Genomic DNA, 115343 nt, shown 5'->3' on the forward strand with positions numbered 1-115343 from the left:
CCCGCGAAGGCGTCATATCAATCAACATTGATATCGACTGACACGACGCCTTCGCGGGCAAGCCTCGCTCCTACAATATTTCTTATCTTTTAGACCTTAATCACCGCAATCAATAGTGCTGTTCAACCCTCGCGACTCTCCATATTATCGCCGTCATAAAGTCATTTCCCCGTGGAGCGTCCCATGCCCGTTAAAGCCCTGTTCAAACCGTTCCACCTCGGCACCCTCGAACTGCCGACCCGCGTCGTCATGGCGCCGATGACCCGCTCCTTTTCCCCGGGCGGCGTTCCCAATTCCAAAGTCATCGAGTACTACCGTCGCCGCGCCGCTGCCGGCGTAGGCTTGATCATCACCGAAGGCACCACCGTCGGCCACAAGGCCTCCAACGGCTACCCGAACGTGCCGCACTTCTACGGTGAAGCGGCGCTGGCTGGCTGGAAGAAAGTCGTTGATGCCGTGCACGCCGAGGGCGGCAAGATCGTTCCCCAGCTGTGGCACGTGGGCAGCGTCCGTCGCATCGGCACCGAGCCGGATGCCACCGTTCCAGGTTACGGCCCGTCGGAAAAATTGAAGGACGGTCAGGTCGTGGTTCACGGCATGACCCAACAGGATATTCAGGACGTGATCGCCGCGTTCGCCCAGTCGGCCAAGGATGCGCAAAGCATCGGCATGGACGGCGTGGAAATCCACGGCGCCCACGGCTATCTGGTCGACCAGTTCTTCTGGGAAGGCACCAACCAGCGTACCGACGAATACGGCGGCAGCCTGGCCAACCGTTCGCGTTTCGCCATTGAATTGATTCAAGCCGTGCGCGCAGCGGTAGGCGAAGGTTTCCCGATCATCTTCCGTTTCTCCCAGTGGAAACAGCAGGACTACACCGCGCGTCTGGTGCAAACCCCGGAAGCCCTGGGCGAGTTCCTCAAGCCGTTGTCCGACGCGGGCGTGGATATTTTCCACTGCTCGACGCGCCGTTTCTGGGAGCCGGAGTTCGACGGTTCCGAACTGAACCTGGCGGGCTGGACCCGCAAGCTCACCGGCAAACCGACCATCACCGTGGGCAGCGTCGGCCTGGATGGCGAGTTCCTGCAGTTCATGGTCAACACCGACAAGATTGCCCAGCCGGCCAGCCTGGAAAAATTGCTGGAGCGTTTGAACAACGATGAGTTTGATTTGGTAGCGGTAGGGCGTGCGCTGCTGGTAGACCCGGACTGGGCGCAGAAAGTGCGCGATGGTCGTGAAGAAGACATCCTGCCGTTCAGCCGTGAGGCGTTGATGACGCTGGTTTAAGTAGCGACTGGAAGGGCCCCTTCGCGGGCAAGCCTCGCTCCTACAGGATTGATGTCGATCACAACATATCGACACGACTCAACCCTGTAGGAGCGAGGCTTGCCCGCGAAGCTTTTAAGGCAACAACGCTGCATCCGTCAGTGTTGGCTCTTGAGAGCAAGCCCCGCGCAACTGCCCCTCAAACTGCTCGATAATCGCCGCCCACCCCTGGCGACTCGCATGCTGGCGCGCATTCAGCCGCACGCAACGCAAGGTTTCTCGTTCCTCCAGCAGCCAGCGCGCCGCATCGCAGAACGCCGCTTCATCCCCCGGCATTGCCAAAACACCGTTATAGCCGTGGCGAATGTGCTGACCCGCCGCCGCCAGATCGTACGCCACCACCCCAAGCCCTGAGGCCAGCGCCTCCAGCACCACATTGCCAAAGGTTTCGGTCATGCTCGGAAACAGAAAAACATCCCCCGACGCATAGTGGCTGGCCAAGGCCTCACCACGTTGTGAACCGCAGAAAATCGCTTCGGGCAACTCCTTCTGCAACGCCATCCGCAGCGGTCCATCGCCGACCACGATCAATTTCATGTTGCGCTGTGGATAAGTCGCCTTCAGCGCGTCGAAACTGCGCTTGAGCAGCCCCAGGTTCTTCTCCGGCGCCAGGCGTCCAACGTGGATGACGGCAATTTCATCGTCCGCCAGTCCCCATTGCTCACGCAACGCGTTAAGGCGTTTGGCCGGGTGAAACAGTTGGCTGTCGACGCCTCGAGACAGCAGCGCCAGGCGTTCGAACTGGCGACGCTCCAGTTCCAGGCGCTGACTGACGCTGGGCACCAGGGTCAGGGTCGAGCGGTTGTGAAACCAGCGCAGGTAGTGGGTCAGAATTCGTGTCAGCAAGCCGAGCCCGTACTGGCTCGAGTACTGCTGGAAGTTGGTGTGAAAGCCGCTGACCACCGAAATCCCCAGGCGCCGCGCAGCACGCAATGCCGACAAACCCAGCGGTCCTTCGGTGGCGATGTACAGCACGTCGGGGCGATGGCGTTTCCAGCGTCGCAGCAACTTGTGCATCGACGACTGGCCCCATTGCAACCCCGGATAGCCCGGCAGCGGCCAGCCGCGACACAGCAGCAATGCATCGTCACTGCCCAACTGTCGATCACAACCCTGGCGCGGCCGGACCAACTCGACCTGATGCCCGCGCGCGCGCAAACCATCGCACAAGCGGCCAAGCGTATTGGCCACGCCGTTGATTTCCGGAGGGAAGGTTTCGGTGATCAGAGTGATATGCAGAGCTGTCGTCATGACCTCAGTGTCGGCTGAGGCCATGTCGTCATTGTGTCTTTATGATGATGGATTTATGACGCCGATCGCTGGGGCACCAGGTTCTCGGCACCACGCTCACGCACCCAGAACAACGTTGCCCCGGCCACGGCGGCCGGCATCATCAGGATGTTGACCACCGGAATCAGCAACACCAGATACACGATCCCGCCAAAACTCATGCTCTGCCAGCGCTTCTGTCGCAGCCAGGCGAGCATTTCGTTCCAGCCTAGTTTGTGGTTGTCCGCCGGGTAGTCGATGTACTGGATCGCCATCATCCACACCCCGAATAGCAGCCACAGCGGCGCGGCGATGATATTCACCACCGGGATGAATGAGAGGATGAACAGCCCGATGGCCCGGGGCAGGAAGTAGCCGAGTTTGCGCATTTCCCGGGCCAGGGTGCGGGGGATCATTTCGATCAGCTCGCCCCAACTGAAGGCCGGGAAGTCGTCTGTACCGCGCACGACCACTTCGACTTTCTCTGCGAGGAAGCCGTTGAACGGTGCGGCGATGACGTTGGCGAGCATGGTGAAGGTGAAAAACACCATCAGCACCACCAGCACAACGAAAATCGGCCAGAGGATGTAGCTGAGGAAACTCAGCCAGTCCGGCAGAGACGGCATCAGCGTATCGACCCACATGCTGAATTGATGTCCCGCGAGGTAGATCAATCCGACGAACAGCACCAGGTTGATCACCAGTGGCAACAACACGAACAAACGCAGGCCCGGGCTCAGGACCAATTTGAGGCCTTCGCGCAGGTATTGCGGGCCGGACAGAACAGGGGCGGGCATAGCGTGCTCCGAGCAAAGGGTAAACGCGCCGACCTTACCGACTTTGCCTGACGGGTGAAAGCGCGGCATCGGTATCGACATTCACTGTAACAAAGGCGTCTATAAAATCACCGCTTCGGGATAGAGACCGCCTATGAGCTGGATTGTTAAACCGTATTTCCTTAATCTTCGCCCCCTCGATACGCTGCACCCATTCTTTTTACAGGACTGTCGAGCTCAAGCCTTCCCCAAGTGCTTTCAACAGTCCTTTTTTATTCCCGCCGGCAAACCCGGCGTTCCGCGCCAGGTTATTCGGGCCGGTTAACAGGAGCAGGTCATGTCTGAAGTCCGTCATTCGCGAGTGATTATTCTTGGTTCCGGCCCTGCCGGTTACAGCGCCGCGGTATACGCCGCCCGTGCCAACCTCAAGCCACTGCTGATCACTGGCATGCAGGCCGGCGGTCAACTGACCACCACCACCGAAGTCGACAACTGGCCGGGCGACGTCCACGGCCTGACCGGCCCGGCGCTGATGGACCGGATGAAAGAGCACGCCGAACGCTTTGAAACCGAGATCGTCTTCGATCACATCAATGCCGTGGACTTCGCTGCCAAGCCTTACACCCTGACCGGCGACAGCGCGACCTACACCTGCGACGCCCTGATCATCGCCACCGGCGCCAGCGCCCGTTACCTGGGGCTGCCGTCGGAAGAAGCGTTCATGGGCAAAGGCGTTTCAGCCTGCGCAACTTGCGACGGTTTCTTCTACCGCAACAAGCCAGTGGCAGTGGTCGGCGGCGGCAACACCGCTGTGGAAGAAGCGCTGTACCTGGCCAACATCGCCAGCACCGTGACCCTGATCCACCGTCGCGAAACCTTCCGCGCCGAGAAGATCCTGATCGACAAACTGAACGCCCGTGTTGCTGAAGGCAAGATCATCCTCAAGTTGAACTCGAACCTGGACGAAGTCCTGGGCGACAACATGGGCGTGACCGGTGCTCGCCTGAAGAACAACGACGGCAGCTTCGACGAGCTGACAGTCGACGGCGTGTTCATCGCCATCGGCCACACCCCGAACACTTCGTTGTTCGAAGGCCAGCTGACGTTGAAAGACGGCTATCTGGTGGTGCACGGCGGCCGTGAAGGCAACGCCACTGCCACCAACCTGGAAGGTATCTTCGCTGCCGGTGACGTGGCTGACCACGTTTACCGCCAGGCGATCACCTCGGCCGGCGCTGGTTGCATGGCGGCACTGGATGCCGAGCGTTACCTCGACGATCTGCAGAACGCCAAGTTCTGATTTCGCAGCAATGAAAAAACCGGCCTCGGCCGGTTTTTTTGTGCCCACAAGATTTGCACTCCCCACACCCCTGTAGGAGCGAGGCTTGCCCGCGAAAGCGATTTAACATTCGACATCAATGTCGGCAAATACGACGCCTTCGCGGGCAAGCCTCGCTCCTACAGGGGGTGTTGATCAGCCGCGCAATCGCTCCTGAACAAAATCCATGACCTTCAACGATTGATAGATGGCGTTGGCGGCGATTCGCCCGAACGGGCCGCCGTTCCAGTCCAGCAGATACGGCTTGAACAGCTGATAACGCGCAGTTTCCCCGCACACCGCTTCAGCAATCACCCGGCCGCCGATGGAACCGGTGTTCAAGCCATGCCCGCCAAACGAAGTGCAGGCCCAGACACCCGGTTCCAGCAGCCCCAGGTTGGGCATTTTGTTGGTGGAGTAGCCCATCAGGCCGGACCAGGCGAGGTCGATCTTGACCGCAGCCAATTGCGGATACACCGAAACCATATCGGCCTTGAGCATCGCCGCCAGGGCTTTTTCGTCCTGTTCGTTGCGGGTGGTAATGCGTCCGCCCCAGAGCAGGCGGTCGCCTTCGACCACGCGGTAATAGTCCGACGCGCGGCGGTCATCGGAGAACGCGGCACCGGAGTCGAGGACGTTCTTGATCCCGTCGCCCAGGTGTTCGGTCAGCACCACGTAGGTGGCGATGGGCAGGTAGGCGCGGCTAAGTTTCTGCAATTCCGGGCCGCCGTAACCGCCGGCGCAGAACACCAGGTCCTGGCAGCACACAGTGCCGTGAGCGGTGCGGACGAGTTTGTCGGTGCCCTGATGCTGCCAGGCGAGCATTTTCGAGTGTTCGAAAATCCGCCCTTCCGTCGCTTCGAGGGTGCGGGCCAGGCCCAGGCAATAATTCAATGGGTGGAAATGCAGGGCATTGGGATCTTCGACACCCTGGAAATAACGCAGGGTGTGCGCCCGTTCGCGCACCTGGGCAGTGTCGAGAAAATTGAGTTCATAGCCAAAGTCCCGGCGCATGGTCTCGATGTGGTCTTTCACTTCGGCGCCGTCGTCGTAGCGCTTGACGCGAATGGTGCCGGCGGATGGCGCGCACCCGGTCAGGCCCAGTTCCCGGATGTTGTCGCGAACGATCTCCACCCCCTCGGCCGACATCTGGAACAACGCCCTGGCCTGTTCCAGGCCGAGTTTTTTGCGGATCGCGCCAGAGCCTTCCGCCCAACCCGGCGAGACCACGCCGCCGTTGCGACCGGACGCGCCCCAAGCGACTTGATGGGCTTCAAGGATGATCACGCGCTTGCCGCGCCGGGTCAGTTCCAGGGCGGCCGTGAGGCCGGCGATACCGGCGCCGATGATGCACACGTCGCAGGTTTCGTCGCCGTGCAATGCTGGCCGCGCCGCGCGAAGCAGCGAGGTTTGGGAGTACCAGGTGTTGGGGAAGGACATGATCAATCCTTGAGGTTTAGCCGATCAAGTGTGAGAGCGGGCTTGCTCGCGACGGCGGTCTGACAGTCACCTGTATGGTGAATGTTAAGCCGCTTTCGCGAGCAAGCTCGCTCCCACAGGGTTTGCGCGGTTACTTGATGGTCGAGTAGTCGACGCCGTACCACTTGTCCGAGAGCTTGGTCAGCGTGCCGTCCTTGTGCATCGCGCCCACGATTTCACTGAGTTTGGCGGTCAGCTCCGGGTCACCCTTGTCGGTGGCGATGGCCAGTGGTTCGTAGAACGCCACGACATTATCCACGGCGCGCAGCGGGTAGCCTTTCTTGACGGCCGCGTCCAGGGTGCTGCGTTGCGTGAGGATGGCATCCAGCCGCGTGCCGTCGCCCAGGCGCAGATCGTCCAGCGGCCCGACGGAGCCGGAGTAGGTTTTCATTTTTTCGGTTTTGACGTCATACACCACGGGCGGCACGTCGGTGGTTTCAATGGCCAGCGCCTGGCTGAAATAGTCCTCGGACGTGGTGCCGCCTTCGACGCCGATGGTTTTGCCGTTCAGCGCTTTGTGGTCGGTGACTTTAGAGGTGCCGTGCACGGCAAACACGTAGGGCACGTAGTAGTAGGTCCCAGGGAAATCAAGGATGCGCGCGCGACTCTTGGTGGCGGTCATCGAGCCCACAGACACGTCCCAGCGCCCGTTCCATTTGCCGGCGGTGATCACGTCCCAGTCCGGCGTGATGAACTTGACCGCGACCCCGAGGCGCTTGGCGATCTCCTTGGAGACGTCGATATCGAAGCCGTCGATTTCGTTCTTGTCGTTGATGAATCCCTGGGGTGGCCAGGTCGCCGAGGTCGCGACGGTCAGAGTCTTGCTGCTCTCGATCTTGTCCAGGACCGCGCCGGCATTGGCGGCGCCGACGAACAACAGCGACAGGGTGGCAGCGAGGGTCAGCGCATGTTTTTTACTGAGCATGTTTATCTCCACTTTTCGTTTTTGTTATGCGGGGTAAAGCCGTTCTCAGTGACCGATGATTTGCGAGAGGAATTTCTGCGCGCGTTCGGTCTGGGGGTTGTTGAAAAACTCGGCCGGGGTGGCTTGTTCGATGACCTGGCCCTGGTCCATGAACAGCACGCGGTCGGCGACTTTGCTGGCAAAACCCATTTCGTGGGTCACGCAAATCATGGTCATGCCGTCGGTGGCCAACTCGCCCATGACGTCGAGCACTTCGTGGACCATTTCCGGGTCCAGCGCCGAAGTCGGCTCATCGAACAGCATCACTTTGGGGTTCATGCACAGCGCCCGGGCAATCGCCACGCGCTGCTGCTGGCCGCCGGACAGTTGCGACGGATACTTGTGCGCGTGCTCGGCAATCCGAACTCGCTCCAGGTAAACCTGCGCGCGTTTTTTCGCTTCGGTGGACGACACGCCTTGTACCAATTGCGGGGCCAGGGTCAGGTTGTCCATCACGCTCAAATGCGGGAACAAATTGAAGCTCTGGAACACCATGCCGATTTCCCGGCGCACCGCGCTGACACTTTCTGCCTCGCTGGTGAGGGTGATGCCGTTGACCTGGATGTGGCCTTTCTGGAAGTTTTCCAGGTGATTGATGCAGCGGATCATCGTCGACTTGCCCGAGCCCGACGGTCCGCACACCACGAGGATTTCCCCGGCGGCCACGTTCAGGTCGACGTCACGCAAGGCGTGAAAATTGCCGTACCACTTGTTCAGGCCGGTGATCGAAATCATCGAAGGGCTGGTCTGCGGGGCAGGGGCCAGGTCGAGTCGCTCGGCGGTAGTCATCATGGATCAACCTCTGGCAGTGGATCGGTTGACCCGTTTTTCGATTCGCGCCTGCACCCGTTCGAGGATGAACGACAGCGCCCAGTAAATCATTGCGGCGGTGATGAGCATTTCCAGGTGACGGAAGTCCGCACGGCCCTGGGTCTTGGCCAGGTACATGAGCTCCCAGACGCCGATAACCGACACCAGCGAACTGTCCTTGAGCATGGCGATGAACTGGTTGCCGGTGGGCGGGATGATCACCCGCAAGGCTTGCGGCATGATCACTCGGCTCAGGGTTTTGAACGGGCTGATGCCCAGCGCCCGCGAGGCTTCCCACTGACCCACCGGGATGCTCTGGATGCCCGCGCGGAAAATCTCGGTCATGTAGGCGCCGTAGCACAGCGACAGGGCGAGGATGCCGGCCGGCACCGCGTCGACCACGTAACCGAGTTGCGGCAGACCGAGGTAAATCAGGTAGATCTGGATCAGCAGCGGCACACCGCGAAAGAACGAGGTGTAGAACGAGGCGATGGCATTCGCCAGACCGTTGTTCGACAGTTTGGCCACCGCACCGATCAGCGCCAGCACAAAGGCAATCACGATGGCGACGGCGGAGATATACAGCGTGGTCGCCGCGCCCTGGATGATCAGGAAACCGATCTTGTCGAGGATGAAGCTGTAGGAGAGGTTGAAGGTGTCGAAGAAGGCGAGGAACAGGATCAGCAGTTCGATCCACACCACGGTGGTTTGCACCTTGAACTTCAGGCGCCCGAGGACATGGAAGTTCAGCGTGCCGAGCACGGCGATCAGCAAACCGATGGCGATATTGCGCGCGGTCAGGCTGTCGGGAGCGTCGCCCAGCAGTGGATGCAGAAAGTGGCTGAGGGCGCTGTTGCCCAGGTTCATCAGGTACGCGCCGAGGAACAACACCACAGCGACGCCAAGCAGGAATTGAGGATCATTGGACTTTTTTTTATAAATTATATTGTCGTGATACATGAATGCCTCGGCTTGTAGGTGGTTACAGTCTCGCTCGATAAAAGAAGTTATTTGTAGGAGCCAGGCTTGTCGGCGAAGGCGATTTGCGGGACGCCTTCGCCGGCAAGCCTGGCTCCTACAGGTCGGGTATTTGGCAGTATTGCGACGCAAAATCCGGGATCACAAGCGAACATAATTCGCTATGTCAGTCCCGGATCGCAGTTTGCGTTTTCAGGAAAGCTTCGCCAGGCAGAATTCAAGGATGTCCAGCCCTTCCTCCAGCACCGCCGCTTCGGTGGTCAGCGGTGCCAGCAGCCGAATGATGTTTCGCGATTTGCCGCTGGGCATCAACAGCAAACCCGCGTCCCGAGCCAGGGCCAGCAACTGGGTCAGTTGCGCAGAGGCCGGTGAGCCGTCGGCGTTAACCAACTCGATACCGCGCATCGCCCCGACACCGGTTAGGCGGCCCAGAAACGGGGAGACATTATTGGCGCGCCAGGCTTCGTAGCGACTGACGATGGCTTCTTCCTGTTGCGAGCCCCAAGCGTGCAGGTTCGCATCGGTCATCTCGTCCAGGGTCGCCAGTGCCGCGGCGCAGGCGATCGGGTTGCCTGAATAAGTACCGCCGAGTCCGCCCTTGGGCAAAGTGTCGAGCAATGACTTGCGCCCGACCACTGCGCCCAACGGCACGCCGCCGGCGATACTCTTGGCGAGCAGGATCAGGTCTGGCTCGATGCCCAGTCGCGAGAAGGCAAAACGTTCACCGGTACGACCGAACCCAGACTGGATTTCATCGGCGATCAGCAGGATGTTTTTCTGATCACAGAAGCGCCGTAACGCTTGGGCAAACTCGACGTCCATCGCCAGGAACCCGGCTTCGCCCTGCACCGGTTCGACGATAAAACACGCCACGTCTTCGACGTCGATCTCGACGCTGAACAACCGATCCATCGCCTTCAACGCGTCGGCGCAGGTCACGCCGTTGTCCTTGCTCGGGAAGGGCAGGTGATACACGGGGCCTGGCAGCACGCCGACTTTCTGTTTGTAGGGGGCGACTTTGCCGTTGAGGTTGAGGGTGGCGAGGGTGCGGCCGTGGAAGGCGCCGTCGAAAGCGATCACGGCGGTGCGGCCGGTGGCACCGCGGACGATCTTCAGCGCGTTTTCCGCTGCCTCCGCGCCGCTGTTGGTGAGCATCCCGCTGACCGGGTAGCCCACCGGAATAAACGCCGTCAGACGATCCATCAGTTCGATGTAGGGCACATGCGGGGCCGCGTTGAACGCGTAGTGGGTCAGTCGGGTGGCTTGTTCGCGAATGGCCTCGACGATGTGCGGGTGGCAGTGGCCAAGGTTCAGCACGCCGATGCCGCCGACAAAGTCGATGTAGCGTTTGCCATCGGTGTCCCAGACCTCGGCGTTTTTGCCGTGGCTGAGGGTGACGGGATGCACGACGTTGATCGACTGGCTGATGCTTTCGCTGCTCATGGATGACCGACTCTGAAGAAGGGATGCTTCTTTTTATCTAAGCCGTGAGCAGGGGGACCGGGCAAACGAAATAAAGTCGCCGGGTCAATCTTAAAAGTCGGGATGTGTGCCGGAGCCGTTGTAGGAGCATGGCTTGCCCGCGATGGCGTCATGAAGATCGCCATCGCGAGCAAGCTTTGCTCCTACAGGAAAAGCGTTTAGCGGCGGGTCAGTGGTTGTTGGGTGAACTTCACGCCAGCCAGACCATGAGCAATCAAAGCCCGGATATTGCCATGGTCGCTGCCTTCAGGCGTCGCCACCACCGAACGGTAATGCTCGCCAAACGCCAACAGCGCTTCGTCATCGCTCAAGCCTTCCAGCAGCGCCAGACCCAGGGTCTTGCACGAACCTTCGTTCTGCCCGGCGGCGTTTTCCACGCCACCATTGTTGAAGGCTTGCGGCTGGTAATCGTAGCCGGCAGCAATAAAGGCCAGGGTGTCAGCGAAAAGGTGTTCGCCGCTGTTGAGGCTGGCGCGCAGGGTGTTCAAATCACTCATGGGGTTTTCCTTTGGCAAACGCCGCTTGTTGTTCGGCGTTGGCTTCTTGCTGGTATTGGGCTTTCCATTCGGCATAAGGCATGCCGTAAACCACTTCGCGGGCGTCGTCGAGGCTGACCTCGATCTGGCGTTCATCGGCGGCAGCCTTGTACCACTTGGACAGGCAGTTGCGGCAGAAACCCGAGAGGTTCATCAGGTCGATGTTCTGCACGTCCTTGCGGCTGTCCAGATGGGCGACCAGCCGGCGAAAGGCGGCGGCTTCAAGTTCCAGGCGTTGTTGATCGGTCATGGGGGGCTCGCAGAGGCAGCTTTGAGCGGCAAGCTTCAAGCTGCAAGATGGATTTCGGTGGCCGTTAGCTTACCGCTTGAAGCTTGAAGCTTGAAGCTTAACGGCTCGCCGCGAGCGTGATTGATACCGACTCGGCAAATCGCAAAGCGTGGGGTTTGTCGACTTCCACTTCGGCATACAGCACCGACTCGTTGACCATGACCAGATCGAGAATTTCCTGGGTCAGGCGTTCGAGCAGGGCAAAGCGGTTGCCTTCCACGTGGGCGATGATTGCCTTGGTGATGGTGCGGTAGTTCAGCGCGTGATCGATGTCGTTGTCGCGCACCGCTTCCTGCGCCGCGTAAAGGATGGTCAGGTTGATCAACACATCCTGCTTGTTGAGGATTTCATCTTCGTTGATGCCGATGAAGGTGCGCAGGCACAGGTCCTTGACCCGGATGCGCGCCATTCCTGGTTGAAGTTGTGGCATTGCTACTTGCTCCGTCCAATCAATTGCAGGAACTCCTGGCGGGTATTGCTCGACTCGCGGAAGGCGCCGAGCATCACCGAGGTGTTCATGGTCGAATTCTGTTTCTCGACGCCGCGCATCATCATGCACATGTGCTTGGCCTCGATCACCACGGCGACACCGGCGGCGTCCGTCACGTGCTGCACCGCGTCGGCGATCTGCCGGGTGAGGTTTTCCTGAATTTGCAGGCGCCGGGCGAACATGTCCACCAATCGCGCAATCTTCGACAGGCCCAGCACCTTGCCCGTCGGAATATAAGCCACATGCGCCTTGCCGATGAAGGGCAGCATGTGGTGCTCGCACAGCGAATAGAGTTCGATGTCGGCGACGATGATCATCTCGTCGGTATCTGATGAAAACAATGCGCCGTTGACGATTTCCTCGACACTTTGCTCATAGCCATGACACAGGTACTGCATGGCTTTGGCGGCGCGCATCGGGGTGTCTTGCAGTCCTTCGCGGTCGGGGTTTTCACCGAGGCCGATGAGGATTTCACGATAGCTCTGGGATAAGGCGTTCTGAGGCAGGGATAACGTCATGGTAGATCCTCGCGGGGGCGGCTATTTGACGTGCCGTCCGCCGTTGACGGTCAGGGTCGTGCCGGTGACATAAGGGTTGTCGAGCAGATAGCGAAGGCTCTGGTAGATCACTTCGCCGCCGGGCTCGATGCCCAGCGCGGACTTGGCCAGGGCTTTTGCACGGTACGCCGCGTCGTCGTCGGGATTGAACAATAGCAGGGCTGGCGCAATGCCGTTGACCTTGATCGCTGGCGCATATTTAGCGGCGAAGGACAGAGTCAGGTTGTCGAGCCCGGCTTTACTGGCGCAGTAGCCGATGTGTTTGCTACTGCCCTTGCGGGTCACATCGTCGCTGATGTGCACGATGTCGGCGGGGTTCGAGCGTTCGAGCAAGTCCGCGCAGTGCAGGTTGATCAGGTAGGGCGCGAGCATGTGTACGCTGAACATCCGGGTAAAAGCCTGGGCATCGGTGTCCGGGGTTTCGGCCAGCCATTCGGACGCGTTATGCACGATCGCCCGCAGGCTGTCGGTGTGGGTCTTGAGTTCGGAGATGAACGCGAGGATGCCGGCTTCGCTGGAGAAGTCCGCGAACACCGCCGTTGCGCCCAGATCGCGCAACGTTTGTACGCCGGGGCGATCGGTGCGGTAGCTGAAGATCACGCGGTGGCCGTCTTCAAGCAAACGCCGGGCGCAGTGCAGGCCGACACGCTGGCCGGCACCGGTGATGAGGATTGGGGCTGCGGAAGAGGTCATGAACGGCTCGCGTCGCGGTTAGAGCAAAACTATACCAGCGACGGCGAGCGTTCACCTACGACACCTGTAGGAGCAAAGCTTGCTCGCGATTGAGACGACTCGGTCTTTCTTTCAGACCGAGTCATCGTTCATCGCGGGCAAGCCTTGCTCCTACAGGGAAATCATTGGTTCTGGGTGGTGGGGGCGACGGGAATTGCCCGAGTCGGCGTGCTGTGCAGCCAGTTGGCCAACAAACGAGTCGACAGCGGAATAAAGAAATAGACCATCAATGGCGTCAGGCACAGCGTGCTGACGAGCACCCGAGGCAACAGGCTCATTTCACCGAGCAACGGCCCCAGGACAAAGTTGAACAGCAGGGAAACCGGGAAGAACGCCAGCCAGATCGCCACGGCCTGTTTCCAGCGCGGCGGGCGATTACCCGCTGCGCCGAACCAGCCTTCGATGCCGCTGACCCGATGTTCCGTCGGATGGGCGAACAAGTCGCTGCCGCGGCCCAGCCAGGCAGTGCGCGAGGCGGAATGCTCCCAGGCGTGCAGGGTCTGCTCGTCGGCGAAGCGAAAGATAATCTGGAATTCGTCATCATCGGGCGGCGGAGCGAGCACGCCAGAGCCGAGATAGCCGGGAAAGTCGGTGGCCAGTTGTTCGCCTTCACGCAACCAGGCGATCAGGTCCTGATAACGTCCATCGGCAACGCGGCGCGCCACCATCAGCGTGACGGGTGAGGTAGACATTGTGTATCTCCGTAAGGCTATTGCGTCGCTCCGGGTAGGAGTTTCGCCAGACGCAGCGCCGGGGTGATGGGCTGCGTCCTGGGACAAGCAAGGATTATTCCTGATTATGAAAATTACACCAGAGGCATTCATCGCCCATCAATATCCTGTGTCGCATCCATCAATGGGTTGAATGATTACGGGGGTTAAGCGCTAGAATAGGATCCAATTTGACCTTGGACGATCACGCCCAAATGCCTGTCCTGACTGACGTTGTCCCTCGATTGCTCCCAAGCGTCTCCCTTGAACGGGAAGAACTGTTCCCGATTCGAGAAGTGGCGCGCCTCACCGGCATCAACCCGGTGACGTTGCGAGCCTGGGAGCGACGTTATGGCCTGATCCAGCCCACACGCACCGAAAGCGGGCATAGGCTGTATTCGATGGCCGATATCGAGACAGTGCGCAGCATCCTTGGCTGGATTGATCGCGGCGTAGCGGTCAGCAAGGTTGGCAAGATTCTGGCCAAGACCGAACCGCTCAAAGTGCTCTCGCACATCATCCCCGATGAATTGGTGTTGGCTGATTACGCCCAATGGCAGCAGCAGGTCCAGGCGGCGGTCAGCGCGTTTGACGATGTTCAGCTGGAGCGGGTCTACGGGCAAATTTTTTCCAGTTATTCGATGCCGGTGGTGTTTCAGGACATCCTGATGCCACTCTGGACGCAACTGTTGCAGCGTCAGGAGGCGTTCGGTCAAACCAGCGAGTGGTTGTTTTTCGATGCTTTCCTGCGATCCCGCGTGGCGCAGCGCCTGTTGCTGATTCGTGACACCTCACCGCGCCGGGTCGTTATCAGCGCACTGGCAGGTCAATGCCGTGAATTGGAACTGCTGGTGGCCGCGCTGTTTTTGAGCGGGGCGGATTCGGGTGTGCGTGTGCTGACGATCGGCCAGCCGTTCGATGAGCTGACCCTGGTCTGCGAAAGGGTTCAGCCCAAGGCGTTGGTGCTGTTTTCCAATCACGTCCCCGCACCCGAGTTGCCTCGACGTTTGAATCGCCTGGCCATGAGTCTGGATTGTCAGCTGATGCTGGCCGGGGATGCATCCGACCTGGCGCAGGAAAGCCTGGCCGGGTCTTCGATCGGCTGTCTGGGGAACGAGGGTTTGTTGATGCGACAGCGTCTGAAGCAATTCCTGGCGGGTAACCTGGATACTTGAGGTTCAGACGTGCAAGGCAGGATGGGTCAGGCGATGTTGCTGAAGGATGAATTGACGCAGACGTTCGGTTTCGTCCTTGTCACTTTGGCTCAACTGGTAAGCGAAGAAGCCCTGCTCGGTTTCCCGTTCGAACGTACCGCGCAACGCGATCCGTTCATAGCCTGACGGGCTGAACCACAACGCGAAATGCTTCGGCGGTTTGGTCTTGTTGCGAACTTCCAGCAAAACCCCTTTGAACGACACTTCATGGACCCACATCGTGCCGGGCTGGCCTTTGGCATTCTCCAGTGCGACCGGCTCCTCTAGTGTCAGGCGCCATGGTCGGACCATCGGCCCGTCCTCAAAAATACTCGGCACGCCCAGGCGCAAATGCAGCGCGTGGAACTCGTCCTCGACCAAGTGCAGCGGGAAGGTCATTTGCTGATTTTCGAAGTTGGCCTGGATGGTGACCTGCTCATGGGCGGCGAGGCGCGTGAGCAGGTCCCGGATCTGCGATCCACCGTTGACGAGCAGGCTCGACGTTGCATCCCGCACATTGAGCTGCGGGTTGTGCTGCATGGTCTGGATAAAATCCAGCTCATCCTGGGTCAGGAGTGCGTCGCGTTGCATGGCTTGCTCGTAAATAAAAGTTACAAAGTCATCGGTGATTGTAGTTAATGACAATTAATTCGCAGTTTTGTTTTCGCCGTTCGTCGTTTTAAGTGCCGCCAGCTCGGCCTGCAATTCAGCGACTTGCGCTTCCAGTTGCGCAACCCGCTGCTGCGCCTTGACCTGCACCGTCACATCTTTTTGTACACCCACAAAGTAGGTTTGTCCGTCGCTTTCGTTTTTAACCGTCGAAAGGGACAGCTCGTTCCAGAATGGCGTGCCGTCCTTGCGGTAGTTGCGCAGGATTTCCCGGCATGAACCGCCGCTGTCCAATGCGTTGCGAATCAACACCAGAGCCTCTTGATCCCGATCGCCGGATTGCAGGAAGCGGCAGTCCTGGTAAAGGATTTCTTCGCTGCTATAACCGGTCAGGCGTTCGAAGGCCGGGTTGACGTAAATCAGGATGTTGTCTTGCTCGCCTTCCTTCTCGGCAATCACGATGCCGTCGTTCGAAGCGTTGATCACCATTTGCAGCAATTGAGCGTTGATCATCAGAGAATCCTTTCCAAGTTGATTGAGCGCTGCATTCTAGAAGAACAAAATGGGCTGTCTACTGGCCATCAAGGCTAATTTAGAGCCATTCGCAGGTTTTTTGCCGGTGCTGTTAATATCGCCGGTCTTTTACAGCTTCAGGAACAGATTGATGAAAGTCGCCATCCTTTCCGGCTCGGTGTACGGCACGGCTGAAGAAGTCGCCCGGCACGCCGCGAATATTTTGCAAGAAGCCGGTTTCGAGACCTGGCACAACCCCCGTGCCAGCCTGGCCGACGTTCAGGCATTCGGCCCCGAAGCCTTCCTGGCCGTGACCTCGACCACGGGCATGGGCGAACTGCCGGACAACCTGCAACCGCTGTACTCGATGATTCGCGATCAGTTGCCTGCCGCCTGGCGCGGTTTGCCGGGGGCCGTCATCGGCCTGGGCGACGCGAGCTACGGTGATACGTTTTGCGGCGGCGGTGAGCAGATGCGCGAATTGTTCAGCGAATTGGGCCTGCGCGAAGTGCTGCCGATGCTGCGCCTGGATGCCAGTGAAAGCGTCACCCCGGAAACCGACGCCGAGCCTTGGCTGGCGGAGCTGGTCAGCGCTCTGCGGGGCTGACCGGACGCTCACGCAGCAGCGCGAGCCAGGCCTGGGCGGCTTTTGACAGGTACGCGCCCTGGCGCCAGATAAAGGCAATGTCCCAGCGCAGATACGCCGGCGCATTTAAGGTCAGGCGCACCACGCCTGGCCGCACCAACCCGCGCGCAACCACACTGGGCAGCAGCACTACGCCTTGCCCGGCGGCCACCAGCGCCGCGAGAAAATCCGCCTGGCCGCTGCGCCCGCCTTCCTTGGGCGTAAACCCCAATTGTTGGCAAGCTTGAAGCAGCCGGTCATTGAGCACGAAGCTGCGCTGATACAGCAGAAACGGCGTGTCCGCCAATTCCTCCAGACCAATCACGCTCTTCGCTGCCAACGGATGATCGGCGGGCAGCAGCGCGTCCAGCGGTTCATCGCAGAACGGCTGAAACGCGAATTGCGGATCCTTCGGTAGCAAACTGCCGCCCAGTTCCAGTTCGCCGCTCAACACCGCCTGCTCGATGTTCCGGCTGCCGCCTTCAAGCAGATGAATGCTGATGTTCGGGTAGCGTCGCCGGTACTCGGCGAACAGTCCGGCGAACAACGCGTCACTGCCCAGCAGCGGCAACCCCAGACGCAGTTCTCCGCGAGCCAATTGGCTCAAATCGTCCAGTTCACTGAGCAATTCGTTGCGCAGGCGCAGCATGCCCTCGGCCCGTTGCAGCACCACGCTACCGGCGGCGGTCAGGCGCAACTGTGAGCCCAGGCGTTCAAGCAGCGGCGTGCCCAGGCTTTGCTCCAGTTGTGCGACCTGCTTGCTCACCGCCGATTGGCTGATGTGCAAGGTCTTGGCTGCCTGAGTAAAACCACCCTGGTGCATGACTTCGATAAAGCTGCGTAGCTGTTTGAATTCCATAGCCTGATTCCAATTTGGAATGCCGGTGAGTCTAACAATTCGCTTCTGGGATAGTAGCTCGCTCCTTAAAATGAGTGCCTGTGAGGACCGCAACCATGAAATCAATCACCGTCAAATACCTTTCCCGACTGATCGCCGAACTGGCCGTGCTGCTGGCGATCTACCTGCTCGGCTGCCAATTGGCCGCCTGGTTTGCCTGGCCGATTCCGGGTGGCGTGATTGGCATGGCGTTGTTGCTGTTGGCGTTTGCGTTCGGGTGGGTGAAACCCGCCGCGTTGCAGATGGGGGCCGGGTTGTTGATGGCCGAGATGCTGTTGTTCTTTATTCCTGCGTTGATGAGCCTGCTCGATTACGGCGGCTTGCTGCGCGACGACGGCTGGCGGATTTTGCTGGTGATCGGCGTCAGCACCTTGATGGTGATGTTGGTGACGGCGTTTACCGTGGAGCTGGTCGTTCGGTTGAGGAGGCCCCATGAAGCTTGAGCTGATGCCGATGTTCTGGCTGGCCTTCACGTTGCTGGCCTATTTGTTCAGTCGCTGGATCTATCGGCGCACGGGTCGTTATCTGTTGTCGCCGCTGATTCTGGTCCCGGTGTTGCTGCTGGCCCTCGCCGTGCCGCTGCACACGGCCTATGCCGAATATTCGAGCAACACCCATTGGCTGATGCTGGTGCTGGGGCCGGTCACCGTGGCGTTCGCGGTGCCGATCTGGCAGCAACGACAGATGTTGGCGCGGCACTGGTCGGCGTTGTTGCTCGGGATGCTCGCGGGCAGCGCGGCGTCCATCGGCAGTTCGTTCGGGCTGGCCAAGGCGTTGGCGCTGGACAGCTCGGTGACGATGTCACTGGTGCCCCGATCGATCACCACACCCTTCGCCATGCCCCTGGCCCACGACCTCGGCGGCGTACCGGAATTGACGGCGGTGTTTGTGATGTTCACCGGGGTGTTCGGGGCAATGCTCGGCGGCATCCTGCTCAAGTGGTTGCCACTGCGCAGCGCGCTCGCAAGAGGTGCCTTGTTCGGTGTCGGTGCCCACGGCGCCGGGGTCAGTCGGGCCCATGAAGTGGGCGGTGAAGAGGGCTCGGTGGCGGGATTGGTCATGGTTCTGACGGGGTTGCTGAATCTGTTCGCTGCACCCTTGTTGGCGTCGGTCCTTTGACATGGATCCAAGGTCATGGCGTCCCTGACTCGCTCGGCCATCAAGCTGGCTGCGAATGCAACTACACGAACTCCGAGGGCTGACTAGACTGCTGACACGTGTGTAAAACAATAAGAAAGCGAGGTCCTTGCCGTGAGTGTTGCCCCCGTCCAAACGCCCCACAGTGTCAAAGATCAAGTCAGTGCCGCCGAGTGGCAGACCCGCGTCGATCTGGCTGCCTGTTATCGTCTGGTTGCGTCCCATGGCTGGGATGATCTGATCTTTACCCACATCTCGGCCAAGGTGCCGGGCACCGAAGACTTTCTGATCAACCCGTTCGGGCTGATGTTTCACGAGATCACGGCGTCGAGCCTGGTCAAGGTCGATCAGGCGGGCAACAAGCTGATGGACAGTCCCTACGAGATCAACCCGGCGGGTTACACCATCCACAGCGCCGTGCATGAAGTGCGTCACGACGTGGTCTGCGTGCTGCATACCCACACTGCTGCGGGCGTGGCAGTGTCGGCGCAGAAGCAGGGCATTTTGCCGATCAGCCAGCAATCTCTGTTTGTGCTGTCGAGCCTGGCGTATCACGCCTACGAAGGCGTTGCGCTGAACCACGAAGAGAAGGCGCGTCTGCAAGCCGACCTCGGCGAAAACAATTTTCTGATGCTGCACAACCACGGTCTGCTGACCTGTGGCGGCACCATCGCCGACACCTTTTTGATGATGTTCACCTTCCAGCGTGCCTGCGATATCCAGGTGCTTGCACAAAACGGTGGCGCCGAGCTGATCGCCATCGAGCCGCAGATTCTGGCGGGCGCCAAGGCGATGATCGCCGGCGTCACCAAAAGTGCTCAAGGGATGGGTGGCGCACTGGCCTGGCCAGCGCTGCTGCGCAAACTCGATAAACAAGACCCGGGTTATAAACTCTAATGGCACTTGCCGAAATCCCGCTGTGTGTCTGGCGCAAACGCGGCCAGACCTTCGTATTCCGTGGCCAGGCCATCCGCTACTGGACGGCTGGGCAGGGTGAGCCGCTCCTGCTGATCCACGGTTTTCCAACCGCCAGTTGGGACTGGCATTACCTGTGGCAGCCGCTTACGCAGCGCTATCGGGTGATTGCCTGCGACATGCTCGGCTTCGGCGATTCGGCCAAACCGGTGAACCACGAGTACAGCCTGTTGGAGCAAGCCGACTTGCAGCAGGCGTTGCTGGCGCATCTGAACATCGAGCAGCCGGTGCATCTGCTGGCCCACGATTACGGCGACAGCGTGGCCCAGGAATTGCTGGCCCGGCATCATGAGGCGCAAGTGAATATCGCCAGTTGCGTGTTCCTCAATGGTGGCTTGTTCCCTGAAACCCATCGGCCGCTGCTGACGCAAAAACTCCTGCTCAGCCCCTTGGGCTGGATGATTGGCCGCGCCTTTACCCGTGACGCGCTGGTGAAAAGCTTCCGGCAGATTTTTGGTCCGCAAACCCGGCCTACCGAAAGTGAGATGGACGATTTCTGGAGCCTGATCGATAGCAACCACGGGCCCCGGGTCATGCATAAATTGATCGGCTATATTCCGGAGCGACGTGTGCAGCGTGATCGTTGGGTCAGCACCATGCAGAGCACTGAAGTGCCGTTGCGGGTGATCGATGGCGAGGTCGATCCGATTTCCGGGGCGCACATGGTCGAGCGTTATCGGGAGCTGATTCCTAATCCCGACACGGTGTTGCTGCCCGGCATTGGTCACTACCCGCAGACTGAAGCGCCAGCGCAGGTGCTCAAGCATTACCTGGAGTTTCGTGATCGGCTGGTTTCGGCGCCGCTCAAGCGAGCGTGTTCGTGACCCCAATCCCTGTAGGAGCGAAGCTTGCTCGCGAAGACGGCGGCACATCCAACGATGATGTTGGCTGACACGACGCTTTCGCGAGCAAGCTTTGCTCCTACAGATTCCACAGCATTCACCTCATCATCCCCCAGCCTTATCGCACACCATTCAGCCCCCTCGTCTTGATTGTGACCCGCCGCCCCGTGCCTGACACTCGAGGTCATCGTCCCTTGGCCTGCTGGAGTCCCCCATGAATGAGTCTGTGCGCTTCGAAGATAAAGTCGTGATCATCACCGGCGCCGGCGGCGGTCTCGGCCGGGCCCATGCGCTGCTGTTTGCCAAACAGGGCGCCAAAGTGCTGGTCAATGATCTCGGCGGCACAGCTCAGGGCGAAGGCGCCAACGCCTCGGCAGCAGACCGTGTGGTCGCCGAAATTCGCGAGGCCGGTGGCACCGCCGAGGCCAACCACGACTCCGTCACCGACGGCGACAAACTCGTGCAAAACGCCCTCGACGTCTTTGGCCGCGTCGATGTCGTGGTCAACAACGCGGGCATCCTGCGGGACAAGACTTTCCACAAAATGGACGACGCCGACTGGGACTTGGTTTATCGCGTCCACGTCGAAGGCGCCTACAAAGTTACCCGCGCCGCGTGGCCGCATCTGCGTGAACAAAACTACGGCCGCGTGATCTTCACCGCCTCGACCTCGGGCATCTACGGCAACTTCGGCCAGTCCAACTACGGCATGGCCAAACTCGGCCTCTACGGCCTGACCCGCACCCTGGCCATCGAAGGCCGCAAGAACAACATCCTGGTCAACGCCATCGCGCCCACCGGCGGCACGCGCATGACCGAAGGCCTGATCCCGCCGCAAGTGTTCGAACAACTGAAACCGGAACTGGTCAGCCCATTGGTGGTGTACCTGGCCAGTGAGAATTGCCAGGAAACTTCAGGGCTGTTTGAAGTGGGCGGCGGCTGGATGGGCAAGGTCCGTTGGGAGCGCAGCCTTGGTGCCGGGTTTGATCCGCGGGTGGGGTTCTCGCCTGAGGATGTGGCGGCGCATTGGCAGCAGATTTGTGATTTCGAAGGGGCTGCGCATCCGAAGGACAATATTGAAGCGTTGAAGGAAATGATGGGGAATTTGCAGAAGTATGCCCTCTGATCACGCGTCACCCGGCAGGGCTTGCCTGAGCCCTGCCAATCTCTTCACCACCTCCCCGCTGAAAAACCATCGCCCATAAAAAAGGCCGCTGCAAACGCAGCGGCCGAAGTAAGACGTAGATCAAGGAGCAATAAATCAACGTCAGTGAACACGGGGCGATGACTCGAAATACGTTTCAACTCATCTGAAATCTTGCGCGAAAGACCTGGGGTTCAACACAGGCCATCGCGTCGTGCTTTGCGGCGGTTTCCCGTGAAAGCCCGGCAAGAATAAGGGTTTGAACCCAAAGGAAAAATAGCGATTCGTGACATGCACTGTTACGGGGCGTGTAACAGTCCTGCTGCACCTCGCCAATGCGCCCATCCATTCCCCTGATAACCCGCCATCCAGCCCATCCATACCCCGCGCAAAACCCCGTCCCGTGCGGGCATTCATCCTTTAGAGGTACAACGCGAATACCTCCTTGGTGCGCTTATCGCTCCTGGCGCGCGGCAGTAGGGTGGGGCCTTCTGTCACTCACCGGGGAAGACGCATGACAAAAACAACAATGCGCGCCATCTTCACGCCGCAGGCGCTTGCCGCTGCGGTGGCTTTGGGTTGCTGCGCACAGGCCCAGGCCGTTGCATTCAATATCGGGGAAATCGAGGGCACGTTCGATTCTTCGTTGTCCGTCGGCGCGAGCTGGGGCATGCGCGATGCAGACAAGTCGTTGGTGGGCACAGTCAACGGCGGTACGGGCCAATCTTCGACCGGTGACGACGGGCGGCTGAACTTCAAGAAGGGCGAAACCTTCTCCAAGATCGTCAAGGGTATCCACGACCTCGAGCTGAAATACGGCGACACCGGTGTGTTTGTGCGCGGCAAGTACTGGTACGACTTCGAACTGAAGGACGAGGACCGCGAGTTCAAACAGATCAGCGACAGCGGGCGCAAGGAGGGCGCGAAATCCTCCGGCGCGCAGATCCTCGACGCCTTCATCTATCACAACTATTCCATCGCCGATTTGCCGGGCACCGTGCGTGCCGGCAAGCAGGTGGTCAGTTGGGGCGAAAGTACCTTCATCGGCAACTCGATCAACAGCATCAACCCGATCGACGTGTCCGCGTTTCGTCGTCCAGGCGCGGAGATCAAGGAAGGCTTGATCCCGGTGAACATGCTGTTCGGTTCCCAGGGCCTGACCGATCAACTGACCGTTGAAGGCTTCTATCAGCTGGAGTGGGACCAGACTGTTCTCGACAACTGCGGCACCTACTTCGGGGTCGATGTGGCGGCGGACGGTTGCAACAACAACTACACCGTCGGCAGCCCGGCGATTGCACCGTTGGCGCCACTGGCAGCAGCCTTTGGCCAGCCGATCCAGGTCACCCGCGAAGGCGTGGTAGTGCCCCGTGGCGGCGACCGCGATGCCCGGGATTCGGGGCAGTGGGGCACGGCGTTGCGCTGGCTCGGTGACGACACCGAGTACGGTCTGTACTTCATGAACTACCACAGCCGCACGCCGACGGTCGGCACTGTCACTGCCGGCGCGTCGACCCTGGCCAGCCTGCCCGGCATGGTCGGCATCGCCAACCAACTGGCCCCCGGCAGCGGTGCTGGCCTGGCCCAAAGCGTGATGCTCGGTCGCGGTCAGTACTACCTCGAATACCCGGAAGACATTCGCCTGTACGGCGCCAGTTTCTCCACCACGTTGCCCACCGGCACCGCGTGGACCGGCGAGATCAGCTACCGCCCCAACGCCCCGGTGCAGGTCAACACCAATGACCTGACCCTGGCCATGATCAACCCGATCGCCGGTGGCGCGGCCTCGCCGATTGCCTCCGGGCCGGGCTCTGACAACAAAGGTTATCGCCGCAAGGAAGTGACCCAGATCCAGAGCACCCTGACGCATTTCTTCGATCAGGTGCTGGGCGCACAGCGCTTGACTCTGGTCGGTGAAGCGGCGGTGGTGCGGGTCGGTGGCCTGGAGTCGAAAACCAAGCTGCGTTATGGCCGGGACTCGGTCTATGGCCAGTACGGTTTCGGCGGCGACACCGACGGCTTCGTCTCCTCGACTTCCTGGGGCTACCGCGCCCGGGCGATCCTTGATTACGCCAACGTGATCGGCGGTATCAACCTCAAGCCCAACTTGTCCTGGTCCCATGACGTCAGCGGCTACGGCCCCAACGGGCTGTTCAACGAAGGCGCCAAGGCGATCAGCGTCGGCGTCGATGCCGACTACCGCAACACCTACACCGCGAGCCTGAGTTACACCGACTTTTTCGGCGGGGACTACAACACCCTGACTGACCGCGACTTCCTGGCGCTGAGCTTCGGCGTGAACTTCTGATCTGGCTGAGAAGGATGATTTAGATGCGCAAAATGATTCTGCAATGCGGCGCCCTGGCCCTGAGCCTGTTGGCTGCCAACGTGATGGCGGCGGTGTCGCCGCAAGAAGCCGAAAAGCTCGGTACAACCCTCACGCCACTGGGCGCGGAGAAGGCTGGCAACGCCGACGGCTCGATCCCGGCCTGGACCGGCGGCATCCCGAAAAACGCTGGCGCGGTGGACAGCAAAGGCTTCCTGGCTGACCCGTTCGCCAATGAAAAACCGCTGTTCGTGATCACCCCGGCGACCGTCGACAAGTACAAGGACAAACTTTCGGAAGGCCAGGTGGCGATGTTCAAACGCTACCCGGAAACCTACAAGATTCCGGTCTACCCGACCCACCGCACTGTCGCCGTGCCGCCGGAAATCTACGAGTCAGCCAAGCGCAGCGCGTTGAACGTGACCAGCATCAACGACGGTAACGGACTCTCCAACTTCACCGGCAACCGCTACTACGCGTTCCCGATTCCGAAGAACGGCGTGGAGGTATTGTGGAACCACATCACCCGTTATCACGGCGGCAACCTCAAGCGCATCATCACCCAAGTGACCCCGCAGACCAACGGCAGCTACACGCCGATCCGCTTCGAAGAAGAGATCGCCGTGCCGCAACTGATGAAAGATCTGGACCCGGAAAAAGCCGCCAACGTGCTGACCTTCTTCAAGCAATCGGTGACCGCGCCGGCGCGTCTGGCCGGTAACGTGTTGCTGGTCCACGAGACGCTCGATCAGGTCAAGGAGCCGCGCCTGGCGTGGATCTACAACGCCGGTCAGCGCCGCGTACGGCGTGCGCCGCAAGTGGCGTATGACGGGCCGGGCACCGCCGCCGACGGCCTGCGCACCTCCGACAACTTCGACATGTTCTCCGGTGCACCGGATCGCTACGACTGGAAACTGATCGGCAAGAAGGAAATGTACATTCCGTACAACAGCTACAAACTCGACTCGCCAAGCCTCAAGTACGACGACATCATCAAGGCCGGGCATATCAACCAGGACCTGACCCGCTATGAACTGCACCGGGTCTGGGAAGTGGTCGGCACGGTCAAGCCGAGCGAGCGGCACATCTACGCCAAGCGCCACATGTACATCGACGAGGACAGTTGGCAAGTGGCGCTGGTGGATCACTACGACGGTCGCGGCCAATTGTGGCGGGTGGCCGAAGGTCACGCCCAGTACTATTACGATCACCAGGCCCAGGCCTACACCCTCGAAGCGCTCTACGACATCATCGCCGGCCGCTACATCGCCCTGGGGATGAAGAACGAAGAGAAGCACAGCTTCGAATTCGGCTTCGAAGCCAAGGCTGCGGACTACACACCATCAGCGTTGCGCGCCGAGGGCGTTCGCTAAGAAATCACCACCCTCCCTGTGGGAACGGGCTTGCTCGCGAAGGCGGCTTGTCAGTCGACATTAACGGCGACTGACCCACCGCTTTCGCGAGCAAGCTCGCTTGTTTGTTTGTTTAGTCATGAAGGGGCGGCAGGATCAAAAGGCTGTCGAGATTTTGCAGGAAGGTCTACGAGGATCATTCCAAATCAATTGCCGATGCGCTGTTTATTTCATCTCTTACTGTTAAAAATCACACACAAGAAGTTACGGATAGAGCGGTGTACCCCACGCCGTGACGAAAGCTAAGTTGTTGACCCATGGGTTAGGGGGGGCTACTGATAATTGGAAGTTGAATTTTATATGCTGCAAAAAGATTCGGGGTTACATGAAGTTTAAATTGTGAATCTTTAGTATTGAATTGCACATTTGATGTTCGGTTGTCTCGGAATAGATTGATTTTCGCTGGCATTAAGTCGGTGGGTTTCAATTTAATCAGAGGGCAACAGAATGAACGTTATGAATGAACTTATTCCCGCCAACATCGAAAAACACCCTCAATGGCTGGAGTCTGCCAGTGTTGCCGACAAGCTGCATTACAGCGAGCTTGAGCAGAACCTGATTGCCAGCCAGATCCACCTGAACAACCAACTGGGAAGTTTCACCAGCGTTCAGGCTTACGCTCGCGATCTGGCCTCCCAGGCCATATTTAAAGAGTATTCGAGGCCAACGGATCCCGATACGGTCATGACTTCCAGTCGCTACCTATTTACGCTGGATGGTTGCACATTCAGTCAGGAGGATAAGCGTTCCTTGACTGACTTGTTGCTGCACGGTTTGCATGACGCAGGGCGACGTCCACAAATTTCTTTGCAGCTCTTCGGTGCGAGGGTCATAAACCCACGCTGGCTGGAAGCGCTCATGAGTCGTGACGTACGTGCGGATTACGGCAGCGCGTTCAGGGAGGTGTACCAGCGCCCAAACGTGCTCGTTGCCATGAAAAACATCACCCGTGATCAACTGTTGTTCAGTGCCTTTTCGGCAAAGTTGCAGGGGGATCTCAGCGACGCCAATCTTCAGCGGGTCCGCGGTGTCGTAGGGGGCGATGAGAGTCTGATCATTGCGCCATTGCAATTGCACCAGGACAGACGTCCACTGATGGGGCTGGCTGTCATCAACAGCCGCAGCCCCAGCCAGGATGATTGGTTGCTCTATGCCCCGAACTCCCCCGGTGGGAAAGACTGGTACGAGTTACCGTCCTTGCGGCGCGTGAGCCTGGATATCGGCAGTTGGATAGAGGCATCTGCCGGTCGCGACTATTTGAGCTGGCGCTCCCACGCACAGGATCGCGAGGTCATCGGTGGTTATCTGAAACAGATTTCAAAACTGCCGAACCTCTGGGAGGGGATCTCGCTTGCTCCTACCCCGTCTATTGGCGTAGAGGCGCTGACCACCCTTGCTTCCAACCATCGCAACTGGCTGGTGGCGCAAGAGGAAAGCCATACGCCCTACGGTTATCGACAGGCTTGCGATCAACAACGCCAGGTTTTCACCCGGATCAACTGTGAACTGCGGGCACTGAGAACCATTGAAGTGCGCCAGGGCGGTTTCATCAGTTACGAGCGCTTCTGCCATCAACTTATCAAGCAACGGGTGGAGGAAACCCTTCTCGCTGGTGGCGAACAAGTTGCGGTCGACCCGGACCGTATTGAAGTGCAAATCAGTCCCGGTCAAAGGATGACGCTAACCGAATTGATTGTCGGGGAAGTACACTTTTACGCGACCGCTCCCCTACGGGATTTGTACCCGCGCTTTGTACTGAAGGCGAGTCATCCGCCCATCAGCAAACTGGATATTCGCCACATCGCCAGTTGGTCGAATACGTTGCGTCCGGGCGCAAAGTACATCGGCATGTTGCGCTCGATCTATATGAATCGCACGCACCCTGATGGGCGATTCAAACGTTATCTTCACCTTGGAATCATGCAGCGGCAGATGCGGGTGGCAATCTATCAGGCACTGTTTGCCGGCCGGGTGTCGAATACGCATTTTTCAGAGCTGATGAAAGTGGTCGACGCGTTCGATTTGTATCAGCCTCAACCGGAGGCGCCCTTGGGGGAGGCGCCGGACTCGGTACGTCATAGTGCGATGTTCCAACTTCGTCTCAAGGACCATAGAGTGGTCGGTGCATTCGTCTTCCGGCTGTACATTGCCGGAAAAGCCGAAGAGTACCTGTACACCCCGAATGCGCCGGACGGCTGTGAGTTGCGCCCATTCAACGATTTCGTGAGCGCGGTGAAAAATCGTGGCCTGGGTGATTATTTCTACGATCGGATGCCTGCGGTCTATCAGCGACTCATCGGCACTTATATGACGGATCTTGAACAGTTGGCGAACTATAACGAAGCGCCACAGCTGGAACGTAACTCCCGCATCACGGACTTAAACACGTGTTACGACGAGGTGCTGCGCAAGGTCATGTCCGATGTTGACGAGGCTACACAGAGCCTCGAAGAGATCATCACCGGCATCGTGTTCGATACAGTCGTGACGGCCGTCGGCATCATCAGTGTCGTCTATCCGCCAGTCGGCATTGCACTGGGCGCAGCTTTGCTCACCAAGGAACTGGTGCAAGGTGGCGAAGCCTATTCTCTGGGAGACCGGGCCAAGGCCCTGGGGCATTTCACCGATGCGCTGATTGAGTTGGCGATGCTTGGTTATGGAGGGCACAAGCTGACACAGGTCACCAAACTGCAGAAAGACCTCATCGGATTGCTGGGGGATGTGTACACCGTCGATAAGTTTTACGCCAAGGCCAGCGGGCAACCCCAATTACATCAGCGGGCACTGGAGGCGATTCAAGAGGTTCTTGATGATCCTGATGGCACCAGCAGCAAAACGATCTTGCTGTAACAGCATTCAATTGCGGCCGATGTGTGGGGCCAGGCTGCGTAACTACCTTTAACGCACGTACCGCCGGTTCTATGTGAACCACGGTCAAGCTTGCTCGTCATGGCGAAATGGCAGTCAACACCTATGTTGACTGTAAAACCGTTATCGCGGGCAAGCTCGCTTCTGCAATGTCCTGTGCGTGACCGGCGGGTCGCGCTTTTTTATGGGCAGCAATCAGCGTTCTGAATACTTCTCAACAAGCGTGTTGCACAGGGCTAGGGTGGCGGCACAACTATAAAAAGGCACGCCGCAATGACCGCCATGACCCCGTGTCTGGACCGTCCTGGATTTCTTCCTCGCCTGTCGTCCCATCACCTGCCCAGAACTCGGTTGAGCGAACCGCTGCTAGCGTCACCGGCGCGGGTAAAGCTGTTGTGCGCGCCGGCGGGCAGCGGCAAGAGTGCGCTGTTGGCCGAGTGTTTGTTGCAGGCGCCGGCGCAGTATCGAGTGGTGTGGCTCGCATTGTCCGGCGTCGCGCTGAGCCGGGCCGAATTGTGTCTGCGACTGGCGCAAGCACTGCAGCTGCCGGCGGTGGATGAACCTGCTCTACTGGCGCACCTGGCGCGGGTGCAGACGCCCACTTGGTTGTTTGTCGATGACTACTGCCGTGTCCCCGCGCCGGAACTGGACGGGCTGCTCGATCAGCTATTGGCAGTCAGCAACCCACTGATCACCTGGTGGCTGAGCGGTCGGCGGCGACCCCATTGCAACTGGCCGCGCCTGTTGCTGGATGATGAACTGCATGAATTCGAAGGTCGGACACTGGCACTGACGGCGGCCGAAATCGAGCAACTGCTGCGCCACTTCGAGGCACCGTTGGTGGCGAAAACCGCGCGGCGGATTTTCCAGCGCAGCGATGGTTGGTGCGCTGCCGTACGTATTGCTTTGCTCGATGGCTGCCAATGGGCCAAGGACCCGAATCATCCCGGCCGCACGGCGACCTTACTCGATTATTTGCAACACGAACTGTTCGCCAGCCTGCCCGCCGAACTGGCTGAAGCCTGGCAAGTGTTGGCTCATCTGCCCCGGTTCAATGCCAGCCTGTGCGAACACCTGTTCGGTGCCGGGGAGGGCGCGTGCTGGATGCACGAGTTGCAACTGCGCGGGTGTTTTATCGAAGACTGGCAAGCATCGCCGGACTGGTTGCAGGTGTTCGCGCCGCTGCGCCAGTTGATGCGCGATGAGCCGTGGCCGGCCGGTCGTTCCTGGCACCGTCGCGCCTGTCAGTGGTTTTGCGCCGAAGAGGATTGGCAAGCGGCGTTCGAACAGGCGTTATTGGCCGAAGAATTCGAAGTGGCGATCAGCCTGTTGCAGCATTTCAGTCTCGAACACGTGTTCCTCGGGCAAAACGTGGTGTGGCTGCTGCGCCTGCATGAGCAGCAGGGCGATGAACTGATGCTCGGTTCGCCGCACTTGGTCGGGTTGGTCACGGCGGCGTTGCTGTTCGCTGGCCGCTTCGATCAGGCGGCGAGCTGCATCGCCCAATTGGAGCGATTTGCGCCGCAACCGACCGCGACGCAGCAGCGTCAGTTGTTGGCGCGCTGGCAGGCCCAGATGGGTTGGTTGTTGCATCTTCAAGGGCGGATGACGCCTGCGCGGGAGCATTTTCTCCAGGCCCTGGACGCGCTCGCTGCCGAAGCCTGGCCCGCGCGTCTGTTGTGCCTGTCCGGGTTGACCCAACAAGCCCTGCTCAACGCTGAACTTGAAACCGCCCAGGCCCTCAATCGCGAAGCGTTGTGCCTGGCGCGGGCGCAAAATTCCCTGCTGTTTGAAGGCTTGCTTGAACTCGATCACGCGCAGTTACTGGAACAGCGCGGCGCCGCCGGACGCGCGGAAAGCCTGTTGGCCAACATTCACGAACTGCTCAGTCAACAGCCCGATCCGGCGACGCCGCTATTGGGTCGGATCGCCCTGCGCCGGGGACGCCTGGCCTTGAGTCAGGGCCAGGATGAACGGGCCGCCGGGTTCTTTGATTCGGGCCTGTACGAATGCTTGCGCAGCCAGGACAAGCGCGTGTTGTACGGCTTCCTCGGCCAGGCGCAACTGGCGGCCAATCAGGGTGACTACGACCAAGCCTTTATCCGCCTGCGCGACGCTGAACGCCTGATGCAGCAACGGCAGATTCCCGACACGGTGTATCGCGGAGTGTTGTTGCAGGTCAGCAGTCAATTCTGGTTGCAACAGGGGCGGCCGGAATTGGCCCATGAAGCGCTGAGCCGGGTATTGCGCCATTACCGGGGGCCGAATGCGCGACAGGCGCCGCCTGCGACACTGGAGTTGATTGCGCGGATTGAGTATTTGCTGGTGTTGGCGCAAGTCCACTTGGGGCGTAAACCTCACGTGCAGATTGATGAACTGCTGTGTCACGCCCGCGATCACGGCATGGCAAACCTGGAAACCGAGTTGCAACTGGTACAGGTAGAACTGGCCTGGCTTGCCGGTGACGAAACAACAGCGCGCGAAGGTTGGCAAAAGGCTCGGGAATTGATTGCTCGCTGGCACCTGCAACAGGCACTGACGGAAGTGACTCTGCGTCAACCCGAACGGGTTCGGCAAGTATCTGACGGACCTTCAAAATTGCCACTGTCGCATCAAATGAGTGATGTAAGCCCATTAAGCTCGCGCGAGCTGGAAGTATTGGAGTTGATCGCCCAAGGAAATTCCAATCAACAAATTGCCGAGCAGTTGTATATATCGCTGCACACGGTCAAGACCCATGCGCGAAGAATTCACGGGAAGTTAGGTGTGGCCCGCAGGACGCAGGCAGTCGCGAGAGCAAAGAGTCTGGGTATTGTCGGTTAATTGTTTATTACAGATAGTTTGAAATAGGATTCGGCTTTTATTTTATTCAGGGTCTTTATAAGGTGCGTGCATTCGAAGAAATGACTGAGGGTCATTTCGCATCCACAAAGGAATGTTGCCATGAATAATGAAAGCACTGCGTTTCCTGTCGTCCATGAAAAACTGATTGTATTGAATGAAATCCACTCGGCGCTGGCGGCTGAGTGCGATTTAATTCCCACTGTCAATGTGATGTTTCGCACGCTGGTCCAAGACGCTCTGAATGAACGGGGTCTTGAACTTGATGTGAATGACATTTATATCAATAAAGTGGCTGCAGATCCAAAGGACAACTATCAACCGGTAGGCTCGCTGTTTGAGGTTATTGGCGAGTGCCTTGAACGCAGGCTGAAGCCCCAATATACGATTGGAGTTTATGGCGTATTCAACCAGCCGGGTTCAACGTCCCAGTCCGCGCAGATCAAGGACCTCAGCATCTACCAGGTAGAGAAACTGATTGAGAACGTTCTGATTAATCTGGTGCCAGGCTATGACTTCCATCTGAAAGACTATTGGGCGACTGCGGTGGGCCAGGATGCTCAGGGGCGGGATTTGCTGGCGCCGAAAGACCGCCTCGAGCAACTTCATGGCAAGGCGTTCTGGGCCGAACTGGACGTGTGTGCCAACACTGGAATATTGACGGCCACGGAACAAGTATGGATCAACAAAGCCTATCTGGCGTCGAGTGTCTGGCCGCAAGCGATCTTCAATATTGCATTGACCGGGCGTGATGGCACCACTCGAGTGCTGGCATCGGCGTTTGTGATACAGATTGAGGGCGCTAATAAACCTGAACTTTTTCCGGTCAATGACGGTTTCACCTGTGCGCTTTATTTGCCGGCGGAGGGACTGAAGAAGTTCGTGAATGCGTCGAGTCTTCATCAATATATTACGGCTGTGTTAAAGAGTGGAAGCAGTCGAAAGTTGTTACTTGATGAACTGCCTGTCGAAGTGGCTGGCACAGTAACCGACACCGACAAGATCCGTTTTTTCAACATCGCGGAAGATCTTTTCAAGTTCTGCACCACGACGCGGTTGGAAAAGCAGGCGCTGGATATTGCTCATTACTGGAAGCAAACCCAGGAGGGCGAGCACGACTTCATCACTACAATGGACGCGCTCCACAACTCGCAACGGCCGGGTCAATGGATTAGCCAGGGGCGCGCACGTGCTGCCCGGTACCTGGACCTCGCTACTCGACATGCCTGGCCACACTGGTTGAAAGATGCACGGCCTGCAGATCAGCAACGTTATGTCGCACTGGAAAAAGCCCATCTTCAGGCCGAAGTCGATGTGCATGAACGGGCTGGCGATGCCATCTCACTGAGGGCTTATGCCCATAGCCATGTCGAAAAACAGCTTTTCCAACGCACGGGGGCGCAGATCGATCCCGACCAGATCGTCGTCACGCTTCGGCATGTCTTCCGGCTCGGCGCGAAGAAGATTGAACATGAAGAAAAAATGAGCCTGACAGAACTGTCGATCTCGGGTTTACACAACAAAGAGGCCCGTTTCCTGTTCAAAGTCGAAGGACCTCGGGCGGCGCTGTTGTCGCAAGGTCTCCTTGAGTCGGTCATCGAAACCCTGGACCTGCGCGTCAAGTATCTCGACTATCGACGCGCTGCTTTTCGCCAACGGCAGGTCACCGATGCACTGATTGAAAAGGCCGGTCGGCTGACGGCATTGTCGGTGTTTGGCGCGAGTTTGCAGAAACACCTGAGCCCCGCGGGGCTGGATGTGGTCCAACGATGCAACCTCGGCGATCGGGCGCTCACCGTCTGGGGGCTGGTGTTCCGTGATGGGCATTTGCCGTTCAAGGATTTGCTTGTTTACGGTCAACCCGATCATGGCACACAGCTTCCCCACGTCCTGTACGCACCGGGTGCACCCAATGGGCAGGATTGGTTCGAGTTCGCCAGCCATACCGAACTGGTGCAATACGTGGCGGACTGGTGCGCGATCCCGGAGGGGCTCGACTATCTCGTTCGTCAATCCAGCCCGACGGACCAGGCCAGGATAGAGCGGGAACTGAAAGCATCCGGGGCACTGGAGATGGCCCGCAAGACCGGCAATATCAGGTTTGTCGACTGGATGGTCGAGCCGGGCAAACCTTCGCGAATGTCCGTCCAACAAGCCGTGGAATGGGCTGATCAGGCGCATCAGGTATCAACGCCTGACTGGTTCCAGAAAGCGCCGTTGGCCGATCGTCAGGCATTTGCGCGACTGCACACCGAGCACAAGGCGATTTTTGCCTTGATGAAAGAGAAGGGCAACATCACGCCTTTTCAAACGTTTGCCCACGACCTGGCCAAGCGTGAACTCAATCGCTATCTGCAGCGTTCAGGTGCGCATCCGGAGCTGGACCCGGATCAAGTGAACATCAAACTTCACGGCCACGAGCCGATGACCCTGACCCAGCTCTTTATCAACTGGGAAGTATGGCGCTCCGATACCAGTCCGTTTGTTCAGGCTTTTTCCTGGGCAAGCCCGGCGGCGCGCCTTGTTGCAGAGGTCAAGGATCGTTTGCGCAGCGCAGTATTGACATCACGGGATGGCCAATCCCTGGGGCGGTTGGATACGGCGGTCATCAATGCACTGATCGGTATGTTGCCGGGTGACCAATATATTGATGCCCTGAAACGTGAATTCCTGGCAAGCAAACCCCAGGACCGGTCTATTCGGGCTGAGCTCTATGGCAAGCTCAAACAGAACAAGATGCAAAAAGAGGCGCTGGTTCAAAAAATCAAGGGCGAACTCTCTCAGGACCGTTACAACTGGTTGAACGCAATCCTGGATCAACTGGATGTTGAAACCCATACCGATCCATCCAGCGGATGGGTCTACAGATTGTTCTTGAAAGGCAAGCAAGTAGAGGGTGCCTACCGGTTTGTGCGGACCGTTGGCGGACGCTCGGAAACGATCATCTACCTGCCCGGCTCTGCCGAAGGCAAGATATTCCGAAGTGTCGAAGATTTCGCCATGGATATTCGCGACTCGATGATTTCAAACGTCATCCTGGAGTGTGTCCGGTTACAGGATCGGGCGCCGGTGAAGAGTTATCTGGAGGACATTTTTCGTGGCAAAGACACGCTTGAACTGTCCGATGCGAAGAGGGCGGTGGCGGCCCTCCACTATGAGTACGTGCCGATGGTGGAGCATTTTATCGCCGACGTGGACCATCAGACCACCAGTTTTTCCGAAGCCTTCTGGCGCGACACGATGATCGTGGTCGAGTTTGTTGCCGATGTTGCTTCGCTGTTTCTTCCGCCCGTAGGGCTGGTGACCGGTTTGCTGAAAACCACCCGCGCGATAGTGCGGGGGATTGGCGCCTACAACAATGGCGATGAAGAAGCGGCCAACGGGCATTTTGCAGCAGCTTGGGTAGGCCTGATCTCGTTGTATCTGGGCAAGGTGTCGGGCGTGGGGGGCGTCGGGGCCGGGGTGGATTTCATCTCTAAAGTAAACGATTACGCAGAGATCATTTCGACGGCGACCGGCGTCACTGTCGGCGCCAGTTACCTGACTTACGTGGCCAGCCAAACCGGTGCGAACACCAACGGGATGGCGACCTCGCGTATCAGCTGATCGCGGGTTCATCCAGTCTTGAGGCCATAAAAAAGAGGCACTGATCAGTGCCTCTTTTTGCCTGTCGAATCAGGTGTCCGGTGCCGGGTGATACCCCATCCGCCAACTCACGGCCCGGGTCGCCGCCAGCAAACGCTGCGCCGCCGGGCCGTCTTCATCGGCGTGGAACAATGAGGTCGGGCCGACAATGGTCAGCACCGCAGCGACATTACCCACCGCATTGAATACCGGTGCGGACAAGGCATCCACGCCCGGCATCAGCAAACCGTGCACATGGTGCAAGCCGCGTTCGCGGATCTGTTCACGCAAGGTCCCGTAGACCTGATCATCGGCCAGGGCATGGGCTTCACTGGCGCGGATCTCCAGTTCGCGCAACTCCACGGTTTCCCGATCCGGCAGAAAGGCACTGAACACCAGTCCCGTCGAAGAACTGAGCAACGGCAATACCGAGCCCAATTGCGTCACCACCGTCACCGCCCGCACTGCCGGTTCGATGTGCACCACGGTCGCACCCTGATTGCCCCACACCGCCAAAAAGCAGGTTTCATTCAAGTCATCGCGCAACTCGGCCAAGGGCAGGGCGGCGACTTTCAGCACGTCCATACTGTTGAGGGCGGCGAGGCCCACGCGCAGGGCTTCACGGCCCAGGCCATAGTGGTTGGTGGCGGTATTCTGCTCGGCAAAACCGCTGGCGATCAGCGCCTGCAAATAACGATGAACCTTGCTTGCCGGCATCTGCACGTGTTCGGCCAGGCGCGACAGCGAGGTCGAGGGCGACAGTTCGGCCAAGGCCTTGAGGATGTCGGTGCCGACCTCGGCCGAGCGGACTTTCTGTTTATCGTTGTTGCGCGGCTTTTCCATGGAGGCGGTGTGATCCCGGGACGAATGGGCGTCTTTATAGCTTGACGGTCAATACCAATCAAATTACGTTAAGCGTAATTCAATTACGATAAAAATAACCCGGGCGTGCCAAGACCTCTGCAACAGAGCGACAGGCCATTGCCTACTCCCTGTTCAGGAGGCTCCATGAACCTCGATTCAACGGCGCCAGCGCTGGCTTATCAGTCAGGCTTCGGCAACGAATTCAGCAGTGAAGCGTTGCCCGGCGCATTGCCCGTCGGCCAGAACTCCCCGCAAAAAGTCCCGTACGGCCTCTACACCGAACTGTTCTCCGGCACCGCATTCACCATGGCCCGCAGCGAAGCGCGGCGCACCTGGATGTACCGCATTCAGCCGTCGGCCAATCACCCGGCCTTCGTCAAACTGGAGCGGCAACTGGCCGGCGGCCCTTTGGGTGAAGTGACCCCTAATCGCCTGCGCTGGAACCCGCTGGACATCCCGAGCGAACCCACCGATTTCATCGACGGGCTGGTGAGCATGGCCGCCAACTCCGGCGCGGAAAAACCGGCCGGGATCAGCATCTACAGCTACCGCGCCAACCGTTCCATGGAGCGCGTGTTCTTCAACGCCGACGGCGAGCTGTTGCTGGTGCCGGAACAGGGCCGCTTGCGCATCGCCACTGAACTCGGTGTGCTGGAACTGGAACCCCTGGAAATCGCCGTGTTGCCTCGCGGTCTGAAATTCCGCGTCGAATTGCTCGACCCGCAAGCCCGCGGCTATGTCGCCGAAAACCACGGCGCGCCGCTGCGTCTGCCGGACCTGGGTCCAATCGGCAGCAACGGCCTGGCCAATCCTCGGGACTTCCTGAGCCCGGTGGCGCATTACGAAGACCTCAAGCAACCGACCACCCTGGTGCAGAAATTCCTCGGCCAGTTGTGGGGTTGCGAGCTCAATCATTCGCCGCTGAACGTGGTGGCCTGGCACGGTAACAACGTGCCGTACAAATATGACCTGCGCCGTTTCAACACCATCGGCACCGTGAGTTTCGATCACCCGGATCCATCGATTTTCACTGTCCTGACTTCGCCGACCAGCGTCCACGGTCTGGCGAATCTGGACTTCGTGATCTTCCCGCCGCGCTGGATGGTGGCCGAGAAAACATTCCGTCCGCCATGGTTCCACCGCAACCTGATGAACGAATTCATGGGCCTGATCAAGGGCGAATACGACGCCAAGGCTGAAGGCTTTGTGCCCGGCGGCGCGTCTTTGCACAGCTGCATGAGCGCCCACGGTCCCGACGGCGAAAGCTGCACCAAAGCGATCAACGCCGAACTGGCCCCGGCGAAAATCGACAACACCATGGCCTTCATGTTCGAGACCAGCCAAGTGCTGCGCCCGAGCCAGTTCGCCCTCGAATGCCCGCAACTGCAATCCAACTACGACGCCTGCTGGGCCACGCTGCCCGTCACTTTCGACCCGACCCGGAGATAACCCATGACTCAGACTTCCATCCCTCGTAGCTGGGTTGCCTCTGCCAACGGCCATGCGGATTTCCCGCTGCAAAACCTGCCATTGGGCGTGTTCAGCGTGAAGGGTTCGGCACCGCGCAGCGGCGTGGCCATCGGCGAGCATATTTTCGATCTGGAAGCGGCGCTGGACGTCGGGCTGTTTGATGGCGCAGCGCGCACAGCGGTCGAAGCGACCCGTGGCGGTCAGCTCAATGCCTTCTTCGAACTGGGCCGCGAAGCCCGGGTTGCCCTGCGCGAACGTCTGCTGGAACTGTTCACCGAGGGCAGCACCCTGCACGGCAAGCTCGAAGCCCAAAGCGCAAAACTGCTGCCACTGGCGGCGAATTGCGTGATGCACCTGCCGGCGAAAATCAACGACTACACCGACTTCTACGTTGGCATCGAGCATGCGCAAAACGTCGGCAAACTGTTCCGCCCGGATAACCCGTTACTGCCGAACTACAAGTATGTGCCGATCGGCTACCACGGCCGCGCTTCGACCATTCGCCCGTCCGGCACTGATGTGCGTCGTCCGAAGGGCCAGACCCTGCCGGCCGGTCAGACCGAGCCAACGTTCGGTCCATGCGCACGCCTGGATTACGAATTGGAACTGGGTATCTGGATCGGCCAGGGTAACGAGATGGGCGACTCCATCGCCATCGGTGATGCCGCGAATCACATCGCCGGTTTCTGTCTGCTCAACGATTGGTCGGCGCGGGATATCCAGGCTTGGGAATACCAGCCGTTGGGGCCGTTCCTGTCGAAAAGCTTCATCACCAGCATCTCGCCGTGGGTCGTCACCGCTGAAGCGCTGGAACCGTTCCGCCGCGCACAACCGGCACGCCCGGAAGGTGATCCGCTGCCACTGCCGTACCTCACCGACAAACGCGATCAGGAGGGCGGCGCCTTCGACATCGAGCTCGAAGTGCTGTTGCTCACCGAAACCATGCGCGAGCAAAACCTGCCGGCCCATCGCCTGACCCTCAGCAACACCCAACACATGTACTGGACCGTGGCGCAAATGGTCGCGCACCACAGCGTCAACGGCTGCCAATTGCAGGCCGGTGATCTGTTCGGCTCGGGCACTTTGTCCGGCCCGGAAAACGGTCAGTTCGGCAGCCTGCTGGAAATCACCGAGGGCGGCAAAAAGCCAATCGAACTGGCCTCGGGCGAAGTGCGCAAGTTCCTGGAGGACGGCGACGAAATCATCCTGCGCGCCCGTTGCAGCCGCGACGGTTTCGCCTCCATCGGGTTCGGCGAATGCCGTGGCAAAGTCGTGCCGGCGCGTTAACAGGAGCGGGTCATGGAACTCTATACCTACTACCGTTCGACCTCGTCGTACCGCGTGCGCATTGCGTTGGCGCTCAAAGGCCTGGATTACCAGGCCTTGCCGATCAACCTGATCGCACCGCCCGGTGGCGAGCACCGGCAGCCGCCGTACCTGGCGATCAACCCGCAAGGTCGGGTGCCGGCCTTGCGCACCGATGACGGTGAGCTGCTGATCCAGTCGCCCGCCATCATCGAGTACCTGGAGGAACGTTATCCACAGGTGCCGCTGCTGTCCAAAAACCTCGCTGCCCGCGCCCGTGAGCGCGGCGTGGCAGCGGTGATTGGTTGCGATGTGCATCCGCTGCACAACGTCAGCGTGCTGAACAAGTTGCGCCAGTTGGGACACGATGAACCGCAGGTGGTGGAGTGGATCGGGCACTGGATCAGCCAAGGGCTGACGACGGTGGAGCAGTTGATCGGGGATGCCGGTTTCTGCTTGGGTGAGCAGCCGGGGCTGGCGGATGTTTACCTGATTCCGCAGTTGTATGCAGCGGAGCGCTTCAACATTTCGTTGGAGGCGTATCCACGGATTCGTCGGGTGGCGGCGTTGGCCGCGACACATCCGGCGTTCATCAAGGCGCACCCGGCAAACCAGCCCGACACCCCGCAGTAAGCTGATCGTTCCCACGCTCCGCGTGGGAATGCATCCCGTGACGCTCCGCGTCACAGAGGACGCGGAGCGTCCATGGCGACATTCCCACGCGGAGCGTGGGAACGATCTGCGTACAAACATAAAAACAAAACAGGTACCTCGCGATGCACAACCAGATTGCCAGCTTCCGGGCGGCACTCGACGCCCGTCCTGTGTCCCGTTATCAGTGGTTGCTCCTGTTGTTGCTGGCATTGCTGCTGGTGACCGACGGCTACGACGCGCAAGTCCTGGGTTATGTCGTACCAGCCCTGGCCCAGGATTGGGGTCTGGAAAAAGCCGCGTTCGGCCCGGTGTTCAGCGCCAACCTGTTGGGCCTGACCCTCGGCTCTCTGGCCGTTACACCGTTGGCGGATCGATTCGGCGTGCGCCGGATTCTGCTGTGCTGCGTACTGATCTACGCCACCCTCACCGTGTTGATGGTGTTCGCCAACTCCCTGAATACCCTGATGGCCGCGCGGTTCATTTGCGGGATCGGCATGGGCGGGGCGATGCCGAGTGCGATGGCATTGATGTCGGAATATTCGCCGCCACGCCTGCGCACCTTGATGGTGACGCTGGCCGCTTGCGGGTTCTCGTTCGGCGGCGCGGCGGGCGGGTTTGTCGCGGCGGGTTTTATCGACAGCTTCGGCTGGCAAGCGGTGTTCCTCGCCGGTGGTGTCACCCCGTTGCTGTTGTTCCCGTTTCTGGCCTGGTTCCTGCCGGAGTCCCTGCCGCGTCTGCTGCGCGATGCTCCCCCTTATGCACGCCTGCGCAAAGTCACCGCACGGATGCTGCCGGACTGGCAACCGCCCGCAGCGTCCATCGCGCAAAACGAGCAGGAGCAGGGCAGCAAACTGACGGTGCTGGAATTGTTTCGCAACGGTTATGCACGGCCGACGCTGCTGATCTGGGCCACGTTTTTCGTCAGCCTGATTCTGCTGTATTTCATGATCAGCTGGTTGCCGACGCTGTTACTGGAAAGTGGCTTGAAACTCAATGAAGCCAACCTGGTGACGTCGATGTTCCTGTTCGCTGGCACCCTTGGTGCGATCTGCATGGCCTGGTTTGCCGACCGCCTCAAACGCAAAGTGCGACTGCTGTCGTGCGTGCTGGCTGCGGCGGCGCTGTGCACGATTCTGCTGGGCCTCAATCACGACAACCCGCGTTATCTGGTGGCCAGCGTGTTTGCCGCCGGGTTCTGCATCATCGGCGGGCAACTGACCCTCAACGCCTTCGCCAGTAACTTCTACCCGGCGCACGTGCGCGCCACCGGCACCGGTTGGGCGCTGGGCGTGGGGCGTTTCGGGTCGATCCTCGGGCCGCTGTTTGGCAGCATGCTGCTGGCGATGCACATTCCGGTGCAGCAGATTTTCTTCTTCTGCGCGATACCGGCGGTGATTGCGGCGTTGTTCATCATTCAGGTGCGTTCGCCCGTAGAAGCCACACCACGTCCTGTAGGAGCAAAGCTTGCTCGCGATGAACGATAACGCGGTGTACCTGAAGGACCGAGGCGCCCGAATCGCGGGCAAGCCTTGCTCCTACAAGGATCAGTGGACGACGGAATTTGGTGGCAGGTGCCCCAGGCGCTCCGTCAGGCGAATCCGCTGGATCGGGTCATCGCTGAGCAATAGCGCATGTTCCAGGTCGAAGCGCTCGGCGTTCGGGCAGTCGAGACGCTGATACAGGCTGGCCCGGGCCAGGTAATCGGAGGCGCTGCCGTTGCCCAGTTCCAGCACGCGCTCGGCATCCACCAGGGCGCCGATGTAGTCATCGTTGGTGAGGTGCAACTGGCGCAGGTTGCGTGACAGGCGCTGGAGCATGTGCAGCGGGTCGGCCGTCAGCAAGTGTTCGGCGCTGAGTTTGATGTTCGGACCGTATTGGCGTTGCAGTAAGTCGCGGCAATCGTTGGGGTATAACCGGCGCCCGCCGCACGGGTCGAGCAGGTGATCGGCGCCCTGCACCCGCAGCAGGAAATGCCCGGGAAAGTTGACCCCGACCATCGGGATCTCCAGCCTTCTGGCCAGTTCCAGCGCAATCAGCCCCAAGGCCAGCGGTTGACCGCGACGGCGCTCCAGCACTTTGTGAATCAGTGCCACTTGCGGGCGCAGCGGAGTGAAATCGTCCTGGGCGAACCCCAGGTCATTCATGCGCCGCAACAATGGCTGGGCGAGTTCACTCACCGGCAGCATTGGCAGGCCGGCGCTGACCCGTTGTTGCAGTTCGCTGAAGTCTGCCAGCACCGCTTCGGGGCTCATCTGGGCGTCATGTTCGGCCGCAATCCACAGCGCCGCCTCGAACAGGGCGGGCGGTGAACGTTGCAGGCAGTCGAAGAAACGTTGGCGCGGGGTCATCAAAATCTCCGGGGAATGCCTCGTTTTAGCCCCGCCACAGGCTTTCGTCCAGTGTCGTACACATGAGGTTGCAGGTTATGTCCGAAAGCCCTCAAAGGCGCGCTGCTTATTCCGGTGCGCTTCAGCAATTTTCGGTCGCAAGCCTATACTGGCGACTACAAGAAGTGATTAGGGAGCCATACGATGTTCGCTCTCATGCAAAGCACTCGCCTTGAATCGCTACACCTTAGCGTAGACCCGGTCACCGGGTTGAAGGCGGTGATTGCCATTCATAACAGCCGCCTGGGGCCTGCCCTGGGCGGTTGTCGTTACCTTGCCTACCCCAGCGACGAATCCGCCGTCGAGGACGCCATGCGCCTCGCCCAAGGCATGAGCTACAAGGCAGCCCTGGCCGGCCTGGCCCAGGGCGGCGGCGTTGCGGTGATCGTGCGCCCGGTGCATGTGGAAAACCGTGGGGCGCTGTTCGAAGCGTTTGGCCGTTGCATCAATCAGCTCGACGGCCGCTACATCACCGCCATCGACAGCGGCACCTCGGTGGCAGACATGGATTGCATCGCCCAACAAACCCAACACGTCACCAGCACCACCTCAGCGGGGGACCCTGCGCCCCATGCGGCGATGGGCGTGTTCACCGGCATTCGTGCCACCGCCATGGCGCGGCTCGGCAGCGATAACCTCGAAGGCTTGCGCGTGGCCATTCAGGGCTTGGGCAACGTGGGTTATGCGTTAGCCGAACAGTTGCACGCCGCCGGTGCCGAACTGCTGGTCAGCGACATCGATCACGGCAAGGTGCAACTGGCCATGGAGCAACTCGGTGCGCATCCGATTGCCAACGATGCGTTGCTCAGCACACCGTGCGACATCCTTGCGCCGTGTGGCCTGGGCGGTGTGCTCAACAGTCACAGCGTGACGCAACTGCGCTGCTCGGCGGTGGCGGGTTCGGCGAACAATCAACTGACGCATCTGGATGTTGCTGATCAATTGGAGCGGCGCGGGATTCTGTATGCGCCGGACTATGTGATCAATTCCGGTGGGTTGATCTATGTGTCGCTCAAGCATCGTGGCGAGGAGTTGGCGACGATCACGGCGCATCTGTCGAAAATCAGTTCACGGTTGACGGAGGTCTTTGCTCACGCTCAGGCGGAAAAACGTTCGCCGGCGAGAGTGGCGGATGAGTTGGCGGAGAAGGTTTTGTATCGATGATCTTTTGATTTTCGGGCATGAAAAAGGCCCTGAGCCAATGACTCAGGGCCTATTCAATTCGGACATTGCTTACTTGACGGCTTTAACCGCTTTCGCAGGCTTGACCGGCTCGGCAGCTTCAACCGCCTCTACAGGTTCTGCCACTTCAGCAGGCGCGCTCAGCAATTCGGACAGTGCATCCGGCTGACTCTTGAACGCCTTGGCGAACACATCGCGGTTCTTCGCCATGTAGATCCCGGCTTCTTCCACTTGCTGTTCGCTCAGGGACGGCACGGCTTTTTGCAACACTTCAGCCAGCAATTCGGCCAGTTCGAGCATTTTGTCATGACGGTCAGCTTCGGCTTTATCCATGAACAAGCGCTCCAGATCTCGGCTGCTGCGGTATACCACTTCGACGGCCATTCACCACCTCACATGCCTTCACATTAAGTTGTCTTCGCGACTACTGTATCTATATACAGCGAAAAGGATAAGCGAATCCCTGCGCTTTGGGTAGTGGCTTTTCAATGTAGACCGAAATTGGCGTTTGTCAGCTAAACCGTGTCGCCCCCTTCGCGGGCAAGCCTCGCTCCTACAGATCACACTGACCTGTAGGAGCGAGGCTTGCCCGCGAAGGCGCCGGTCCGATCACCGCCGAAGTGTCCCATGTCACGCGGCCATCATCTCAATCCACAGCCTCTGGCCTTTTTTCTGCATGCAGAACAACCGTCACGTCCAACCCGCATCATCCGCTCGAACCGAGCTAAGGAAGAATCATCGTGAAAATCAATTGGGCCGAGAACTTGCGGCAGAACGTGCATCAACTGGCCGAGTCCCTGGGCAATCTGTTCGTCGAGACCTTCCACTACCTGGCGCTGTTCGCCATCGGTGCGGTGACCGCGTGGGCGGCGGTGATGGAATTCCTGCAGATGATCGAGGCGGGGCACATCAAGATCGATGACATCCTGCTGCTGTTCATCTACCTGGAATTGGGAGCGATGGTCGGGATTTACTTCAAGACCAACCACATGCCCGTGCGCTTCCTGATCTACGTGGCTATCACTGCGCTGACGCGCCTGCTGATCTCCAACGTCTCGCACCACAACCCGCCGGACATCGGCATCATTTACCTGTGCGGCGGGATTCTGCTGCTGGCGTTTTCGATTCTGGTGGTGCGTTACGCCTCGTCGCAATTTCCTTCGGTGAAGATCGAGAACCCGCAGCGCAAGATCGGCGCGGGTTCCGGTGAGCATCCTGAAGTGGAGAAGGGCGAGCTTTAAAGGCGCATGGCTGGTCGTGAGTGACCTTTGACTTGAGGCGGTGGCAGGTTGCGATTGTCGCCGTCGGTCATGGCTTCGAGGATGGCCACGGCGCTGTGGCCCTGTTCGATGGCGATGCCGAACTGAATGCTTTGCACCAGGCGCTTGAGGCGTTTGGGGTCATTGCGTTGTTCGGCGCTGATCATGCGTTTGGCCACTATGTGGCCGCTGTTGGACAGGGTCAGCATGATGCTGCCGTCGAGCCCCTGAATGCTCAGGTTGATCTGATAATCCGGTGCAAAGGCATCGGTAATGAGCTGAAAAGGGTTGTCCATAATGCGTCACCGCCTGATTGAACGTGCAGTTGTTGACCGGCCATGATCGGGTTGGTTCGCAATACCAGACCATCGGCATTCCATGTTCATGTGCTTTCATCCGTGTCGCGTTTGGGTTGTAGCAAGGGCCATGCCGGGAAAACTGTCGGACAATAAAACGGGCATGAAAAAGGCGAACGGTCAGGTTCGCCTTTTCTGATTTGCCCGATTCGGGGCAAAAGTACTGCGGGTGCAACGGAAGCGGTCAGCAAGTGAACAGTTGATATTCATCGCCCCTAGCCGGTAACCGTTATTGGCACAAAGGCTGCCCATAAAATGCCGTTCTTGCCATCCAGTTGTTGGCGGGCAGTAAAGCTGAAAGCCCCCACTGGCAAAGCGACTGTAATGGGGACACTCCAACTTCCATCGTTGTTCACGGTGCCTTGGCCGTAAATGACGTTGGGATTGCCGTGCTTCACCACATGGATTATTGCGCGTGGATAGCCTCCATTACCGGTGATCGTAGGTGTTCTACCCACCGTCGCACCTGCGACGGGGGAGATGATAACCGGTGCGGGCAAATGATACAGATGCCAATCATTGGATCGCCTATGACTGGGTGGGTACATCTGCCATTGAAGAACTTCAAAGGTGTTGACTCCAGGACGCAAATCTTGTTGAAACGTCAGCCGGAAATTGCCATCGTTGGAATGTTGCTCAGGACTCAAGGCGTCCTGGAGGCCTATGGAAACCACCCTGACATTGCGCCCACGTCCGCAAGTGCCAGTAATGACTGGGCGAACACTGCTGACAGTATAGTCGCCGGGCCCAGTAATTCTTGGAGTGGTTTCCGGATCGGGGGGAGGGGGGCCATGAGTGACCGACTCATCGGATTCATCTTTTGCTTTTGACATGATGCAGTTCCTCATCAACATGGATGGAAACTCATTTCTACAACTAGAGCGGTGAAGCGACTACCTGTTAAAAGTACCAGTTCCGACAGGTGGTAACACCGTGCCCGAGTTGTCTACGCCGTCAACACTCCACCCAACTCACCGCCAACCCACCCCGTGAAGTCTCTTTGTATTTGTCCTGCATATCGGCGCCGGTATCGCGCATGGTGCGGATCACCCGATCCAGGGAAATGAAGTGTTTGCCGTCGCCGCGCAGGGCCATTTGTGTGGCGTTGATCGCCTTCACCGCCGCGATCGCGTTGCGCTCGATGCACGGCACTTGCACCAGGCCACCGACCGGATCGCAGGTCAGGCCGAGGTTGTGTTCCAGGCCGATTTCGGCGGCGTTTTCCAGTTGCTCCGGCGTGGCGCCCAGCACATCCGCCAGACCGGCGGCGGCCATGGCGCAGGCGGATCCGACTTCGCCCTGGCAACCGACTTCGGCGCCGGAGATCGAGGCGTTTTTCTTGCACAGAATGCCCACGGCCGCCGCGCCGAGGAAGAACGCGACCACGTCGTCGTCCGATGCGTCCGGGTTGAATTTCATGTAGTAGTGCAGCACCGCCGGAATGATCCCCGCCGCGCCGTTGGTAGGTGCGGTGACCATGCGTCCGCCGGCGGCGTTTTCTTCGTTGACGGCGAGGGCGAACAGGTTGACCCATTCCATCGCGGACAGCGTGGAAGTGATGACATTCGGTTTGCCGATTTCCAACAGGCTGCGGTGCAATTTCGCGGCGCGACGCGGAACATTCAGACCGCCAGGCAGGATGCCTTCGTGCAACAGGCCCTGCTCGACGCACTCGCGCATCACCGACCAGATGTGCAGCAAGCCCTGACGGATTTCAGCCTCACTGCGCCAGGCCAGTTCGTTGGCCATCATCAACTCGGAAACCCGCAGGCCATGCTGGTTGCACAGCCTGAGCAATTCGGCGGCGCTGGAAAAATCGTACGGCAGCACCACGTCGCTGGTCGGCGCGATGCCGGACTCGGCTTCGGCTGCTTCGATGATGAAACCGCCGCCCACCGAGTAGTAGGTTTGTTCCCACAACTCGCCGGTTTCGCCGAAGGCTGTCAGGGACATCGCATTGGGGTGGTAGGGCAGGCTTTCTTCCAGCAGTAGGAGATCTCGCTGCCAGTTGAAGGCAATGGTCGATTGGCCCGCGAGGGACAGTTCGCCGGTTTCCCGCAGGTGCTGAATGCGTGAATCGATAGACGTCGGATCAATGCTGTCCGGCCACTCACCCATCAGGCCCATGACGCAGGCGCGGTCGGTGGCGTGACCGACGCCGGTCGCGGAAAGGGAGCCGTAGAGACGGATTTCTACCCGCCGTACGTCGGCCAGTAAATGCTGATCAATCAGGGCCTGGGCGAAGGTTGCGGCGGCGCGCATCGGGCCGACGGTGTGGGAACTGGACGGACCGATGCCGACTTTGAAGAGATCGAAAACACTGATAGCCATGCTAAAGCCTATACAAGCAATGGAAGAGGAATCGCTGCCATTTCTGTAGGACAAGCGCAATTTCGGCGATACTGCCCGCCTCGGTCCGACGTGACCAACGAAACTTCCTAAGACAGCCTTTAGCAGGACTAAACGATGAGTCGTCAATTGCACGCCCAGACCTACGTCTGGCTGCACGTGTTTTCCTGTGCCGCGCGGCACTTGTCGTTCACCCGTTGCGCCGAAGAACTGCACATCACGCCGGGTGCGGTCAGTCAGCAAATCCGACAGCTGGAAGAGCGCTTGGGCTTTCGTCTGTTTCACCGTCGCGCGCGGGGCGTCGAATTGAGCGCCGAAGGCCAGCGACTGGCCATCACCGTGAACGAGGCTTACGGCAGCATCGACGCTGAATTGCGACGACTGGACGCCGGGATGATCAGCGGGACGTTGCGCCTGCGCTCGATTCCATCGTTCCTGAGCAAATGGCTGACCCCGCGCTTGCCGCGTTTGCAGCAACGTTTCCCGGACATTCAACTGCGACTGGTGGCCGAGGACAGCAGCGTGCCGTTGCACGAGGGCGACTTCGACCTGGCCATCGACCTGAATGACGGCAGTTACCCCGGATTGTTATCCACAGCCTTGCTCGACGAACAAATCTTCCCGGTCTGCGCCCCGAGCCTGTTGCGCGGTCGCCCGCCGCTGCACGGCCCGGCGGACCTGGTGCATTTCCCCTTGCTACACGACATCACCGCCTGGCGCGGCAGTTACGAGTACGCGGAATGGGAGTTCTACCTCAATGCCATCGGCTTCGAAGGCGCCGACGTACGGCGCGGGCACACCTTCAATCGCAATCACCTGACCATTGAAGCGGCGATAGCCGGCATGGGCGTGGCGATTGCGCGGCGAACGCTGCTGAACGATGAGCTGGAGCGGGGGACGTTGATTGTGCCGTTTGGGCTGGCAGTGCCGAATCACAAACGCTACGTGCTGCTTTACGCGCCGGGGGCGCTGAGCCATCCGGGCGTGCGGGCGGTGCATGACTGGCTGGTGGAAGAGGCGGGGATTTTCCGGAGTTTGCACCCACTGGCGGAGCAGCAGATGTGAGCATTTGTGACAAAGAAGCGTTGCGACCCAACTCCCGACCTTAACAGCGCTTTTGGCCGTTGTCCGGCTTTTTTTGCGAATCCATATTTATCTTTTTTTAGGGGTTGAAATGTTCTGCGCACAGACCGATTGTGTAAGTAAGAGGTCACGGTGATGACGCCCAAGGGCTAGCCGACCGGCCTCTCGCGAGCTAGCTGAAATAAGGGATGAACTATGCAAATCCAAGTCAACAGTGATAACCATATTCAAAGCAGCATCCGACTGGAGGAGTGGGTACGTACTACCATTGAGAGCACGCTCGAACGTTATGAAGAGGACCTGACCCGCGTCGAGGTTCACTTGCGGGACGAAAACGGCGACAAGCCCGGACCGCATGACATGCGCTGCCAGCTGGAAGCGCGGCCTAAAGGCCATCAACCCATTTCTGTGACCCATAAAGCCGATACCCTTGAACAAGCGATCGACGGGGCGGCCGAGAAACTTGAACACGCGCTTGAACATCTGTTCGGCAAACTGCGGGGCAAGCCACGTGCCGCGGTCGTGCCATTCGAGAGAGTTGCAGCCGATGCGCTGCTGGAAGACGAATTCCTCGAGAACGAACAGGCTGCGCAAAACGGCTGATAGCTGATTCGGTTTTTACCTTTCCACCACTGACAAACGGGTCTGCTTATGCAGGCCCGTTTTTGTTGATCGTTCCCACGCTCTGCGTTTGATCGTTCCCACGCTCTGCGTGGGAATGCAGCCCGGGACGCTCCGCGTCCCATCAAAAGCCGAACGCGGAGCGTCCGTTGAGGCATTCCCACGCAGAGCGTGGGAACGATCGTGTCAGGGTCAGAACGCCACTGACGTCTGCACATAAACCGTCCGCGGTTCCCCCACGTACTTACCCTTGTTGTTGTCATCAAACGAGCGGGTGAAGTACTGGTGGTTGAAGATGTTCTTCACCCCCACCGCCACATTCAAATCCGACAACTTCGGCCCGAAGTCATATGCCGCGCGGCTGCTGAACAACATATAGCCCGCAATTCTGCCGGTGCTGCCGTCGGCACTTTCCTTTGAGGTGTAGGCGTTGTCGGCGAACTGATCGCTTTGGTAGCTGCTGTCCAGATTCAGTTTCCACGCGCCTTCGGTGTAACCGACACCCAGCGTGCCTTTGTGTTTCGAGGAGAACGGCACACGATTGCCTTTGTTCGGCCCGTCTTCGCGGATAGTCGCGTCAACGTAAGCGTAGGTGGCGTACACGTCGAAACCGGCCAATGCAGGACTCAAGTCATCGAGGGAATAGTTGATGCTCGATTCGATGCCTTGATGGCGCGTCTCACCTCGGGCGATCACCGAATCGTTGGTCTGGTTACTTTCGTATTGATTGTCGAAGTTGATCAGGAATGCGCCGATTTCCGCCCTGAGCGCACCGTTGTCGTAACGGGTGCCGAGTTCCCAGGTCCGGGCCTTCTCCGGTTTCACTTCACCGCTGGTCACCCGGTTCGGCATCTGGCTGTACTGCACGCTGCCGAACGAGCCTTCGGTGTTGGCGTAGAGGTTCCAGCTGTCGGTCAGGTGATAGAGCACGTTCAACGCCGGCAGCGCGGTGTTGTAGTCGCCCTTGTACTTCGCGTTCGTCAGGTTGTTGGTTTGTTGCGACTCGATCATCTCGTAGCGGATGCCTGGCGTGAGGGTCCACTTGCCGATGTCGATCCGGTCATCGACGAACAACGCGTTGGCTTCGGTGCCGCCCCGGGTGTCGCGGTCATTGCGGCTGTTGGTGGTCGGCAATTCATTGCTGGCAATCGGCGTGCGATAGCGCAGTTCGTGGCCGGCCTCGTTGATATAGCGATAGCCGACGCCGACTTCATGGCTGGTCGGGCCGACATCAAAACCTTGGGCGAAGCGGGTTTCCAGACCGCGCACCCAATATTCGCGAGGCGACAGCGACAGGAAGGTGCCCTGGTCCAGATAACCGCTGCGCAGGGTTTTGGTGAAGAACGTATTGGCGGTGAATTCGCGGCGATCCTCCTGATAGCGATAACCGAAATTGAACATCGTGCGGCGGCCCCAAAACTGGTCTTTTGGGCGCGTGGACTGGTACGGGTCGGCATCGTAATCAGCGACGTTGAGGCCACCGGGCATGTCGGCCTTGCCCTCGTAATACTGGGCCATGGCGTTGAAGCTGTTGGCCTCGTCGAGCTGGTATTTGCCCTTGAGGATCAGGTCGTCGATTTCGGTATCGCTGTGTTCACGCCAGTCGCCACCACGGGTGCCGGAATACAGCAGCGCGCCGCCCAAACCGTTATCGGCGGTGCCGCCGGCCAGCAGGTTGCCGGTGGTCTTGAAGCCGTCATGGCTGGAAGACGGACTGGTTTCGGTCTGGAAGCCGCCCTTGACCGTGGGCGCATCGGGAATCGCTCGGGTCACAAAGTTGACCACGCCGCCGACGTTCTGCGGTCCGTAGCGTACCGCACCGCCGCCGCGCACCACGTCCACGGCATCCATGTTGCCCATGCTGACCGGCGCGAATGACAACTGTGGTTGACCGTAAGGCGCGAACGGCACCGGGATGCCGTCCATCAGCACCGTGGAGCGTGAGGCCAAACGCGGATTGAGGCCGCGAATGCCGAAGTTCAGCGCCATGTCATGGCTGCCGGTGCCGTTGTTGTCCGGTGCGTTGACGCCGGGGATGCGGTTGAGCACGTCCTTGGCCTGGGTCGCGCCCTGGCGTTCGAACTCTTCGCGACGGATCACATCCCGCGCGCCGGGGTGTTCGAACACGTTGATTTGCGCCGCATCCCCCAGCCAGTCGCCGACCACCGTCGAGGTGCCCAGCTCCAGCGCGGCATCGCCCGCCGGTTGCAGGCTGAACGCATTGTTGCCCTCGGCCCGGGCTTGCAGGCCGGTGCCTTCGAGCAGCGCGTTCAAACCCTGTTCTGTCGTGTAGTTGCCTTCCAGGCCACGGCTTTTTACGCCGCTGGTCACTTGCGAGCCAAAGGAGATCAGCACCCCGGCTTCACGGCCGAACTGGTTGAGGGCGTTTTCCAGGGAGGTTGGGGCGATGTGGTACGGCTTGGCGTCGGCGGCGTGGGTGATGGAGACAGCGGCAAAGCTCAAACTGACGCCCAGCAGGAGTTGGCGCAGCGGAGTAAGGCGGGTGGGTTGCATGGACGACGATCCTGAGAAGGTGGAATCAAGTGGGGCTTTCCTTCTCTGTCACGCCAGATCTGAAAAACGGCTCAAGTAGTACGAAAGATCGTTCCCACGCTCTGCGTGGGAATGCCTCAACGGACGCTCCGCGTTCGGCTTCGGGTGGGACGCGGAGCGTCCCGGGCTGCATTCCTTTGCTGCGCGTGGGAACGATCATTACGCACGGGCCTCCACGGTCACCCAATACCGCGTAAACCGCCTCACCTTCACCGGCAAGCTGATTTCCAACAGATCGAGGATCCGCTCGCTGTCATCCAGCGGATACGTCCCGGAGATCAACAAATCCGCCACTTTCGCATCGCAATTAAGCTGCCCGCGACGATAACGACCCAGCTCATCCAGGAAATCCCCCAGCCGCATATGCGCCGCCACCAGCATGCCGTCAGCCCAGGCACCGCTGTTGGCGTCCAGGGGCAGGGGAGTGCTGATATCGCGCGCTCCAAAACTCAGCTGTCGGGCACTTTGCAGCAGCAAGGGCGCGCCGCCATCGGGTGTCAATTCGACGCGACCTTCGAACACCGCAACTTGGGTGCGATCCGCAAATTGCCGAACGTTGATTCGCGCGCCTTGGGTTTTCAACAGGCCCTGGGCCGTTCGCACCTCAAACGCCCGGGCGGCGGTCAGCAGAATTTCGCCCTCCAGCAAACGAATCAGCCCGTCAGGTCGCACATCCACCGACGTCGCGGTATTGAGTTGCAACTGGCTGCCATTGCCCAGCACCACGTTGCGCCGCTGCCCCACCGGGCTGCGATAGTCCGCCAGCAATGGCGTCAGCGGATTGTGCTCGCGCATGCCCCAGGTCACCGCAGTACCGGCACCCAGAATCAGCAACAGCTTCAATGCCTGGCGACGGCTGCCGGACTTCGGTGCATTCAATGCCGCGTGAGCCAGGGGCGAGGACAACCCGCGCAAACGCTGATTAACCCGTTGGATGTGCGCCCACGCCCGTTGATGTTCACTGTGCCCATCGTGCCATTGCTGCCAGGCGTGTTGCTGGCGCGAGTCCAATGGACCTTGCTGCATTTCCAGCAACCAGTGCACGGCCTGCTCGGCGACACGGGAGGAAAAGTCTGGCGGCGGATTCATAGGGCGAAGTAGCAGCGCATCGCCGCTTTGTTCAGGTGCCGTTTGACCGTGGCGATGGAAATCCCCAACTCGGCGGCGATCTGTGGATAAGTCAGGCCATCGACCTGCGCCAGCAAAAACGCGCGCTTGACCAGGCGCGGCAAGCCGTCGAGCAACTGGTCGAGTTCCATCAGGGTTTGCAGGATGATCGCCCGCTCTTCCTCAGACGGCGCGACGCATTCCGGCATCTGCGCCAGAGCGTCGAGGTAGGCGCGCTCCAGGTCCTGGCGGCGGTAATGGTTAAACAACACGCGTTTGGCGATGGTGGTCAGGAACGCCCGTGGTTCGATGATCTGCGGTGTTTCCCGGGCCGTCAGCACCCGCATAAACGTGTCCTGGGCCAGGTCGGCGGCGCTGTCCGGGCAGCCGAGCTTGCGCCGCAACCAACCGGTGAGCCAGTTGTGATGTTCGTGATAAAGGACTTCGACGGGATTGGCTGGCAGCAACAGAACCACTCCGACACAGACGGCTACGTTAGAGAACAAGAATTGTTCGCATTGTATGTACGTGATTGCGCATCCGGCAATCGGATCTCTTTTGCGTATGAGAATATTTATCATTAATATTGCGCGCTTGTTGGTCCTGCAACGTTTTCGGGGCCTCACCCGGTTTCAAGGTCGAAACATGAAAGGCAAAATCAGCACGCTCCCCGTTTCCTACAGACTGGCGATTACCTCGCGGGTGTTGGCTGCCGTGCTGGGCGGCTATGTCGTGTCTGCGCTGGCCAGTGTCAGCCTGAGCCTGCTGCTGCCCATGGCCCGCGCCGAAGCGGTGATCACCGGGATGATGACTTCCTTTCTGGCGTATCTGGTGGCGGTGCTTTGGTGTTTTGCCTGTCGCAGCGCCTGGCAGGCGTGGTTCGGAATGATCGTGCCGAGCCTGGTGCTGGGAGCGATTTCGGGGTTGGCGTTCTGGGCGGGGCACTCATGAAAGAGGGCTTTCGTCAGACGATGGCCTGGCTGCATACCTGGGTCGGCTTGATCTTCGGCTGGTTGCTGTTCGCGATTTTCCTGACCGGCACCCTCGCGTATTTCAAGGCCGAAACCAGTCACTGGATGCAGCCGGAAATCCCCGCGCGTTCGGTGTCTGCCGAAGCCAGCCTGACCGTGGCGCAACACTATCTGCAACAGCACGCGGCCAATGCCTCGCGCTGGCTCATCGACTTGCCGACGGCCCGCGAGCCCGGCCTGAACGTTCGCTGGCAGCAAGCCCCGGCCGAACCTGGCAAACGCGGCCAATTCAGCAAAAAGACCCTCGACCCGCTGACCGGTGCCGAAGTGCAGGGCCGCGCCACTCTGGGCGGCGATTTCTTCTACCGTTTCCACTTCCAGCTGCAAATGCCCTACCCGTGGGGCCGCTGGCTATCGACCATCGCCGCCATGCTGATGTTTGTCGCGCTGATCACCGGGATCATCACCCACAAGAAAATCTTCAAGGACTTCTTCACCTTCCGCCCGCGCAAGGGCCAGCGTTCCTGGCTCGACGGGCATAACGCAGTGGGCGTGCTGGTGTTGCCGTTTCACCTGATGATCACCTACAGCAGTCTGGTGATTTTCATGTCGATGGTGATGCCGGCGAGCATTCTGGCTGCGTACAACGGTCAGACCGGGGCGTTTTTTGATGAAGTGTTCCCGGCGTCCAGCACGCCGCCAGCCGCCGGCCAACCGGGCCAGCTAGCGCCGTTGGCTGCGCTGTTGGAGCAGGCCAGCGAGCAATGGTCGGGCGGGCGAGTCGGCAGCCTGGCGGTGAACAATCCCGGCGATGCCAATGCTTCGGTGGTGTTGGAGCGCGATGGCGCCGACGGCGTGGTCTACGATTTCGGCCGCGCACTGACGTTCAACGGTGTCACCGGCCAGCTACTGGGCAAGACCCCGGAGCAGCCGATTCCAATGGCGATTGCCGGCGCTTTCTATGGTTTGCACATGGGCCATTTCGCCGGCCCGGTGCTGCGTTGGCTGTACTTCATCTGTGGGTTGGCCGGCACGGCGATGATCGGTACCGGGCTGGTGATCTGGCTCGGCAAGCGCCAGCTCAAACATGCGAAAAGCGGCGTCATGCCGTTCGAGTTGCGCTTGGTGGAAGTGCTGAACATCGCCAGCATGTCGGGGTTGGTGCTCGCCGTGGCGGCGTTCTTCTGGGCCAATCGCTTGTTGCCGGTGGCGTTGGCGGAACGAGCGGATTGGGAGGTGAACAGCTTTTTCATCGCCTGGGGTTTGAGCGTGTTGCATGCGATGGCCCGCAGTGGCCGCGCGGCGTGGGTCGAGCAACTGGCGTTGGCCGCGTTGCTGTTCTGCGCGGTGCCGTTGCTCAATGGGCTGACTACGCCGTACAACTTGGGCGTGACCCTGCGCCAAGGCGACTGGGCCATGGCCGGTTTCGACCTGACGTGCCTGGGCAGTGGCCTGTTCCTGGCGTGGGCCGCGTGGAAAATGCGACGCGTCGAGAAAGCTGCAGTGGTCACCCGCCGCCCCATCTCCCTTGAGCGCGAGGCGACCTGAATGCTGCTGGCCCTGTTGCTGTGCTACGGCGGATTCACCGCACTCTGCTTGTCGATGGATCGGCATCACGCCGACCTGCTGGGACGCAAGCCCTCGACCCGGCGTCGATTGAATATGCGACTCGGCGGCTGGTTGTTGCTGGGCTTGTCATTATGGACGGCGGTGTCCGCGACCGGTTGGGGCCTCGGATTGGTGGAGTGGTTCGCGGTGTTGATGCTCAGCGCATTAATGCTGGTTTTGCTGCTGCCGTACCGCCCGCGTCTGGCCTTGTGGTTGGCAGCGTTAGGCCTGGTTGCCAGCCCCGTTTGCGCAGTGCTGACCTGATGCTCGCCAGCCCTCCGGAATCCCACGATGATGAGCATCGTGGCGCCCGCGCGCATTTTCTCCAGGTGTTCTTGTCCCAGCGTTCGCAGATGGAAGCGCTGGTGAGTCGGCGCGTCGGTTGCCGGGCGACGGCGGCGGACCTGGTGCAGGATCTGTTCCTGCGCTTCTGGCGCCGGCCGCTGGTGCAGGTCGAAGAACTCAGCACCTATCTGCTGCGCTGCGCCGGCAACATCGCCATCGACCATTTGCGCAGTGAAGGCACGCGGGTGCGGGTCAACGAAGGCTGGATGCCCGACGCGCCGGACAGCCACGGCAGCGAGCCGCAAGCGGCGCTGGAAGCAGGCAACGATTTACGCCATGTCGAAGCGGCGTTGCGCGCCTTGCCCGAGCGCACGCGGCAGATTTTCCTGCTCAATCGCATTCATGGCCGCAAGTACGCGGAGATCGCCAAGGCCATGGGTCTGTCCCAAAGCGCTGTGGAAAAACATATGATGCGCGCCCTCGACGCCTGCAAGGCCAGCTTGCGGGAACCCGAAGTGCGTACGCCAAGGAAAGCACCGTGAACCACGCCGAACGCGTCACCCCGACGCCCGCCCAGGAACAGGCCGCTTTCGCCTGGCTGAGCCTGTTGCACGATCAGCCGAGCAGTGGCGATCAATTGACTTTCAGTCACTGGTTGCAGGCAGATCCTGCGCATGCCGAGGCCTACGCCCAGGCGCAAGTGGTGTGGGAGTTGAGCGAAGTGCCGGCGCGCACACTGGCCGATGAGGAAGCGTTTGCCCTGCAAGGTTATCTCAACGCCATGAACCGCTCGCGGCGCCCCAGCGTGCGGCGCTGGTCCGGCGCGTTGGCGCTGGCCGCGTGCCTGTTGCTGATGATCGGCCTCGGCGCAGGGTGGCAGCCGTTGCGTTGGGCGGATGATCTGGGCGCGGATTATGTGTCGGCGCCGGGGGAAATTCGCACGGTCACGTTGGCCGATCAATCCCAGGTCACCCTCGATGCGGATAGCGCGATTGCGGTGGATTTCATTCATGGCGAGCGGCATGTGCAATTGCGTCGCGGCGCCGGTTTTTTCAGCGTGACTCACACGGGCGAGCCGTTTGTGGTGGACGCCGAAAAGGGTCAGGCGCGAGTGCTGGGCACGCAATTCGAAGTGCGCCTGCAACCCCATGGCGCGCAAGTGACGGTGCTGTCCGGGCGAGTCGGCGTGACGGCGGATCGCAATGCCGAGCAGCAAATCCTCACCGCTGGCCAGCAAGTGGCGTACGGCGAAGGCACGGCGGAAAAACTGCACGCCGTGGACAGCGAGGCGCAACTGGCCTGGCGCCAGGGTTGGCTGAATTACTACAAGGCGAGCCTGGCGCAAGTGGTGGAGGATTTGCGCCGCTATTACCCGGGGCGGATTGTGCTGCTCAACGATGAACTGGCGGCGCGGCGGGTCAGCGGGAGTTTTCCGAGCAAGGACCCGCAGGCGGTGTTGAGTTCATTGCAGGGGGTGTTGGGGTTTGAGCAGCACAGCGTTATGGGGCATTTGATTATTTTGCGCTGAGGCGACTGGCCCCTTCGCGGGCAAGCCTCGCTCCTACAAAGGGGTCGTTCGCATTTTCGGAATAAATACCCATCCCCTGTAGGAGCGAGGCTTGCCCGCGAAGGCGCCAGACCAAACACCGCATAACGGCAAATAAAAATAATTTCAAAATTTTAGTGAGGTAAACCCAACCCCCATCCGTGTAGTGACTGAAACTGCGAGTCATTCGCATCCCGTAGCGGTTCTACACAGGTCATGAGCAATGAAGTCCAGGGCAAAATCGGGTTCGGTCAAACAATGGTTCGGCGCCTCGGCGCTGAGTTTTTCGGCATTGGCGCTGCTGCCGTTGAGCGTGGCCATCGCCGCTGAAACCGCCAGTACGCAACAGCGCACGCTATTCAGCTTTGCCCTGGCCGCCAAACCGCTGCCCCAGGCCCTGAGCGACTTCAGCCGCATCACCGGCATCAGCGTGGTCTACACCGACGAAGCGCCCTACGGTCTCAACGCCCCGGCACTCAATGGCCAGATGAGCGCGGAACAGGCGATCCAGCGTTTGCTCAGCGGCTCGGGCTTCACCTTCCGCCGCACCGACGCCCACACCCTGGCGCTGGAACCGGTGCCCACCGAAGGCACCCTGAACCTGGGCGCGACCACCATCACCTCGGTGCTGGACGCGACCCAGAGCTACCAGCCGCCGCCGACCAGCAACGTGATGCGCAGCTCGGCGTTGCTTCAGGAAACTCCACAGACCATCAACGTGATTCCGGCCCAGGTCATTCGCGACCAGGCACCGCGCAATCTCGATGACGCCCTGGCCAACGTCAGCGGCATCACCCAAGGCAACACCCTGGCCAGCACTCAGGATTCGGTGATGACCCGCGGTTTCGGCGACAACCGCAACGGCTCGATCATGCGCGATGGCATGCCGATCGTGCAGGGCCGTGGCATGAACGCCACCGTCGATCGCGTCGAAGTGCTCAAGGGTCCGGCCTCCTTGCTTTACGGCATCCAGGACCCGGGCGGCGTGGTCAACATGGTCAGCAAGAAACCGGAACTGACCCAATACAACGCCCTGACCCTGCGCGGCTCGACCTACGGCGACGGCAAAAACGGCAGCGGCGGTGGCCTCGACAGCACCGGCGCATTGGGTGATTCGGGGTTGGCCTATCGCATGGTCCTCGATCACGAAGACGAAGATTACTGGCGCAACTTCGGCACCCACCGCGAAACCCTGGTGGCGCCGTCCCTGGCCTGGTTCGGCGAAAGCACCAAGCTGTTGTTCTCCTACGAACACCGGGAATTCCTCACCCCGTTCGACCGTGGCACGATCATCGACCCGCGCACCAACCACCCGTTGGACATCTCGCGCAACGAGCGCCTCGACGAGCCGTTCAACAACATGGAAGGGCGCTCGGACCTGTATCACTTCGAGGCCGATCACGACCTCAACGACAACTGGAAGGCCCACTTCGGCTACAGCTGGAACCGCGAAACCTACGACGCCAGTCAGGTGCGCGTGACTGCCATCGACACCAAGAAAGGCACCCTGACCCGCAGCATGGACGGCACGCAAAACGCGATCAGCACCGACCGTTTCACCACCGCCAGCCTCGAAGGCAAAGTGAATGTGCTGGGCATGCAGCACGACCTGGTGTTCGGCGTCGATGACGAGTACCGCAAGATCTACCGCGAAGACCTGATCCGCCAGAAAAGCCTGACCACCTTCAGCTACGTCAACCCGGTGTATGGCCGCGAAGTCGCCGGCACCACCGTCAGCGCGCCGGACAGTGCCCAGACCGATCAACTGCGCAGCGATTCGATCTTCGCCCAGGACTCGATCCACCTCACCGACCAGTGGATTCTGGTGGCTGGCGGACGCTTCCAGGAGTACGACCAGTACGCCGGCAAAGGCGTGCCGTTCCGGGCCAACACCGACAACAACGGCCAGAAATTCGTGCCGCGCGCCGGCCTGGTGTATCGCTACACCGATGAACTGTCGTTCTACGGCAGCTACACCGAATCGTTCAAACCCAACTCGACCATTGCACCGTTAAGCGGCAGCACCGTGGTGCTCGACGGCAGCATCGCGCCGGAAGAAGCCAAGTCCTGGGAAATCGGCGCCCGGCTCGATATGCCGGGGCGCATCACCGGTGATATCGCGCTGTTCAATATCAAGAAACGCAACGTGCTGATCGCCAACGCCGAAGGCCCGACCACGATCTACAGCGCCGCCGGTGAGGTGCGTTCCCGTGGTCTGGAAATCGATCTGACCGGCCAGCTCACTGACCGTTGGAGCATGATCGGCAGCTATGCCTACACCGATGCCGAAGTCACCGAAGACCCGGACTACAAGGGCAAGAAACTGCAAAACGTGGCCAAGAACACCGGCTCGCTGTCGGCGGTCTACGACTTCGGCACCATCGTCGGTGGCGATCAACTGCGGGTCGGCGCGGGTGCACGCTATGTCGGCGAGCGCGCGGGGGATGCCCCGAATGACTTCGACCTGCCGGGCTACACCGTGGCTGACGCGTTCGCTACCTACGACACCAAAGTCGAAGGGCAGAAGGTCAAGTTTCAGCTCAACGTGAAGAACCTGTTCGACCGCACCTACTACACCTCGGCGGCGAGCCGGTTCTTTGTCTCGATGGGGGATTCGCGGCAGATTTCGTTGTCCAGCACATTGGAGTTCTAGGGCTGGATCAAAAGCCACCCCTCACCCCAGCCCTCTCCCCAGAGGGGAGAGGGGGAAAGGGAGCAAATCTCTGTCGCTTTCAAAACCTGAGATCGACTCGATATTTCAGGTCGATGTAACTCGTGAATACAACTCGGTCGGCTCCCTCTCCCCTCTGGGGAGAGGGCTGGGGTGAGATAGCTAACGCAAAAACGCCAACCGATATTCGCCGGGTGTTCCTCCCAACACCTGCCGAAACCGATTGGTGAAATGGCTCGCACTGGCAAACCCGCACGCCAGCGCAATCTCCCCCAACGGCTGCGAAGTCGAGCGCAATAATTCCCGCGCCCGGCTCATGCGTCGCGCCAACACGTACTGATGGGGCGGCAAGCCGAAACTCTCGCGAAACATTCGCGCAAAGTGGTATTCCGACAACGCACACAACCCGGCCAATTGCCCCAGGCTGATGGCTTCGGCCAATTGACTGTCGATGAACTCCACCAACTGCCGCCGTTGATGCGCGGCCAGTCCACCCTTGAGCCGCAAGCCCTGGCGCATGCCAACCTGATTGAACAGCGCATGGCTGAGCATTTCGTGAGCCAGGCTGCTGGTCAGCACGCGCTCGCCCGGCTCTTCCCAATTGAGCGTGAGCATCTGCCGAAAGCGTTGGGCCTGTTGCGGGTCGTCGAGGAAGGTGGCTTCGCGCAACTGCAGTTCCCGGGGTTCGCGGTCCAGCAACGTGACGCAGCCGAGGGCGAATTGTTCGGGGCTGAAATACAGATGGGCCAGGCGAATGTCGCCGTTGATCACCCAGCCGGACTGATGCTCGGCGGGCAGAATGCACAGTTTGTCCGGGCCACCCTTGTTGCCGGGCTGGTCACGGCGAAACGTCCCGGTGCCGCCGGCGATGTAGCAGGAGAGGGTGTGGTGAGTCGGCGCTTCGTAGTCCTGGGCGTCGTGATGATTGCTCCACAAGGCTGCAGCCATGCCGTCACCGAGCTCGGCGCTGTGCTCCAGACGAGCATTAGGCGAGCGGTTGAGGGCTTGAAAGACTTGCAACGTTTCCAGTGCGGGCATGATCGTTCTCTCCAACGCCTTGCATCCTACTCCGTAGACCTTGGCCTGCCAGCCCGTCGGCCGACAAAAGCGCAAGTTTATGCAAGTGCATCCGTCACCGGCGCAGGACACTGGGCACCTATTGAGGAGCCTTTGCCATGAACCTGTCTTTGTACCTGTTGACCGTGCTGATCTGGGGCACCACCTGGATCGCCCTGAAATGGCAGTTGGGTGTGGTGGCCATTCCGGTGTCGATCGTCTATCGCTTCGGCCTCGCCGCGCTGGTGCTGTTCGTGTTGCTGCTGCTCAGCCGACGCCTGCAAGTGATGAACCGTCGCGGGCACCTGATCTGTCTGGCCCAGGGCTTGTGCCTGTTCTGCGTCAACTTCATGTGCTTCCTGACCGCCAGCCAATGGATCCCCAGCGGTCTGGTGGCGGTGGTGTTTTCCACCGCCACGCTGTGGAACGCGCTCAATGCGCGGGTGTTCTTCGGTCAGAAAGTCGCCCGTAATGTGCTGATGGGCGGCGCGCTTGGCCTGTCGGGGCTTGGCTTGCTGTTCTGGCCGGAGCTGGCCGGGCACACCGCCAGCCCGGAAACACTACTCGGTCTGGGCCTGGCGCTGCTCGGAACGCTGTGCTTCTCGGCTGGCAACATGCTGTCGAGTCTGCAACAGAAGGCCGGGCTCAAGCCGTTGACCACCAACGCCTGGGGCATGGCTTATGGCGCGGCGATGTTGTCGGTGTGGTGCCTGGTCAAAGGCATCCCGTTCGACATCGAATGGAGCACCCGCTACATCGGCTCGCTGCTGTACCTGGTCATCCCCGGTTCGGTGATCGGTTTCACCGCCTACCTGACCCTGGTCGGGCGCATGGGCCCGGAGCGTGCGGCGTATTGCACGGTATTGTTCCCGGTGGTGGCGCTGAACGTCTCGGCGTTTGCCGAAGGTTACCAATGGACCGCGCCGGCACTGATGGGGCTGGTGCTGGTGATGCTCGGTAACGTGCTGGTGTTTCGTAAGCCAAAGGCCCTCAGCGCTCAATCTTCAGTGTCAGGAAAATCAATAACGGCACGATGAAGTCGACAATATGTCGGGCCCAGTCCTTGGCATTCCATACTTGCGATTCGTCCATGTTGAACCATTCAACACCGATCGCTTGTATGCAAACGTAATAGACGAAGATTGCGATCAATATGCCGATAATGGATAACTTTTTAGATTCGTGAAATTCGTCGATAGAGGAATGTCGGTGCTTGAAAAGTTGATAGGTTCCGGTCAGGTAACAAGCGGTATAGATAGCTTCCAGCGTAATGATGACCCAGTAGATACGGTGATGCAGCATCGGCGAAGTAATCGCCCGGTAGTTGATGTTGAGGTTCTCGCGGGTGGTGTCCATGCTGAGGATATGGCCAACGTATTCATAGTTGGAGCTGTAATCGATGAAGTTGCTGTACATCACCAGTAGTGCGAAAAAACTCAAGTACGCCATGAGTAGAATTTTGCTGTATCTGATGAGTCGGTCTGTGGTCAGGTTATTCAATGGGGGCTCTCCGTAGCCAAACTCGATAATCGAGTGAAGGAGGCGGAGTCTATAGTGCGGCCAAGTCTTTTGGCACTGGACTGAATTGCAAGGTGTGTATCGAAGTTAATAAATAACGGGCAAGTGTTTAATGCACTTGCCCGTTTTTATTCAGCCTTTCCAGACTTGCGGGTTAACCAAGTCCTGGGGGCGCTCGCCGAGCAACGCGCTGCGCAAGTTGGCCAGGGCGCGGTTGGCCATGGCTTCGCGGGTTTCATCAGTGGCGGAGCCGATATGCGGGAGTGTCACCGCGTTTTTCAGTTGGAAAAGGGGCGACTCGGCCAGCGGTTCTTTCTCGTAGACGTCCAGACCCGCGCCGCGGATCCGATTGTTTTGCAGCGCTTCGATCAGCGCCGGTTCGTCCACCACCGGACCGCGGGCGATGTTCACCAGAATCGCGCTCGGCTTCATCAGCGCCAGTTCGCGGTGGCTGATCAGGTGTTTGGTCTTCTCGCTGAGCGGCACCACCAGGCAGACGAAATCGGCTTCGGCCAGCAACTGGTCAAGGCTGCGGAACTGCGCGCCGAGTTCCTGTTCCAGCTCGGTCTTGCGGCTGTTGCCGCTGTAGATAACCGGCATGTTGAAACCCAGCCGACCACGACGGGCAATGGCCGCGCCGATATTGCCCATACCGACGATGCCCAGGGTCTTGCCGTGCACATCGCAACCAAACAGCGGCGCGCCGACGGTCGCTTGCCACTGCCCGGCCTTGGTCCAGGCGTCCAGTTCGGCGACGCGACGGGCACTGCTCATCAGCAAGGCAAAGGCCAGGTCGGCGGTGCTTTCGGTGAGCACATCCGGGGTGTTGGTGAGCATGATCCCGCGTTCGTTGAAATAGGCGACGTCATAGTTGTCGTAGCCCACCGAAACGCTGGACACCACCTCCAGTTTGGCGGCGTTTTCCAGTTGCGTGCGGCCGAGTTTGCGACCGACGCCGATCAAGCCGTGGGCATGGGGCAGGGCTTCATTGAACTGGGCGTTGATGTCGCCGTTTTTCGGGTTCGGCACGATCACGTCGAAGTCTTGCTTCAAGCGCTCAATCATTTCGGGAGTGACACGGCTGAAAGCGAGGACGGTTTTTTTCATGGGAAGCGGCTCGGCGGGCAGTGGTGAATGCCAAGCACGCTAACATTCTTTTTGCGCTTTGCGCGAGGTCCCAGGCGTACGCGATTCAACTGTGGGAGCGAGCTTGCTCGCTCCCACAGGGTTTGTTAGCGCTGCAGAAACTCCAGGCCTTCAGCCTTTATCTCACCGGTAAACATGAGTTCTTTGCTGGTGATGCTGTCGATGAAGGTGAAGTTGAACGTTGCGCCCAGCGTACCTTTTGCCTGATTGAAATCGAATGTGATGTGCCCGGTATCACTTTTCGGCGTGTGGATGACTTCTGCGCCACTCTTCAGTTGGCGCAAAACAGGCGGGTTGACCGGGCCGCCGTCAACAAACTTATATCGTTTGTTTTGAATATTGATCGGGAAGTTCAAATAGAAAAAATTCATGGTGCTGGTGTGGGCGTCAAAGTGTGAGGCATTAACGCCGACCAGCAGATTGTTCGTGGTGAATGCCGTGACGCTGCCTTTGAAGAAACCATGTTCTTGAATAATGGCGATCACTGTGCCCAGTGCCGTGCTGGTTTCTTCATTCAAGTATGTAGCGTGCACAGTGACCTCCTTGGCGTTTGAATTGCGCAGAACATAACCATGAAGATGAGCGTCGTAAACTGTCAGAGTTGACAGTTGACGACCCCACAAAAATGCGTTCTACACCGGATCAAAACTGTGGGAGCGGGCTTGCTCGCGAAAGCGGAGTGTCAGCCGACATCAATGTTGATAGTCAGGCCCTCATCGCGAGCAAGCTCGCTCCCACAATGGTGCTTGTGCGAACACAGCAGATGCGACCGACAGTTATCCCCTGTGGGAGCGAGCTTGCTCGCGATGGCGGCGGTTCAGTCGACTTTGATGGTGAATGTGAAATTGCCTTCGCGAGCAGGCTCACTCCTACAGGGGTTAGCTTTGTGGTGAAGATTCAGGCAGTTCGATGTTATCCAGCGCCCGGTTCACCGACAGTTCGCCCAGCATGATGATTTGCTGGATGCCGAGCAGGGTGTTGCGGTGAGTGCCGTCGAGGAATCCGGCGAGGTCGCTGGTCATGACGCTGGCCGAGGCGAGGGATTCGCAGGCGTAGGCCAAAAGGGCTTCGCTGCTGGCGTCGGGGGCGACCTGGAACAGGTGGCTGGGGGTGTGGGGCGGGTTTGGTGTTGGCTTGAACATGAGGGCGATACTCCATAGCGAGGTTAATGGAGCTGCCACTTTCGTTTTCCAGACGAAGGGTGGCAGCCGTGCGCGGACTGGAAAAACCGGTCAACCTCGCCAAAACCCGGCAGACCCGAAGGTCTCCCGCGCACAGCCGCCATAACATCGCGAGCATAAAAAAGCGCCGCAGTATGCCATGTGCTGTGGTGAGGTATCGATTCGGGTTTTCCAGACCCGATCGCTGATGCGTCAGCGACCCCCAAAGCCTATCCACTTCGCTTCCCACACAACAACCGTCAAAACACGTCGGAAACGTCCGAGAAAATCCGCAATTTGTAAGACTGTCTGTAGGAGTCTGCCGAAGACCGCGATCTTATGATTACGATCGTTCCCACACTCTGCGTGGGAATGCAGCCCAGGACGCTCCGCGTCCCTTCCGGAGCCGAACGCGGAGCGTCCGTTGAGGCATTCCTTAGCTGCGCGTGACGATCGTTCCCACGCTCTGCGTGGGAATGCAGCCCGGGACGCTCCGCGTCCCTTCCGGAGCCGAACGCGGAGCGTCCGTTAAGGCATTCCTTGACGATCGTTCCCACGCTCTGCGTGGGAATGCAGCCCGGGACGCTCCGCGTCCCTTCCGGAGCCGAACGCGGAACGTCCGTTAAGGCACTCCTTAGCTGAACGTGGGAACGATCATTTGTAGGACCGTCTGTAGCTCAATTTGCCAGCCGCGCCCCGGCCAGACTTCCGCTCAATTCATACGCCGTCAATTCCGCCTGATGCGCCGCCAATATCTCCGGCAACGACCCGCGCAAATATTCGACCCACGTCTTGATCTTCGCATCCAGGTACTGCCGCGACGGGTAGATCGCGTACAGATTCAATTCCTGCGAGCGGTAGTTCGGCATCATCCGCACCAGCGTACCGTTGCGCAGCCCTTCGATGGCCGCGTACACCGGCAACACGCCAACGCCCATGCCGCTGGTGATCGCGGTTTTCATCGCATCGGCGGAGTTCACCAGAAACGGTGAGCTGTTGATAGTGACCATTTCCTGGCCTTCCGGGCCGTCGAACGTCCATTTCTCCAGCGGGATCACCGGGCTCACGAGGCGCAGGCAGGCGTGGTTGAGCAAGTCACTGGGTTTTTGTGCACAGCCGTTGGCTTTTACATACGCCGGGGAGGCGCAAACGATGCTGTAGGTGATGCCCAGGCGCTGGGAGACGAAGCCCGAGTCCGCCAGTTCGCTGGCGAGCACGATGGACACGTCGTAGCCCTCGTCGAGCAAATCCGGTACGCGGTTGGCCATGGTCAGGTCGAAGGTCACGTCCGGGTGGGTCTTGCGGTAGCGGGCGATCGCATCGATCACGAAGTGCTGGCCGATGCCGGTCATGGTGTGCACTTTCAGTTGCCCGGCGGGACGGGCGTGGGCGTCGCTGGCCTCGGCTTCGGCTTCTTCGACGTAGGCCAGGATCTGCTCGCAACGCAACAGATAGCGCTTGCCGGCCTCGGTCAGGGCGATGCGGCGGGTGGTGCGGTTGAGCAGGCGGGTTTGCAGGTGGGCTTCCAGGTTGGAAACCGCGCGCGAGACGTTGGCCGTGGTGGTGTCCAGTTGCACGGCGGCGGCGGTGAAACTGCCGGCCTCGGCCACGTAACTGAAGGCGCGCATGTTTTGCAAAGTGTCCATGGGGTGCTCTCGGGTTCGATGGCAAATTGTGACACGAAGTTACCGGGGCGGTGACCCCGACCAAGGGATTATCGCAGTAACGGTAACAAAGATTCACAGGAATCCCAGCTTATCGCGGTTCAGGCCGCCCCCTAGAATTGCGCCACCGCAGGAACTGGCGTACGACACAAACCCTGTGGGAGCGAGCTTGCTCGCGATGACTGAGTGCCAGTCGACATCAATGTTGAATGACAGACCGCAATCGCGAGCAAGCTCGCTCCCACAGGGATTGCGGCGCCCACAAAATCTCGTGCCTCTCTCCACTTTTCAGGAATTTGCAGCAGTGCCGCGTCGCATCAACAGAGCGCTCAAGACGCTCAGTGTTTTGGCTTTAACCCTGGCAATCAGCGGCTGCATCGGAACCGGAGGTATTGCCCCGCAGGGCAAGGCGCTGGAGGCTGATTCACTGGCCACCGACGAAGCCATCCAGAACGCTGCGCAGGACGCTCACTGGCCCACCGCGCAATGGTGGCAGGCCTATGGCGACCCGCAACTGAACCGCTGGATCGACCTCGCCGTGCAGGGCAGCCCGACCATGGCCATGGCCACTGCCCGGGTGCGCCAGGCCAAGTCCATGGCCGGCATCGCCGAGGCCGCCGAGTCATTGCAGATCAATGGTGAATCGACCCTCAAGCGCCACAACTGGGCGACCGACCAGTTTTACGGTCCCGGTGAGTTGGCCAATACGACCACCTGGGACAACAACGCCGCGTTGGGCTTCAGCTACGCCCTCGACCTCTGGGGCCGCGAAAGCAACGCCACCGAGCGCGCCGTGGACATGGCGCACATGACCGCTGCCGAAGCGCGCCTGGCCCAGCTCGAATTGCAGAACAACATCGTGCGCGCCTACATCGAGCTCTCGCTGCATTACGCACAACGGGACATCGTCGCCGCGACGTTGCAGCAGCAACAGCAAATCCTCGACCTGGCGCAAAAACGTCTGAACGGCGGGATCGGCACCCATTTCGAAGTCAGCCAGGCCGAAACGCCGCTGCCGGAAACCCACCGGCAGATCGAGGCCCTGGACGAAGAAATCGCCCTGAGCCGCAACCAACTCGCGGCGCTGGCGGGCAAAGGTCCGGGGGAGGGCGCGCAATTGCAACGGCCGACGCTGTCGTTGGGCACTGCGCTGAAATTGCCATCGTCGTTGCCCGCGCAATTGCTCGGCCAGCGCCCGGACGTGGTCGCCAGTCGCTGGCAAGTGGCGGCCCAGGCCCGGGGCATCGATGTGGCTCACGCCGGTTTCTACCCCAACGTCGATCTGGTCGGCAGCCTCGGCTACATGGCCACGGGCGGCGGCGCATTGGAGTTTTTGACCGGCAAGAAACTCAACTACAGCGTCGGCCCGGCGATCTCGTTGCCGATTTTCGACGGTGGCCGCTTGCGCTCGGAATTGGGCGAAGCGTCGGCCGGGTATGACATCGCCGTGGCCAAGTACAACCAGACGCTGGTCAATGCGCTGAAGAACATCTCTGACCAGTTGATCCGCCGCGAGTCGATGGACAAGCAACAGGTGTTCGCCGCCGAGTCGGTGGCCACGGCGCAGAAGACTTACGACATCGCGATGATCGCTTATCAGCGTGGGCTCACGGATTACCTCAATGTGCTCAACGCGCAGACATTGTTGTTCAAGCAGCAGCAGGTGCAGCAGCAGGTGCAGGCGGCGCGACTCGGTGCTCACGCGGAATTGGTGACAGCCCTTGGCGGCGGGCTCGGTGCCGGCAGCGATGTGCCGAAAGACAGCCAGACCAACGCACCCAAAACCCCGGCACTTCTTAAGTGAACACAACCCCTGTAGGAGCAAAGCTTGCTCGCGATGGCGCCCATGAGATCGCCATCGCGGGCAAGCCATGCTCCTACAGGCAGGTTTCGAGCCTCGACCGAATTTCATTGAGCAGGATCTGATGACTCCCTTGCCCACACCTCTGCGCTGGCTGTACTCCCTCGAATGGCGCCGGGGCTTCTACGACTGGGCACGCAGCGACGGCGTGACCTGGGTCTACATTTTCAAGGTGCTGCTCGCCGCGTTCCTGACCCTGTGGCTGGCCATGCGCCTGGAACTGCCGCAACCGCGCACGGCGATGATCACCGTGTTCATCGTGATGCAGCCGCAAAGCGGCCATGTGCTGGCCAAGAGTTTTTATCGTTTCCTCGGCACCCTCGCCGGGTCGGCGGTGATGGTGTTGTTGATCGCTTTATTTGCGCAGAACACCGAACTTTTCCTCGGCTCGCTGGCGATCTGGGTCGGCCTGTGCACCGCCGGTGCCGCGCGTTATCGCAACTTTCGCGCCTACGGTTTTGTGCTCGCTGGCTACACCGCAGCGATGGTTGGTTTGCCAGCATTGGCGCATCCGGACGGCGCTTTTATGGCGGCGGTCTGGCGGGTGCTGGAAATCTCGTTGGGGATTATTTGCTCGACCCTGATCAGCGCCGCGATCCTGCCGCAAACCGCCAGCGCGGCGATGCGCAACGCCTTGTATCAGCGCTTCGGCGTGTTCGCGTTGTTCGTCACCGACGGCTTGCGCGGTCGCAGCCAACGGGAGGCCTTTGAAGCGAGCAACGTGCGCTTTATCGCCGAAGCCGTGGGCCTGGAAGGTTTGCGCAGCGTGACGGTGTTCGAAGACCCGCACATGCGTCGGCGCAACGGTCGGCTCAGTCGCTTGAACAGTGAATTCATGAGCATCACTACCCGCTTCAACGCCTTGCACCAACTGCTCGAACGCTTGCGCAGCAGCGAGGCGGATCACGTGGTGGCGGCGATCAAACCCGGTTTGCAGGACCTGGCCGAATTGCTCGACGGCTTCAGCGGCCGGGCGTTGACCAACGCCGATGCCGCGCGTCTGGTCACGGCGTTGACCGCTTACAAGGAAGGCTTGCCGGCGCGGGTACGCAGCCTGCGGGCGATCTTCCAGGAGAGTGAGCCGAGCGACGCCGAGCAACTGGATTTCCACACGGCCTACGAATTGCTCTACCGCTTCGTCGACGACTTGCACAGTTATGCCCAGACCCACGCGTCCCTGGCCGATCACAGTCACGCTCGCGAGCAGTGGGACGAACCTTTCACCCCGCAAACCAACTGGATGGCGTCGGCGGCATCGGGGATTCGTGCCGCGTTCATTCTGGTGGTGCTCGGCAGTTACTGGGTCGCTACAGCATGGCCGAGCGGGGCGACGATGACGTTGATTGCCGCCGCGACCGTAGGCCTTTCTGCGGCGACGCCGAACCCGAAACGCATGGCGTTTCAGATGGCTTGCGGCACGTTGCTCGGGGCGCTGATCGGCTTCGTCGAGATGTTTTTCATCTTCCCCTGGATCGATGGTTTTCCGCTGTTGTGCGTAATGCTCGCGCCGGTGATCGTGTTCGGTTCGTTCCTGACCTCGCGCCCGCAATACGCCGGGGTCGGCCTCGGGTTGCTGATCTTCTTCAGCACCGGTTCGGTGCCGGACAACCTCACGGTTTACAACCCCTACACCTTTATCAACGACTACATCGCCATGGTCCTCGGCATGCTGGTGTGCGCCGCCGCTGGCGCGATCATCCTGCCGCCGAACAGCCGCTGGTTGTGGCGTCGGCTGGAACAGGATTTGCGCGAGCAAGTGGTGTACGCAATCAGCGGCAAGCTCAAGGGTTTGGGCTCAAGTTTCGAAAGCCGCACCCGGGATTTGCTGCACCAGGCCTATGGCTTGGCGGTGGGTCAGCCGCAGGTGCAACGGGACTTGCTGCGCTGGATGTTCGTGGTGCTGGAAGTCGGCCACGCGATCATCGAGTTGCGCAAGGAACAGGCGATTCTGCCGGTGCATCCGGCCTATGCCGAATCCCAGCCGTGGCGCCAGGCGATCAGGGTGATGGGACGCTCGCTGGTGCGGCTGTTTCTGCAGCCGAGCCAGAGCAATCTGGAGCGCGGGTTGATCGCGGTCGATCACGCGATCAGCCGGGTGCAAGCCACCGACGAACCGTTCGCCCCGCACTTCGACACCTCGGCGCTGCGTCGGGTAAAGAGCTACCTGCACTTTATCCGCACGTCACTGCTGGACCCGCAATCACCGCTCACTGCTTATGCCAAAGGAGTTGAACATGCCGCGTGAAATCGCCTTCCACGGCGTGTACATGCCAACCATGACGCTGATGTTTTTCATCGCCGCGGCACTGGCCTGGGCGCTCGACCGGTTCCTGTCCGGGTTCGACTTGTACCGCTTTTTCTGGCACCCGGCGCTGCTGCGCCTGAGTCTGTTTACCTGTCTGTTCGGCGCTCTGGCGCTGACTGTCTACCGTTGAGAACGTTCCGATGAAAAAGCTGTTCAGCTTGCTCGCCACCCTGCTGGTGCTGGCCCTCGCGATATGGATCGGCCGGACTCTGTGGGTGCATTACATGGATACGCCATGGACCCGCGACGGCCGGGTGCGCGCCGACATCATCAACGTCGCCGCCGACGTCACCGGCGAAGTGGTGGACGTGCCGGTGCGCGACAACCAACTGGTGAAGAAGGGCGATTTGCTGATGCAGATCGACCCCGAGCACTACCGCATCGCAGTCAAACAGGCGCAGTCGCTGTTGGCCTCGCGCAAGGCCACGTGGGAGATGCGCAAGGTCAACGCCCATCGCCGCGCCGACATGGACGCCCTGGTGATCTCCAAGGAAAACCGCGACGACGCCAGCAACATCGCCGACTCGGCCCTGGCCGATTACCAACACGCCCAGGCGCAACTGGAAGCAGCGGAACTGAACCTCAAACGCACCGAAGTGCGGGCGGCGGTGGACGGTTACGTCACCAACCTCAACGTCCATCGCGGCGACTATGCGCGCATCGGCGAAGCAAAAATGGCCGTGGTCGATATGAACTCGTTCTGGGTGTATGGCTTCTTCGAAGAAACCAAACTGCCCCATGTGCGGGTGGGTGATAAAGCCGATATGCAGCTCATGAGCGGCGAAGTGCTAAAGGGGCATGTGGAGAGTATTTCTCGCGGCATTTACGACCGCGACAACCCCGAGAGCCGCGAGCTGATCGCCGATGTGAACCCGACGTTCAACTGGGTGCGGTTGGCCCAGCGGGTGCCGGTGCGGATTCACATCGATGAAGTGCCAGAGGGTGTGCTGTTGGCGGCGGGGATTACGTGTACGGTAGTAGTGAATCAATGAAGATCGTTCCCACGCTTTGCGTGGGAATGCATCCAGTGACGCTCCGCGTCACAGATTGGGACGCAGAGCGTCCCGGGCATCGCGCTACCACGCGGAGCGTGGGAGCGATCGGGGCTCACGCGCTACAAAACGTCTCCTGCAAATGCCGCCAAACTATCCGCCCCGATGGTCCTTTTTCAAACACCACCGTCGACCTTCGATCCGAGTGCAACCCCGTCGCATCGGTCTGCTGCTCGCGATAACTCACCGTCGCGCCACGTTCGTGCAATGCAATTGCGCGCAGCTCGCTAAGCTCAATCCTGAACCCGGTCTTCTTCCCGCCGGCCATCCGAAACAAGCCACTCAACGCCTCCAGGTCCAGCACCCGGCCCAGCGGCGAGACCATGGAAAACTGTGGCGAAAAACGCGCAAGCAACCGGTCCAGCGCCGCGTCGTCTTCCTCCACGGCGAACCACTGTTCAATCGCCACATGGGCCTGGATCACTTCGTCAAAATAGTCGGTGTAGTCAGTCATACGGATTTTTCCTGAAGGGGATTTGAGGTTAGCAGGGCGAGGATTTTCGTCGAGTCGAAGCGCAGGACAGCGGTCATGGGCACCAGTGTCAGCAGGGCGGCGGCGAGGAAGCAATAGTGGAAACCTTCAGCGCCCAACGCGCCGAGCAACGAGCTCAACAGCGCCGCGCCAAGGCAGAACCCGAGCTGGCGGTTGATGTTCCACAGTGCGCTGGAGTGGCCCATTTTTTCCGGCGCTATGCCGATAAACGCCAAGGTCTGCGCAGTGACGCTGCACAGGCTGCCACCCAGGCCCATCACGGCGTAGGCAATGATCAGCAGCGGGCCGGCGGGTTGTTCGACGCGCATCAGCAACAGGATGCCCAGGCATTGCAAGATCATGCCGGCGATCAGCAACGGCTTGGGGCCGATGCGGTTGAAACTGCGTTTGCCCAGCAGGATCGCCACCCCCGAGCCGGCCGCCCACGGCAACATCAGCGCGCCGATTTGCGCCGCGCCGAAACCGAGGTCGTGCAGGTACAACACGGCGATCAGGTGGGTGCCGGTGAAAATGCCGGGCACGCAGAGGTAGATCAGCATCGCCAGGCGCAGCGATGGATTTTTGATCAGTTGCAGGTCGAGGATTGCACCGGGTTTTCGCCAGCCGTCGCGCCAATACAACGTCGCCATCGCGGCGCTGAGGATCAGTCCGAGCCCGCCGAATGCGCGCGTGTCCGGTTGGCTCAACAGGCTCAAGGCGATCAACAACAGACTCAGGGCCGAGATGGCCAGCAGCAAGCCAAGGGCATCCAGTGACGGGCGTGCGGTCGCGGCTGGATCGGGTTTCAACCAGAGCAGGCCGAGCGCGAAGGTGAGCAGCGCCACCGGCACGTTCAAGTAGAAAATCCAGCGCCAGGACAACGCCTGAACGATCAACCCGCCGGCCATCGGCGACAAGGCCGGGACCATCAGCGCCACCAGCAACACCACGCCGGTGAAATGCGCACGCCGGGCCGGTGGAAACTGTCGATAGGCCAGGGCCTGGCCGACCGGGAGCAACAGCCCGCCACCGATACCTTGCAGCAGTCGCCAGCCGATCAGGCTTTCAATCGATCCTGCCTGCGCCACCAACGCCGAAGCGACCCCGAACAGCAGCAACGAACCGAGGATCAGCCGCCGCTCACCGATCCGCGCCGCCAGCCACACGCTCATCGGAATGATCAGCGTCAGCCCGAGCATGTAGGCGTTGCTGATCCACGCCAGTTCGGTCACCGAGGCGTGCAGTTCCCGGGCGATGTCGGGGTAGGCGATGGTGGCGACGAACATGTTCAGCAGGTCGAGGGCGAACCCCAACAAATACACCAGTGCGACTTTCGATCGATAGGCCATGGCCACTTTCCCTGTCATGAGACGTGCAGGGTAGGGCGCTTGCGGCGTTAGGAAAACGCTGGTTTGGCTGCTAGTTTGTCAAAATTATTTTGACAAGGAGCGGTGCCCACATGGTGAGTCTGGACCGTTTTGACACCTTCAAAGCCGTGGTCGAGGCCGGGTCATTGACCGCCGCAGCCGATACGTTGGGGCAGACCCGCGCGGTGGTGAGTTTCAACCTCAAGCGGTTGGAGGCCGAATTGGGCGTCACTTTGCTGACCCGCAGCACCCGACAATTGGCCCTGACCGATGCGGGCGAGCGTTTTTATCGGCGTTGTTTGCGCACCTTGGACGAAGCGCGACTGGCGATCGAGGAGGCCCGTTCGGAGCACTCGCAGCTCAAGGGCACATTACGGATCACCACCACGGTGGAGTTTGCCTTGGCTCAGGTGGTGCCCGCGCTGGGAGTGTTTCGTGAGCAACATCCGCAACTGAACATTCACCTGTCCACATCCTCGACCCACGCCGATCTGATTTCCGAGCGTTTTGACGTGGCGATTCGGCTGGGACGCATGCTTGATTCCAATCTGCGTGCGGTGCAGTTGTCGACATTCGAGATTTTTGCGGTGGCGGCGCCGGTGCTGATTGAGCAGCACGGGGCTGTCCCCACGTTGGCAGCACTGGAATCGTTGCCGACATTGGGGCATGGGCGGGTGCCTGAACTAACGGTGACCGACCCGGCCGGGACGGAGCATCTGTACCAGCCAAACCCGGGGAAAACCGCGATTGTCGCCGACAACTCGGCAACGCTGCGGGCCTTTGCATTGTCCGGGCAAGGCGTGGCGATTTTGCCGCAGTGGCTGGTTCAGGAGGATTTGGAGGCGGGACGGCTGGTGCATCTGCTGGCTGATCACCGGTTTGCCCAGCAGGGGGTGTATGCGTTGTACCCGGACACCCGGCATCTGCCGCTGAAGGTGCGGGCGTTTATTGATTTCATGAAGGGGTGGTGTTGGGGTTTCTAGTGACTGTGCTGACGCCATCGCGGGCAAGCCTTGCTCCTACAGGTCAGCGTCGTACGCCAATCATGCGAACGACACCCCGGGCCTCTTCGTTGGTAAGGCGTCTTACAGTGGCGCCTGGCTTAGGATGGCTTCGGCCTTCTTCACGGCATCCGTTACGTCCAGTTCTTTGTCACTGAGCAGCGCCATGACCTGCGGATTCTGCAGGACATTGGCATTGGGACTGTGCAGCTGAGCCTGTCGTGAAATGATCACATACGCGTAAAACTGATCACGGGTGCTGAACTCGGGACGAGCACTCACCGTGGCCAGTGCGTTCTCCATAAAGGCATGGCGATCTGTCGGCGAGAGTCCCTTGAAGGTGTCGGGGAATTGCAAATGGATGTTCGCCGAGTACACCGCGATGTTTTCCTCTCGCGCTTCCTTGCCCACCTCGTCCTTGCTGGTCACGTTCTTGCTCAGTTGCTCGTAACCTTTTTCGCCTTCGCTGAGTTGCTGCGGGTTCATTCGTTGTTTCAGCGAGTCGACCTGTGCCGTGTCGTCGAGGACTCTGGCCCAACTGTAAGCCAGGGACAGATTGGCTTTGTTGGTATGCATACGAATCAGGGTTTGCTGGGAATCCGGATCGCCATGGCGTGCCGAGCGTTCCAGCCAACGTATACCGAGGTCGAGGTCCGGCGTCTGTCCGTACATGCCATAGGCAAAGCTCTGGAACATGCCGAACTCGGCGCACGAGTCATTTCTGACCGCGGAATACGCCATATAGCCGAAGGCTTCCCGGTCGCGTTGGGAGCTGTCCTTGCTCGTGTCCTTTTCCGCGATGCTGGCCAGATAACACAAGGCCCGCTCATGGGTGGGCGCGGCCATGATCAGGCAGCTGCGGGCTTGCTCGGGCTTTTCGTCGTTGTACAACTGGTAACCGATGCCGTAGAGCAGATCGCTGTCCATGCCGAGGTTGCAATACTCGTTGGCAACGGCTTGCGGTAACAGCTCCTTGAGGCTGAGCTTGGGCAGGGTGGCGTTCAGCGTCTCGTCTGGCGATGGCGCGCCGCAGCCGACAAGCGCGGTGGCCAATGCCAGCGGCAGCAGGTTTTTACATTTCAATGGACATTCCCTGATCGGCGATTGAATAGAGATCGCATGGCGCGGGCAGGGGAAGAGCGGGAAGGCAAAGCAATCCGTGCTTCGGTTTTAATGCCAGCGATTCCATGCTGCTTGAGTCGGCGTAAACGCGTCGAATGTCTCAAGTGCGCGCATTCTACTGAAAGCACCCAGGCATACAAACCTGTATGGATGCGGCACCGGCGATGTGATCGAGCAGCGCGCGCTGCTCAGTCTGATGATGATTGTGACGATCTGGCGCGATTAGACCGGTTTGCCACGCTCAGAGTTGGCGATTCAAACCAAACCGCTTCATCAAGGTCGACTCCAGCAACCCCTTGGGCAGCAGCGTCGCCAGCAGTGGCAGAGCCCGGCTGCCATTGCCGATGCGGATCAGCCGTGGCGGTTTTTCCTGCTGCACTGCCTTCAGCAACACTGCGGCAAACTCACGGGCCGGGGTTGGTTTGTCCTGGGACGCCTTGGCCCGTGCGCGAATGCCTTCACGCAACGCAAACCACGGCGATTGCTCGGTGATCAGTTGTTCGGCTTCATGGCCGGCATTCTTGGCAAAACGGGTGTCGATGGCGCCGGGCTGGACTTCCATCACGCGGATGCCGAACGGCGCCAGTTCCATGCGCAGGGCATCGCTCAGGGCATGCACGGCGGCTTTCGAGGCGCAGTAGGCGCCGGCGAACGGCGTGACCAACACCCCGGACACGCTGCCGATGTTCACCACCAAACCCTTGGCCCGGCGCAACACCGGGAACAACGCCTGGGTGACGCCGACCAGCGCAAACACATTGGTTTCGAACTGGCGTTGCATCGCCGGCACGCCGCCATCGAGCAGCGGCCCCATGGCGCCATAACCGGCGTTGTTGATCAGCACATCGAGGCCGCCATGTTGCTGGTTGATCCGCTCACCCAGCTGTGCGAGGGCGGCGCCATCATTGACGTCCAGTTGCACTGCCGTGAAACCCGCCGCCGCCAAAACGGCCACGTCTTCAGCCTTGCGGGCGCTGGCCCAGACCTCGTAGCCGGCGGTTTTGAACACATCCGCCAGGGCGCGGCCGATGCCGCTGGAACAACCGGTAATCAACGCAACGGGCATGGCGCGGTCCTTGTGCAATTAAAAGAGGGGATCAGTCGGAGAAACTACCCTGCAAACGCTCGGCGCGAAACTCCAGGGTTTGCGGGCGATAACCGGGGCGCAACGGTGGTAGCGGCAAGCAGTCTTCCCAGTTGGCGCCGGCCTGCAATTCGCCGGGGCCGCGATAACGCGGGGCGGCGTATTGATTGTCGGCCAGGTTGACCGTGTCGCCCGGTGCGTAAGCGGCGATGCGCCAGCGCAGTTCGGTGAGCGGCACGTCGTTGCCGTTGTTCATGGTCAGTTGCAGCGGGCGATCCGCCGGGCATTGCTGCGGCGCATAAGTGATACGCAACTCAAGGCGCGCCAGTTGCTTGACCTCGCGGTTGTCCAGCCAGATCACCCACGTGGCGACCAGGCCCAGGCCCACGGCAGCGGCCACGGAGACAGGCAAGGCTTTGGCCGGATAGCGCAACAACAGGATCAGCCAGGTGATGACCAGCAGGACGCCGATGAACATGTCGCACAACCTCGGGAGAAGAGAAGGTCATCCTACCTAAGCGTAGGGGAGGTTGGCGATGGGCGTGATCGTTCCCACGCGCAGCAAAGGAATGCAGCCCGGGACGCTCCGCGTCCCATTGGAACGCGGAGCGTCCCTTGAGGCATTCCCACGCAGAGCGTAGGAACGATCAAAAAAAAGCCCCCGACCAACCCACTGCGGATAGGGAAAACGCAGTGGGCTCGACGAGGGCTTTTTATTTCGCTAAACGCTTACTGCGCGATGGTTTTCACCGACACGCCGCGTTCGATCGGGGTGGAGCGACCGTAGATATCTTCGAACCGCTCGATATCGTCTTCGCCCAAATAGCTGCCCGATTGCACTTCGATGATCTCGAGTGGAATCTTGCCCGGGTTACGCAGACGGTGCACCGAGGCGATCGGGATGTAGGTCGACTGGTTTTCGCAAAGCAGGAACACGTTCTCGTCGCAGGTCACTTCAGCAGTGCCGCTGACCACGATCCAGTGTTCGGCGCGGTGGTGGTGCATTTGCAGCGACAGGCACGCGCCCGGCTTGACCGAGATGTGCTTGACCTGGAAACGCCCGCCCATGTCCACCGAATCGTAGGAGCCCCACGGACGATAGACTTCGCAGTGGTTCTGGGTTTCGCTGCGGCCCTGCTCGTTGAGGGTGTTGACCATTTGTTTCACGCCTTGGACCGAGTCCTTGTGGGCGATCATCATGGCGTCTTTGGTTTCGACGACCACGATGTTTTCCAGGCCGATCACCGACACCAGTTTGCCGTTGCCGTGGATCATGCAGTTCTTGCTGTCCTGGATGACCACGTCGCCTTTGGACACGTTGCCGTTGGCGTCTTTTTCATTCACTTCCCACAACGATGCCCAGCAACCGACATCGCTCCAGCCAGCGGTCAGCGGTACGACGCAGGCGCGCTGGGTTTTTTCCATCACCGCGTAGTCGATGGAGTTGTCCGGGCAGCAAGCGAAGGTGGCTTCGTCGAAGGTGATGGTGTCGTTATCCTGCTCGCTGCGCTCAAGGGTCAGCAGGCAGGTGTCGTAGATGTCCGGGTCGTGCTTTTTCAGTTCTTCGAGGAAGCGGCTGGCGCGGAACAGGAACATGCCGCTGTTCCAGAAGTAACCGCCGGACTCCACGTATTCGGTGGCGCGCTTGACGTCAGGTTTTTCGACGAAGTGCGAGACACGGCTGACGCCTTCGGGCAGCAGCGAGTCATTGGTGGACTTGATGTAGCCGTAACCGGTTTCCGGTTTGGTGGCCGGTACGCCGAACAGCACCATTTCGCCGTTTTCCGCCGCGACGGTGGCCAGGGCCAACGCGCGTTGCAGGGCTTTCTGATCTTCCAGTACGTGGTCGGCCGGCAGCACTAGCATCAACTCGTCGCGACCTTCATTGACCAGCATCATCGCGGTCAACGCCACGGCCGGTGCGGTGTTGCGACCGAACGGTTCCATCAGGATGCGCTGCACTTCCAGTTTACGGGTGCTCAGCTGCTCGTTGACGATGAAGCGGTGGTCCTTGTTGCAGACCACGATCGGGGAGTCCATGCCTTCGAACACCAGGCGTTCCAGGGTTTGCTGGAACAGGGTGTGTTCGCCGGTCAAGGCCAGGAACTGTTTAGGGAACTGTTTACGCGAAAGCGGCCAAAGACGTGAGCCGCTACCACCTGACAAGATTACCGGAATCATGTTGTTACTCCTTAAAATCGATTGGTTAGAGCTACTGCGTTCTGTCGTTTCACTCTTGTTCTTATTCCGTATCTCGATTGCCAGCCGATCCCCTGTAGGAGCATGGCTTGCCCGCGATGGCGGTCTTGAGGGCCTCATCGCGGGCAAGCCTTGCTCCTACAAAGGAGCGCGGCAATCCAGAAAAATAGTTAGCGCGTCGAAACCGGGCGTTTTACCCACACTGGCGACAGGCTGCTGCCGCTGCCGGTGACGTACAGCACGGCGGCTTCACCGCGTTCCAGGGCAACCGGTTTCACGTCGCCGACTTTGGTGGCGCCGTCGTACAGGGCCAGGCTGACTTTCACCGGGTTGATTTCACGTTCGCCACGGCCCTTGGCCGCTACCGACGGAACCACTTCGGTCTTGCCGTCGGCGGTTTTCAGGGTCAGGGCCTTGTCGCTCAGGTTTTGCACGCGAACCAGGGACTTCTGCTTGTTCTTGAACGGCGGCTCTTCGATCAGTTGCGGCGCGCCGCTGGCGTTGTTCACCAGGGTGTAATAGTGATCACCGGCGAGTTTCACCGGCAGGCTCTGGCTGCCGACCTTGGCGCTGTAGTCGCCGCCCGGCATGAAGCTGAAGTCGCTGCTGGCCAGTGGCGCAACATCGTTCACAGCGGTGGTGCCGACGGTGGCGCTGACTTCAGCATTACCGGCGTTGTAGACCCGTACGAAGGACGAGCCTTTCGGTGCGGTCGGGCCGTAGAGTGCGGCGTCGCCAGCGAAGGCGGACATTGACAACACGCTCATGCCTGCAACGAGTGCGAAGGTCTTGGCGAGACGGCGAGGAGTAGTAGTGAAAGTCATGGTGTACCTCTCTTTCAGTTTTGCGCCCGGTCGGGCGTCTCGGATTTAGTGTTTGCGGCTACGTTTTGTTGGCGCACGCCAGCTTCTTTGAGCTCTGCAACCCACTGCGGGTCGGCGTCACCGATTTCGTTGTTCACAGGCAGATAACGTTCAGGAAACTCCCAGATCAGCACCTGTGGCGGGCTGTTCTTGAAAGCATCGCTTTTCAGGTAGCTGAGCATCGGCAGGATCGGGCCGTGGCCGTCTTCGGCGTAATTGACCACGTCGCTCTTGAGCGCTTGCTTCAGCGCACCGACGAAGTTCCAGTTCGGGTTGGCGCTGTAGCTGGTGCCGATCAGGGCCACCGGTACTTCGCTGTTGGCGAACAGGGCATCGTCAGCGGCAGGCTGATCGTCAGCCGCCACGGTGTTGCGCTTCTGCAGCGGCTCGGTGGCCGGCATCAGGTTTTCGAACAGCGGATCCAGCGGCAGGAACAGTCGCAGATCGCCTTTGTGGGTGACTTTTTCCGCCGGTGTCGTGACGAACTTTTGTGGTTCGCCGCTGAGCGGGGTTTTCGCGGCAATGGTCTTGGCCAGGGTTTCGGCGGCGACTTGCGCGCCCTCTGGAGTCCAGTGCGTGTCGGTACGCAGGAACACTTGCTCACCCTTTAACTTGGCCTGATTGAACGGGCCGAGCAGGTCGGGGGCGAGGATCTTGTCGGCTGCCACACGAGCGTGGAAGTCCTGGTAGAGGTTGGCGTGGATGCTCGCCGGTTTCACTTCACCCAGGTGTTCCGGGTACAGGCGAACCTTGGCCGGCACAATCGCCATCACCAGTTTCACGCCTTTGGCTTTCAACTCTTGGCGCACGCCTTCGACCAGCGCGTAGTTGCCTTGCAGGTTCAGCTCTTCGTTGACGATCGGGTTGAATTCTTCATCGCTGTACAACCATTGATCGCGACCGAGCACTACGCCCGGACGACCTTCGTTGAACAGTTTGAAATCCAGCGCAGCCCAGAGGTTGGTGCCCAGGCGTTTGATCGGGAACTCGGCGTCGTAGTGCGTCTCCACGGCTTTGGTCCAGCGGCCGTTGAGCACCGTGGTTTCGGCACTGGTGCTGAAACCGAAGAAGCTGCGCGTGGACCACAGGCCCAGGACCAACAGGGTCACCAGGAACAGGGCGATGTAGAGGATGCGTAATGAGCGGGTCATGGTCAGATCCCTCAGAACTGGAAGTAAAGGAACGGCGAGAAGCTTTGCGCCGAGAGTTTGAAAATCGAGGCGATGAACAACACCAGCACCAGCGTGCGCATCACATAACGCGACCAGTCAGCGGTCCAGTAGGCCGGTTGCACGGTGGCTTCAACGCCAACGGTGTAGCCCGGTTCGTGGATGCTGGCCGGGTTGTCGCCCGGTACGGCTTTGATCATTCCAGGGGTCGCGGTGGCCGGGCCATCGGCTTCGACGTTCACCACTGGCTTGGTCTTTTCTGGCGGCAGGTTGGTGTAGAAATCCCGAATGCCGAAGAACGCCAGGGTCATATAAGCCACGACCAGGGTCGCCACTTGCAGACCGGTGAGGCTGGCCTGGTTGAGTTCCGACAACGACCATTCGCCGAAGCTGAACATCGCGCCGTACATGCGACCGGCAACGTGCAGGTTTTCCGAGCGGAAGATCACCCAGCCCATCACCACGAGCAGGAACGTCAGGGCCCAGCGGACCGGGTTGATGCTGCGTGGCGAAGTGTTCAGGCCCAGGGCCTTCTCGATCGCCAGCCACATGCCGTGCCAGGCACCCCAGACGATGTAGGTGATGTTCGCGCCGTGCCACAAACCACCGAGCAGCATGGTCAGGAACAGGTTGCGATAAGTCATCAACGTGCCTTTGCGGTTACCGCCCAGCGTGATGTACAGGTAGTCACGCAACCAGGTGGACAGGCTGATGTGCCAGCGACGCCAGAACTCGGTGATCGACTGGCTGATGTACGGCTGCTTGAAGTTTTCCATGAAACGGAAACCCATCATCAAGCCCAGGCCGATGGCCATGTCGCTGTAGCCGGAGAAGTCGAAATACAGTTGCGCGGTGTAGGCCAGGGCGCCGAGCCAGGCGTCACCCGTGGTCGGGGCTTGCAGGGCGAAGCAATGGTCGGCCACCACCGCGAGGGTGTCGGCGATGAACACTTTCTTGATGAAACCCTGCATGAACCGCGTGGCACCTTCGGAAAACTTGTCGAGGGTGTGGGTGCGGTTATTGAACTGGTCCGCGAGGTCGCGAAAGCGCAACACGGGGCCAGCGATCAAGTGCGGGAAGATCGCGACGAACGCCGCGAAGTCGATCAGGTTACGGGTCGCCGGGGTGTCACCACGGTAGACGTCGATGATGTAGCTGATGGACTCGAAGATGTAGAACGAGATCCCGATCGGCAACAGCACGTGGGTCAGGATGAACGGCGACAGACCGACCGAGGTCATCATCGCGTTGATGCTGTCGACGCCGAAGTTGGCGTACTTGAAGTAGCCGAGAATGCACAGGTCGACAGCAACGCCCAGAAGCAACCAGCGCTGGGCCGGTTTGGTCCGAACGCCTGCTGCACCGACTTTGAGGCCGATCCAGTAGTTCCACAGCGTGACAGCGGCGAACAGCGCAAGGAAGTCCACGCGCCACCAGGCATAGAACACATAGCTGGCGATCAGCAGCAGCAGGTTGCGATAGCGAATCCCGCTCAAGTAGTACATGCCGAGAAAGATCGGCAAGAACAAAAACAGGAACACATTGGACGAAAATACCATCCCGATCTCTCCATGTTTAACCAACAGTCAAGGGCCAACGGCCCCCCCAAACCCCCCACGAAAATCTGGAGAGCTACGATCGTTCCCACGCTCTGCGTGGGAATGCCTCACTGGACGCTCTGCGTCCGCTTCGGCATGTGACGCGGAGCGTCACGGGATGCATTCCCACGCGGAGCGTGGGAACGATCAATGACTCAACTGCCTTTGTTGCCTTTTTCATTGGCCGGGTCGTAGACCTTGGTCAGGTCACCACCGAGGCGGAACGTTTTGAACGGTTGCATCTTGTGCTTCTGCGCCAGCACATCCGGCGAGCAGGTGTAGAGCGAGCAGAACGGTTCGAGCCAGGCGAATTTCGAATCGACCTTGAGGTCTTTCATGTCCTGTTCCTTGCCGTTCTTCTTCTCGAACTCTTCCGGATCTTTCACACCGGACAACACTCGATCACCCAGGCGTTTCAGCGCACCGTTGTTTTCCTGACGCAAATCCACACCATTGACCAAGGCGAAACTGGCGATCATCGACAGCGGCGGCAGGGCGTAGTTGTGGTAGGAGAGGGCGCGTTGCTGGCGCTTGAGTTCGTTCGGCAGGAAGCCCTCGGCATCAATCTGATTGGCGCCGACTTTGTATTCCTTCACCGACCAGTCGAACAGGTCGCGGCGGTTGGTGGCGATGGACGTTGCCATCACCGACCAGGCGGACCAGTACGAGTGGTTGTTGGTTTTGTCGAGCGGCAGGTTGTCCCAATCGCTGACCACCTGGTCGGCCATTTTGCTGAACCAGGCTTCGATCAACTGCGACTCTTGCTGGTGATTGGCCAACGGATGCGAGTCGGAGAACTTCAGGCGAATGTACGACGAGGCCATGCTGCCCAACGCCCATTTGCGCATCGATTTGCCGGTGTGGTTGAAGTCCTTGGACATCAACGCATCAGCCTTGGCCCAGGCGGTCAGCCAGTTGAGCGTGCATTCGAGTTGTTCCGGGCGACCGTCACGCATGAACTGCATCACGCGCTTGCTGGTGCCGCGTTCCAGTGTGGTGATGTCGGCGGTGGTGTCGCGGAAGGCTTTTTCCGACTGCACGTTCAGGGTCGAACGGGCCTTGTCGCTGCCTTCATACTTGCTGCGAAATTGCAGCGGGCCGGTGTAGGGCGTCGGCATCGCGTCACAGCCTTCGCTGCTGTCGCCGGTTTTGACTTTTTCAATCGGCGCGAAGTAGCCCTGGGGCGGACGCAATGGCGCGGCGGCCTGGGTGGCGCCGGCGAACATCGCCAGGGTCAGCAGGGAGGGCGCGAGTAAATTCTTCAATGTTCGGGTTTGCATATGAACCTCATTGCCCGGCCTGAGCGGTATGTTGCCCAGCGCCTGGGAATACGTTGCGTTTGCAGATTTTCGCGTCGACTTTTTGTGGCGCGGCACCCGCTTCAGGGCCTTCGACTTCGACGGCCAGCAGATTCTGCGAGGCCCAGTCTTCGTCGGTGCGCAACTCAAAGGCGAAACGCCCGTCGGTGTCGGAGGTTTCCGGTTTTTCGATTTTGATGTCCTCGTGGCGACCGTTCATGTACCAGAGGGTGGCGTGCAGGACTTTCACCGACGCATCGGCGAACTGGATGTCGACCTGGTGACTGCTGTTCTGCAGGTTCAGGTTCTTGCTGTTGACCATTAATTCGTTTTTGCCCGGTTTCAATGTGGTGCTACCGGTCATTTGGGTTTCCTTGCCTTCGCAACCGTTGTCCAGCAGCGCCATCATCTGGCGGTAGATGGTTTCCTGGTCGAGGCGATAGAGCGGCGAGAATTCCCAGATGAGGATTTTCGGCGGCTTCTTCTGGAACTCGTCGCTGCCCAGGTACTGCAGCATCGAACCTTCCAGGCCACCGCCAGGGAATGCCACGTTGAGGATGTCGGCACCGATCGCCTCTTCGAGGAAACCGGCGAAGTTGTAGTTCTTGCCACTGTGGCTGGTGCCGACCAGGGTGATCTCCGGATTGCCGGAGTCACTGAACAGATCGCCATCGTCCGCTTCGCCTTTCGGCTCCGTGGTGAACTGATCCATGTACTGGATCGCGTAGCTAGTGCCACAGAGTTGACCGGCCATGTTGTGTAATGTTCCGGTCTTGCCCATGCGACCCGACTTATGGCTCTCGAATTCGCGTTTCGGCACGTCGGCGAAGGCCGGCATTTGCTTGATTTGCTCACCGACGATTTTCGCTGTGCGCTGGGCGCCGTACGGCGTCCAGTGTTGGTCACCGCGGAAGTAGAAATCGTGGGCCGGCAGGGTGTCGGGCAGCGTTTCGTTGGTCAGCGGCGACAGGTCTGGCACGGTGTAGCCCATGGCTGCGAAGCGCCCGAGCATGGTTTTGTAATTGCGCAGGGCCTTGTCGAAATCGTACTTGGCCTTGTCTTCCGGGTTGAGCTTGTTGCGGTTCACCAGGCCACGGGTTGGCTGGTAGACGACCACCAGTTCCACGCCTTTGCTCTTGAACGCATCGTGCAGTTCTTTCATGCGTTTGTAGCCGGCAGGGGAGGTGTCGAACTCGGTGCGCAAGTCTTCTTGCGTACGGAACAGCCAGTCGCCCTGGGCCTGTACCAGCGTGGTGAAGTTCTGCTGGTAACGGGTGGTGTAGTTCTTCGCGTCGTGGGCTTCCGGGCACAGGTTGCAGCACGGGTCGGCGGTGAAACTTGGTGCTTTGACGGCATTGGCATCGTCGGCACGGGCGCCGGCGCTGGCCGCAAGAATCCCGGCGGTCAGGGCCGACAGGCTGAGTAATTTGATCAAGTGTGGGTGCATAAAATTATCCTCAGTCCCGCATTTCGGTCTGGCGTTCGACAGGGTCGATCAGCACGGCTTTCTGCTGGCGCACCAGCAGGTCGAGAATTTCATCCTGGCGCTCGCCAAGAATCCCGTTGAAGCTGATGCCACTGGATTTGGTCGGCGCGAGCATGGACACGCGGTACAACTCGACGCTCAGCGGCGAGTCGATGGCCAGCGGTCCGCTGCCATTGCCGGCCAGTTCGCCGCCGACCACGATCAGCGACACCTGGGCGTCGAACGGGTCGAGCTTGATATCCCGGTCGGTGTCGCTCAGGTCCTTGATGTGGCCGTAGACGCCGGTCAGGCCGTTGGCCATGGCGAGGTTTTCGTAGAGGCGAATGTTCACGCTGTTACGAATCCGGATGCCGTGGCGCTTGTTGCCCATCACCTTGTTGCCCCACAGCAGGTTGTCGCCACTCTCGTAGAGGGTGATGCCGTCCGTGTGGTTCTTGTAGATCTCGTTGTAGGCGACCAGGTTGTTCACGCTGTTACGGTCGATGACCAGCCCCGAGAGGTGGTTGTCGTAGCTGCGGTTGTTGAAGATGAAACTGTCGTTGACCTCACGGGAAATGATGATCCCGTGCTTCTTCTTGGTCCCGTGCACGGTGTTGTCCGCGATGATCAGACCGTGGGAACGGTCATGCGGGTCAATGCCGTAGACGATGTTGTCCTTGTAGGTGTTGCCCTTGACGACGAAGTCGCGGGTTTCGTAGCAGTAGAAGCCGTACCACATGTCCGAGAACTCGGAGCCGACGATCCAGCCGGTCGGTTCAGGGCGCTTGAGCACCTTGGCCATGTTCGGCGTGTACTGGGAAATACTCACGCCGTAGGACTTACTGTTGGCGTAACCGAAACTGGCGATCTTGCTGTTGGCGATGTAGGTCTCGGTGCCGCCCCAGGACAGCAGGAACGGACGGAATTCCTTCGGCGTCTTGAACAGCGCCGGACCATTGTTCTTCTCGCTCCACCCGGTGATTTTGGTGTCGCGCACAAACAGCTGGCCGTCGTTGACCAGGAACGAACCGGCCTCTTGGGACAGGCGCAATTCCTGGGTCTGCTTGTCGATTTCGAGGATGCCCTTGCGGCCAACCACGATTGGCAACTTCGCCAGGTACACACCCGGCGAAGGCTCGCTGATGTACTTCGGTTCTTTCTTGGCCAGGTCCTTGAGGTTCATGTAGCCGTCGTCGACGAAGATCGCCTGCGGGATGCCGTGCTGACGCACCACCCACTCGGCCATCTTGTTGTCGCCGCCGATGAAGTCCTTCAAGGCGTCTTCCTGCATCATCCGGCGCACGCTGGCCTTGCCCGGTTTGGTTCGCACGACTTTCGCGGCGATGGCTTCGGCGGTGTAGCCGGAAGTGTCCGGCAGCTTCGGCTTGGCCAGGTTCAGCGGCTCGGTCGGTGCGCTGCTGACGGTATAGGTCTTGGCTTGCTGCAGTCCTTTGGCCAGGGTGCTCGGTTGGCCTTTTTGTGCAGGCGCAACCGGCTCCGCATTGGCGAAGGCGACCGAGCTGGCCAGCAGCATCGCGCCGGCCAGCAGCGTGATCGAACCTCTCTTCGGATAGGTCATGTCGGGCACTCCTTTCGCGGCTCGCATCAGAAGCGCCAGATCACGTCGATAAACGCGCGGTGCATGTACGAATCGACTTCTTTGCCGTAGGCATCGCCGGGCTTGAACACACCGCCACGGAAACGCACCAGGGCCGAAGGCTCGTCGATCGACTGACTCAAAGCAGCAGGCAGCAGCCCTTGCTTGAAGTACTTGGTGACCACCAGGTCCATTTCCTGACCGAGGTCTTTGTTGCCATCCTGCAGCGGCAGGGAGGTGCTGGAGAGCACGGCGCCGGTGACGTCGTCGGTGTTGTTCTCGACGGCGTTGATACCGTTGCTGCCCACCGGCTTGCTGCCGTCCACGCGCCAGAACTTGTGGTACACGAGACTGGCGTCGTATTCGTCGTTGAGCATCCACGAACCGAACAGGGTCGCGGTTTGCATGTTGTTCATTTCGCCACGGAAGGCTTCGCCGAAACGGTGAACCCGCGAGCGAGTACCGGTGTAGTTCGAGCGGTTACTTTCCAGGCCGTTCTGTTCGTAATCGGCGCTGGCGCGGGCATAGGCTGCACCGACTTGCCATTGCGGATCGAGGCGCAGACGCACGCCGACATCGGTGGCCCAGCCGTTGAGGTCTTCACCGGTCTTGGCTTCGGTCGGACGAGTGCCGTCGGCATTCAGCGCGTTCACCGTGTCGGTGTCGCCGCTCATACCGGTGATGCTGCCCCAGTAGTTGACGGTGTTGGTGTTGCGCCAGTTGTAGGCGTCGCTGTCAGCGGTGAGGCCGAGCCAGGTGATGTCGCCGTTCTGTTTCTTGTCCAACGAATCGCCGGCCACACCCGGTTCCGGGTAGTTGAGCTTGCCGTCATCGTGGGTGTGATGACCGCGAATGCCGACCCAGTTGCCCGGGGTCCACTGATACGCCGCATCGGCGTAAGCGTGCAGGCGATCCTTGTCTTTTGGCGCCAGCTCTTTCAAGTCGGTGCGGTACTCGCTGAAGCGTTCGGCCACACCGGCGTTGGCGCGCAACAGGGTGGTGTCGAAGGTCCAGTTCAGGGCTTCGATGTTGGTGTCGCGCCATTGGCCGTCGTCATTGCGCAGGCGTTGGCGACCGAGCTTGAGCATCTCGCCCGGGTAAGGCGTGAGGCCGCTGTATCCGACCCAGAACTCGCGCATGGCCAGGTAGTTTTTCTTGGACTTGCGATCACCGTTGTCGGTGGCCTGGTTGGTGTCGTCGGCTTGTTGCAGGGTGTCGGTTTCGATGATGTCGGTAGACGTCACCGCTTGACCCATCGCATAGGCGCTCCACGCGCCGCTTTCACCGTAGACCCAAGGACGCAGGTCGAGGCCCAGGCCATTGACGTCGCCGCCCTTGGCGGTGCCGAGGTCGGCGTCGTCTTCGGACTGGCCGGTGACTTTCACTTCAAGACCGTAGTTCTTGGCTTCGGTCATCGCGGCGAGGGTCGGACACGACCACATCAGGGCGAATGTCAGGCCAATACCGGCCTTAACGAATGGATTGAGCTTCATAGTTTTTCCTCGCCGTCTTCTTCTTGCAGGGCTTGCAAATCCAGCTTGTTCTGGCTCGAGGAACCACGAACGGCCTGTTCTTGTTTCAACAGGCGTTGGGCCTCGGCGAGCTGGGCAGGCGGCAGTTGGGCTTCGAGTGTTGTCGCAAGCTCATTGGCTTGCGGGGTGTCTTGAGCCTTGGCCAACTGGCTGAAGACGTAAGCGTTAACAGGGTTGGGCTTGGTGCCCTTGCCTTGGGAAAACAGTTGGGCGATGGCGAAGTCGGCGCTGTTCTGACCGTTGCGCGCAGCGGTCAGCAGGTGATCCAGGGCTTTCTGCGAATAGACCTTGCCCAGGTAACCACGACGGTAAATCTGGCCGAGGTAGTAATCGGCGGCCACTTCCCGGCCAACGGCTTTCTGGAAGTGTTCTTCGGCGACCTTGGCGTCGGCCGGCACCCATTTGCCTTCGTAGTAGAGCTTGCCCAGCAACAGTTCGGCGCGGGGTTGATCGGCAGCGCGACCGTTGTCCAGGTACTTCATCATCGTGTCGACGTCACCGAGTTCCGGGAAGTCGTACAACAATTGCGCCAGGCTGACCCAGGAAGCGGGGTAGCCAGGGGCGATGCCTTCGAGCAGCGACTGCGCGGTTTTCTCGTCGGTCTTGCCCAGGGTGGCATCACCCAGGACGCGAGCGACGCTGTCCACGCGCTGCGCGGAAACGGTGCCGCGAGCGTGAGCGGCTTGCATCTGCTTGATCAGCTCGGCGGTTTGCTCTGGCTTGGCTTGTTTCTGGTAGACCGTGGCCAGTTCGACGTAGCAGATATCGGTGGTGTTCAGCGCCGCTTTGCAGATGCTTTCGACTTCGTCCAGGTGCTGGTCGTACGTGCCCTGGGTGCGATACAGCAGCACTTGGGCCAGGCCCGCTTCCGGTTTGCCTTCGGCGCGCCATTGGCTGATCTGCTGCTGGGCGTTGACGCTCGGGAAACTGTGCGGGTATTGCAGGTACAGCATCGCCAGCGGAATCAGCGTGTTGCCTTCGCCATTGGCCCCGGCTTTTTTCAACAGGCCTTCGGCTTCGTGCTGTTCGGCTTCGGTGGAACCGGGCTTGGCCACCAGCAGGCGACCGAGGCGAGCCTGGGCTCGCGGCGAGACGTCGGCTGCGGCGCGGTAAGTCGCTTCGGCCAGTTTCATCTGCGCCGGGTCGCGGCTGTCGACCTGGATATCGGCCAGGCCGACTTGCGCCTCGCTGTAACCCAGGTCGGCCAGTTGCTTGTAATTCTGCTGCGCCAGCGCGGTGTCGCCGCGCTTGAGGGCTTCGTTGGCCAGGCGTTGGTCGGGCAGGCCGGCGCAACCGGCGAGGCTGACCGCCAATGCAACTGCGCACAGTGATCCAATGTGGGAGCGAGCCTGCTCGCGAATGACGCGCTGCGGTGCATCAGGCAGACCACATTGTTCCTTTCGCGAGCAGGCTCGCTCCCACAGGGTGTGCGGTGTATTGAGGATTTTTTTAATGGTCACAGGCATGTCCTCGACTTAAATACCGGCGGCCATGGCTTTGTCGATCAGCCAGTTCAGGTTCGGGCCACGATCGCTGTTCACTTCCACCGGGCGACCGGCGAAGGTGGTGTCCAGCGGCTCGTCAGGCTTGATCTGTACGCGGATGTCGGAAGACAGGTCGGCGCTTTTCAGGCTGGTGCTGCTGACGATCTTGCCGGTGCGGGTCTTGTCTTCGCCGGCGATTTCGAATGTCACTGGAGCACCTGGACGCACGTCGGCGAACTGGCGATAGGTGAAGCGCGCGTCGATGTTGGCTTCGCTGTTGCGCGGCACCAGGGTAAAGATCACGTCGCCCTTGCTGGCGTACTGACCGTTGCCGACCAGTTGCTGAGCCACGGTGCAATCGCACGGCGAAGTCAGGGTGCCGGTCATTTGCTTGCCGAACAGTTCTTCAACCTTGGCCGGTTGCAACTGGTCTTCGTCCAGATGGCCCTTGAGGACATCGAGCATGCTGGTGCTGAAGGTCGCCAGCGGTGCGCCTTTGGCAGCAACGCCGTCACTTTTCACCAGGCTCTGCACGGTGCCGTCGCGGGGCATGGTGATGTTCATGCCCGGTACGCTGACGATGCCGGCCTGGGCGTGGCTGACGAAGTACATGCCGTACACCGACTTGAAGATGAAACCGAACGCCGCGAGGCCAACGAGGAAAATCGCGAAGCTGAACGTCACTGCACGCAGACGACCGAACGGGGTCATGCCGTGGCCGCCGTCCTTGACCTTGCGCGCCTTGGTGAAGTTGTCGCGCTGCAGGGTCGCCAGCACTTCACCCATGCTGACGATGTCGCCGGCCAGGTGAGAGGTGATCAAGTGACGCAGGGTCGAGATGTCTTGGGATTCCAGGTTCTGGAACTGGCAGCCGACACGCCCGGTCGGGCGATCGAAGGAGCGGACCTGCAATTCCACGTCCATGGTCAGGCCGAGGTTATCGATGACGAATTGCAGGCGAGCCTTGTACACCTCGCCGATTTTCAGCGGCAACTGACCGGCGTTGAACGCCAGGCCGCCGGCGGAAAGGTCGATGACCCGGGCATCGACCGGGGTCCGGTCAGGGCCGAAGAACCGCAGCTTGGCCGGGATTTTCACTCGGGCGTGTTGGCGCTGGGCTTCGGATTCGTGCACTACGTTGGCGTTGACGGCGGTATTCATAGGGGCAATGTCCTGGTTAATTCAATAAGGGGGCGGTCAGACCATCATCAGCAGCACGGCGACGAAAACGCTGCCGGCGGAGAAGGTCATGGTCCGAGACGACCAGGTGTTGAACCAACGTTGAAAGCTGGCGAGATCACGGGTCAATTTGGTGTCCTGGCGAGTCCAGGATTGTTGGTCGAGGCGGAAGAACACGTAGATCTTCACCAGCGCGCCGACGATCTGGTTGTAATAGAGAATCATCGGGTAGGCCGGGCCGACCCGGTGACCGGAGCACGACAGCAGCAAGGTCAGGATCAGGCGGGTGATGCCGATCCACAGCAGGTACGCGAGGATGAACGCGGCGCCGTACTTGAAGCTGGCGATGATCGCCACCGTCAGGCCCAGCAACGAAGTCCACATCGATACGCGCTGGTCGAACAGCACCACCGAGGTAAACAGACCGAGGCGTTTCATCCCCAGGCCCAGGGCACGGGAGTTCTGGCGCAGGTTGTTGCCGTACCAGCGGAACATCAGTTTGCGGCTGGCCTTGATAAAGCTTTTTTCCGGCGGGTGTTCCACGGTGTGGATCGCCGCGTCGGGGACGTAGAAGGTGTCGTAGCCCAGGCGCATCAGGCTGAACCAGCTCGACTTGTCGTCACCGGTCAGGAACTTGAAGCGGCCCAGGCGCCAGTGTTGCAGCGAGTCACTTTCCACGTCGGCGATGAAGTCCGGGTCGGTCACGACGGTTGCGCGGAACACCGACATCCGGCCGGTCATCGTCAGCACGCGTTTGGACAAGGCCATCGAGCACATGTTGATGTGGCGTTGGGCGAACCGCAGTTTGTGCCATTCGGCCATGATGTAGCCGCCACGCACTTCGCAGAACTCGTTGGTGGTCAGGCCGCCGACATTGCCGAACAGCTGGAACCACGGCACGGTCTTGAGCACGACGCCGGGGGCGAGCACGGTGTCGCCATCGATCACGGCTACCACTGCGCGGTCATCCGGCAGGTGACGGGAGATGGCGCGGAAACCGTAGGCCAGGCCATCGCGCTTGCCGGTGCCGGGAATGCGCACGAAGTCGAGCTTGACCCGATCCGGCGGATTCATCCGCGACCACAGACTCTTGACCAGCTTCTCATCGGACATTTCCACGATGGAGCAGACCATGGTGGTCGGCAGGCCGCAGTCGATCGCTTCGCGAATCACCGAGGCGTAGACCTGGGCGGTGGTCAGGGCGTCAATGCGAAAACTGGTGACCATCAGGAACACATGGGATGGGTCTGCCGATTTACCCAGCTTGCGCACTTTGCGCCGCAGGTGCGGGTAGACCACGTACAGGAACAGCATGCCGCGCAGAAAGTGCGTGGCACCCATCGAGTAACGCCAGATCCCGATGAAACCGATCAGGAAGATGAAATCCTTCGAGTCGGAGTCGAACGTGGATGAAGGCAACGCCATGGCGATGCCCATCAATAAACTTAGGTAAAACAGCCAACCGGCGGCCTGTAATAGGCCGTGCTTTAGCCTGTGCATAATCGGAATCCTAAAGTCAGTTGAAAGCTTCAAGCCTCAAGCTGCAAGTGAAGAGCGCTTAACTTGCCGCTTGAAGCTTGTCGCTTATTGCTGCTTTACCAGCAGATCCCTTCGGTGCGGCCACTTACGCTAGTGGCTTTGGACATGAAGCCGACCAGGTCGATCACTTGCTTGCCGTGTGGAGCCTGTTCCGCCAGGGCGCGGAATTTCTCGTCACGGTTGCCGAGGATGATCACGTCGGAGTTGTTGATCACGTCGTCGAAGTCGGAGTTGAGCAGGGACGAAACGTGCGGGATCTTCGACTCGATGTAATCCTTGTTCGCACCGTGGACACGGGCGTACTCGACGTTGCTGTCGTAGATGCTCAGGTCGTAGCCCTTGCCGATCAGCATTTCTGCCAGATCCACCAGCGGGCTTTCGCGCAGGTCATCGGTGCCGGCCTTGAAGCTCAAGCCGAGCAGGGCGACTTTGCGTTTGTCGTGGCTGGACACGATGTCGAAGGCGTTCTGCACTTGCGACACGTTGCTGCGCATCAGCGAATTGAGCAGCGGCGCATCGACGTCCAGGGAACCGGCACGGAAGGTCAGGGCGCGCACATCTTTCGGCAGGCAAGAGCCGCCGAACGCGAAGCCTGGACGCATGTAGTACTGCGACAGGTTCAAGGTTTTGTCCTGGCAGACCACTTCCATCACTTCGCGACCATCGACGCCGACAGCCTTGGCGATGTTGCCGATCTCGTTGGCGAAGGTCACCTTGGTGGCGTGCCACACGTTGCAGGTGTACTTGATCATCTCGGCGACAGCGATGTCCTTGCGGATGATCGGTGCGTCGAGTTCTTCGTACAGGGCTTGCAGAACGTCGCCGCTCGCGGTGTCGAATTCGCCGATGACAGTCATCGGTGGCAGGTCGTAGTCGGCGATCGCGGTGCTTTCACGCAGGAACTCTGGGTTGACCGCCACGCCGAAGTCGACGCCGGCTTTCTTGCCCGAGCAATCTTCGAGAATCGGGATGACAACGTTTGCGACCGTGCCCGGCAGAACGGTGCTGCGAACCACGATGGTGTGGCGGGTGGTTTTGTCACGCAGGACAAACCCGATTTCGCGGCACACGGCTTCGATGTAGTTCAGTTCCAGGTCGCCGTTCTTCTTGCTCGGCGTACCGACGCAGATCATCGACAGGTCGGTGTCACGAATCGCTTCGGCGAAGTTGGTCGTGCCGCGCAATTTGCCCGTCTCGATGCCCTTCTGCAGAAGTTCGCCCAGGCCCGGTTCAACGATCGGCGATTTGCCGGCGTTGATCATATCGATCTTGTCTTTGGCAACATCGACGCCAATGACGTCATGGCCACGTGCAGACAGGCAACCGGCACATACTGCACCGACGTAACCCAAACCAAATATGCTGATGCGCATCGCATTTACCTCTGTAATTATCAAGCCATTAAATGGCCGGAGTTAATGGTGTTCAGCGGTCATAGTGCACTCGCAAGTGCATGCTTACAGGCGCCACAGTGCAGCGTGCAGGCAAACTAAGTTCCGAGTGACTAAATAAGTGCACTCAAGATGTGCGCAACTAGGCCTTATTATTGTGATGTGCCCTGTTATGCATCCTGTCCCCTGTTCAGGGGGCAATTGTGCAAAGGTCATGCGCGCTCAATGTCAGGCTGAAGGCCCGTAAATCAAGCGGTTGGGTGCTCGGATGAGCACGTTTATAGGGGCGCTGCCTTGGCCGTATAGGGGATAGTAATGGTGCGTATCTCCTGTCCTATTGGTGCTGCCCAAATAAGAGGTCATCAAGCACAAGTTAGTATGACAACTTCGCTACATGGTCCTCGTCTCTGCGTAAGTTATCTCCTACACGCTCAGGAAGAATCGTTACCGGTGGTATGAACGACGCATTTGGACATAGTTCCTGTCCGCCCATCGCGAATTCTGAAATTTCTTGAAATATTGAAAAAGATGGCACTGCTTTCAAATTGATAGCACTTACGGTTTGGCCCTTTATATATAGGGTAATTGTCGAATTAGATGGGTAAGTGCCACCACTGTTAAAAAATGTCAGTGCCACTACTGAAAAAAATCACGATTGTCGAGTGAAACAAAAGTTAGAAATTGCAGTGATGTATTTTTGGCGCCAATAGAATGGCGAAATGGCGGGGAATTGTTGGACGATTAAACAGTGCGCACGACCAGTGGTCGTGCGCCGAATGAGTGCATTACTCGGGGGCGTGATCGCGCAGAAATACCAGGTTGTCCGGTTTGGATTGTTCGGCACTGTAGCGGTAACCCTGGATGTCGAACTGCTTGAGGGCTGCCGGGTCGTTGATACGTTCTTCGATAACGAAACGGCTCATCATCCCGCGAGCCTTTTTCGCGTAGAAGCTGATGATCTTGTACTGACCGTTCTTCAGGTCCTTGAACTCGGTATTAATGATGCGCGCGTTCAAGGCATTGCGTTTGACCGCCGAGAAGTACTCGTTGGACGCCAGGTTCAGCAGCACATCGTCACCTTGATCAGCCAGAGCTTCGTTCAGCCATTCGCTGATCCTTGTGCCCCAGAAGGCGTACAGGTCCTTGCCACGGGCATTCGCCAGTTTGGTGCCCATCTCCAGCCGATAAGGCTGCATCAGGTCCAGCGGGCGCAGCAGGCCGTAGAGCCCGGAGAGCATGCGCAAATGCTGCTGGGCGTAATCGAAATCGGCCTCGCTGAAGGTTTGAGCATTCAGGCCGGTGTACACGTCGCCCTTGAAGGCCAGCAGCGCCTGCTTGGCGTTTTGCGGGGTGAACGCAGGCGTCCAGCTGCCGAAACGCGCGGCGTTGAGCCCGCCGATCTTGTCGGAGACGTGCATCAACTCGCTGATCTGCGCCGGCGTGAGGTCGCGCAGCTGCATGATCAGCTCCTGGGAATGGTCCAGGTATTGCGGCTGGGTGAAGCGCTGGGTGGCCGGCGGTGTTTCGTAATCGAGGGTCTTGGCGGGGGAAATCACCATCAGCATGAAGTCGTCTCCTTTAATCGTGGGGCGATTCTAGGGGGTTGCGCTTGATGACTCCAGCTATCAAGTCCATAGGTGATCGGTGGCCATGCACAAAACCCTGTGGGAGCGGGCTTGCTCGCGAAGACGGCGGCACATCCAACATCAAAGTCGCCTGACACACCGCTTTCGCGAGCAAGCCTCGCTCCTGCAGGAGTTTGGCGTCGTGCGGGATGATCGTTCCCACGCTCCGCGTGGGAATGCAGCCAGTGACGCTCCGCGTCACCGCCAAAGCGGACGCGGAGCGTCCGGGGAGGCGTTACCACGCAGAGCGTGGGAACGATCATGTCGGTGGGATCAGCTATAGTGCCGCGCGGGTTTTGTTATGGAGACATCCCTTTGCGTATCGTTCTTTTATTCTCGGCCTGGCTCTTGAGCTTCGGCGCCCTGGCGGCGCCCGGTGATGTGGCGACGCTTGATCGCAGCACCTGGCCGGAACAGCTCACCAGCCCGACCCTGTTCGATGTCGCGTCCCGGGCCGAAATCCTCATGTTCGCCCGCGTCCTGCTGGCCAGCGAATCCCTAGATGAACCGAGTCTGGCCCAGCGCCTGGGCCTTCGGACAATTAACCTGGATTCGGTCAATAACCTGCGCCAGCGCATGTGGCGGCGCCTGCTGACCAACTACAACTTCGCCCAGCAGAGCTGCGATCAGGACGCATCGTTCTGTTTCCTGGTCGAAGACCTGCCGACCCTGCGCGAGCAAGCGGCCAAGTTCGTGGTCAGTGATGACAGCTTTTATATCAAGTGGTCCGAACCGAGCCGCTTGTTCCACGCCCAGTACCTGGACGAACAATTGCGCAAGGCGGCGCTGTTTCCGCAAACCAGCAGTGAAGTCGATCGTTTCGGCGACTACGAGCGCAATGGCGACGAGATGCATGACCGGCTGTTTCTGCTGACCTTCGACAGCGCCGCCAATGCCATTCCGGACAACACCGCGTGGGTCACCGAATACCTGCGCAAGTCGAACATCAATGGCACCTTCTTCGTGCTTGGCAAGGACATCCAGGCGCGTCTGGCCGAACGTTCGGTGGCGAGCCTGCAAGCGACGTATTCACAACAATGCATTGGCGTGCAGGGTTGGGAGTTCCGTTCCCACAGCCACTGGCAAGACTGGCAGGACTCGGTGAAGCGCAGCGCCGAACTGGTGAAGAACAAACTGCCGGAGAACTATGTGCCGCTGTTTCGCCCGCCGGATGGCCAGCGTCGTTCTGATGCGCAAGGATTCTTTGAGTCGCAGGGTTTGCAGGTGGCGCTGTGGGACATCGATCCCCAGGACGGCGCCGGCAAGCTCAAGGGCAGCCAGAGCGCCCAGCGAGTGCTGACCCTGATGCTTTTATGGCGCCACGGCGTGATCAATTTCAATGTGAAGCAGGATGCGCTGAAAACGTCGATGCCCTGGCTGATCACGCAAACGGCGCAAAGCGGGATCGGTTGGGAAGACTGTCAGGAGGCGTTTCGCTGAAATCTGAAAAACCCCGTATTCATTGGGGCAGAGGGCAGGGGAGGGTGATTTTTAGCGGAATTTCGATGCAGGCGGACTTCCGACTTTAACGGCACAATGCCTGCACGCCAAGGGCTATTCGTCACTCTGAAAAATAAACTTCAAAAAAACGTCAAAGTGCTTTTTTCTGTCATGGGTTTTGGAGTATTACGAAGACAGACCGCCGAAACCTGCAACACAGGTGGCGTCTCCCAAGACCCCAGTTTGTGTGCAGTTCACTTGATCCCTTGCAGGTGAATTCGGCAGTCACTTCGAGGCGCAGCACCGTCGAGGTATTGCGTCGAATGGCTCCCACAAAGGTGACCGAGTATGGATGATCACGGACGTAGTTCTTCTTCCAACCAGCCAATCCTTTATGTACTCGATACCAACGTATTGATTCACGATCCAAACGCCCTGCTTAACTTCGAAGAACACCACGTTGCGATCCCGATGACCGTGCTTGAGGAGCTGGACAAGCTCAAGAGCGGGCATCACAGCGTTGCGGCCGAATGCCGTCAGGCGATCCGCCTGATCGACAAGACCCTGGGCGATGCCAGCCCCGAGGATGTCGAACTCGGTGTGCCGATCCAGCGCGGCAAGAGTGGGCCCAAGGGTTTGCTGTCAATTCTGATGAGCAAACGCGCGGAGCCGAACATCATTCTGCCCGAGCACCTGAACGACAACATCATCATCAACCAGTTGATCGACCTGCACGCGCGCGAACCCAAACTGCCCGTGGTGCTGGTCACCAAAGACATCAACATGCGCCTCAAGGCCCGGGCGTGCGGGATTGCGGCCGAGGACTACAGCACCGACCAACTGGTCGACGACGTTTCGCTGCTGCCTAACGGTTACCACAACATGACCGGCTCCTTCTGGGACCTCGTGAGCAAGGTCGAAACCCGTCAGGACCACGGCCGCACCTGGCATCAGGTGAAGCTGATCGACAACCTGCCGGCGGTGCATATCAATGAATTCATCATCGACGAGCAGGGCTTTGTCGGCTGGATCAAGGAGATCGAAGAAGACCGCCTGCTGATTCTCGACCTGCATCAAGAGCCCCTGTTGCACCAGGAAGCCTGGGGCCTGAAACCGCGTGACATCTATCAAAGCCTGGCGCTCTACGCCTTGCTCGACCCGGACATTCATCTGGTCAACCTGTCTGGTGCGGCCGGTTCCGGTAAAACCATCCTGGCCCTGGCCGCTGCGATCGAGCAGACCATGGTCAGCAAACGCTATCGCCGTATCATCGCCACTCGTAGTGTGCAGGGCCTGGACCAGGAGATCGGCTTCCTGCCCGGCACCGAAGCGGAAAAAATGGAGCCTTGGCTGGGCGCCATCACCGACAACCTCGAAGCCTTGCACATGGATGACGAAAACACCCATGGCAGCGTCGACTACATCCTCAGCAAAGTGCCGTTGCAGTTCAAATCCCTCAACTACATTCGGGGTCGCAGCTTCCAGCAGAGCCTGATTTTGATCGATGAATGCCAGAACCTCACGCCGCACCAGATGAAAACCATCATCACCCGTGCCGGCGCCGGTTCCAAAGTGGTGTGCCTGGGCAACCTGGCGCAAATCGACACCCCTTACCTGTCCGCGACCAGCTCCGGGCTGACGTACCTGACCGAACGCTTCAAAGACTTCCCTAATGGTGTGCACATCACCCTGCAAGGGGTGCCTCGTTCCATCCTGGCCGAATACGCCGAAACGCATCTGTAACCGCATCACCCGAACCGGGCGGCCCCAAAAGCCGCCCGGTTTTTTGTGCCCCACTCAAAACCCTTGTAGGAGCGAGGCTTGCCCGCGAAGACGTCGGCACATCCAACATCAACGCGACTGACATACCGCCTTCGCGGGCAAGCCTCGCTCCTACAGGGATTGGGGTGATTGGATAATCAAACGTGCGAAAATTTGACCCGCAGGTTTACAATCGACGCTCCTGATCAGGAGTAACCCTGTGCTGACTCATCTCGATTCCCAAGGTCGCGCCAACATGGTCGACGTCACCGAAAAAGCCGTGACGTTCCGTGAAGCGACCGCCCAAGCGCTGGTGCGTATGCAGCCCGAAACCCTGCAAATGATCGTCAGCGGTGGTCACCCAAAAGGTGATGTGTTCGCCGTGGCGCGCATTGCCGGCATTCAGGCAGCGAAGAAAACCAGCGATCTGATTCCCCTGTGCCATCCGCTGATGCTCACTGGCGTCAAGGTCGAACTCAGTGCCGAAGGCGACGACACCGTGCGCATCGTCGCGCGTTGCAAGTTGTCCGGGCAGACCGGCGTCGAGATGGAAGCACTGACCGCCGCCAGCGTCGCGGCACTGACCATCTATGACATGTGCAAGGCTGTGGACCGGGGCATGACCATCGAAAGCGTGCGGCTGCTGGAGAAACTCGGCGGCAAGAGCGGGCATTTCCAGGCGGATCCGTCATGAACGTTACGGTGAAGTTTTTCGCCCGTTACCGCGAAGCGCTGGGCGTGGACTCGATCAAGGTAGAAGGCGATTTCGCCACGGTGGATGACGTGCGGGCGCTGCTGGCCCAACGTGATGACGCCGAAGTGCTAAGCGAACAAAACCTGATGTGCGCCCGCAACGAAGACCTTTGCCAGCTCGACGAACCGGTGAGCGACGGCGATGAAGTGGCGTTCTTTCCGACCGTGACCGGGGGCTGATCATGGCGATTCGCGTGCAGTCCACGGCGTTTGATCCGGGCGCTGAAGTCAACGCCATGCATGCTGCCAATGTCGGCGTTGGGGCGGTGGTGAGTTTTGTCGGTTATGTGCGCGACTTCAATGACGGGCTCGACGTGGCGGGGATGTTTCTCGAGCACTATCCGGGCATGACCGAAAAGGCCCTGGGCAAGATTGCCACCGAGGCCGAACAGCGCTGGCCACTGCTCAAGCTCGAAGTGCTGCACCGCATCGGCGCCCTGGAACCGGGTGAGCCGATCGTCTTCGTCGGCGCCGCCAGCGCCCACCGCCAGGCTGCGTTCGATGCCTGTGCCTTTGTCATGGACTACCTCAAAACCCGCGCGCCGTTCTGGAAGAAAGAAAACACCAGTGATGGGCCGCGTTGGGTAGAAGGGCGGGACAGTGATCATGTGGCGGTGGATCGTTGGAAGCGGTGATTTTGTAGCGCCCTCAAGTACGCCTTCGCGGGCAAGCCTCGCTCCTACAGGTTGTTGTCGATCACAAATTTTGTGGACGACACTAACCCTGTAGGAGCGAGGCTTGCCCGCGAAGAGGCCATCCGCAACCCCAAAAACCCCCCTGATTCATCACCCGACCAGAGGCCCGGACGATCTTCTCGCGCGCGATTGACGATTTATACATAAAAGTCCAGTATGGAATTATAAGTACAAAAAAGGCGTTCCCCCCCGTTTCAGCTTTTTCTTCTGTCTTGCCAAACCAACAACAACCGCGAGAAAACGAACATGAAGAAATACCCCCTCATCACCGGTCTGGCCCTGAGTCTGTTGGCGTGCAGCAGCGTGTTCGCCGCCGAGAAAACCCTGCGCATCGGCATCGAAGCGGCGTATCCGCCGTTCGCCTCCAAGACCGACAAGGGCGAGATCGTCGGTTTCGACTACGACATCGGCAATGCCCTGTGCGCGCAGATGAAGGTCAAGTGCATCTGGGTCGAAGGTGAATTCGACGGTCTGATTCCTTCCCTGAAAGTGAAGAAAATCGACATGGCGCTGTCGTCCATGACCATCAACGAAGACCGCAAAAAGTCGGTGGACTTCACCCACAAGTACTACTTCACTTCATCGCGCCTGGTGATGAAGGAGGGCGCGGTGGTGGATGACCAGTACGCCAGCCTCAAGGGCAAGACCATTGGCGTGCAGCGCGCCACCACCACTGACCGTTACGCCACCGAGGTGTTTGAACCGAAGGGCATTAACGTCAAACGCTACGGCAACAACGAAGAGATCTACATGGACCTGGCCGCGGGTCGTCTCGATGCGATTTTTGCCGACACCATTCCGCTGAACGACTTCCTGTCGATGCCCCGTGGCAAAGGCTACGCGTTTGTCGGGCCGGAGCTCAAGGATCCGAAATACGTGGGTGAGGGCGCCGGGATTGCGGTGCGCAAGGGTAATGCCGAATTGGTCAGCGAACTGAACACGGCCATCGATGGCATTCGCGCGAATGGCGAATATCAGAAGATTTCCGACAAGTATTTCAAATCTGATATTTACGGCGACTGACAGATCGCCTTCGCGGGCAAGCCTCGCTCCTACAGTTTCAATGTTGTTCACGCGATGGGCGAACAACACAAAACCTGTAGGAGCGAGGCTTGCCCGCGAAGAGGCCCGATCAAACAACACATCGCTCAGGGCCTAACCCTTCAATTCCTTCAAATGCTTGTACACCGTCGCCCGCCCCATGTTCAGCACATTCGCCACGTAGTTGGAGGCGCTTTTGCCTTTGAACGCGCCTTCGGCGTGCAGCGCCAACACCAGTTCGCGTTTGTGGTCGCGGGTCAGCACATTCAGGCTCAACTGACGTTCCCGCAGCCAGGCGTGCAGGAAGGTGTTGATCCGTTCCTGCCAGTCATCGCGGAACAGTGAGTCCGGTTGCGGGATCAACTTGGTCGGCGACAGGAACAGATCCAGCGCAGCCTTGGCATTTTCGAACAGCGAAATATTCAGGTTGATGCACAGCACCGCCAGCGGATGGCCGTCTCTGTCGCGCAGTACGCTGCTGAGGCTGCGAATCTTCTGACCATCCCAGTTGAGCTTTTCGTACGGCCCGATGTTTCGTTCGCTGACCTCTTCGCTGAGCATGTCCTCCAGCGCCGAGTCATCCCCGATTTCCCGCTTCGACAGGTTATTGGCGATGTAATCGACTTTCTGCGTGCGCAGATCGTGCAGCACCACCTCGGCGTGAGGAAAGAACAGCGTGGCGATGGCGTCGGCGATCGCTCGGAAATTATCCAGGGCCGGGTCTTTTTCAGGTGCATTCATACAAGGAGCTCCAGGCAACGTCAGCGCCCCATCAAACAGGGCGCTGGAAGTTTGCCGCAATCCTGGCGACACGTCACCCAAGTCGCCGCTCAACCCAGGCGCGCCGGGGAGAGCATCGCGGCGTCCAGGCCGAAACGGCTCAGTTGTTCAGGCAAGGCTTCACCGCGCACCAGCGCAGCGCTGGCCTGACCCATGGCTGGTGACGTCTGGATGCCGTAGCCACCTTGCGCCGCGACCCAGAACAGCCCCGGCACCTTCGTATCGAAACCGGCCAGCAAATCACCGTCGGGCACGAAACTGCGCAAACCGGCCCAAGTGCGGGTCGGGCGGCGGATGGTCAGGGTGGTGGCTTCTTCGATCTGGTAAATGCCCATGGCGATGTCCAGTTCTTCGGCTTGCACGTCGTGGGGTTCCACCGGGTCGGCGTTGGCGGGGGAGCCAAGGAACATGCCGGCGTCGGGCTTCATATAGAAGCACTCGTCGAGGGCTACCAGCATCGGCCAGTGGTGGATGTCCACGCCTTCAGGGCCGGCGAAGATGAACGCCGCCCGGCGTTTGGGTTGCAGGCCCACGGGCGCGGCACCGGCCAGTTCGCCGATCTTGTCAGCCCAGGCGCCAGCGGCGTTGATGATGATCGGCGCGCTGAAGGTCTGGCCGTTGGTTTGTACGTGCCACAAACCGTCGGCGTCGCGGGCCAGGCCCAGCACTTCGTTGTCGGTATGGACTTCGCCTTTATTGCGCTTGATGCCGCGCAGGTAACCTTGATGCAAGGCGTCGGTGTCGATGTCGCAAGCGGTTGGATCGTAGATCGCTCCATGGACTTTTTCCCGACGCAGGATCGGCAGGCGTGCGCAGGCTTCTTCGGCGCTGAGCAGTTGCATCTGCGGCACCGTGGCCTTGGCGCTCAGGTATTGGTTGTTCAGTTCGTCCGGGTCACCGGTGAAATCCACGGTCATCTCGCCGCGCGGGGTCAGCAGCGGGTGATCGCAGAAACCGGTGGGCGGGGCGTCGAAGAAGTCACGGCTGGCCTGGGTCAATGCCCGAACCTGTGGCGTGCCATAAGCGGCGGTGTACAGCGCCGCCGAACGTCCGGTGGAGTGATAGGCCGGATGGGTTTCGCGTTCCAGCACGATGACGCGCCCGTGTTGCGACAGCCAGTAACCGGTGGAAGCGCCGGCAATCCCGCCGCCGATGATGATGAAGTCTGCCTGGCTCATGAACGTCTCCTGTGGGGGCGTAAATAATGTTCCCTTGTAGGAGCAAGGCTTGCCCGCGATGACATCACCGCGGTTTTTCAGACAGACAGGGGCGTCTGCATCGCGGGCAAGCCTTGCTCCTACAGGTTCGTGGGGTTAGTGCTGGAGGTGGTAGAGGGCATTCGCCAGCGCAATGTCTTCCAGGCCCAGGCCAATGGAGCGGAAGAATACGTGGCGGTCGTAGCCAGGACGCGGCACCTTGCCGCTCAGCAGGTCGGGCAGGTCACCGACAATCGCGCTCTTGTCCCAGCCATGTTGTTCGCCAGCGATCAGCATTTCGCCTGCCGAGCCCGGGGTGGTCTGACGATAGTCGCAGAACACCTGCATGTCGTTGAGGCGCTGGGGCGGTACTTCGTGGGCCCGTGGCGCGTTGGTGCTGATCGAGGTGATCAGCGCAGGTCGGCTCAGGGTGGCCGGATCAATCACCGGGCCGGCGGACGAGGTGCAGAGCATGATCACGTCAGCGTCCTGAATCGCTGCTTCGCGACTGTCGACGAGGGTCAGCCGTGGGTCGAGGCTTTGCAGCTGTGCCCGGGCGTCGGCATTCAGTTCGCTCAAGCCCGGCGAGTACAGGCTGATGCTCTGCCAGTCCCGCAAGGCCTTGACGTAGTGCACGTGCGCTTGGGCGACCTTGCCGCTGCCGATAATCGCCAGGCGCGTGGCGTTCAGCGGGGCGAGGGCATCGACTGCCACGGCGGTGGTCGCGGCGGTGCGGGCGGTGGTCAACTCGCCGGCATCGCAGAGCAACAGTGGCTGGCCGGTTTGCATCGACATCAACAACGTCCACGCCGTGACCAGCGGACCTTGCTCGCGCACGATGTAAGGCGACGTCTTGACCCCGTAAACGCCATCTTCGGCCAGTACACCCAGGTAATTGATGAAGTCGCCGGCACCCTGGGGAAATTCCACCAGTTGCTGCGCCGGTTGCACGGCTTGCCCGGCGGCCAGGTCACGGAACAGCTTGCGCAGGATCTGCGGCACATCGACCTGTGCCAATAGCTCGCGGGCCTGAAGTTGATTGATCACATAGGGCGTACTGGACATGGTCGGCTCCGGGCGCTGGAAGTAAACTAATTTGTCCATTATGGACTTTTAGTTTTGTCGAGCAAGCTCCCGTTGAAAAAACCAGACGAAAAAAAAGCGCAGTCCGTTGCCGGCTGCGCCTCTTTTTAACGCGCCTTCGTTACGGGCGCTTGCGCTCAACCGCCCGCAACAGATGCGTCGGTGGCGTTTCACAGCTGATTTTTTTACCCAGCAACGCCTCGATGGACGGCAACTGGTAGGAGTCATCTTCACCGGCGAAGCTGATGGATACGCCATCGGCACCCGCACGGCCAGTCCGACCGATGCGATGCACGTAGTCGTCCGGCACTTCCGGCAGGGTGAAGTTGATCACGTGGCTGATGCCGTCGATGTGAATGCCGCGACCGGCAACATCGGTGGCCACCAGCACGCGAATCTTGCCTTCGCGAAAACCTTCCAGGGTTTTGATGCGCTTGTGCTGCGGCACGTCGCCAGACAGCTGCGCGGCGTTGACGCCATCGCGCACCAGGCGTTCTTCGATGCGTCGCACTTCATCCTTGCGGTTGGCGAACACCATCACCCGCTCCCAACCGTTGTCGTTGACCAGGTTGTAGAGCAGTTTGTATTTGTCGGCACCGGCCACGGCGTAGATGTGTTGCTCAACGTTTTCGCTGGCCACGTTCTGCGACTCGATCTCGACGATCGACGGGTCGGTGGTCCACTGCTTAGCCAGGTTCATCACGTCTTCGGTGAAGGTCGCGGAGAACAGCAGCGTCTGACGCTCGTTCTTCGGCGGCGTCTGGCGAATGATCTGACGTACTTGTGGGATGAAACCCATATCGAGCATGCGGTCGGCTTCGTCCAGGACCATGACTTCGACCATGTCCAGATGCACGTCGCCGCGCTGGTTGAAGTCCAGCAGACGGCCCGGGGTGGCGACGAGGATGTCGCAGTGACGGGCTTCGAGGTGCTTGAGCTGCTTGTCGAAGTCCATGCCGCCGACAAACGTCATGACGTTGAGGCCGGTGTACTTGGTCAGGTCGGCGGCGTCCTTGGCGATCTGCACCACCAGTTCGCGGGTCGGCGCGATGATCAGCGCCCGCGGTTCACCCATGTAGCGTTCTTTGGGCGGCGGGGTTTCCAGCAACTGGGTGATGATCGAAATCAGGAACGCGGCGGTTTTACCGGTGCCGGTCTGGGCGCGACCGATGGCATCTTTGCCGGCCAGGGTGAAACCGAGGACTTGCGCCTGGATCGGCGTGCAATACGGAAAGCCCAGGTCCTGAATGGCGTGCATCAGTTCAGGGGCAAGCTTGAAATCGTGGAAGCGGGTTTTGCCTTCCAGGGGCTCGACGGCGAAGTCTTCGAGTTTCCAGGGAATAACCGGGGCCTTTGGCTTCGGTTCGCGACGCGGTTTTGCAGGTTTCGGGGTTTCGCTGAGCGGTTGTTCGGCAGCGATTGCCTCGACAGGTAGGGCGGCCGGTGTGGTCACGGGCTCTTGTTTCGGTGCCGCTGCGGCTGCGGTCCGGCCAGGCTGACGACCGTCGGTGCGGTGGCTGGGGGTGTGAGACGGAGCGCTGGCGACTGGCGCGAGCTGCTCAGTCTCGCTTTTACCGAACATTTTTTTGAGTGCTTTGAGCACGGTCATCTCATCAATTGGTTAAGGAATGTACGCCGGCCAGTGTAATGCAAGAATCGGGCGCGGCGTAGCGGGATGATCAAAGGAGGCTAAAGGACGTTCTTTTCATATAAAGAGTTAACGCAGGCGCTCGGCGAGCCAGGTGCCAATATCGCGAATTTCTTCGGGTAACACTTCGTGGCCCATTGGGTATTCCTGCCATGTCACGGTGACACCACGCTGCTTTAAATGCTCAAAAGCGCTACGGCCCATGGCGTTTTGCACAACGTCATCGTATTGGCCGTGCAGGCACAACACAGGAATGCGTTGCTGGCTGGCGGAAAGCTCCAGTTCATCGCTGAACGTCGGGGCATAAGTCGACAGGGCAAGTACGCCACCCAGCGGTCCCTGCCAGTTCAGGAAAGCACTGTGCAGCACCACGGCGCCGCCCTGGGAGAAACCGGCCAGGAAGATGCGCGAGGCGTCTATTCCGCTGGCCTTCTGCTCTTCGATCAGCTCGATAACCATTTTGGCCGACTCGTCCAGCTGCTCGCGGCTGATGGCGCGTGCCGGGTTCATGGCCAATATGTCGTACCAGCTCGGCATCTCGTAGCCACCATTAATGGTGACGGCACGGGTCGGTGCCTGGGGCAGAACGAAGCGAGTGGTCAGCAAGCTTTCCTGTAGCGCTTCGGCCACCGGGAGAAAGTCGAAGCGATCGGCGCCCAGGCCGTGCAGCCAGATGACGCAGGCGTCTACGGGCTTGACGGGCTGAAGAATCAAGGGCTGGGTCATTGTCTGCTCCAAATGTGTGCGTGCGCTCTCATTGAGTGCGTGATCCGAGTGCGCGTCAGGTTGATCAGTTAAGAAGATGTCGCAAGGCTACAAGTTTTGCTATTGACCTGTCGCTGAATCGCTTGAGCGAGCGGTGTGGTACGGGCTTTGCTATGGGGAAAGCTGTGCAACCAATCTCGCGCCTGGCGGTAACACTATCAGTGTACTGCTGACGACGGGATAGCAAAGAATCCGGTGATGGATGTTCGCCAGCGGCCGTTACGGGCTTAGCGAACGTGAAAGGGCTACAGCCCGTTCGGCCGATTGGTGAGAAGTGAGTTGTCCATGATGTGGATTTTCTCCTACTAGACTCATAGCTAAGGTCTTACGTCGGTTGACCCCAAAAAAAGCCAACACGGGTCAACAACGCCTCAAAAGGGTGCGACTGGACTCTCGCTCCGACACAACAAGAGCAAAACTGGAGGTTTGAATGAAAATGTTGAAATCCACCCTGGCTATCGTGACTGCAGCCGCAGTGCTCGGTGTCAGTGGGTTCGCTCAGGCGGGTGCAACCCTGGATGCAGTGCAGAAAAAAGGTTTCATTCAGTGCGGCGTGAGTGACGGTCTGCCGGGTTTCTCGGTTCCGGACTCCACCGGCAAGATCCTCGGGATCGACGCTGACGTCTGCCGCGCTGTGGCAGCCGCCGTATTCGGCGACGCCACCAAGGTCAAGTTCAGCCAGTTGAACGCCAAGGAGCGTTTCACCGCGCTGCAGTCCGGCGAAATCGACATTCTTTCGCGTAACACCACCATGACCAGTTCCCGTGACGCGGGCATGGGCCTGAAATTTCCTGGCTTCATTACTTATTACGACGGCGTAGGCTTCCTGGCCAACAGCAAGCTGGGCGTGAAAAGTGCCAAGGAACTGGACGGTGCAACCATCTGCATTCAGGCCGGTACTACCACCGAGCTGAACGTTTCCGACTACTTCCGCGCCAACAACCTGAAATACACCCCGATCACTTTCGACACCTCCGATGAAAGCGCCAAGTCGCTGGAGTCCGGTCGTTGCGACGTGCTGACTTCCGACAAGTCGCAGCTGTACGCACAGCGCAGCAAACTGGCTTCGCCAAAAGACTACGTGGTACTGCCGGAAACCATCTCCAAAGAACCACTGGGTCCAGTCGTGCGTAACGGCGATGACGAGTGGCTGGCGATCGTTCGCTGGGTTGGCTACGCGCTGCTGAACACTGAAGAAGCCGGTATCTCTTCGAAAAACGTTCTGGCTGAAGCCAAGTCCACCAAGAACCCGGACGTTGCCCGTATGTTGGGTGCTGACGGCGAATACGGTAAAGACCTGAAGCTGCCGAAGGACTGGGTCGTCAAGATCGTTTCCCAAGTCGGTAACTACGGCGAAATCTTCGAGAAAAACCTCGGCAAGGGCACTCCGCTGGAAATCGACCGTGGCTTGAACGCCCTGTGGACCAACGGCGGCATTCAATACGCACCACCAGTGCGCTGATGGTTCTGTCACCCGGTGGGCCAACCACCGGGTGATGTTCTGTTCCATTATTTCCGGGGCACTTCATGCAAAAATCAATCGGCGCACCAAAGCAGAGGCTCAGCCTCAGCGATCCGAAAGTGCGTGCGTGGCTATTTCAGATCATCACGATTGTCGCGGTCGTCGCGATGGGCTGGTATCTGTTCGACAATACGCAAACCAACCTGCAACACCGGGGCATTACCTCCGGCTTCAGTTTTCTGGATCGCAGTGCCGGGTTCGGCATCGCTCAACACTTGATCGACTACACCGAATCGGACACGTATGCCCGGGTGTTTGTCATCGGTCTGCTCAACACCTTGCTGGTGACTGTCATCGGCGTGGTCCTGGCGACCATCCTCGGCTTCATCGTCGGCGTGGCGCGTCTGTCGCCGAACTGGATCATCAGCAAGCTGGCGACGGTTTACGTGGAAGTCTTCCGTAACATTCCGCCGCTGCTGCAAATCCTGTTCTGGTACTTCGCGGTGTTCCTGACCATGCCGGGGCCGCGCGCCAGCCATAACTTCGGCGACACCTTCTTTGTCAGCAGCCGTGGCCTGAACATGCCCGCCGCGCAAATGGCGGACGGGTTCTGGGCGTTCGTGGTCAGCGTCGTGGTGGCCATCGTCGCCATCGTGCTGATGGCTCGCTGGGCCAACAAGCGTTTCGAAGCGACCGGCGTACCGTTCCACAAGTTCTGGGTCGGCCTGGCGCTGTTCCTGGTGATCCCGGCGCTGTGCGCGCTGGTCTTCGGTGCTCCGCTGCACTGGGAAATGCCGAAGCTGCAAGGCTTCAACTTCGTCGGCGGCTGGGTATTGATCCCGGAACTGCTGGCGCTGACCCTGGCCCTGACCGTGTACACCGCGGCGTTCATCGCCGAGATCGTGCGTTCGGGCATCAAGTCGGTCAGCCACGGCCAGACCGAAGCGGCGCGCTCCCTCGGGCTGCGTAACGGTCCGACCCTGCGCAAGGTGATCATCCCGCAAGCCCTGCGCGTGATCATCCCGCCACTGACCAGCCAATACCTGAACCTGGCGAAGAACTCCTCGCTGGCGGCCGGTATCGGTTATCCGGAAATGGTGTCGTTGTTTGCCGGTACGGTGCTGAACCAGACCGGGCAGGCGATCGAAGTGATTGCGATCACCATGAGCGTGTACCTGGCGATCAGTATCAGCATTTCCCTGCTGATGAACTGGTACAACAAGCGCATTGCGCTGATCGAGCGGTAAGGAAAAGCGCATGAGTACTCATACTTTCAAGCCTGACATGCCACCACCGAGCAGCAGTATCGGTGTGGTGGCGTGGATGCGCGCCAACATGTTCTCCAGCTGGATCAACACCCTGCTGACCCTGTTCGCGTTTTACCTGATCTACCTGGTGGTTCCGCCGCTGCTGCATTGGGCGATCCTGGACGCCAACTGGGTCGGCACCACTCGCGCCGACTGCACCAAGGAGGGCGCCTGCTGGGTGTTCATCCAGCAGCGTTTCGGCCAGTTCATGTACGGCTACTACCCGCCGGAACTGCGCTGGCGTGTGGACCTGACCGTGTGGTTGGCGGTCATCGGCGTGGCACCGTTGTTCATCTCGCGTTTTCACCGTAAAGCGGTGTACGGGCTGAGCTTCCTGGTGGCGTACCCGATCATTGCCTACTTCCTGTTGCATGGCGGGATCTTCGGCATGACCAACGTCGCGACCAGCCAATGGGGCGGCCTGATGCTGACCTTGGTGATCGCCACCGTCGGTATCGCCGGTGCGTTGCCGCTGGGGATCATCCTGGCGTTGGGCCGTCGTTCGAACATGCCGGCGATTCGCGTGGTCTGCGTGACTTTCATCGAATTCTGGCGCGGCGTGCCGTTGATCACGGTGCTGTTCATGTCCTCGGTGATGCTGCCGTTGTTCCTGCCCGAAGGCATGAACTTCGACAAACTGCTGCGGGCCCTGATCGGCGTGATCCTGTTCCAGTCAGCCTACGTGGCGGAAGTGGTGCGCGGCGGTCTGCAAGCGATCCCCAAAGGTCAGTACGAAGCGGCTGCGGCGATGGGCCTCGGTTACTGGCGCAGCATGGGCCTGGTGATTCTGCCGCAAGCCTTGAAGCTGGTAATCCCTGGCATCGTCAACACCTTCATTGCGCTGTTCAAGGACACAAGCCTGGTGATCATCATCGGCCTGTTCGACCTGCTCAACAGCGTCAAGCAAGCCGCCGCCGACCCGAAATGGTTGGGCATGGCCACTGAAGGCTATGTGTTCGCGGCCCTGGTGTTCTGGATTTTCTGTTTTGGTATGTCCCGCTACTCCATGCATTTGGAACGTAAGCTGGACACTGGCCACAAGCGTTAGGAGTTTTCTGATGAGCGAAGCGATCAAACAGCCTGTGAGCCCTGAAGGCATTATTCAGATGCAGGGCGTGAACAAGTGGTACGGCCAGTTCCACGTGTTGAAAGACATCAACCTGAACGTCAAGCAGGGCGAGCGTATCGTCCTGTGCGGCCCGTCGGGTTCCGGCAAATCCACCACCATCCGTTGCCTTAACCGCCTGGAAGAACACCAGCAGGGCCGCATCGTGGTCGATGGCGTGGAACTGACCAACGACCTCAAGCAGATCGAAGCGATCCGCCGGGAAGTCGGCATGGTGTTCCAGCACTTCAACCTGTTCCCGCACCTGACCATCCTGCAGAACTGCACCCTGGCGCCGATGTGGGTGCGCAAGATGCCGAAACGCAAGGCCGAAGAAATCGCCATGCATTACCTGGAGCGCGTACGCATTCCAGAGCAGGCGCATAAATTCCCGGGGCAACTGTCCGGCGGTCAGCAACAGCGTGTGGCGATTGCCCGCGCCCTGTGCATGAAACCGAAAATCATGCTGTTCGATGAACCGACGTCGGCACTCGACCCCGAGATGGTGAAAGAGGTGTTGGACACCATGATCGGCCTGGCCGAAGACGGCATGACCATGCTCTGCGTAACCCACGAAATGGGCTTCGCCCGCACTGTGGCCAACCGCGTGATCTTCATGGACAAGGGCGAGATCGTTGAACAGGCGGCACCGAATGACTTCTTCGATAATCCGCAGAATGATCGGACGAAGTTGTTCTTGAGCCAGATTTTGCATTGATCGATGCCAGGCAGTGAAATAAACCCGGACCTGTTCCGGGTTTGTTTTGTCTGGCGTTCGGGATCAGGAGACGGTGATCGTTTCATGCTCTTTATGCACGATTTCTCTGAAGCCCCGTAGATCCGCGCCCTCACTCAAGACATGCGCATCAGCGAGCAGATAGGGGTACCGGTCAAGCAAGCGCATCAACAGTACCAACGCTTTTGGCGGAAGTACCTCGCCACGCTCATACCGCGAAAACGCGTTGTGCCCGCCACCGGACAACAGCAGCACCGCGTCTTTTTGTGAGAGGTGCAGCTTGCGGCGGATGCGCTTCATCTCCGCGCCGATCATTTGCCTGCCAGCAATGACCAGTTCGTCACCTGCGTTTGAATGACGCTCCGCGCAGCTAGGGTCAAATTCGACTTCGCCGCACATCTGGCATTCCCAACCGGATAAATCATCAATCCGGCGCTCCATGCCTTTGACACTCAAGGTTTCGCCGCGACCTTGGAAATGTGTCATTCCTTCAGGGGCGCCACAGCTGAAACACTGCTGGGTTTTCATAGGTTTTTCTCCTTGAAGGAGATTACCGGAGGGCCACCGCCGGGGCGGTAAGTCACCTTGATGTAAATCTCCAGGTCATGTGAATTGATGTGGTAGACGTCTTGCCAGACGCGGTGGTTGGCATAGGTGGTCATCGACTTGTACAACATATTGCGCTGCAGCTTGAGGATGACCTCCTGCATCTCTATAAAACTCAAGCCCAGCCTCCTGCCGCTTGTTTTTGCCGCGTTCGTAAATGCAGATACCCTGAGCCGCAGCACGTCCGACTTGATCACCGCCAGGTCGTAATGGGGTGTGTTCTTCTCCATAAGAAACCAAAGCCTATCCCTGAAATTACCCTTAAAGGGTAATTTTGACTAATCGAAAATCCCGCTCCATTTCCCTCTCACTGACCGTAGGCGGTTGCCGTCCTACACGGAGCTGACTAACATGTCGGAAAATTCATCCTATGATTGGATGAAAGGGCGAATCCTATGTCAGACATTTCTCCACTTGTTAAACGATCCCTGGTCGATCAGGCCCTGGATCAGTTGCGCCTGCGCATCACTCAAGGCGTCTGGGCCGTCGGCCAGCGTTTGCCCACCGAGCCTGAGCTGTCCGCTGAGCTGGGCATCAGCCGCAATACCGTGCGCGAAGCCATGCGCGTGTTGGCGTTTTCCGGGTTAATCGAAATTCGTCAGGGCGACGGTAGTTATCTGCGGGCGGTGATCGATCCGCTGGACACCATGAAAGCGCTGTCGCAATGCACCCCAGAACAGGCCCGGGAAACCCGGCATATTCTGGAAGTCGAGGCCATCGGCCTGGCCGCGTTGCGTCGCACTGACGAAGACCTCATTGCCCTGCGCGAAGCCTTGGGCGTCAGCGGCAGTCATTACCACGGCGATCTCGACAGCTACATCGCCTGCGACCTGGTGTTTCACCGCCGCTTGGTGGACGCCGCGCACAACCCGACCCTCAGCGAGTTGTATCGCTACTTCTCGAGCATCGTCGGCGCGCAACTGCGCAAATCCCTGAACATTACCCCCCGACGCCAAGAGGTGTTCGACCTGCATATCGAACTGCTGGATGCCGTCGAGCAACGCGACCCGGAACGGGCCAAAGCCCTGTCGAGGCAGTTGATCAATGAACCTTGAAACCGAGAAATCCATGTCTGCCAATCACAGCAACATCCCGCAACCCAAGCGCACGGCGGAGCTCGAAGAGCTGCTGATCGATGCCGAGGCCGATGACGAACAGGTCCAGCAAAGCCACCCGATTCTGCGGCGGCCGTGGCTGTTGCTGCTGGGGCTGATCCTGGTGGCGCTGAACCTGCGCCCGGCGTTGTCGAGCATGGCGCCGATGCTCAGCGAAGTGTCGAAGACCCTCGGTCTGTCTGCGGCCGAGGCCGGTTTGCTGACCACGTTGCCGGTGCTGTGCCTGGGCTTGTTCGCGCCGCTGGCGCCGCTCCTGGCCCGACGTTTCGGCGCCGAACGGGTGGTGCTGGGGATTTTGCTGATGCTGGCCGGCGGAATCATCTTGCGCAGTTCCTTCGGTGAAATCGGCCTGTTCGCCGGCAGTGTGTTGGCCGGGGCCAGCATCGGCGTGATTGGCGTGTTGCTGCCGGGGATCGTCAAGCGCGACTTCCCGAAACAGGCCGGCACCATGACCGGCGTCTACACCATGGCCCTGTGCCTGGGCGCGGCGATGGCGGCGGGGGCGACCGTGCCGTTGAGCGAGCATTTCGACAAGAGTTGGGCGTTGGGCCTGGGCTTCTGGGTGGTTCCGGCCTTGGTCGCGGCGATTTTCTGGCTGCCGCAAGTGGGGCAGAAACACGGTTCACATAACGTCGCCTATCGCGTTCGCGGCCTGCTGCGTGATCCATTGGCCTGGCAAGTGACGCTTTACATGGGGCTGCAATCGTCCCTGGCCTACATCGTGTTCGGCTGGTTGCCGTCGATCCTGATCGGCCGTGGGCTGACACCGACGCAGGCCGGACTGGTGCTGTCGGGTTCGGTGATTGTCCAGTTGGCCAGTTCCCTGGCCGCCCCTTGGCTGGCGACTCGCGGCAAGGACCAGCGCCTGGCCATCGTCATCGTCATGCTGCTGACCCTCGGCGGTTTGTTCGGTTGCCTGTATGCGCCGATTGAAGGCCTGTGGGGCTGGGCGATCCTCCTGGGGTTAGGGCAGGGCGGTACGTTCAGCCTGGCGCTGACCCTGATCGTGTTGCGCTCGCGGGATTCCCATGTGGCGGCCAACCTGTCGAGCATGGCCCAGGGTTTCGGCTACACCCTGGCGTCCATGGGGCCGTTCGCGGTCGGCATCGTCCATGACTGGACCGGCGGCTGGAACGCGTTGGGCTGGATCTTCGGCATCATTGGCCTCGGCGCGATCATCGCCGGCCTCGGTGCCGGGCGCTCGCTGTACGTTCAGGTGAACAGCGAAAAAGTGTGAATCCCCGTACTGCTGGCATTCGGCCCACGAATGCCGGTGGTCTTGCGCACATTTGCAGACTATCGTGCAGGCAATCTTTTCGACTGCACGGAGCCTGCCCATGAGTGACGCCCATAACGCCCTGATCACCCGCTTCTACGAGGCCTTCCAGCGACTGGATGCCGAAGCCATGGCGGCCTGCTACACCGACGACGTGGTGTTCAGTGATCCTGCGTTCGGCGAGTTGCGCGGCCAGGAGGCCGGCGACATGTGGCGTATGCTCACAACCCGCGCGAAAGACTTCTCCCTGACCTTCGACAACGTGCGCAGCGACGACCGCACCGGCGGCGCCCATTGGGTGGCGACGTACCTGTTCAGTCAGACTGGCAATATCGTGGTCAACGATATCCAGGCGCGTTTCGTGTTTCGCGATGGCAAGATCTGCGAGCACCACGACAGCTTCGATCTGTGGCGCTGGTCGCGTCAGGCCCTGGGCACTAAAGGCTTGTTGCTGGGCTGGACGCCACTGGTGCGCAACGCCGTTCGCGCCCAGGCCTTGAAGGGGTTGAAGGCATTCCGGGCCAGTCGCTGATAAGATCGCGGCTTGTTTCCTTTCAAGCCTTGATCGTCACGTGAACACCCTCAGCGAATCCTCCGTCATTGCCGTCGAACCGGTGCCTGCCAGCAAACCCTGGTTCGTCTACCTCGTTCGCGCGGCCAATGGTTCGCTGTATTGCGGCATCAGCGACGATCCGGTACGCCGCTTTGCCAAGCACCAAAGCGGCAAAGGCGCCCGTTTTTTCCTTTCCAGCCCCGCTATGGCGCTGGTCTACACCGAAATCTGCCGCGACAAAAGTGAAGCGCTGCGCCAGGAACGGTTGATCAAAAAACTCAAGAAAAGCGCCAAGGAGTGTCTGGTGCTGACTTATCAATCTGACTGATAAGTTCCCATCAGGCGGATCCGTAGGCCGCTCACCGATTGCGCGCTAAGCTGCCAGCTCCTTATCCGTGGGTTGGAGCCGAGCATGTCAGAACTGATTCTTCACAACTACCCGACGTCCCCCTTCGCCGAAAAGGCCCGCCTGCTGCTGGGGTTCAAAGGGCTGTCGTGGCGCTCGGTGAAGATCTCGCCGGTGATGCCAAAACCCGAGTTGACGGCGTTGACGGGCGGCTACCGCAAGACGCCGGTGTTGCAGATTGGCGCGGATATCTACTGCGACACCGCGTTGATCGCCCGGCGTCTGGAGCAGGAAAAAGCCTTGCCGGCGTTTTTCCCGGAAGGTCAGGAAATGATTTGCGCGACGTTTGCTGCGTGGGTGGATTCGGTGGTGTTCCAGCACGCGGTCAGCCTGGTATTCCAGCCGGAATCGGTGGCGGTGCGTTTCGGCAAATTGCCGCCGGAAGCCATCAAGGCGTTTATGGCTGATCGTGCCGGGTTGTTCAGTGGTGGCAGCGCGACGAAGTTGTCGGCGGAACAGGCGCGGCACCAGTGGCCGACGATCATGGGGCGTCTTGAACTACAGCTTCAGCGTGAGCAGGGCGACTTCCTGTTTGGCGAACCGTCGATTGCTGACTTTGCCCTGGCTCATTGCTTATGGTTTCTCAAAGCGACGCCGGTCACTGCGCCGTTGGTTGACGCCTATCCGGCGGTTCTGGCGTGGTTTGGTCGGGTGATGGGCTTCGGTCATGGCGCGTTCAGCGAGATGACGGCTGAGGAGGCGCTGGAGGTCGCGCGCAATGCAACGCCCGCTGCGTTGCCGGATGAAGCGTTCGGCGAGCCTAACGGCTTTGAGGCGGGCCAGCAGGTAGTGATTGCGGCCACCGACTATGGCTGTGATCCAGTGGCCGGCGAGCTGGTGTTTGCGGGGCGCGAGGAATTGATTGTGCGTCGTG

At 59.8% G+C, this 115343-nt stretch carries 104 protein-coding genes and 1 pseudogene (1 of these 105 running past the window's edge); 49 read left to right on the forward strand and 56 right to left on the reverse strand.

The window, feature by feature from the left end; translation table 11 throughout:
* The first annotated feature begins 183 nt into the window (after positions 1 to 183).
* Positions 184 to 1287 (forward strand): NADH:flavin oxidoreductase, encoded by a 1104-nt coding sequence (locus tag BK667_RS04790; protein ID WP_123596942.1) that lies wholly within the window; start codon positions 184 to 186, stop codon positions 1285 to 1287.
* 114 nt (positions 1288 to 1401) lie between these two features.
* Here BK667_RS04790 and BK667_RS04795 read toward each other — a convergent pair whose 3' ends face one another.
* A complete protein-coding gene (locus BK667_RS04795; RefSeq protein ID WP_123515264.1) occupies positions 1402 to 2601 on the reverse strand; it encodes a glycosyltransferase family 4 protein in 1200 nt (399 codons plus the stop codon).
* A 29-nt stretch (positions 2602 to 2630) separates the two neighbouring features.
* Entirely contained in the window at positions 2631 to 3392 is a 762-nt protein-coding gene (gene cysZ / locus BK667_RS04800) for a sulfate transporter CysZ (RefSeq protein ID WP_123596943.1), read from the reverse strand.
* Between the two features lie 316 nt (positions 3393 to 3708).
* On the opposite strand from cysZ, the gene trxB reads away from it, so the two are divergent.
* A complete protein-coding gene (gene trxB, locus BK667_RS04810) occupies positions 3709 to 4671 on the forward strand; it encodes a thioredoxin-disulfide reductase (protein WP_123515260.1) in 963 nt (320 codons plus the stop codon).
* Positions 4672 to 4845: 174 nt separating this feature from the next.
* Here trxB and BK667_RS04815 read toward each other — a convergent pair whose 3' ends face one another.
* The 11 genes from BK667_RS04815 to BK667_RS04865 form a co-directional block, all read right to left on the reverse strand.
* Positions 4846 to 6129 carry an NAD(P)/FAD-dependent oxidoreductase gene (locus BK667_RS04815; protein ID WP_123596944.1) on the reverse strand — a complete coding sequence of 428 codons (1284 nt, stop codon included), beginning with the start codon at positions 6127 to 6129 and terminating at the stop codon, positions 4846 to 4848.
* Between the two features lie 130 nt (positions 6130 to 6259).
* Positions 6260 to 7093, reverse strand: coding sequence for a transporter substrate-binding domain-containing protein (locus BK667_RS04820; protein WP_123515256.1), 834 nt, complete (start codon positions 7091 to 7093; stop codon positions 6260 to 6262).
* A 45-nt stretch (positions 7094 to 7138) separates the two neighbouring features.
* Positions 7139 to 7867 (reverse strand): amino acid ABC transporter ATP-binding protein, encoded by a 729-nt coding sequence (locus BK667_RS04825; protein ID WP_133838631.1) that lies wholly within the window; start codon positions 7865 to 7867, stop codon positions 7139 to 7141.
* Between the two features lie 60 nt (positions 7868 to 7927).
* The gene (locus BK667_RS04830; protein WP_123515254.1) at positions 7928 to 8902 is read right to left on the reverse strand and encodes an amino acid ABC transporter permease; all 975 of its coding nucleotides are present in this window, start codon (positions 8900 to 8902) and stop codon (positions 7928 to 7930) included.
* Between the two features lie 210 nt (positions 8903 to 9112).
* On the reverse strand, positions 9113 to 10363 hold the full coding sequence (locus BK667_RS04835; protein ID WP_123596945.1) for a 2-aminoadipate transaminase: 1251 nt from the start codon (positions 10361 to 10363) through the stop codon (positions 9113 to 9115).
* A gap of 197 nt (positions 10364 to 10560) precedes the next feature.
* Positions 10561 to 10899, reverse strand: coding sequence for a HopJ type III effector protein (locus tag BK667_RS04840; protein WP_123596946.1), 339 nt, complete (start codon positions 10897 to 10899; stop codon positions 10561 to 10563).
* Positions 10892 to 11188 (reverse strand): DUF1244 domain-containing protein, encoded by a 297-nt coding sequence (locus BK667_RS04845; RefSeq protein WP_123515248.1) that lies wholly within the window; start codon positions 11186 to 11188, stop codon positions 10892 to 10894. Before BK667_RS04845 ends, BK667_RS04840 begins: the two co-directional genes overlap by 8 nt.
* Positions 11189 to 11285: 97 nt before the next feature.
* Positions 11286 to 11657 carry a dihydroneopterin triphosphate 2'-epimerase gene (gene folX / locus BK667_RS04850; protein WP_054049847.1) on the reverse strand — a complete coding sequence of 124 codons (372 nt, stop codon included), beginning with the start codon at positions 11655 to 11657 and terminating at the stop codon, positions 11286 to 11288.
* Positions 11658 to 11659: 2 nt separating this feature from the next.
* Positions 11660 to 12235: a GTP cyclohydrolase I FolE gene (gene folE, locus BK667_RS04855; RefSeq protein ID WP_123515244.1), complete on the reverse strand. Its 576-nt coding sequence runs from the start codon at positions 12233 to 12235 to the stop codon at positions 11660 to 11662.
* Between the two features lie 21 nt (positions 12236 to 12256).
* Complete coding sequence (gene folM / locus BK667_RS04860; protein WP_123596947.1) at positions 12257 to 12967, reverse strand: dihydromonapterin reductase; 711 nt, start codon at positions 12965 to 12967, stop codon at positions 12257 to 12259.
* A gap of 161 nt (positions 12968 to 13128) precedes the next feature.
* Positions 13129 to 13698: an antibiotic biosynthesis monooxygenase gene (locus BK667_RS04865; RefSeq protein ID WP_123596948.1), complete on the reverse strand. Its 570-nt coding sequence runs from the start codon at positions 13696 to 13698 to the stop codon at positions 13129 to 13131.
* Positions 13699 to 13931: 233 nt separating this feature from the next.
* Between BK667_RS04865 and BK667_RS04870 the strand changes: the two genes are divergently transcribed.
* The gene (locus BK667_RS04870) at positions 13932 to 14891 is read left to right on the forward strand and encodes a MerR family transcriptional regulator (protein ID WP_123597226.1); all 960 of its coding nucleotides are present in this window, start codon (positions 13932 to 13934) and stop codon (positions 14889 to 14891) included.
* Between the two features lie 3 nt (positions 14892 to 14894).
* Here the strand turns inward: BK667_RS04870 and BK667_RS04875 are convergent, their stop codons facing one another.
* The gene (locus BK667_RS04875) at positions 14895 to 15500 is read right to left on the reverse strand and encodes a hypothetical protein (protein WP_054616118.1); all 606 of its coding nucleotides are present in this window, start codon (positions 15498 to 15500) and stop codon (positions 14895 to 14897) included.
* Between the two features lie 54 nt (positions 15501 to 15554).
* Positions 15555 to 16031 (reverse strand): PAS domain-containing protein, encoded by a 477-nt coding sequence (locus BK667_RS04880; RefSeq protein WP_123515237.1) that lies wholly within the window; start codon positions 16029 to 16031, stop codon positions 15555 to 15557.
* Positions 16032 to 16182: 151 nt separating this feature from the next.
* Here BK667_RS04880 and BK667_RS04885 point away from each other — a divergent pair, with 151 nt between their 5' ends.
* Positions 16183 to 16638, forward strand: coding sequence for a flavodoxin (locus BK667_RS04885; protein WP_123596949.1), 456 nt, complete (start codon positions 16183 to 16185; stop codon positions 16636 to 16638).
* Here BK667_RS04885 and BK667_RS04890 read toward each other — a convergent pair.
* On the reverse strand, positions 16619 to 17515 hold the full coding sequence (locus BK667_RS04890; RefSeq protein ID WP_123515233.1) for a LysR family transcriptional regulator: 897 nt from the start codon (positions 17513 to 17515) through the stop codon (positions 16619 to 16621). The two genes, BK667_RS04885 and BK667_RS04890, sit on opposite strands and share 20 nt — an antisense overlap.
* 95 nt (positions 17516 to 17610) lie before the next feature.
* Between BK667_RS04890 and BK667_RS04895 the strand changes: the two genes are divergently transcribed.
* The 10 genes from BK667_RS04895 (at position 17611) to BK667_RS04940 (ending at position 34705) form a co-directional block, all read left to right on the forward strand.
* Positions 17611 to 17997 (forward strand): CidA/LrgA family protein, encoded by a 387-nt coding sequence (locus BK667_RS04895; protein ID WP_123596950.1) that lies wholly within the window; start codon positions 17611 to 17613, stop codon positions 17995 to 17997.
* Entirely contained in the window at positions 17987 to 18673 is a 687-nt protein-coding gene (locus BK667_RS04900; protein WP_123515229.1) for an LrgB family protein, read from the forward strand. The genes BK667_RS04895 and BK667_RS04900 overlap by 11 nt, the downstream gene beginning before the upstream one ends.
* A 132-nt stretch (positions 18674 to 18805) precedes the next feature.
* Positions 18806 to 19588, forward strand: a complete 783-nt coding sequence (locus tag BK667_RS04905) for a class II aldolase/adducin family protein (protein ID WP_123515227.1) — start codon at positions 18806 to 18808, stop codon at positions 19586 to 19588.
* Positions 19588 to 20490, forward strand: a complete 903-nt coding sequence (locus BK667_RS04910) for an alpha/beta fold hydrolase (protein ID WP_123515225.1) — start codon at positions 19588 to 19590, stop codon at positions 20488 to 20490. The genes BK667_RS04905 and BK667_RS04910 overlap by 1 nt, the downstream gene beginning before the upstream one ends.
* Before the next feature lie 232 nt (positions 20491 to 20722).
* Positions 20723 to 21634: an SDR family oxidoreductase gene (locus BK667_RS04915; RefSeq protein ID WP_123596951.1), complete on the forward strand. Its 912-nt coding sequence runs from the start codon at positions 20723 to 20725 to the stop codon at positions 21632 to 21634.
* A 532-nt stretch (positions 21635 to 22166) separates the two neighbouring features.
* Entirely contained in the window at positions 22167 to 23960 is a 1794-nt protein-coding gene (locus BK667_RS04920; protein WP_123596952.1) for a DUF1302 domain-containing protein, read from the forward strand.
* Positions 23961 to 23983: 23 nt separating this feature from the next.
* Positions 23984 to 25351 carry a DUF1329 domain-containing protein gene (locus BK667_RS04925; protein ID WP_123596953.1) on the forward strand — a complete coding sequence of 456 codons (1368 nt, stop codon included), beginning with the start codon at positions 23984 to 23986 and terminating at the stop codon, positions 25349 to 25351.
* Between the two features lie 495 nt (positions 25352 to 25846).
* A complete protein-coding gene (locus tag BK667_RS04930; RefSeq protein ID WP_259697855.1) occupies positions 25847 to 28240 on the forward strand; it encodes a dermonecrotic toxin domain-containing protein in 2394 nt (797 codons plus the stop codon).
* Between the two features lie 291 nt (positions 28241 to 28531).
* Entirely contained in the window at positions 28532 to 31081 is a 2550-nt protein-coding gene (locus tag BK667_RS04935; RefSeq protein WP_123596955.1) for a LuxR C-terminal-related transcriptional regulator, read from the forward strand.
* Positions 31082 to 31201: 120 nt separating this feature from the next.
* Positions 31202 to 34705 (forward strand): dermonecrotic toxin domain-containing protein, encoded by a 3504-nt coding sequence (locus BK667_RS04940; RefSeq protein WP_123596956.1) that lies wholly within the window; start codon positions 31202 to 31204, stop codon positions 34703 to 34705.
* Between the two features lie 69 nt (positions 34706 to 34774).
* Here the strand turns inward: BK667_RS04940 and BK667_RS04945 are convergent, their stop codons facing one another.
* Positions 34775 to 35566, reverse strand: a complete 792-nt coding sequence (locus BK667_RS04945; protein ID WP_123515210.1) for an IclR family transcriptional regulator — start codon at positions 35564 to 35566, stop codon at positions 34775 to 34777.
* 165 nt (positions 35567 to 35731) lie between these two features.
* Here BK667_RS04945 and hmgA point away from each other — a divergent pair, with 165 nt between their 5' ends.
* The 4 genes from hmgA to BK667_RS04965 all read left to right on the forward strand — a co-directional run bounded on the left by hmgA (position 35732) and on the right by BK667_RS04965 (position 40500).
* Positions 35732 to 37036, forward strand: a complete 1305-nt coding sequence (hmgA, locus tag BK667_RS04950; protein WP_123596957.1) for a homogentisate 1,2-dioxygenase — start codon at positions 35732 to 35734, stop codon at positions 37034 to 37036.
* A gap of 3 nt (positions 37037 to 37039) precedes the next feature.
* Positions 37040 to 38344, forward strand: coding sequence for a fumarylacetoacetase (gene fahA, locus BK667_RS04955; protein ID WP_123596958.1), 1305 nt, complete (start codon positions 37040 to 37042; stop codon positions 38342 to 38344).
* Between the two features lie 12 nt (positions 38345 to 38356).
* Complete coding sequence (maiA, locus tag BK667_RS04960; RefSeq protein WP_123596959.1) at positions 38357 to 38995, forward strand: maleylacetoacetate isomerase; 639 nt, start codon at positions 38357 to 38359, stop codon at positions 38993 to 38995.
* A 143-nt stretch (positions 38996 to 39138) separates the two neighbouring features.
* Positions 39139 to 40500, forward strand: a complete 1362-nt coding sequence (locus tag BK667_RS04965; protein WP_123596960.1) for an MFS transporter — start codon at positions 39139 to 39141, stop codon at positions 40498 to 40500.
* Positions 40501 to 40560: 60 nt separating this feature from the next.
* Here the strand turns inward: BK667_RS04965 and BK667_RS04970 are convergent, their stop codons facing one another.
* Positions 40561 to 41364, reverse strand: a complete 804-nt coding sequence (locus tag BK667_RS04970; protein WP_123515199.1) for a SirB1 family protein — start codon at positions 41362 to 41364, stop codon at positions 40561 to 40563.
* A 183-nt stretch (positions 41365 to 41547) separates the two neighbouring features.
* Here BK667_RS04970 and BK667_RS04975 point away from each other — a divergent pair, with 183 nt between their 5' ends.
* Positions 41548 to 42567, forward strand: a complete 1020-nt coding sequence (locus tag BK667_RS04975; RefSeq protein ID WP_123515197.1) for a Glu/Leu/Phe/Val dehydrogenase family protein — start codon at positions 41548 to 41550, stop codon at positions 42565 to 42567.
* A 147-nt stretch (positions 42568 to 42714) separates the two neighbouring features.
* On the opposite strand, the pseudogene BK667_RS04980 reads toward BK667_RS04975, so the two are convergent.
* A pseudogene (locus BK667_RS04980) lies at positions 42715 to 42969 on the reverse strand (YebG family protein); the annotation flags it as partial.
* 356 nt (positions 42970 to 43325) lie between these two features.
* On the opposite strand from BK667_RS04980, the gene BK667_RS04985 reads away from it, so the two are divergent.
* On the forward strand, positions 43326 to 43826 hold the full coding sequence (locus BK667_RS04985; RefSeq protein ID WP_123405399.1) for a phosphate-starvation-inducible protein PsiE: 501 nt from the start codon (positions 43326 to 43328) through the stop codon (positions 43824 to 43826).
* Here the strand turns inward: BK667_RS04985 and BK667_RS04990 are convergent.
* The 3 genes from BK667_RS04990 to BK667_RS05000 form a co-directional block, all read right to left on the reverse strand.
* Positions 43823 to 44140 (reverse strand): DUF3509 domain-containing protein, encoded by a 318-nt coding sequence (locus BK667_RS04990; protein WP_123596961.1) that lies wholly within the window; start codon positions 44138 to 44140, stop codon positions 43823 to 43825. The two genes, BK667_RS04985 and BK667_RS04990, sit on opposite strands and share 4 nt — an antisense overlap.
* Before the next feature lie 275 nt (positions 44141 to 44415).
* Positions 44416 to 45033: an Ig-like domain-containing protein gene (locus BK667_RS33025; protein ID WP_148060125.1), complete on the reverse strand. Its 618-nt coding sequence runs from the start codon at positions 45031 to 45033 to the stop codon at positions 44416 to 44418.
* A 121-nt stretch (positions 45034 to 45154) separates the two neighbouring features.
* Positions 45155 to 46531: an L-serine ammonia-lyase gene (locus tag BK667_RS05000; protein ID WP_123596963.1), complete on the reverse strand. Its 1377-nt coding sequence runs from the start codon at positions 46529 to 46531 to the stop codon at positions 45155 to 45157.
* Positions 46532 to 46666: 135 nt separating this feature from the next.
* On the opposite strand from BK667_RS05000, the gene BK667_RS05005 reads away from it, so the two are divergent.
* Both BK667_RS05005 and BK667_RS05010 read left to right on the forward strand, forming a co-directional pair.
* Positions 46667 to 47614, forward strand: a complete 948-nt coding sequence (locus BK667_RS05005; protein ID WP_123515188.1) for a LysR substrate-binding domain-containing protein — start codon at positions 46667 to 46669, stop codon at positions 47612 to 47614.
* A 213-nt stretch (positions 47615 to 47827) separates the two neighbouring features.
* Positions 47828 to 48235, forward strand: a complete 408-nt coding sequence (locus tag BK667_RS05010) for an HPF/RaiA family ribosome-associated protein (protein WP_054049780.1) — start codon at positions 47828 to 47830, stop codon at positions 48233 to 48235.
* 210 nt (positions 48236 to 48445) lie between these two features.
* Here BK667_RS05010 and fecA read toward each other — a convergent pair whose 3' ends face one another.
* The 3 genes from fecA to BK667_RS05030 form a co-directional block, all read right to left on the reverse strand.
* A complete protein-coding gene (gene fecA / locus BK667_RS05020) occupies positions 48446 to 50767 on the reverse strand; it encodes a TonB-dependent Fe(3+) dicitrate receptor FecA (RefSeq protein ID WP_123596964.1) in 2322 nt (773 codons plus the stop codon).
* A 198-nt stretch (positions 50768 to 50965) separates the two neighbouring features.
* Positions 50966 to 51895, reverse strand: a complete 930-nt coding sequence (locus BK667_RS05025) for a FecR domain-containing protein (protein WP_123596965.1) — start codon at positions 51893 to 51895, stop codon at positions 50966 to 50968.
* A complete protein-coding gene (locus tag BK667_RS05030; RefSeq protein ID WP_123596966.1) occupies positions 51892 to 52380 on the reverse strand; it encodes a sigma-70 family RNA polymerase sigma factor in 489 nt (162 codons plus the stop codon). The genes BK667_RS05025 and BK667_RS05030 overlap by 4 nt, the downstream gene beginning before the upstream one ends.
* Before the next feature lie 178 nt (positions 52381 to 52558).
* Between BK667_RS05030 and BK667_RS05035 the strand changes: the two genes are divergently transcribed.
* The 6 genes from BK667_RS05035 (at position 52559) to BK667_RS05060 (ending at position 58976) form a co-directional block, all read left to right on the forward strand.
* Positions 52559 to 52864: a DUF3649 domain-containing protein gene (locus BK667_RS05035; RefSeq protein ID WP_123597227.1), complete on the forward strand. Its 306-nt coding sequence runs from the start codon at positions 52559 to 52561 to the stop codon at positions 52862 to 52864.
* The gene (locus BK667_RS05040) at positions 52861 to 54432 is read left to right on the forward strand and encodes a PepSY-associated TM helix domain-containing protein (RefSeq protein WP_123596967.1); all 1572 of its coding nucleotides are present in this window, start codon (positions 52861 to 52863) and stop codon (positions 54430 to 54432) included. The genes BK667_RS05035 and BK667_RS05040 overlap by 4 nt, the downstream gene beginning before the upstream one ends.
* Positions 54433 to 54756: a DUF3325 domain-containing protein gene (locus BK667_RS05045; protein ID WP_123596968.1), complete on the forward strand. Its 324-nt coding sequence runs from the start codon at positions 54433 to 54435 to the stop codon at positions 54754 to 54756.
* Positions 54756 to 55319 carry an RNA polymerase sigma factor gene (locus BK667_RS05050; RefSeq protein WP_123596969.1) on the forward strand — a complete coding sequence of 188 codons (564 nt, stop codon included), beginning with the start codon at positions 54756 to 54758 and terminating at the stop codon, positions 55317 to 55319. Before BK667_RS05045 ends, BK667_RS05050 begins: the two co-directional genes overlap by 1 nt.
* Positions 55316 to 56305: a FecR family protein gene (locus tag BK667_RS05055; protein WP_123596970.1), complete on the forward strand. Its 990-nt coding sequence runs from the start codon at positions 55316 to 55318 to the stop codon at positions 56303 to 56305. The genes BK667_RS05050 and BK667_RS05055 overlap by 4 nt, the downstream gene beginning before the upstream one ends.
* Before the next feature lie 241 nt (positions 56306 to 56546).
* Positions 56547 to 58976, forward strand: coding sequence for a TonB-dependent siderophore receptor (locus BK667_RS05060; protein WP_123596971.1), 2430 nt, complete (start codon positions 56547 to 56549; stop codon positions 58974 to 58976).
* A gap of 180 nt (positions 58977 to 59156) precedes the next feature.
* On the opposite strand, the gene BK667_RS05065 is transcribed toward BK667_RS05060, so the two are convergent.
* A complete protein-coding gene (locus tag BK667_RS05065; RefSeq protein ID WP_123515167.1) occupies positions 59157 to 60032 on the reverse strand; it encodes a helix-turn-helix transcriptional regulator in 876 nt (291 codons plus the stop codon).
* 137 nt (positions 60033 to 60169) lie between these two features.
* Between BK667_RS05065 and BK667_RS05070 the strand changes: the two genes are divergently transcribed.
* Positions 60170 to 61087 (forward strand): DMT family transporter, encoded by a 918-nt coding sequence (locus tag BK667_RS05070; protein WP_123596972.1) that lies wholly within the window; start codon positions 60170 to 60172, stop codon positions 61085 to 61087.
* Here BK667_RS05070 and BK667_RS05075 read toward each other — a convergent pair.
* From BK667_RS05075 to BK667_RS05100, 5 genes are all read right to left on the reverse strand, one after another.
* Entirely contained in the window at positions 61041 to 61550 is a 510-nt protein-coding gene (locus BK667_RS05075) for a DUF2165 domain-containing protein (protein ID WP_123596973.1), read from the reverse strand. The genes BK667_RS05070 and BK667_RS05075 overlap by 47 nt on opposite strands.
* Positions 61551 to 61700: 150 nt before the next feature.
* Positions 61701 to 62675, reverse strand: coding sequence for a 2-hydroxyacid dehydrogenase (locus BK667_RS05080; protein WP_123515161.1), 975 nt, complete (start codon positions 62673 to 62675; stop codon positions 61701 to 61703).
* 125 nt (positions 62676 to 62800) lie between these two features.
* Entirely contained in the window at positions 62801 to 63247 is a 447-nt protein-coding gene (locus tag BK667_RS05085; protein WP_148060126.1) for a hypothetical protein, read from the reverse strand.
* A 345-nt stretch (positions 63248 to 63592) separates the two neighbouring features.
* Positions 63593 to 63856, reverse strand: a complete 264-nt coding sequence (locus BK667_RS05095) for a DUF6124 family protein (RefSeq protein ID WP_123515154.1) — start codon at positions 63854 to 63856, stop codon at positions 63593 to 63595.
* 695 nt (positions 63857 to 64551) lie between these two features.
* Positions 64552 to 65520, reverse strand: coding sequence for a LysR family transcriptional regulator (locus BK667_RS05100; protein ID WP_123405442.1), 969 nt, complete (start codon positions 65518 to 65520; stop codon positions 64552 to 64554).
* A 322-nt stretch (positions 65521 to 65842) separates the two neighbouring features.
* On the opposite strand from BK667_RS05100, the gene BK667_RS05110 reads away from it, so the two are divergent.
* From BK667_RS05110 to BK667_RS05125, 4 genes are all read left to right on the forward strand, one after another.
* Positions 65843 to 67342, forward strand: coding sequence for an efflux transporter outer membrane subunit (locus BK667_RS05110; protein ID WP_123596976.1), 1500 nt, complete (start codon positions 65843 to 65845; stop codon positions 67340 to 67342).
* Between the two features lie 121 nt (positions 67343 to 67463).
* The gene (locus BK667_RS05115) at positions 67464 to 69644 is read left to right on the forward strand and encodes an FUSC family protein (protein WP_123596977.1); all 2181 of its coding nucleotides are present in this window, start codon (positions 67464 to 67466) and stop codon (positions 69642 to 69644) included.
* A complete protein-coding gene (locus BK667_RS05120) occupies positions 69634 to 69834 on the forward strand; it encodes a DUF1656 domain-containing protein (RefSeq protein WP_007896379.1) in 201 nt (66 codons plus the stop codon). Before BK667_RS05115 ends, BK667_RS05120 begins: the two co-directional genes overlap by 11 nt.
* Before the next feature lie 10 nt (positions 69835 to 69844).
* Complete coding sequence (locus tag BK667_RS05125; protein WP_123596978.1) at positions 69845 to 70696, forward strand: efflux RND transporter periplasmic adaptor subunit; 852 nt, start codon at positions 69845 to 69847, stop codon at positions 70694 to 70696.
* A 115-nt stretch (positions 70697 to 70811) separates the two neighbouring features.
* Here the strand turns inward: BK667_RS05125 and BK667_RS05130 are convergent, their stop codons facing one another.
* Both BK667_RS05130 and BK667_RS05135 read right to left on the reverse strand, forming a co-directional pair.
* Positions 70812 to 71210 carry a DUF4440 domain-containing protein gene (locus tag BK667_RS05130; RefSeq protein WP_123596979.1) on the reverse strand — a complete coding sequence of 133 codons (399 nt, stop codon included), beginning with the start codon at positions 71208 to 71210 and terminating at the stop codon, positions 70812 to 70814.
* Positions 71207 to 72577 (reverse strand): MFS transporter, encoded by a 1371-nt coding sequence (locus BK667_RS05135; protein ID WP_123596980.1) that lies wholly within the window; start codon positions 72575 to 72577, stop codon positions 71207 to 71209. Before BK667_RS05135 ends, BK667_RS05130 begins: the two co-directional genes overlap by 4 nt.
* Before the next feature lie 110 nt (positions 72578 to 72687).
* Here BK667_RS05135 and BK667_RS05140 point away from each other — a divergent pair, with 110 nt between their 5' ends.
* Positions 72688 to 73578, forward strand: coding sequence for a LysR family transcriptional regulator (locus BK667_RS05140; RefSeq protein WP_123596981.1), 891 nt, complete (start codon positions 72688 to 72690; stop codon positions 73576 to 73578).
* Between the two features lie 102 nt (positions 73579 to 73680).
* Here BK667_RS05140 and BK667_RS05145 read toward each other — a convergent pair whose 3' ends face one another.
* From BK667_RS05145 to yaaA, 16 genes are all read right to left on the reverse strand, one after another.
* On the reverse strand, positions 73681 to 74679 hold the full coding sequence (locus BK667_RS05145; RefSeq protein WP_185058173.1) for an SEL1-like repeat protein: 999 nt from the start codon (positions 74677 to 74679) through the stop codon (positions 73681 to 73683).
* Between the two features lie 280 nt (positions 74680 to 74959).
* A complete protein-coding gene (locus BK667_RS05150) occupies positions 74960 to 75784 on the reverse strand; it encodes an SDR family oxidoreductase (protein ID WP_123596983.1) in 825 nt (274 codons plus the stop codon).
* Between the two features lie 31 nt (positions 75785 to 75815).
* A complete protein-coding gene (locus BK667_RS05155) occupies positions 75816 to 76280 on the reverse strand; it encodes a multidrug transporter (protein ID WP_123515320.1) in 465 nt (154 codons plus the stop codon).
* Positions 76281 to 76531: 251 nt separating this feature from the next.
* Positions 76532 to 77983, reverse strand: a complete 1452-nt coding sequence (locus BK667_RS05160; protein WP_123596984.1) for a mannose-1-phosphate guanylyltransferase/mannose-6-phosphate isomerase — start codon at positions 77981 to 77983, stop codon at positions 76532 to 76534.
* Between the two features lie 188 nt (positions 77984 to 78171).
* Positions 78172 to 78825, reverse strand: a complete 654-nt coding sequence (locus BK667_RS05165; protein WP_123507793.1) for an alginate O-acetyltransferase AlgF — start codon at positions 78823 to 78825, stop codon at positions 78172 to 78174.
* A gap of 14 nt (positions 78826 to 78839) precedes the next feature.
* Positions 78840 to 80015 carry an alginate O-acetyltransferase gene (locus tag BK667_RS05170; RefSeq protein WP_123507795.1) on the reverse strand — a complete coding sequence of 392 codons (1176 nt, stop codon included), beginning with the start codon at positions 80013 to 80015 and terminating at the stop codon, positions 78840 to 78842.
* Positions 80016 to 80026: 11 nt separating this feature from the next.
* On the reverse strand, positions 80027 to 81592 hold the full coding sequence (locus BK667_RS05175) for an MBOAT family O-acyltransferase (protein WP_123596985.1): 1566 nt from the start codon (positions 81590 to 81592) through the stop codon (positions 80027 to 80029).
* Between the two features lie 194 nt (positions 81593 to 81786).
* Complete coding sequence (locus BK667_RS05180) at positions 81787 to 82911, reverse strand: mannuronate-specific alginate lyase (protein WP_123507799.1); 1125 nt, start codon at positions 82909 to 82911, stop codon at positions 81787 to 81789.
* A gap of 7 nt (positions 82912 to 82918) precedes the next feature.
* Complete coding sequence (locus tag BK667_RS05185; protein WP_123596986.1) at positions 82919 to 84376, reverse strand: alginate O-acetyltransferase; 1458 nt, start codon at positions 84374 to 84376, stop codon at positions 82919 to 82921.
* 10 nt (positions 84377 to 84386) lie between these two features.
* Positions 84387 to 85973, reverse strand: a complete 1587-nt coding sequence (algG, locus tag BK667_RS05190; protein ID WP_123596987.1) for a mannuronan 5-epimerase AlgG — start codon at positions 85971 to 85973, stop codon at positions 84387 to 84389.
* 26 nt (positions 85974 to 85999) lie between these two features.
* On the reverse strand, positions 86000 to 87484 hold the full coding sequence (locus BK667_RS05195; RefSeq protein WP_123596988.1) for an alginate export family protein: 1485 nt from the start codon (positions 87482 to 87484) through the stop codon (positions 86000 to 86002).
* On the reverse strand, positions 87481 to 88983 hold the full coding sequence (gene algK, locus BK667_RS05200; RefSeq protein ID WP_123596989.1) for an alginate biosynthesis TPR repeat lipoprotein AlgK: 1503 nt from the start codon (positions 88981 to 88983) through the stop codon (positions 87481 to 87483). Before algK ends, BK667_RS05195 begins: the two co-directional genes overlap by 4 nt.
* Before the next feature lie 15 nt (positions 88984 to 88998).
* Positions 88999 to 90168, reverse strand: a complete 1170-nt coding sequence (locus BK667_RS05205; protein WP_123596990.1) for an alginate biosynthesis protein Alg44 — start codon at positions 90166 to 90168, stop codon at positions 88999 to 89001.
* Positions 90169 to 90204: 36 nt separating this feature from the next.
* A complete protein-coding gene (alg8, locus tag BK667_RS05215) occupies positions 90205 to 91686 on the reverse strand; it encodes a mannuronan synthase (protein WP_123507809.1) in 1482 nt (493 codons plus the stop codon).
* 95 nt (positions 91687 to 91781) lie between these two features.
* The gene (locus BK667_RS05220; RefSeq protein WP_123507811.1) at positions 91782 to 93098 is read right to left on the reverse strand and encodes a nucleotide sugar dehydrogenase; all 1317 of its coding nucleotides are present in this window, start codon (positions 93096 to 93098) and stop codon (positions 91782 to 91784) included.
* A gap of 803 nt (positions 93099 to 93901) precedes the next feature.
* Positions 93902 to 94681 (reverse strand): peroxide stress protein YaaA, encoded by a 780-nt coding sequence (yaaA, locus tag BK667_RS05225; protein ID WP_123596991.1) that lies wholly within the window; start codon positions 94679 to 94681, stop codon positions 93902 to 93904.
* A 375-nt stretch (positions 94682 to 95056) separates the two neighbouring features.
* Between yaaA and BK667_RS05240 the strand changes: the two genes are divergently transcribed.
* From BK667_RS05240 to aotJ, 6 genes are all read left to right on the forward strand, one after another.
* Complete coding sequence (locus tag BK667_RS05240; RefSeq protein ID WP_123596993.1) at positions 95057 to 96181, forward strand: polysaccharide deacetylase family protein; 1125 nt, start codon at positions 95057 to 95059, stop codon at positions 96179 to 96181.
* 348 nt (positions 96182 to 96529) lie between these two features.
* Positions 96530 to 97924, forward strand: coding sequence for a PhoH family protein (locus BK667_RS05245; protein WP_054049712.1), 1395 nt, complete (start codon positions 96530 to 96532; stop codon positions 97922 to 97924).
* Positions 97925 to 98162: 238 nt separating this feature from the next.
* Positions 98163 to 98636: a cyclic pyranopterin monophosphate synthase MoaC gene (gene moaC, locus BK667_RS05250; RefSeq protein ID WP_123507817.1), complete on the forward strand. Its 474-nt coding sequence runs from the start codon at positions 98163 to 98165 to the stop codon at positions 98634 to 98636.
* Positions 98633 to 98875, forward strand: a complete 243-nt coding sequence (gene moaD, locus BK667_RS05255; protein ID WP_123596994.1) for a molybdopterin converting factor subunit 1 — start codon at positions 98633 to 98635, stop codon at positions 98873 to 98875. The genes moaC and moaD overlap by 4 nt, the downstream gene beginning before the upstream one ends.
* 2 nt (positions 98876 to 98877) lie before the next feature.
* Complete coding sequence (moaE, locus tag BK667_RS05260; RefSeq protein WP_123596995.1) at positions 98878 to 99330, forward strand: molybdopterin synthase catalytic subunit MoaE; 453 nt, start codon at positions 98878 to 98880, stop codon at positions 99328 to 99330.
* Between the two features lie 306 nt (positions 99331 to 99636).
* Positions 99637 to 100413 carry an L-arginine-binding protein AotJ gene (gene aotJ, locus BK667_RS05265; RefSeq protein WP_123507823.1) on the forward strand — a complete coding sequence of 259 codons (777 nt, stop codon included), beginning with the start codon at positions 99637 to 99639 and terminating at the stop codon, positions 100411 to 100413.
* Positions 100414 to 100545: 132 nt separating this feature from the next.
* Here the strand turns inward: aotJ and BK667_RS05270 are convergent, their stop codons facing one another.
* The 5 genes from BK667_RS05270 to BK667_RS05290 form a co-directional block, all read right to left on the reverse strand.
* Positions 100546 to 101172: a helix-turn-helix transcriptional regulator gene (locus tag BK667_RS05270; protein WP_123507825.1), complete on the reverse strand. Its 627-nt coding sequence runs from the start codon at positions 101170 to 101172 to the stop codon at positions 100546 to 100548.
* An 89-nt stretch (positions 101173 to 101261) separates the two neighbouring features.
* A complete protein-coding gene (locus tag BK667_RS05275; protein WP_123596996.1) occupies positions 101262 to 102389 on the reverse strand; it encodes an NAD(P)/FAD-dependent oxidoreductase in 1128 nt (375 codons plus the stop codon).
* A 135-nt stretch (positions 102390 to 102524) separates the two neighbouring features.
* Positions 102525 to 103472: an ornithine cyclodeaminase family protein gene (locus BK667_RS05280; RefSeq protein ID WP_123596997.1), complete on the reverse strand. Its 948-nt coding sequence runs from the start codon at positions 103470 to 103472 to the stop codon at positions 102525 to 102527.
* A gap of 139 nt (positions 103473 to 103611) precedes the next feature.
* Positions 103612 to 105099 carry an ATP-dependent RNA helicase RhlB gene (rhlB, locus tag BK667_RS05285; protein WP_123596998.1) on the reverse strand — a complete coding sequence of 496 codons (1488 nt, stop codon included), beginning with the start codon at positions 105097 to 105099 and terminating at the stop codon, positions 103612 to 103614.
* Between the two features lie 108 nt (positions 105100 to 105207).
* Complete coding sequence (locus tag BK667_RS05290; protein WP_123507833.1) at positions 105208 to 105864, reverse strand: alpha/beta hydrolase; 657 nt, start codon at positions 105862 to 105864, stop codon at positions 105208 to 105210.
* Between the two features lie 469 nt (positions 105865 to 106333).
* Between BK667_RS05290 and BK667_RS05295 the strand changes: the two genes are divergently transcribed.
* The 4 genes from BK667_RS05295 (at position 106334) to BK667_RS05310 (ending at position 110495) form a co-directional block, all read left to right on the forward strand.
* Entirely contained in the window at positions 106334 to 107365 is a 1032-nt protein-coding gene (locus tag BK667_RS05295; protein ID WP_054049693.1) for an amino acid ABC transporter substrate-binding protein, read from the forward strand.
* 65 nt (positions 107366 to 107430) lie between these two features.
* A complete protein-coding gene (locus BK667_RS05300) occupies positions 107431 to 108612 on the forward strand; it encodes an amino acid ABC transporter permease (RefSeq protein WP_123507835.1) in 1182 nt (393 codons plus the stop codon).
* A gap of 10 nt (positions 108613 to 108622) precedes the next feature.
* On the forward strand, positions 108623 to 109720 hold the full coding sequence (locus tag BK667_RS05305) for an amino acid ABC transporter permease (protein WP_123507837.1): 1098 nt from the start codon (positions 108623 to 108625) through the stop codon (positions 109718 to 109720).
* A gap of 10 nt (positions 109721 to 109730) precedes the next feature.
* Complete coding sequence (locus BK667_RS05310) at positions 109731 to 110495, forward strand: amino acid ABC transporter ATP-binding protein (protein ID WP_003171943.1); 765 nt, start codon at positions 109731 to 109733, stop codon at positions 110493 to 110495.
* A gap of 63 nt (positions 110496 to 110558) precedes the next feature.
* On the opposite strand, the gene BK667_RS05315 is transcribed toward BK667_RS05310, so the two are convergent.
* Both BK667_RS05315 and BK667_RS05320 read right to left on the reverse strand, forming a co-directional pair.
* The gene (locus tag BK667_RS05315) at positions 110559 to 111041 is read right to left on the reverse strand and encodes a type II toxin-antitoxin system MqsA family antitoxin (RefSeq protein ID WP_123596999.1); all 483 of its coding nucleotides are present in this window, start codon (positions 111039 to 111041) and stop codon (positions 110559 to 110561) included.
* Positions 111038 to 111349 carry a type II toxin-antitoxin system MqsR family toxin gene (locus BK667_RS05320; protein WP_123597000.1) on the reverse strand — a complete coding sequence of 104 codons (312 nt, stop codon included), beginning with the start codon at positions 111347 to 111349 and terminating at the stop codon, positions 111038 to 111040. Before BK667_RS05320 ends, BK667_RS05315 begins: the two co-directional genes overlap by 4 nt.
* 165 nt (positions 111350 to 111514) lie before the next feature.
* Here BK667_RS05320 and BK667_RS05325 point away from each other — a divergent pair, with 165 nt between their 5' ends.
* The 5 genes from BK667_RS05325 to BK667_RS05345 form a co-directional block, all read left to right on the forward strand.
* Positions 111515 to 112174, forward strand: a complete 660-nt coding sequence (locus tag BK667_RS05325) for a FadR/GntR family transcriptional regulator (RefSeq protein WP_123597001.1) — start codon at positions 111515 to 111517, stop codon at positions 112172 to 112174.
* Positions 112164 to 113471 (forward strand): CynX/NimT family MFS transporter, encoded by a 1308-nt coding sequence (locus BK667_RS05330; RefSeq protein ID WP_123597002.1) that lies wholly within the window; start codon positions 112164 to 112166, stop codon positions 113469 to 113471. The genes BK667_RS05325 and BK667_RS05330 overlap by 11 nt, the downstream gene beginning before the upstream one ends.
* A gap of 100 nt (positions 113472 to 113571) precedes the next feature.
* Positions 113572 to 114042 carry a nuclear transport factor 2 family protein gene (locus BK667_RS05335; RefSeq protein ID WP_123597003.1) on the forward strand — a complete coding sequence of 157 codons (471 nt, stop codon included), beginning with the start codon at positions 113572 to 113574 and terminating at the stop codon, positions 114040 to 114042.
* Positions 114043 to 114082: 40 nt separating this feature from the next.
* Positions 114083 to 114391, forward strand: coding sequence for a GIY-YIG nuclease family protein (locus BK667_RS05340; RefSeq protein ID WP_123405524.1), 309 nt, complete (start codon positions 114083 to 114085; stop codon positions 114389 to 114391).
* A gap of 84 nt (positions 114392 to 114475) precedes the next feature.
* On the forward strand, positions 114476 to 115343 hold the 5' portion of the coding sequence (locus BK667_RS05345) for a glutathione S-transferase family protein (RefSeq protein ID WP_123597004.1). 68 nt of this gene lie beyond the right edge of the window; 868 of the gene's 936 nt are visible here — the first part of the coding sequence; its start codon is at positions 114476 to 114478; the stop codon falls past the right edge of the window.

The organism is Pseudomonas frederiksbergensis (assembly GCF_003732705.1).
In the GTDB taxonomy this organism is placed as follows: domain Bacteria; phylum Pseudomonadota; class Gammaproteobacteria; order Pseudomonadales; family Pseudomonadaceae; genus Aquipseudomonas; species Aquipseudomonas frederiksbergensis_F.

Excerpts from the sequence above, each read along its gene's own strand:
- BK667_RS05220 (WP_123507811.1), bottom strand. The coding sequence starts at position 93,098 with ATGCGCATCAGCATATTTGGTTTGGGTTACGTCGGTGCAGTATGTGCC.
- BK667_RS04920 (WP_123596952.1), top strand. The coding sequence starts at position 22,167 with ATGACAAAAACAACAATGCGCGCCATCTTCACGCCGCAGGCGCTTGCC.
- fahA (WP_123596958.1), top strand. The coding sequence starts at position 37,040 with ATGACTCAGACTTCCATCCCTCGTAGCTGGGTTGCCTCTGCCAACGGC.
- BK667_RS04825 (WP_133838631.1), bottom strand. The coding sequence starts at position 7,867 with ATGATTTCGATCACCGGCCTGAACAAGTGGTACGGCAATTTTCACGCC.
- BK667_RS04970 (WP_123515199.1), bottom strand. The coding sequence starts at position 41,364 with ATGACCCCGCGCCAACGTTTCTTCGACTGCCTGCAACGTTCACCGCCC.
- BK667_RS05130 (WP_123596979.1), bottom strand. The coding sequence starts at position 71,210 with ATGACTGACTACACCGACTATTTTGACGAAGTGATCCAGGCCCATGTG.
- BK667_RS05000 (WP_123596963.1), bottom strand. The coding sequence starts at position 46,531 with ATGGCTATCAGTGTTTTCGATCTCTTCAAAGTCGGCATCGGTCCGTCC.
- fecA (WP_123596964.1), bottom strand. The coding sequence starts at position 50,767 with ATGCAACCCACCCGCCTTACTCCGCTGCGCCAACTCCTGCTGGGCGTC.
- BK667_RS04910 (WP_123515225.1), top strand. The coding sequence starts at position 19,588 with ATGGCACTTGCCGAAATCCCGCTGTGTGTCTGGCGCAAACGCGGCCAG.
- BK667_RS33025 (WP_148060125.1), bottom strand. The coding sequence starts at position 45,033 with ATGTCAAAAGCAAAAGATGAATCCGATGAGTCGGTCACTCATGGCCCC.
- BK667_RS05060 (WP_123596971.1), top strand. The coding sequence starts at position 56,547 with ATGAAGTCCAGGGCAAAATCGGGTTCGGTCAAACAATGGTTCGGCGCC.
- moaD (WP_123596994.1), top strand. The coding sequence starts at position 98,633 with ATGAACGTTACGGTGAAGTTTTTCGCCCGTTACCGCGAAGCGCTGGGC.
- BK667_RS05050 (WP_123596969.1), top strand. The coding sequence starts at position 54,756 with ATGCTCGCCAGCCCTCCGGAATCCCACGATGATGAGCATCGTGGCGCC.
- BK667_RS05025 (WP_123596965.1), bottom strand. The coding sequence starts at position 51,895 with ATGAATCCGCCGCCAGACTTTTCCTCCCGTGTCGCCGAGCAGGCCGTG.
- BK667_RS05035 (WP_123597227.1), top strand. The coding sequence starts at position 52,559 with ATGAAAGGCAAAATCAGCACGCTCCCCGTTTCCTACAGACTGGCGATT.
- BK667_RS04795 (WP_123515264.1), bottom strand. The coding sequence starts at position 2,601 with ATGGCCTCAGCCGACACTGAGGTCATGACGACAGCTCTGCATATCACT.
- folX (WP_054049847.1), bottom strand. The coding sequence starts at position 11,657 with ATGCCACAACTTCAACCAGGAATGGCGCGCATCCGGGTCAAGGACCTG.
- BK667_RS05155 (WP_123515320.1), bottom strand. The coding sequence starts at position 76,280 with ATGTTCATCGGCGTCCTGCTGGTCATCACCTGGCTGATCCTGTTGTTG.
- BK667_RS05280 (WP_123596997.1), bottom strand. The coding sequence starts at position 103,472 with ATGTCCAGTACGCCCTATGTGATCAATCAACTTCAGGCCCGCGAGCTA.
- BK667_RS05080 (WP_123515161.1), bottom strand. The coding sequence starts at position 62,675 with ATGAAAAAAACCGTCCTCGCTTTCAGCCGTGTCACTCCCGAAATGATT.
- BK667_RS05305 (WP_123507837.1), top strand. The coding sequence starts at position 108,623 with ATGAGTACTCATACTTTCAAGCCTGACATGCCACCACCGAGCAGCAGT.
- BK667_RS05245 (WP_054049712.1), top strand. The coding sequence starts at position 96,530 with ATGGATGATCACGGACGTAGTTCTTCTTCCAACCAGCCAATCCTTTAT.
- algG (WP_123596987.1), bottom strand. The coding sequence starts at position 85,973 with ATGACCTATCCGAAGAGAGGTTCGATCACGCTGCTGGCCGGCGCGATG.
- BK667_RS05045 (WP_123596968.1), top strand. The coding sequence starts at position 54,433 with ATGCTGCTGGCCCTGTTGCTGTGCTACGGCGGATTCACCGCACTCTGC.
- BK667_RS04885 (WP_123596949.1), top strand. The coding sequence starts at position 16,183 with ATGAAAGTCGCCATCCTTTCCGGCTCGGTGTACGGCACGGCTGAAGAA.
- BK667_RS04900 (WP_123515229.1), top strand. The coding sequence starts at position 17,987 with ATGAAGCTTGAGCTGATGCCGATGTTCTGGCTGGCCTTCACGTTGCTG.
- BK667_RS04820 (WP_123515256.1), bottom strand. The coding sequence starts at position 7,093 with ATGCTCAGTAAAAAACATGCGCTGACCCTCGCTGCCACCCTGTCGCTG.
- BK667_RS04945 (WP_123515210.1), bottom strand. The coding sequence starts at position 35,566 with ATGGAAAAGCCGCGCAACAACGATAAACAGAAAGTCCGCTCGGCCGAG.
- BK667_RS04925 (WP_123596953.1), top strand. The coding sequence starts at position 23,984 with ATGCGCAAAATGATTCTGCAATGCGGCGCCCTGGCCCTGAGCCTGTTG.
- BK667_RS05300 (WP_123507835.1), top strand. The coding sequence starts at position 107,431 with ATGCAAAAATCAATCGGCGCACCAAAGCAGAGGCTCAGCCTCAGCGAT.
- BK667_RS04865 (WP_123596948.1), bottom strand. The coding sequence starts at position 13,698 with ATGTCTACCTCACCCGTCACGCTGATGGTGGCGCGCCGCGTTGCCGAT.
- BK667_RS05315 (WP_123596999.1), bottom strand. The coding sequence starts at position 111,041 with ATGAAAACCCAGCAGTGTTTCAGCTGTGGCGCCCCTGAAGGAATGACA.
- folM (WP_123596947.1), bottom strand. The coding sequence starts at position 12,967 with ATGACCTCTTCCGCAGCCCCAATCCTCATCACCGGTGCCGGCCAGCGT.
- BK667_RS05335 (WP_123597003.1), top strand. The coding sequence starts at position 113,572 with ATGAGTGACGCCCATAACGCCCTGATCACCCGCTTCTACGAGGCCTTC.
- BK667_RS05095 (WP_123515154.1), bottom strand. The coding sequence starts at position 63,856 with ATGTTCAAGCCAACACCAAACCCGCCCCACACCCCCAGCCACCTGTTC.
- BK667_RS05100 (WP_123405442.1), bottom strand. The coding sequence starts at position 65,520 with ATGGACACTTTGCAAAACATGCGCGCCTTCAGTTACGTGGCCGAGGCC.
- BK667_RS05295 (WP_054049693.1), top strand. The coding sequence starts at position 106,334 with ATGAAAATGTTGAAATCCACCCTGGCTATCGTGACTGCAGCCGCAGTG.
- BK667_RS04965 (WP_123596960.1), top strand. The coding sequence starts at position 39,139 with ATGCACAACCAGATTGCCAGCTTCCGGGCGGCACTCGACGCCCGTCCT.
- aotJ (WP_123507823.1), top strand. The coding sequence starts at position 99,637 with ATGAAGAAATACCCCCTCATCACCGGTCTGGCCCTGAGTCTGTTGGCG.
- BK667_RS05195 (WP_123596988.1), bottom strand. The coding sequence starts at position 87,484 with ATGAAGCTCAATCCATTCGTTAAGGCCGGTATTGGCCTGACATTCGCC.
- BK667_RS05135 (WP_123596980.1), bottom strand. The coding sequence starts at position 72,577 with ATGGCCTATCGATCGAAAGTCGCACTGGTGTATTTGTTGGGGTTCGCC.
- BK667_RS05125 (WP_123596978.1), top strand. The coding sequence starts at position 69,845 with ATGAAAAAGCTGTTCAGCTTGCTCGCCACCCTGCTGGTGCTGGCCCTC.
- BK667_RS04845 (WP_123515248.1), bottom strand. The coding sequence starts at position 11,188 with ATGACCGATCAACAACGCCTGGAACTTGAAGCCGCCGCCTTTCGCCGG.
- BK667_RS04840 (WP_123596946.1), bottom strand. The coding sequence starts at position 10,899 with ATGAGTGATTTGAACACCCTGCGCGCCAGCCTCAACAGCGGCGAACAC.
- BK667_RS05270 (WP_123507825.1), bottom strand. The coding sequence starts at position 101,172 with ATGAATGCACCTGAAAAAGACCCGGCCCTGGATAATTTCCGAGCGATC.
- folE (WP_123515244.1), bottom strand. The coding sequence starts at position 12,235 with ATGACGTTATCCCTGCCTCAGAACGCCTTATCCCAGAGCTATCGTGAA.
- BK667_RS04915 (WP_123596951.1), top strand. The coding sequence starts at position 20,723 with ATGAATGAGTCTGTGCGCTTCGAAGATAAAGTCGTGATCATCACCGGC.
- BK667_RS05185 (WP_123596986.1), bottom strand. The coding sequence starts at position 84,376 with ATGCACCCACACTTGATCAAATTACTCAGCCTGTCGGCCCTGACCGCC.
- BK667_RS05205 (WP_123596990.1), bottom strand. The coding sequence starts at position 90,168 with ATGAATACCGCCGTCAACGCCAACGTAGTGCACGAATCCGAAGCCCAG.
- BK667_RS04895 (WP_123596950.1), top strand. The coding sequence starts at position 17,611 with ATGAAATCAATCACCGTCAAATACCTTTCCCGACTGATCGCCGAACTG.
- BK667_RS05070 (WP_123596972.1), top strand. The coding sequence starts at position 60,170 with ATGAACCTGTCTTTGTACCTGTTGACCGTGCTGATCTGGGGCACCACC.
- BK667_RS05005 (WP_123515188.1), top strand. The coding sequence starts at position 46,667 with ATGAGTCGTCAATTGCACGCCCAGACCTACGTCTGGCTGCACGTGTTT.
- yaaA (WP_123596991.1), bottom strand. The coding sequence starts at position 94,681 with ATGCTGATGGTGATTTCCCCCGCCAAGACCCTCGATTACGAAACACCG.
- BK667_RS05170 (WP_123507795.1), bottom strand. The coding sequence starts at position 80,015 with ATGACCCGCTCATTACGCATCCTCTACATCGCCCTGTTCCTGGTGACC.
- BK667_RS05160 (WP_123596984.1), bottom strand. The coding sequence starts at position 77,983 with ATGATTCCGGTAATCTTGTCAGGTGGTAGCGGCTCACGTCTTTGGCCG.
- BK667_RS04880 (WP_123515237.1), bottom strand. The coding sequence starts at position 16,031 with ATGATCAACGCTCAATTGCTGCAAATGGTGATCAACGCTTCGAACGAC.
- BK667_RS04890 (WP_123515233.1), bottom strand. The coding sequence starts at position 17,515 with ATGGAATTCAAACAGCTACGCAGCTTTATCGAAGTCATGCACCAGGGT.
- BK667_RS05320 (WP_123597000.1), bottom strand. The coding sequence starts at position 111,349 with ATGGAGAAGAACACACCCCATTACGACCTGGCGGTGATCAAGTCGGAC.
- BK667_RS05180 (WP_123507799.1), bottom strand. The coding sequence starts at position 82,911 with ATGCAAACCCGAACATTGAAGAATTTACTCGCGCCCTCCCTGCTGACC.
- rhlB (WP_123596998.1), bottom strand. The coding sequence starts at position 105,099 with ATGACCGTGCTCAAAGCACTCAAAAAAATGTTCGGTAAAAGCGAGACT.
- BK667_RS04790 (WP_123596942.1), top strand. The coding sequence starts at position 184 with ATGCCCGTTAAAGCCCTGTTCAAACCGTTCCACCTCGGCACCCTCGAA.
- BK667_RS05040 (WP_123596967.1), top strand. The coding sequence starts at position 52,861 with ATGAAAGAGGGCTTTCGTCAGACGATGGCCTGGCTGCATACCTGGGTC.
- moaE (WP_123596995.1), top strand. The coding sequence starts at position 98,878 with ATGGCGATTCGCGTGCAGTCCACGGCGTTTGATCCGGGCGCTGAAGTC.
- BK667_RS04975 (WP_123515197.1), top strand. The coding sequence starts at position 41,548 with ATGTTCGCTCTCATGCAAAGCACTCGCCTTGAATCGCTACACCTTAGC.
- BK667_RS04940 (WP_123596956.1), top strand. The coding sequence starts at position 31,202 with ATGAATAATGAAAGCACTGCGTTTCCTGTCGTCCATGAAAAACTGATT.
- BK667_RS04815 (WP_123596944.1), bottom strand. The coding sequence starts at position 6,129 with ATGTCCTTCCCCAACACCTGGTACTCCCAAACCTCGCTGCTTCGCGCG.
- BK667_RS05010 (WP_054049780.1), top strand. The coding sequence starts at position 47,828 with ATGCAAATCCAAGTCAACAGTGATAACCATATTCAAAGCAGCATCCGA.
- BK667_RS04930 (WP_259697855.1), top strand. The coding sequence starts at position 25,847 with ATGAATGAACTTATTCCCGCCAACATCGAAAAACACCCTCAATGGCTG.
- BK667_RS05310 (WP_003171943.1), top strand. The coding sequence starts at position 109,731 with ATGAGCGAAGCGATCAAACAGCCTGTGAGCCCTGAAGGCATTATTCAG.
- BK667_RS04870 (WP_123597226.1), top strand. The coding sequence starts at position 13,932 with ATGCCTGTCCTGACTGACGTTGTCCCTCGATTGCTCCCAAGCGTCTCC.
- BK667_RS05150 (WP_123596983.1), bottom strand. The coding sequence starts at position 75,784 with ATGCCCGTTGCGTTGATTACCGGTTGTTCCAGCGGCATCGGCCGCGCC.
- cysZ (WP_123596943.1), bottom strand. The coding sequence starts at position 3,392 with ATGCCCGCCCCTGTTCTGTCCGGCCCGCAATACCTGCGCGAAGGCCTC.
- BK667_RS05275 (WP_123596996.1), bottom strand. The coding sequence starts at position 102,389 with ATGAGCCAGGCAGACTTCATCATCATCGGCGGCGGGATTGCCGGCGCT.
- BK667_RS05290 (WP_123507833.1), bottom strand. The coding sequence starts at position 105,864 with ATGACCCAGCCCTTGATTCTTCAGCCCGTCAAGCCCGTAGACGCCTGC.
- trxB (WP_123515260.1), top strand. The coding sequence starts at position 3,709 with ATGTCTGAAGTCCGTCATTCGCGAGTGATTATTCTTGGTTCCGGCCCT.
- BK667_RS04990 (WP_123596961.1), bottom strand. The coding sequence starts at position 44,140 with ATGGACAACCCTTTTCAGCTCATTACCGATGCCTTTGCACCGGATTAT.
- alg8 (WP_123507809.1), bottom strand. The coding sequence starts at position 91,686 with ATGCACAGGCTAAAGCACGGCCTATTACAGGCCGCCGGTTGGCTGTTT.
- BK667_RS05140 (WP_123596981.1), top strand. The coding sequence starts at position 72,688 with ATGGTGAGTCTGGACCGTTTTGACACCTTCAAAGCCGTGGTCGAGGCC.
- BK667_RS04935 (WP_123596955.1), top strand. The coding sequence starts at position 28,532 with ATGACCGCCATGACCCCGTGTCTGGACCGTCCTGGATTTCTTCCTCGC.
- BK667_RS04830 (WP_123515254.1), bottom strand. The coding sequence starts at position 8,902 with ATGTATCACGACAATATAATTTATAAAAAAAAGTCCAATGATCCTCAA.
- BK667_RS05325 (WP_123597001.1), top strand. The coding sequence starts at position 111,515 with ATGTCAGACATTTCTCCACTTGTTAAACGATCCCTGGTCGATCAGGCC.
- BK667_RS04835 (WP_123596945.1), bottom strand. The coding sequence starts at position 10,363 with ATGAGCAGCGAAAGCATCAGCCAGTCGATCAACGTCGTGCATCCCGTC.
- BK667_RS04875 (WP_054616118.1), bottom strand. The coding sequence starts at position 15,500 with ATGCAACGCGACGCACTCCTGACCCAGGATGAGCTGGATTTTATCCAG.
- maiA (WP_123596959.1), top strand. The coding sequence starts at position 38,357 with ATGGAACTCTATACCTACTACCGTTCGACCTCGTCGTACCGCGTGCGC.
- BK667_RS05115 (WP_123596977.1), top strand. The coding sequence starts at position 67,464 with ATGACTCCCTTGCCCACACCTCTGCGCTGGCTGTACTCCCTCGAATGG.
- hmgA (WP_123596957.1), top strand. The coding sequence starts at position 35,732 with ATGAACCTCGATTCAACGGCGCCAGCGCTGGCTTATCAGTCAGGCTTC.
- BK667_RS05065 (WP_123515167.1), bottom strand. The coding sequence starts at position 60,032 with ATGCCCGCACTGGAAACGTTGCAAGTCTTTCAAGCCCTCAACCGCTCG.
- BK667_RS05165 (WP_123507793.1), bottom strand. The coding sequence starts at position 78,825 with ATGACTTTCACTACTACTCCTCGCCGTCTCGCCAAGACCTTCGCACTC.
- BK667_RS05175 (WP_123596985.1), bottom strand. The coding sequence starts at position 81,592 with ATGGTATTTTCGTCCAATGTGTTCCTGTTTTTGTTCTTGCCGATCTTT.
- BK667_RS05330 (WP_123597002.1), top strand. The coding sequence starts at position 112,164 with ATGAACCTTGAAACCGAGAAATCCATGTCTGCCAATCACAGCAACATC.
- BK667_RS05120 (WP_007896379.1), top strand. The coding sequence starts at position 69,634 with ATGCCGCGTGAAATCGCCTTCCACGGCGTGTACATGCCAACCATGACG.